The 115,343-nt window shown below is 51.2% G+C and carries 118 protein-coding genes, 1 tRNA gene and 3 pseudogenes (1 of these 122 running past the window's edge); 52 read left to right on the top strand and 70 right to left on the bottom strand.

Annotation, left to right across the window (positions count from 1 at the left end; all coding sequences use genetic code 11):
• Positions 1-307, bottom strand: partial view of an ABC transporter substrate-binding protein gene (locus tag NBA72_RS00610; protein WP_042949886.1) — the beginning only. It extends 1,328 nt beyond the left edge of the window; only the first 307 of its 1,635 coding nucleotides appear in the window; its start codon is at positions 305-307; the stop codon falls past the left edge of the window.
• A 681-nt stretch (positions 308-988) separates the two neighbouring features.
• Between NBA72_RS00610 and NBA72_RS00605 the strand changes: the two genes are divergently transcribed.
• A complete protein-coding gene (locus NBA72_RS00605) occupies positions 989-1,303 on the top strand; it encodes a TRL-like family protein (protein ID WP_000182479.1) in 315 nt (104 codons plus the stop codon).
• Between the two features lie 148 nt (positions 1,304-1,451).
• A complete protein-coding gene (locus NBA72_RS00600; protein WP_000929974.1) occupies positions 1,452-1,982 on the top strand; it encodes a cytochrome b in 531 nt (176 codons plus the stop codon).
• Positions 1,983-2,064: 82 nt separating this feature from the next.
• Here the strand turns inward: NBA72_RS00600 and NBA72_RS00595 are convergent, their stop codons facing one another.
• The 3 genes and pseudogenes from NBA72_RS00595 to NBA72_RS00585 all read right to left on the bottom strand — a co-directional run bounded on the left by NBA72_RS00595 (position 2,065) and on the right by NBA72_RS00585 (position 4,339).
• The gene (locus tag NBA72_RS00595; protein ID WP_042949884.1) at positions 2,065-3,108 is read right to left on the bottom strand and encodes a sialidase family protein; all 1,044 of its coding nucleotides are present in this window, start codon (positions 3,106-3,108) and stop codon (positions 2,065-2,067) included.
• A gap of 338 nt (positions 3,109-3,446) precedes the next feature.
• A complete protein-coding gene (locus tag NBA72_RS00590; protein WP_001218118.1) occupies positions 3,447-3,914 on the bottom strand; it encodes an Hsp20 family protein in 468 nt (155 codons plus the stop codon).
• Between the two features lie 152 nt (positions 3,915-4,066).
• Positions 4,067-4,339: pseudogene (locus tag NBA72_RS00585) on the bottom strand (hypothetical protein).
• A 702-nt stretch (positions 4,340-5,041) separates the two neighbouring features.
• Between NBA72_RS00585 and NBA72_RS00580 the strand changes: the two are divergent.
• Positions 5,042-5,386: a c-type lysozyme inhibitor gene (locus tag NBA72_RS00580; protein WP_042949881.1), complete on the top strand. Its 345-nt coding sequence runs from the start codon at positions 5,042-5,044 to the stop codon at positions 5,384-5,386.
• 754 nt (positions 5,387-6,140) lie between these two features.
• Here the strand turns inward: NBA72_RS00580 and NBA72_RS00575 are convergent.
• Both NBA72_RS00575 and pagC read right to left on the bottom strand, forming a co-directional pair.
• Positions 6,141-6,217, bottom strand: a tRNA-Arg gene (locus NBA72_RS00575).
• 405 nt (positions 6,218-6,622) lie between these two features.
• A complete protein-coding gene (pagC, locus tag NBA72_RS00570; RefSeq protein WP_042949880.1) occupies positions 6,623-7,180 on the bottom strand; it encodes a virulence membrane protein PagC in 558 nt (185 codons plus the stop codon).
• An 805-nt stretch (positions 7,181-7,985) separates the two neighbouring features.
• Here pagC and pagD point away from each other — a divergent pair.
• The 8 genes and pseudogenes from pagD to NBA72_RS00530 all read left to right on the top strand — a co-directional run.
• On the top strand, positions 7,986-8,249 hold the full coding sequence (gene pagD, locus NBA72_RS00565) for a virulence protein PagD (RefSeq protein WP_042949876.1): 264 nt from the start codon (positions 7,986-7,988) through the stop codon (positions 8,247-8,249).
• Positions 8,250-8,380: 131 nt separating this feature from the next.
• Complete coding sequence (cspF, locus tag NBA72_RS00560) at positions 8,381-8,593, top strand: cold shock-like protein CspF (RefSeq protein WP_001537306.1); 213 nt, start codon at positions 8,381-8,383, stop codon at positions 8,591-8,593.
• Positions 8,594-9,007: 414 nt separating this feature from the next.
• Positions 9,008-9,529, top strand: a complete 522-nt coding sequence (locus NBA72_RS00555; protein WP_023195340.1) for an RICIN domain-containing protein — start codon at positions 9,008-9,010, stop codon at positions 9,527-9,529.
• Positions 9,530-9,709: 180 nt separating this feature from the next.
• Positions 9,710-9,949, top strand: a complete 240-nt coding sequence (gene msgA / locus NBA72_RS00550; RefSeq protein ID WP_000497451.1) for a virulence protein MsgA — start codon at positions 9,710-9,712, stop codon at positions 9,947-9,949.
• A gap of 488 nt (positions 9,950-10,437) precedes the next feature.
• Complete coding sequence (gene envF, locus NBA72_RS00545; RefSeq protein WP_042949874.1) at positions 10,438-11,226, top strand: putative envelope lipoprotein EnvF; 789 nt, start codon at positions 10,438-10,440, stop codon at positions 11,224-11,226.
• Positions 11,227-11,547: 321 nt separating this feature from the next.
• Positions 11,548-11,760 carry a hypothetical protein gene (locus tag NBA72_RS00540; protein ID WP_042949873.1) on the top strand — a complete coding sequence of 71 codons (213 nt, stop codon included), beginning with the start codon at positions 11,548-11,550 and terminating at the stop codon, positions 11,758-11,760.
• Positions 11,761-11,914: 154 nt separating this feature from the next.
• Positions 11,915-12,016, top strand: a pseudogene (locus NBA72_RS00535) (tail fiber assembly protein); the annotation flags it as partial.
• Positions 12,017-12,410: 394 nt separating this feature from the next.
• Positions 12,411-12,536 (top strand): annotated as a pseudogene (locus NBA72_RS00530) (hypothetical protein); the annotation flags it as partial.
• A gap of 348 nt (positions 12,537-12,884) precedes the next feature.
• On the opposite strand, the gene sopF reads toward NBA72_RS00530, so the two are convergent.
• Together sopF and icd are read right to left on the bottom strand one after the other, a co-directional pair.
• Positions 12,885-14,009 carry a type III secretion system effector SopF gene (gene sopF / locus NBA72_RS00525; RefSeq protein ID WP_042949871.1) on the bottom strand — a complete coding sequence of 375 codons (1,125 nt, stop codon included), beginning with the start codon at positions 14,007-14,009 and terminating at the stop codon, positions 12,885-12,887.
• Between the two features lie 458 nt (positions 14,010-14,467).
• Entirely contained in the window at positions 14,468-15,718 is a 1,251-nt protein-coding gene (icd, locus tag NBA72_RS00520; protein WP_000444508.1) for an NADP-dependent isocitrate dehydrogenase, read from the bottom strand.
• A 171-nt stretch (positions 15,719-15,889) separates the two neighbouring features.
• Here icd and rluE point away from each other — a divergent pair, with 171 nt between their 5' ends.
• From rluE to roxA, 9 genes are all read left to right on the top strand, one after another.
• Complete coding sequence (rluE, locus tag NBA72_RS00515) at positions 15,890-16,555, top strand: 23S rRNA pseudouridine(2457) synthase RluE (RefSeq protein WP_001249412.1); 666 nt, start codon at positions 15,890-15,892, stop codon at positions 16,553-16,555.
• Positions 16,552-16,881, top strand: coding sequence for a lysozyme inhibitor LprI family protein (locus NBA72_RS00510; RefSeq protein WP_000825956.1), 330 nt, complete (start codon positions 16,552-16,554; stop codon positions 16,879-16,881). Before rluE ends, NBA72_RS00510 begins: the two co-directional genes overlap by 4 nt.
• A gap of 11 nt (positions 16,882-16,892) precedes the next feature.
• Entirely contained in the window at positions 16,893-17,354 is a 462-nt protein-coding gene (locus NBA72_RS00505; protein ID WP_000476070.1) for an NUDIX hydrolase, read from the top strand.
• Between the two features lie 53 nt (positions 17,355-17,407).
• On the top strand, positions 17,408-18,514 hold the full coding sequence (gene mnmA, locus NBA72_RS00500; protein WP_042949869.1) for a tRNA 2-thiouridine(34) synthase MnmA: 1,107 nt from the start codon (positions 17,408-17,410) through the stop codon (positions 18,512-18,514).
• An 86-nt stretch (positions 18,515-18,600) separates the two neighbouring features.
• Positions 18,601-19,242: a high frequency lysogenization protein HflD gene (gene hflD / locus NBA72_RS00495; RefSeq protein ID WP_001519653.1), complete on the top strand. Its 642-nt coding sequence runs from the start codon at positions 18,601-18,603 to the stop codon at positions 19,240-19,242.
• A gap of 3 nt (positions 19,243-19,245) precedes the next feature.
• A complete protein-coding gene (gene purB, locus NBA72_RS00490; RefSeq protein WP_000423763.1) occupies positions 19,246-20,616 on the top strand; it encodes an adenylosuccinate lyase in 1,371 nt (456 codons plus the stop codon).
• 126 nt (positions 20,617-20,742) lie between these two features.
• On the top strand, positions 20,743-21,414 hold the full coding sequence (phoP, locus tag NBA72_RS00485; RefSeq protein WP_001537766.1) for a two-component system response regulator PhoP: 672 nt from the start codon (positions 20,743-20,745) through the stop codon (positions 21,412-21,414).
• On the top strand, positions 21,414-22,877 hold the full coding sequence (gene phoQ / locus NBA72_RS00480; RefSeq protein ID WP_001031687.1) for a two-component system sensor histidine kinase PhoQ: 1,464 nt from the start codon (positions 21,414-21,416) through the stop codon (positions 22,875-22,877). Before phoP ends, phoQ begins: the two co-directional genes overlap by 1 nt.
• Positions 22,878-22,957: 80 nt before the next feature.
• Positions 22,958-24,079: a [50S ribosomal protein L16]-arginine 3-hydroxylase gene (gene roxA, locus NBA72_RS00475; RefSeq protein WP_000456514.1), complete on the top strand. Its 1,122-nt coding sequence runs from the start codon at positions 22,958-22,960 to the stop codon at positions 24,077-24,079.
• A 39-nt stretch (positions 24,080-24,118) separates the two neighbouring features.
• Here roxA and NBA72_RS00470 read toward each other — a convergent pair whose 3' ends face one another.
• Together NBA72_RS00470 and pepT are read right to left on the bottom strand one after the other, a co-directional pair.
• Complete coding sequence (locus NBA72_RS00470; protein WP_042949867.1) at positions 24,119-25,453, bottom strand: periplasmic protein; 1,335 nt, start codon at positions 25,451-25,453, stop codon at positions 24,119-24,121.
• Between the two features lie 3 nt (positions 25,454-25,456).
• On the bottom strand, positions 25,457-26,686 hold the full coding sequence (gene pepT, locus NBA72_RS00465; protein ID WP_000359410.1) for a peptidase T: 1,230 nt from the start codon (positions 26,684-26,686) through the stop codon (positions 25,457-25,459).
• A gap of 250 nt (positions 26,687-26,936) precedes the next feature.
• Between pepT and potA the strand changes: the two genes are divergently transcribed.
• The 5 genes from potA to potD all read left to right on the top strand — a co-directional run bounded on the left by potA (position 26,937) and on the right by potD (position 32,425).
• Entirely contained in the window at positions 26,937-28,073 is a 1,137-nt protein-coding gene (gene potA / locus NBA72_RS00460; protein ID WP_000531607.1) for a spermidine/putrescine ABC transporter ATP-binding protein PotA, read from the top strand.
• Entirely contained in the window at positions 28,057-28,920 is an 864-nt protein-coding gene (gene potB, locus NBA72_RS00455) for a spermidine/putrescine ABC transporter permease PotB (protein ID WP_000799391.1), read from the top strand. The genes potA and potB overlap by 17 nt, the downstream gene beginning before the upstream one ends.
• A 328-nt stretch (positions 28,921-29,248) precedes the next feature.
• Positions 29,249-30,259, top strand: a complete 1,011-nt coding sequence (gene sifA, locus NBA72_RS00450; protein ID WP_017440972.1) for an SPI-2 type III secretion system effector SifA — start codon at positions 29,249-29,251, stop codon at positions 30,257-30,259.
• Between the two features lie 315 nt (positions 30,260-30,574).
• Positions 30,575-31,354 (top strand): spermidine/putrescine ABC transporter permease PotC, encoded by a 780-nt coding sequence (potC, locus tag NBA72_RS00445; protein WP_000580299.1) that lies wholly within the window; start codon positions 30,575-30,577, stop codon positions 31,352-31,354.
• A 24-nt stretch (positions 31,355-31,378) separates the two neighbouring features.
• Positions 31,379-32,425: a spermidine/putrescine ABC transporter substrate-binding protein PotD gene (gene potD / locus NBA72_RS00440; protein ID WP_000759335.1), complete on the top strand. Its 1,047-nt coding sequence runs from the start codon at positions 31,379-31,381 to the stop codon at positions 32,423-32,425.
• Between the two features lie 81 nt (positions 32,426-32,506).
• Here the strand turns inward: potD and cobB are convergent, their stop codons facing one another.
• The 5 genes from cobB to lolC are packed head-to-tail and all read right to left on the bottom strand — an operon-like array spanning position 32,507 to position 37,424.
• Positions 32,507-33,328, bottom strand: coding sequence for a Sir2 family NAD+-dependent deacetylase (gene cobB / locus NBA72_RS00435; RefSeq protein WP_001191856.1), 822 nt, complete (start codon positions 33,326-33,328; stop codon positions 32,507-32,509).
• Between the two features lie 18 nt (positions 33,329-33,346).
• Positions 33,347-34,258 (bottom strand): N-acetylglucosamine kinase, encoded by a 912-nt coding sequence (nagK, locus tag NBA72_RS00430; protein ID WP_000291330.1) that lies wholly within the window; start codon positions 34,256-34,258, stop codon positions 33,347-33,349.
• 28 nt (positions 34,259-34,286) lie between these two features.
• Positions 34,287-35,531 (bottom strand): lipoprotein-releasing ABC transporter permease subunit LolE, encoded by a 1,245-nt coding sequence (gene lolE, locus NBA72_RS00425; protein ID WP_000168091.1) that lies wholly within the window; start codon positions 35,529-35,531, stop codon positions 34,287-34,289.
• Positions 35,531-36,232, bottom strand: coding sequence for a lipoprotein-releasing ABC transporter ATP-binding protein LolD (lolD, locus tag NBA72_RS00420; RefSeq protein ID WP_001033714.1), 702 nt, complete (start codon positions 36,230-36,232; stop codon positions 35,531-35,533). Before lolD ends, lolE begins: the two co-directional genes overlap by 1 nt.
• Positions 36,225-37,424: a lipoprotein-releasing ABC transporter permease subunit LolC gene (gene lolC / locus NBA72_RS00415; protein ID WP_042949863.1), complete on the bottom strand. Its 1,200-nt coding sequence runs from the start codon at positions 37,422-37,424 to the stop codon at positions 36,225-36,227. The genes lolD and lolC overlap by 8 nt, the downstream gene beginning before the upstream one ends.
• 337 nt (positions 37,425-37,761) lie before the next feature.
• On the opposite strand from lolC, the gene mfd reads away from it, so the two are divergent.
• Both mfd and ldtC read left to right on the top strand, forming a co-directional pair.
• Positions 37,762-41,208, top strand: a complete 3,447-nt coding sequence (mfd, locus tag NBA72_RS00410; protein WP_001114323.1) for a transcription-repair coupling factor — start codon at positions 37,762-37,764, stop codon at positions 41,206-41,208.
• A 147-nt stretch (positions 41,209-41,355) separates the two neighbouring features.
• A complete protein-coding gene (gene ldtC, locus NBA72_RS00405; protein ID WP_042949862.1) occupies positions 41,356-42,321 on the top strand; it encodes a L,D-transpeptidase LdtC in 966 nt (321 codons plus the stop codon).
• Positions 42,322-42,417: 96 nt separating this feature from the next.
• Here ldtC and bhsA read toward each other — a convergent pair whose 3' ends face one another.
• Positions 42,418-42,675: a multiple stress resistance protein BhsA gene (gene bhsA, locus NBA72_RS00400; RefSeq protein WP_000800159.1), complete on the bottom strand. Its 258-nt coding sequence runs from the start codon at positions 42,673-42,675 to the stop codon at positions 42,418-42,420.
• A 241-nt stretch (positions 42,676-42,916) separates the two neighbouring features.
• Here bhsA and comR point away from each other — a divergent pair, with 241 nt between their 5' ends.
• On the top strand, positions 42,917-43,552 hold the full coding sequence (comR, locus tag NBA72_RS00395; RefSeq protein WP_000205986.1) for a TetR family copper-responsive transcriptional repressor ComR: 636 nt from the start codon (positions 42,917-42,919) through the stop codon (positions 43,550-43,552).
• Positions 43,553-43,626: 74 nt separating this feature from the next.
• Here comR and NBA72_RS00390 read toward each other — a convergent pair whose 3' ends face one another.
• The 8 genes from NBA72_RS00390 to hinT all read right to left on the bottom strand — a co-directional run bounded on the left by NBA72_RS00390 (position 43,627) and on the right by hinT (position 49,699).
• Entirely contained in the window at positions 43,627-44,166 is a 540-nt protein-coding gene (locus tag NBA72_RS00390; protein WP_001043449.1) for a glycine zipper 2TM domain-containing protein, read from the bottom strand.
• Positions 44,167-44,344: 178 nt separating this feature from the next.
• The gene (ndh, locus tag NBA72_RS00385; protein ID WP_000211053.1) at positions 44,345-45,649 is read right to left on the bottom strand and encodes an NADH-quinone dehydrogenase; all 1,305 of its coding nucleotides are present in this window, start codon (positions 45,647-45,649) and stop codon (positions 44,345-44,347) included.
• 253 nt (positions 45,650-45,902) lie between these two features.
• Positions 45,903-46,445, bottom strand: coding sequence for an alpha/beta hydrolase YcfP (ycfP, locus tag NBA72_RS00380; RefSeq protein ID WP_000587943.1), 543 nt, complete (start codon positions 46,443-46,445; stop codon positions 45,903-45,905).
• Between the two features lie 24 nt (positions 46,446-46,469).
• Positions 46,470-47,495: a beta-N-acetylhexosaminidase gene (nagZ, locus tag NBA72_RS00375; RefSeq protein ID WP_000529340.1), complete on the bottom strand. Its 1,026-nt coding sequence runs from the start codon at positions 47,493-47,495 to the stop codon at positions 46,470-46,472.
• 10 nt (positions 47,496-47,505) lie between these two features.
• On the bottom strand, positions 47,506-48,330 hold the full coding sequence (thiK, locus tag NBA72_RS00370; RefSeq protein ID WP_042949860.1) for a thiamine kinase: 825 nt from the start codon (positions 48,328-48,330) through the stop codon (positions 47,506-47,508).
• Complete coding sequence (gene lpoB / locus NBA72_RS00365; protein WP_042949858.1) at positions 48,311-48,949, bottom strand: penicillin-binding protein activator LpoB; 639 nt, start codon at positions 48,947-48,949, stop codon at positions 48,311-48,313. Before lpoB ends, thiK begins: the two co-directional genes overlap by 20 nt.
• A gap of 13 nt (positions 48,950-48,962) precedes the next feature.
• Positions 48,963-49,337 carry a YcfL family protein gene (locus NBA72_RS00360; RefSeq protein ID WP_000589563.1) on the bottom strand — a complete coding sequence of 125 codons (375 nt, stop codon included), beginning with the start codon at positions 49,335-49,337 and terminating at the stop codon, positions 48,963-48,965.
• 2 nt (positions 49,338-49,339) lie between these two features.
• Positions 49,340-49,699: a purine nucleoside phosphoramidase gene (hinT, locus tag NBA72_RS00355; RefSeq protein WP_001532068.1), complete on the bottom strand. Its 360-nt coding sequence runs from the start codon at positions 49,697-49,699 to the stop codon at positions 49,340-49,342.
• A 341-nt stretch (positions 49,700-50,040) separates the two neighbouring features.
• Here hinT and fhuE point away from each other — a divergent pair, with 341 nt between their 5' ends.
• Complete coding sequence (gene fhuE / locus NBA72_RS00350; RefSeq protein ID WP_042949856.1) at positions 50,041-52,215, top strand: ferric-rhodotorulic acid/ferric-coprogen receptor FhuE; 2,175 nt, start codon at positions 50,041-50,043, stop codon at positions 52,213-52,215.
• Between the two features lie 84 nt (positions 52,216-52,299).
• Here fhuE and ptsG read toward each other — a convergent pair whose 3' ends face one another.
• From ptsG to yceD, 14 genes are all read right to left on the bottom strand, one after another.
• Positions 52,300-53,733, bottom strand: a complete 1,434-nt coding sequence (ptsG, locus tag NBA72_RS00345) for a PTS glucose transporter subunit IIBC (protein ID WP_000475705.1) — start codon at positions 53,731-53,733, stop codon at positions 52,300-52,302.
• Between the two features lie 294 nt (positions 53,734-54,027).
• Positions 54,028-54,825 carry a metal-dependent hydrolase gene (locus tag NBA72_RS00340; protein ID WP_000480268.1) on the bottom strand — a complete coding sequence of 266 codons (798 nt, stop codon included), beginning with the start codon at positions 54,823-54,825 and terminating at the stop codon, positions 54,028-54,030.
• A 10-nt stretch (positions 54,826-54,835) separates the two neighbouring features.
• Entirely contained in the window at positions 54,836-55,840 is a 1,005-nt protein-coding gene (gene holB, locus NBA72_RS00335) for a DNA polymerase III subunit delta' (protein ID WP_000872450.1), read from the bottom strand.
• Positions 55,837-56,478, bottom strand: a complete 642-nt coding sequence (tmk, locus tag NBA72_RS00330) for a dTMP kinase (RefSeq protein WP_000535396.1) — start codon at positions 56,476-56,478, stop codon at positions 55,837-55,839. Before tmk ends, holB begins: the two co-directional genes overlap by 4 nt.
• The gene (gene yceG, locus NBA72_RS00325) at positions 56,468-57,490 is read right to left on the bottom strand and encodes a cell division protein YceG (RefSeq protein ID WP_000736459.1); all 1,023 of its coding nucleotides are present in this window, start codon (positions 57,488-57,490) and stop codon (positions 56,468-56,470) included. Before yceG ends, tmk begins: the two co-directional genes overlap by 11 nt.
• A gap of 2 nt (positions 57,491-57,492) precedes the next feature.
• The gene (pabC, locus tag NBA72_RS00320; RefSeq protein WP_000478649.1) at positions 57,493-58,302 is read right to left on the bottom strand and encodes an aminodeoxychorismate lyase; all 810 of its coding nucleotides are present in this window, start codon (positions 58,300-58,302) and stop codon (positions 57,493-57,495) included.
• Positions 58,303-58,425: 123 nt separating this feature from the next.
• Positions 58,426-59,667 carry a beta-ketoacyl-ACP synthase II gene (gene fabF, locus NBA72_RS00315; protein ID WP_000044664.1) on the bottom strand — a complete coding sequence of 414 codons (1,242 nt, stop codon included), beginning with the start codon at positions 59,665-59,667 and terminating at the stop codon, positions 58,426-58,428.
• An 85-nt stretch (positions 59,668-59,752) separates the two neighbouring features.
• A complete protein-coding gene (gene acpP / locus NBA72_RS00310; protein WP_000103754.1) occupies positions 59,753-59,989 on the bottom strand; it encodes an acyl carrier protein in 237 nt (78 codons plus the stop codon).
• Positions 59,990-60,144: 155 nt separating this feature from the next.
• The gene (gene fabG, locus NBA72_RS00305) at positions 60,145-60,879 is read right to left on the bottom strand and encodes a 3-oxoacyl-ACP reductase FabG (RefSeq protein WP_000007236.1); all 735 of its coding nucleotides are present in this window, start codon (positions 60,877-60,879) and stop codon (positions 60,145-60,147) included.
• Between the two features lie 12 nt (positions 60,880-60,891).
• Complete coding sequence (fabD, locus tag NBA72_RS00300; protein ID WP_001529843.1) at positions 60,892-61,821, bottom strand: ACP S-malonyltransferase; 930 nt, start codon at positions 61,819-61,821, stop codon at positions 60,892-60,894.
• 15 nt (positions 61,822-61,836) lie between these two features.
• Complete coding sequence (gene fabH / locus NBA72_RS00295) at positions 61,837-62,790, bottom strand: beta-ketoacyl-ACP synthase III (protein WP_000288148.1); 954 nt, start codon at positions 62,788-62,790, stop codon at positions 61,837-61,839.
• Between the two features lie 79 nt (positions 62,791-62,869).
• A complete protein-coding gene (plsX, locus tag NBA72_RS00290; protein WP_001518286.1) occupies positions 62,870-63,949 on the bottom strand; it encodes a phosphate acyltransferase PlsX in 1,080 nt (359 codons plus the stop codon).
• A gap of 133 nt (positions 63,950-64,082) precedes the next feature.
• A complete protein-coding gene (gene rpmF, locus NBA72_RS00285; RefSeq protein WP_000290727.1) occupies positions 64,083-64,256 on the bottom strand; it encodes a 50S ribosomal protein L32 in 174 nt (57 codons plus the stop codon).
• A gap of 51 nt (positions 64,257-64,307) precedes the next feature.
• Positions 64,308-64,829 (bottom strand): 23S rRNA accumulation protein YceD, encoded by a 522-nt coding sequence (gene yceD / locus NBA72_RS00280; protein ID WP_001174492.1) that lies wholly within the window; start codon positions 64,827-64,829, stop codon positions 64,308-64,310.
• A gap of 197 nt (positions 64,830-65,026) precedes the next feature.
• On the opposite strand from yceD, the gene NBA72_RS00275 reads away from it, so the two are divergent.
• On the top strand, positions 65,027-65,611 hold the full coding sequence (locus NBA72_RS00275; protein ID WP_042949853.1) for a Maf family protein: 585 nt from the start codon (positions 65,027-65,029) through the stop codon (positions 65,609-65,611).
• A 71-nt stretch (positions 65,612-65,682) separates the two neighbouring features.
• Here NBA72_RS00275 and NBA72_RS00270 read toward each other — a convergent pair whose 3' ends face one another.
• The 3 genes from NBA72_RS00270 to rluC all read right to left on the bottom strand — a co-directional run bounded on the left by NBA72_RS00270 (position 65,683) and on the right by rluC (position 67,968).
• On the bottom strand, positions 65,683-65,907 hold the full coding sequence (locus tag NBA72_RS00270) for a hypothetical protein (protein ID WP_000528428.1): 225 nt from the start codon (positions 65,905-65,907) through the stop codon (positions 65,683-65,685).
• 202 nt (positions 65,908-66,109) lie between these two features.
• Positions 66,110-66,853 (bottom strand): DUF3053 domain-containing protein, encoded by a 744-nt coding sequence (locus tag NBA72_RS00265; protein WP_023602527.1) that lies wholly within the window; start codon positions 66,851-66,853, stop codon positions 66,110-66,112.
• A 155-nt stretch (positions 66,854-67,008) separates the two neighbouring features.
• Positions 67,009-67,968: a 23S rRNA pseudouridine(955/2504/2580) synthase RluC gene (gene rluC, locus NBA72_RS00260; protein WP_042949852.1), complete on the bottom strand. Its 960-nt coding sequence runs from the start codon at positions 67,966-67,968 to the stop codon at positions 67,009-67,011.
• Positions 67,969-68,541: 573 nt separating this feature from the next.
• Here rluC and rne point away from each other — a divergent pair.
• Complete coding sequence (rne, locus tag NBA72_RS00255; protein WP_042949850.1) at positions 68,542-71,748, top strand: ribonuclease E; 3,207 nt, start codon at positions 68,542-68,544, stop codon at positions 71,746-71,748.
• A gap of 256 nt (positions 71,749-72,004) precedes the next feature.
• On the opposite strand, the gene flgL is transcribed toward rne, so the two are convergent.
• From flgL to flgB, 11 genes are all read right to left on the bottom strand, one after another.
• Entirely contained in the window at positions 72,005-72,958 is a 954-nt protein-coding gene (gene flgL, locus NBA72_RS00250; protein WP_001223032.1) for a flagellar hook-associated protein FlgL, read from the bottom strand.
• A 14-nt stretch (positions 72,959-72,972) separates the two neighbouring features.
• Complete coding sequence (gene flgK, locus NBA72_RS00245; protein WP_000096425.1) at positions 72,973-74,634, bottom strand: flagellar hook-associated protein FlgK; 1,662 nt, start codon at positions 74,632-74,634, stop codon at positions 72,973-72,975.
• Positions 74,635-74,698: 64 nt separating this feature from the next.
• The gene (flgJ, locus tag NBA72_RS00240; RefSeq protein WP_000578685.1) at positions 74,699-75,649 is read right to left on the bottom strand and encodes a flagellar assembly peptidoglycan hydrolase FlgJ; all 951 of its coding nucleotides are present in this window, start codon (positions 75,647-75,649) and stop codon (positions 74,699-74,701) included.
• Entirely contained in the window at positions 75,649-76,746 is a 1,098-nt protein-coding gene (locus NBA72_RS00235) for a flagellar basal body P-ring protein FlgI (protein ID WP_001518955.1), read from the bottom strand. Before NBA72_RS00235 ends, flgJ begins: the two co-directional genes overlap by 1 nt.
• Positions 76,747-76,757: 11 nt before the next feature.
• On the bottom strand, positions 76,758-77,456 hold the full coding sequence (flgH, locus tag NBA72_RS00230; protein WP_001174897.1) for a flagellar basal body L-ring protein FlgH: 699 nt from the start codon (positions 77,454-77,456) through the stop codon (positions 76,758-76,760).
• Between the two features lie 54 nt (positions 77,457-77,510).
• Positions 77,511-78,293, bottom strand: a complete 783-nt coding sequence (flgG, locus tag NBA72_RS00225; RefSeq protein WP_000625851.1) for a flagellar basal-body rod protein FlgG — start codon at positions 78,291-78,293, stop codon at positions 77,511-77,513.
• Between the two features lie 13 nt (positions 78,294-78,306).
• Positions 78,307-79,062 (bottom strand): flagellar basal body rod protein FlgF, encoded by a 756-nt coding sequence (locus tag NBA72_RS00220; protein ID WP_000349278.1) that lies wholly within the window; start codon positions 79,060-79,062, stop codon positions 78,307-78,309.
• 20 nt (positions 79,063-79,082) lie between these two features.
• Positions 79,083-80,300, bottom strand: coding sequence for a flagellar hook protein FlgE (gene flgE, locus NBA72_RS00215; RefSeq protein WP_017440965.1), 1,218 nt, complete (start codon positions 80,298-80,300; stop codon positions 79,083-79,085).
• A gap of 26 nt (positions 80,301-80,326) precedes the next feature.
• Positions 80,327-81,025, bottom strand: a complete 699-nt coding sequence (flgD, locus tag NBA72_RS00210; RefSeq protein ID WP_000020450.1) for a flagellar hook assembly protein FlgD — start codon at positions 81,023-81,025, stop codon at positions 80,327-80,329.
• Positions 81,026-81,036: 11 nt separating this feature from the next.
• Positions 81,037-81,441 carry a flagellar basal body rod protein FlgC gene (gene flgC / locus NBA72_RS00205; RefSeq protein WP_042949848.1) on the bottom strand — a complete coding sequence of 135 codons (405 nt, stop codon included), beginning with the start codon at positions 81,439-81,441 and terminating at the stop codon, positions 81,037-81,039.
• Positions 81,442-81,444: 3 nt separating this feature from the next.
• Positions 81,445-81,861 (bottom strand): flagellar basal body rod protein FlgB, encoded by a 417-nt coding sequence (flgB, locus tag NBA72_RS00200; RefSeq protein ID WP_000887043.1) that lies wholly within the window; start codon positions 81,859-81,861, stop codon positions 81,445-81,447.
• A 156-nt stretch (positions 81,862-82,017) separates the two neighbouring features.
• Here flgB and flgA point away from each other — a divergent pair, with 156 nt between their 5' ends.
• The 3 genes from flgA to flgN all read left to right on the top strand — a co-directional run bounded on the left by flgA (position 82,018) and on the right by flgN (position 83,489).
• Entirely contained in the window at positions 82,018-82,677 is a 660-nt protein-coding gene (flgA, locus tag NBA72_RS00195) for a flagellar basal body P-ring formation chaperone FlgA (RefSeq protein WP_001194086.1), read from the top strand.
• A 91-nt stretch (positions 82,678-82,768) separates the two neighbouring features.
• Positions 82,769-83,062, top strand: a complete 294-nt coding sequence (flgM, locus tag NBA72_RS00190; RefSeq protein ID WP_000020893.1) for a flagellar biosynthesis anti-sigma factor FlgM — start codon at positions 82,769-82,771, stop codon at positions 83,060-83,062.
• Between the two features lie 4 nt (positions 83,063-83,066).
• Complete coding sequence (gene flgN, locus NBA72_RS00185) at positions 83,067-83,489, top strand: flagella biosynthesis chaperone FlgN (protein ID WP_042949846.1); 423 nt, start codon at positions 83,067-83,069, stop codon at positions 83,487-83,489.
• Between the two features lie 81 nt (positions 83,490-83,570).
• Here flgN and murJ read toward each other — a convergent pair whose 3' ends face one another.
• From murJ to rimJ, 4 genes are all read right to left on the bottom strand, one after another.
• A complete protein-coding gene (gene murJ, locus NBA72_RS00180; RefSeq protein WP_001537775.1) occupies positions 83,571-85,106 on the bottom strand; it encodes a murein biosynthesis integral membrane protein MurJ in 1,536 nt (511 codons plus the stop codon).
• Between the two features lie 303 nt (positions 85,107-85,409).
• Entirely contained in the window at positions 85,410-86,333 is a 924-nt protein-coding gene (locus NBA72_RS00175) for a Gfo/Idh/MocA family protein (RefSeq protein ID WP_001259728.1), read from the bottom strand.
• 1 nt (position 86,334) lies between these two features.
• Positions 86,335-86,982, bottom strand: a complete 648-nt coding sequence (locus NBA72_RS00170; RefSeq protein ID WP_000873045.1) for a YceH family protein — start codon at positions 86,980-86,982, stop codon at positions 86,335-86,337.
• Between the two features lie 35 nt (positions 86,983-87,017).
• On the bottom strand, positions 87,018-87,602 hold the full coding sequence (rimJ, locus tag NBA72_RS00165) for a ribosomal protein S5-alanine N-acetyltransferase (RefSeq protein ID WP_000468204.1): 585 nt from the start codon (positions 87,600-87,602) through the stop codon (positions 87,018-87,020).
• A 236-nt stretch (positions 87,603-87,838) separates the two neighbouring features.
• Here rimJ and mdtH point away from each other — a divergent pair, with 236 nt between their 5' ends.
• The 10 genes from mdtH (at position 87,839) to NBA72_RS00115 (ending at position 95,248) form a co-directional block, all read left to right on the top strand.
• Positions 87,839-89,047, top strand: a complete 1,209-nt coding sequence (gene mdtH, locus NBA72_RS00160; RefSeq protein ID WP_000092178.1) for a multidrug efflux MFS transporter MdtH — start codon at positions 87,839-87,841, stop codon at positions 89,045-89,047.
• A gap of 63 nt (positions 89,048-89,110) precedes the next feature.
• Positions 89,111-89,758: a glutaredoxin 2 gene (gene grxB / locus NBA72_RS00155; protein WP_000780893.1), complete on the top strand. Its 648-nt coding sequence runs from the start codon at positions 89,111-89,113 to the stop codon at positions 89,756-89,758.
• Positions 89,759-89,882: 124 nt separating this feature from the next.
• Entirely contained in the window at positions 89,883-90,443 is a 561-nt protein-coding gene (locus tag NBA72_RS00150) for a lipoprotein (RefSeq protein ID WP_000713054.1), read from the top strand.
• A 103-nt stretch (positions 90,444-90,546) separates the two neighbouring features.
• Positions 90,547-91,593, top strand: a complete 1,047-nt coding sequence (gene pyrC, locus NBA72_RS00145) for a dihydroorotase (protein ID WP_000126604.1) — start codon at positions 90,547-90,549, stop codon at positions 91,591-91,593.
• Positions 91,594-91,666: 73 nt separating this feature from the next.
• Positions 91,667-91,912, top strand: coding sequence for a DNA damage-inducible protein I (gene dinI, locus NBA72_RS00140; protein ID WP_001217763.1), 246 nt, complete (start codon positions 91,667-91,669; stop codon positions 91,910-91,912).
• 289 nt (positions 91,913-92,201) lie between these two features.
• On the top strand, positions 92,202-92,456 hold the full coding sequence (gene bssS, locus NBA72_RS00135) for a biofilm formation regulator BssS (RefSeq protein ID WP_000414441.1): 255 nt from the start codon (positions 92,202-92,204) through the stop codon (positions 92,454-92,456).
• A gap of 112 nt (positions 92,457-92,568) precedes the next feature.
• Positions 92,569-93,687, top strand: coding sequence for an N-methyl-L-tryptophan oxidase (gene solA, locus NBA72_RS00130; protein WP_042949845.1), 1,119 nt, complete (start codon positions 92,569-92,571; stop codon positions 93,685-93,687).
• A gap of 40 nt (positions 93,688-93,727) precedes the next feature.
• Positions 93,728-93,841 (top strand): DUF2770 family protein, encoded by a 114-nt coding sequence (locus tag NBA72_RS00125; RefSeq protein ID WP_042949844.1) that lies wholly within the window; start codon positions 93,728-93,730, stop codon positions 93,839-93,841.
• Positions 93,842-94,103: 262 nt separating this feature from the next.
• On the top strand, positions 94,104-94,676 hold the full coding sequence (locus NBA72_RS00120) for a cytochrome b (protein WP_042949843.1): 573 nt from the start codon (positions 94,104-94,106) through the stop codon (positions 94,674-94,676).
• Entirely contained in the window at positions 94,673-95,248 is a 576-nt protein-coding gene (locus NBA72_RS00115; protein WP_000739886.1) for a YceI family protein, read from the top strand. Before NBA72_RS00120 ends, NBA72_RS00115 begins: the two co-directional genes overlap by 4 nt.
• 51 nt (positions 95,249-95,299) lie before the next feature.
• Here the strand turns inward: NBA72_RS00115 and trhO are convergent, their stop codons facing one another.
• Positions 95,300-96,352, bottom strand: a complete 1,053-nt coding sequence (gene trhO, locus NBA72_RS00110; RefSeq protein ID WP_001144647.1) for an oxygen-dependent tRNA uridine(34) hydroxylase TrhO — start codon at positions 96,350-96,352, stop codon at positions 95,300-95,302.
• Between the two features lie 218 nt (positions 96,353-96,570).
• Here trhO and NBA72_RS00105 point away from each other — a divergent pair, with 218 nt between their 5' ends.
• The 3 genes from NBA72_RS00105 to NBA72_RS00095 all read left to right on the top strand — a co-directional run bounded on the left by NBA72_RS00105 (position 96,571) and on the right by NBA72_RS00095 (position 99,316).
• Positions 96,571-97,491 (top strand): Kdo(2)-lipid IV(A) acyltransferase, encoded by a 921-nt coding sequence (locus tag NBA72_RS00105; RefSeq protein WP_000163977.1) that lies wholly within the window; start codon positions 96,571-96,573, stop codon positions 97,489-97,491.
• A gap of 154 nt (positions 97,492-97,645) precedes the next feature.
• Complete coding sequence (mdtG, locus tag NBA72_RS00100) at positions 97,646-98,860, top strand: multidrug efflux MFS transporter MdtG (protein WP_000075053.1); 1,215 nt, start codon at positions 97,646-97,648, stop codon at positions 98,858-98,860.
• Between the two features lie 81 nt (positions 98,861-98,941).
• Positions 98,942-99,316 carry a MysB family protein gene (locus NBA72_RS00095; RefSeq protein ID WP_000180050.1) on the top strand — a complete coding sequence of 125 codons (375 nt, stop codon included), beginning with the start codon at positions 98,942-98,944 and terminating at the stop codon, positions 99,314-99,316.
• Here NBA72_RS00095 and NBA72_RS00090 read toward each other — a convergent pair whose 3' ends face one another.
• The 3 genes from NBA72_RS00090 to mdoG form a co-directional block, all read right to left on the bottom strand.
• Entirely contained in the window at positions 99,317-99,544 is a 228-nt protein-coding gene (locus NBA72_RS00090) for a YceK/YidQ family lipoprotein (protein ID WP_001217832.1), read from the bottom strand.
• 65 nt (positions 99,545-99,609) lie between these two features.
• Complete coding sequence (gene mdoH, locus NBA72_RS00085; protein ID WP_001044609.1) at positions 99,610-102,153, bottom strand: glucans biosynthesis glucosyltransferase MdoH; 2,544 nt, start codon at positions 102,151-102,153, stop codon at positions 99,610-99,612.
• Positions 102,146-103,681, bottom strand: coding sequence for a glucans biosynthesis protein MdoG (gene mdoG / locus NBA72_RS00080; protein WP_001562609.1), 1,536 nt, complete (start codon positions 103,679-103,681; stop codon positions 102,146-102,148). Before mdoG ends, mdoH begins: the two co-directional genes overlap by 8 nt.
• Positions 103,682-103,952: 271 nt before the next feature.
• Here mdoG and mdoC point away from each other — a divergent pair, with 271 nt between their 5' ends.
• Complete coding sequence (gene mdoC, locus NBA72_RS00075) at positions 103,953-105,107, top strand: glucans biosynthesis protein MdoC (protein WP_000100069.1); 1,155 nt, start codon at positions 103,953-103,955, stop codon at positions 105,105-105,107.
• A 16-nt stretch (positions 105,108-105,123) separates the two neighbouring features.
• Here mdoC and NBA72_RS00070 read toward each other — a convergent pair whose 3' ends face one another.
• From NBA72_RS00070 to csgB, 6 genes are all read right to left on the bottom strand, one after another.
• On the bottom strand, positions 105,124-106,611 hold the full coding sequence (locus NBA72_RS00070) for a phospholipase D family protein (protein ID WP_000976323.1): 1,488 nt from the start codon (positions 106,609-106,611) through the stop codon (positions 105,124-105,126).
• Positions 106,547-107,086: an O-acetyl-ADP-ribose deacetylase gene (ymdB, locus tag NBA72_RS00065; RefSeq protein ID WP_000203944.1), complete on the bottom strand. Its 540-nt coding sequence runs from the start codon at positions 107,084-107,086 to the stop codon at positions 106,547-106,549. Before ymdB ends, NBA72_RS00070 begins: the two co-directional genes overlap by 65 nt.
• A gap of 85 nt (positions 107,087-107,171) precedes the next feature.
• On the bottom strand, positions 107,172-107,492 hold the full coding sequence (locus NBA72_RS00060) for a type 1 fimbrial protein (protein WP_042949841.1): 321 nt from the start codon (positions 107,490-107,492) through the stop codon (positions 107,172-107,174).
• Positions 107,493-107,623: 131 nt separating this feature from the next.
• A complete protein-coding gene (csgC, locus tag NBA72_RS00055) occupies positions 107,624-107,950 on the bottom strand; it encodes a curli assembly chaperone CsgC (RefSeq protein ID WP_000557256.1) in 327 nt (108 codons plus the stop codon).
• 61 nt (positions 107,951-108,011) lie between these two features.
• Positions 108,012-108,467 carry a curli major subunit CsgA gene (gene csgA / locus NBA72_RS00050; RefSeq protein WP_000771416.1) on the bottom strand — a complete coding sequence of 152 codons (456 nt, stop codon included), beginning with the start codon at positions 108,465-108,467 and terminating at the stop codon, positions 108,012-108,014.
• Between the two features lie 41 nt (positions 108,468-108,508).
• Positions 108,509-108,964, bottom strand: coding sequence for a curli minor subunit CsgB (csgB, locus tag NBA72_RS00045; RefSeq protein ID WP_000791655.1), 456 nt, complete (start codon positions 108,962-108,964; stop codon positions 108,509-108,511).
• Positions 108,965-109,718: 754 nt separating this feature from the next.
• Between csgB and csgD the strand changes: the two genes are divergently transcribed.
• The 4 genes from csgD to csgG are packed head-to-tail and all read left to right on the top strand — an operon-like array spanning position 109,719 to position 112,072.
• Positions 109,719-110,369, top strand: coding sequence for a biofilm master transcriptional regulator CsgD (gene csgD / locus NBA72_RS00040; protein WP_000481517.1), 651 nt, complete (start codon positions 109,719-109,721; stop codon positions 110,367-110,369).
• Positions 110,370-110,373: 4 nt separating this feature from the next.
• On the top strand, positions 110,374-110,769 hold the full coding sequence (gene csgE, locus NBA72_RS00035; RefSeq protein WP_000833307.1) for a curli production assembly/transport protein CsgE: 396 nt from the start codon (positions 110,374-110,376) through the stop codon (positions 110,767-110,769).
• A 26-nt stretch (positions 110,770-110,795) separates the two neighbouring features.
• On the top strand, positions 110,796-111,212 hold the full coding sequence (gene csgF / locus NBA72_RS00030) for a curli production assembly/transport protein CsgF (protein ID WP_001264073.1): 417 nt from the start codon (positions 110,796-110,798) through the stop codon (positions 111,210-111,212).
• Positions 111,213-111,238: 26 nt separating this feature from the next.
• Positions 111,239-112,072: a curli production assembly/transport protein CsgG gene (csgG, locus tag NBA72_RS00025; RefSeq protein ID WP_001137620.1), complete on the top strand. Its 834-nt coding sequence runs from the start codon at positions 111,239-111,241 to the stop codon at positions 112,070-112,072.
• A gap of 38 nt (positions 112,073-112,110) precedes the next feature.
• Here csgG and NBA72_RS00020 read toward each other — a convergent pair whose 3' ends face one another.
• From NBA72_RS00020 to ghrA, 4 genes are all read right to left on the bottom strand, one after another.
• Positions 112,111-112,593, bottom strand: coding sequence for a DUF1097 domain-containing protein (locus tag NBA72_RS00020; RefSeq protein ID WP_001546652.1), 483 nt, complete (start codon positions 112,591-112,593; stop codon positions 112,111-112,113).
• A gap of 100 nt (positions 112,594-112,693) precedes the next feature.
• A complete protein-coding gene (locus NBA72_RS00015; RefSeq protein ID WP_001001883.1) occupies positions 112,694-113,248 on the bottom strand; it encodes a TorD/DmsD family molecular chaperone in 555 nt (184 codons plus the stop codon).
• Between the two features lie 23 nt (positions 113,249-113,271).
• Positions 113,272-114,009 (bottom strand): phosphatase, encoded by a 738-nt coding sequence (locus NBA72_RS00010; protein ID WP_000283643.1) that lies wholly within the window; start codon positions 114,007-114,009, stop codon positions 113,272-113,274.
• Positions 114,010-114,093: 84 nt separating this feature from the next.
• A complete protein-coding gene (ghrA, locus tag NBA72_RS00005; RefSeq protein WP_042949838.1) occupies positions 114,094-115,032 on the bottom strand; it encodes a glyoxylate/hydroxypyruvate reductase GhrA in 939 nt (312 codons plus the stop codon).
• Positions 115,033-115,343: the final 311 nt, after the last annotated feature.

Raw genomic sequence — 115,343 nt, 5'->3', positions numbered from 1 at the left:
TACCATCGGGGCTGGTATCCACTTTTTCCGTCAGTAAATTACCCCAACTCATATCGGCGTTTTGCTTGAGCAACGGCGCATGAAGCAATAAGTAACTGCCGTGGCTCCAGCCCAGCATAGGATCAAAGCCTTCCGTTGGCTCAGGGCCAATGGCCAGCTTTAAGGTATGGCCATCTGCCGTGTCCGACGCAGCGAAAAGCGGCGAGGTGAATACCAGAGTCAGCGCGCACGTCACGAGCGCCAGTTTGCCTTTAATCATCAATTTGTCCCAGATTATGCGTTGTTTTTGTTTCTCCCGGCGCAGCATAAACGTCGGGAGACCTCCTGAGGACGGCATTATGGCGAGCATTTGTAATGAAAAAATTGATGCAGAACAGAAAGTATGACGATCTTTTAAAAACATCATACGCACAAGCGCCGGGAGCGCCAACGTGGGCTAAAGGCCGCTTTTGACGGGGATAAAACGCAAGGGAAATGACGCCAGGAATACCGGGTTAATTAACGCCATCTTATTCTCTTATTGCCTTTCTATTCTGTATTACGTCTTCCCATCCGACGCTGTTCATTTTCTCAACGTTATTAGTCAGTACTGAAACGTAAGAAGGTATCGTAATTAGCGCTTCCTGGCTTTAAACCTAAACCAATATTAAACGAACCGGGCGTTAATGAAACTTACCAGCAGAACGCCAGTCATATGGCAACCCGATGAAATGACATGCTATGGAGTCCAACCGAAAAATGTTAACGCCGCCAGGGCTCGTGATGATTTTTTTAGCCGTACTGTTCTCATTGCTGACAGGATGCGCAAGTTATAAAAACACGGCATGGGGAATATATCCGGCTTCAACGGATATTTGTCCATCAGGTACGACATCAACAGGAGGGTGCAAAGAGTAATATCGCATATTTAATATACACCACTTTTTAAATGACTGTCCGGACATTTTCGGACGGTAAGTTTTCTATTAATTTATAATGGACTAATCCCATGACAAATAAAAAACACATTTTTTCAATTATCTTTATTGGTTCTCTTTTAACGGGGTGTGCTACAGGACCATCACCGACAGGGATTGGCTTATATACGGATGTTAAAGGGCCAATTACTGCCACGAGTCTCCCGGCAACCAAAACCGGTAAAGCGTGTGCGCAAACGGTATTGGGTATTGTAAATACCGGCGACGCATCTATTGATTCAGCGAAAAAAGCGGGCGATATTTCTTTAGTGTCGAGTGTTGATTATGAAACTACAGGCTCATATCCGTTTTATGGTAAAACCTGTGTTGTCGTAAGAGGACAATAACAACAGTAAGCCGGCGATGCCGCCGGCTTTTTATCCCATTTTACGTGCCGCTATCTCTGTCTGTTCCTTGCGACTCAGCCCCCGCTTTAAGGTTCTGTTAAGATTTTACGCATACCCTACAAGCAGTTGTTAATAAAGGATAATAATAATGGCACATTTCTCAAGACTGCAAATAACGCTTCACTGGTTAACACTGCTCCTGACAGGCATCGCATATGCGGCTATTGAGTTACGGGGGTGGGCGCCAAAAGGCTCCAGCGTTTACCTGTTTATGAAAGACATGCACTATGACATGGGCGTTCTGGTCTGGGCGCTGATGTTTTTACGGTTATATCTTAAACACAAATACCCGGATCCGGTCATTACGCCTCCCCCTCCTCACTGGCAGCACGTAGCCGCTAAATTAATGCATATCGCGCTTTATCTCACTTTTCTCGCCTTACCGCTGCTGGGCGTCGCGATGATGGCGTCAGGCGGGAAAAGCTGGAGCTTTTTTGGTTTTACTGTACCGGTATTTTTGACGCCAGATAGCACCCTAAAATCGGATATAAAGCGTATTCATGAAATGCTGGCCAATATCGGCTATTTCCTGATTGCCATGCATGCAGCAGCGGCATTGTTTCACCATTACATACAAAAAGACGATACATTTTCAAGGATGTTACCCGGTAAATCATGACTATTTCGGCCATCCCGACGTGAGAGAGCACGCCGGGCAAGGCATTATTATTCCAGCGCTATCGGTTTCGACTGATAGCGCCTTATACCGTTTGTAATCGACAATATACGATATTTTTCCGGTTCCACGTGTAGGTGATATGTACGACGCCGCCCTCGCTAATAATAGCGGGATAAGAATACTCACCGCGGTCACTTTCCAGGTCCAGTAGCGGTAGCCATGATTCGCCATTATCCTGGGAAGCAATCAGTGAAAGCGGATAGCGCTTTCCCCAGTTGCCGTTGACCGGATTTAACGCAAGAATCAGCGTACCGTCCTGCATACTAACCAGATCGATACCACTATTATTATTCGGTAAAGATATCGCGCGGGCAACAGACCAGGTAGCGCCATAGTCGATTGAATCACTGCGAAAAATTGCCCCGCGTGTGCTTCGTAACAACATATGGATATGCCCCGGAGAAGACTCCCACAGCGTAGGCTGAATAACGCCATCCCAGCGCAGGAGGTTTTCCAGACAACATTCCCACAACATCCCCTTTTTTACACCATCCCACAACGCTACGTTTGTCCCGGGAATAGCGTTATCAGGCTCCAGCGGAACAAAAGAGATATTCCAGTGTTTTCCTTCGTCAGAGGATCGATCCACAAATGCCCTCCACCGTTCAGGGCTTTCAATCGACCCTGGCGCAATCCAGGCGCCATTTGATGCCAGCAGGAGTTTATTTTTCACGGGACCACGCGGCAAAATATCACCGTTGACCAACGGAGCTGGCGTACTCCAGGTAAATCCTCGATCGCTGGAGGTGATAAACCAGGTTTTCCACACGTGTACGTCGCTGCCTACTTTATAAAATAACCACAATTTATCCGACGGGTAAAATAACACCGGATTCCAGTGCGCTTCCCCCTCGCGTGCCGCCACTCGCTGCGGTGTTGTCCAGATATTATGTTCATAGCGAGATAGCCAGATGGCTGTATCTTCGCTTCCTTCGCGCAACCCCGCGAACCATGCGGCCACGAGCGTACCGCACGGTAAGCGAACAAGCGTAGAGGCATGGCACTGTAAGGACTCGGTTCCGCTTTCCGGTAAAATGACCTGCCGATTGACGAGCGCTAATTTCATACCTGCCTCGATTAAATAAGGTAAAAAGCATCAGCTTTTTTACGTATGAAAGTAGTGTTAGCAGAAATAGCATCAACGCGGTGAAAACGATGAACCGCTATACGAATTTATGTTCAGATATCGCGCCCATAACAGGCAGAATGTCGAGAGTGGACAAAAATTGGACTGACCTCGCGGATAATTCCAACTTACCGCCGTCCAATGGCGACGAGGTCAGTGGCACGGGATAATATAGAGGTCAGGGCTATAATATTTAGCGATCTGTGCCTACAAGCATGACGGGATACTTTTCGCTACAGGCAATGAAGGCCCGTCTAAACGGGCCTCTATTAACGCGATTATGATTTGTGTTCAATCGCCTTTGGTTTACTTTCTATGGCAATTTTTTTCGGTTTCTCGCTTTCAGGGATCTCCTGGTAAATCTCTACCAACAAGAGGCCCTGTTCCAGTTTCGCATTATTCACCTTAGCATGTTCAGGCAAAGAAAAACTCAACTGGAAATCCGCCTTACGAATACCACGATAAATCCAGTGCGTCTGATCCTCTACCGTCTCTTCAGTGTGTTTACCCGTAATATTCAGGTTGCCGCCAACCGTTTCAATTTCAAGCTCTTCCTCTTTCCAGCCAGGAACGCTCACGGTAAGCAGATAGTTATTCGCATCGCGCTTTTGCAGATCGTAAGCTGGCGTCGCAGCGACTGGCGTATCTCCTGTTAATTGACTGAAAAGTCTATCAATACGGTTGAAACGGTCAGAGAAAAGAGAATCAGCAAACACGGGAAGTGCTGACAAGGTTCTGAGTGCCATCATTAACCTCCTGAATCACTATTCAAAAGTTCAACATCAAGGCAAGCATTGCTTGTCCACTGACTACATAGGGACGGAAAAAACATTTTCAAGTCTATAAAAGCCTTTTTTTAGTCACGAATTTAAGTAGTTAACGAAAAGTCTCATCCCGTTCATTGCCATTTCCGCTGTCCCTTCATCTTTACAATTTTTCTTCATCATCACAATTGATAATAATTATCAATTGCATTAGTGTATACAGGTTGGTTATGGCAGTGACCAACGCCCTTCTCCATTATCAAACCCAGCGCCGCCTTCGGGCGGCCTTTTGGGAGGAAATATGGTCGCCAAAAATAAAATTCACGGTCGTCGTATTCGTCAGTCTCTGCAACAGTTACATCATCGTTGTCTTTTTCAGCAACTGGCGGTAAGCCCACCAGGAGCAAAATATGTTTCAGTCACCGCTGAAACAAAAAACTGGCTTATTCATCTTGTGACTTCAGAGGGCCGCTAGCACGCGGTAGTGACTGTCCATGTTGTCGCTAAAATTTTAATGAAATGACTTTTATACACCTACAATTTGCGCCCGGCTACTCCGGGCGCCATACCTGAAGATATGACCCCCGTTGCCAACTGACTGGAATTTTAGCTATCGTCTCCGACGTAGAAAAATTCGATATCTTTATTAAACCATTTATCAATGTTGTGCCACATCAGACAACCGGTCAGAAAACTTGCGATCAATATCCCTCCTATAAGCCACTTTTTCACATATACTCCTGAATAACCCCTGTTGATGCCATTATCTGATCGATAATAAAAAGACCATCATTTAAAGAAATAGTTTCACTGACAGATACCGTATGAAACGAGACAGTGAACAGTACCGTTTTCTTCGGTTTTTATGCCATAGTATTGAGCAGTGGTGACAATCATTTTCTATCGCACCATAATGATTTGCAGCCTATAGTTTATGATTTTAAGATTTGTCTACTCATCACATATGTCAGTAATAGATAAATTATAATACGCTTTTCTGGCGCACTTTTCGTCAGTAAACAGGAATACTACAGCATTCATCGTATTGATGCCGCTTTATCTCCCGTACTCCAGGGAATTAACGACAATTTTATGCACAAAGGATACTAATGATGAAACGTAAATTGATCCCATTTACCCTCTTTCTCGCGACACTTAGCGCCAGTACCACCTCTATAGCAGCTTCGCAGGAGATTTCTAAATCTATATACACCTGTAATGATAACCAGGTTATGGAGGTGATTTACGTCAACACCGAGGCTGGAAACGCCTATGCGATTATCAGTCAGGTAAACGAGATGATCCCGATGCGGTTAATGAAAATGGCCTCCGGAGCAAATTACGAAGCCATAGACAAAAATTATACTTATAAACTTTATACCAAAGGCAAAACGGCTGAACTGGTGGAAAGTGATGATAAACCTGTTCTCAGTAACTGTTCCTTAGCTAACTAACCTTAAGAAATGCCTGAAGGCTCATCAGGCATTTCCACTTCAACCTTCCTGTAACGTAACGTTAAAGAATATGTGAATCACTACCGTAGTATAATGGCTAATTAGTAACCACTTTTAAGCATGGTTAATCCTATTTTTAAAGAAAAGTTCGAACTGTCTGAATTGTCGTTGTTGAGCGTTTAAATGTTTTGCTTTATTAAGTGACCCAGGTAGAATTCGCAGCGGCTGGTAACCATTCATATTCGCACTATTGAACGATCACCGGCCAACCGCGCCAGGGTCTTGCATACGCTCTGGCGCGGTTAAATCCCCAGGCCATAAACGAAATCACTGGTTTCTGCTATTGATCGTATCTTTCAAGTTAACCTGCATTATGCTTGCCCACCTGATGTAAAAAGACACCGCTCTGAACCATAGGGTGTGAATTTTATTTTATAAAAAATTGCGGTGCCGGGTGCCTCCCGGTGAACCATACCACAGTCAATATGGTTCGCGAGGAACATTAACTATTTGACTGGACGCCCCGCCGCAAAGGGGGATTCACCGCATAAGAAAAATCTACAACTCACAAGTAATAAAAGACAATAACATTTTTGTGCATTTTTTATAAATGACTATCTTGTCACGTAATAAATGAAATTATTCTGTAACAGGATTGCAAGACAATACTTATTCAAAACTGAAGTGGTCAGTGGGAGTCGAACCCACATCATCAGCCTGACACTGAGGTAATAACATTATACGATAACCACATTGGACCGCCACCGAGGCCTCGAACCTCGCACCATCAACTTAGGAGGTTGATGCTCTATCCAGCTGAGCTAGTGGCGGCTGGGGACTTCTGCCAGGCGCAAAAAAGGTGCTCTCCTGGATAAAATACATACCTTGCTACTTTTCAGTAGTCGTTCAACGGTGGGTACAATATGCGAAGGCGGTCACAAAATCTTGATGACATTGTGATTAATTCCAGGAAAATTTTTCAGAGTGAATCTTGTGAGATCTGGCGTTATTTACACCAGATTTTCCTTCCTGCTTATCACCTACCTGAGCAACCTTGATTGCTTACCACAATCCTTTATCTGTGCTTATGCTGGTGAGATGTTATGTACAGCGTCACTATGACGAAGAGAGTATGACGAAGAGAGAAAAGACAGGCAGGTACGTGTTACTGGTAAAGAAGCCCTGTTTTATTGACTGGCGGTGCGGAAGGCGAACCTTCCGCATAGCTTATGCTTTTCAGAAACGGTATCCAACCCCGACGTTGAAGCCGTTTATTTTTGTAGAGGAGATGTTGCTTCCTTCATACCCAACATCGACGACGATATTCTCCAGCGGATTCATCTGTACACCCGTGCCCCAGGCAAATCCCGTTTTCCTTGAGGAAATTTTGTTAGAAAAAGAATCGCCATCCTGAGTGGAATGTTCTTTAAACGTCGCCTTTACCGTGCCGACACCCGCCAGCGCGTATAACGAAAAATTGTCAGACAATCGATAGGCTGGCCCAACCATAAAAGAGCCGTACTTCACCTCAAACTTGTCATGGTAATGAATACCTTCAGGCTCAATAGACCCGGAAGCCTGGCTGTCTCCATATAAGTAACTTAGCGAGGAAATAAAACTTACCGGAGAGTCATCCTCATAACGGTATTTCACATTTACCCCTCGAATATTTTTGAAATCCTGAACTTTACTTTGTGCATACCCCACGGAAAAGGCGTTAGTATCGGCCTGTGCAACATTTACAACCAAAACGCTTGTAGTAATAACTAAAGTGGATAAAATAATATTTTTCATAACAACTCCTTAATACTACTTATTATTTACGGTGTGTTTAAACACCTGCAGTACCGATCCGGCATTCAGTTATCGCCACTATGCCGAATCGACAAAACCACGAATAATTCACCGCTATCGCTCCTGATGTGTTTACTTCCTGAAAGATATTTTTACTACCGAAGCACTCTATCGCTCATTTAGGTAACCGGTTCTACAATGTCATCTAACTTTTATAGATTTGAATGCTAATTTTTCTCACGCATATATATTTAACAGAAACCATAAAGTGTTTAGCCACTATAGAACAACAAATCACCCATGCAACATTTTGATATTTAAAGAGAAAATCTCACAACCACATTAAGAAACCTGACGCCGATCGGCTAAAACATGTCATTAAGCAAACTCGCCATATAACCAGAACATATCGCATTGTGCTTCACAGTCCTCACGTGACGCTCCGGCCGCAATACCGTTATATGCCATCGCAGGCGCTGTAATCATATTCACGATGATGCTTAGCACGATTTATTCCCGCTCCGATTTAATCTTTTAATATGTCTATCAGTTACAACATTTCTTGTTATAAGGATAGAATCAACACCACAATTCCAACATAAATATCACCTGTGTTGAGAGAGAATTTACATTCCAGGAAAATAATAACGGACGCAAATATTGAACACGCGATAAAAAAGTCTATTTCGCTATAAAACCCATTATTATTAAGAGTGGTTAACTCTTCGTTGAATAAAAAATGCCAATGACGTTCCATAATTCATTAGATGAACTTCACAAGTCATTACATATAACAGGAGGTGTTATGAGACATCATGCTTTTATGCTTTGGTCATTACTTATTTTTTCATTCCATGTTTTGGCCAGTTCAGGCCATTGTTCTGGTTTACAACAGGCATCATGGGATATTTTTATCTACGATTTTGGTAGTAAAACCCCGCAACCACCTACAAATACTGATAAAAAGCAAGCCAGGCAGATTAGTTCACCATCCTGCCCAACGGCAAAACCCATGATGTCCGCACCAACCAACGACGTCAGGAAAGGGAATACTTTCTCCAGAACATAATGTTATTTATCTACAATGGTGCCGAACGACTACTTTTAGCCATCCGGAAATCTTGATTGCCATCAAATATAGCTGGCATTATTTTTCCTGACGTGTATAGTGCGCCTCGTTATCCCCATTAAGGAATTTGTTTGTCTCGTAAAATGACAGGAATTGTCAAAACCTTTGATTGTAAGAGCGGTAAAGGTCTCATCACCCCCTCCGATGGACGCAAAGATGTTCAGGTCCACATTTCAGCATGTCGCCAACACGAAACAGAAGCGCTTATCCCCGGTATACGCGTTGAGTTTTGTCGTATTAATGGCCTCCGCGGACCTACCGCCGCCAACGTTTATCTTTCATAATTCGTCACTCGGCATTTTTTCAGAAAAATTTAGCGAGCCCGTATACCTCCGCAGTCTGCTATGAGGCTTTGCCTGAAAGGCTGCAGAATGTTTTCAGTGGCGAAAATCTAAAGGATTTATTTTGCTAATGACTCCTGTGAGCTCTTTTATCATATATCGGGTGTCCCCCCTTCTCACTTTGTTTAACGTGAAGAAATGTACAGCCGTTTTTCACTGTGATAGCATCTAATATTGCAAAAGTATTTAACGCTATATACCCATCGTCACAGGAGTGGCTGGCTGCGCGCATTTAACCGAAGTATTTATGTGATTCTATCGGAATTATCTCTATTGCCGCTCAATGCTACGTCATATTCAGTGGGTATAAATCGCCAATATAGTTGTAACGCTATTTATTTTTAGGGTAATAATTGAATGACTTTGCTTTCAGGAAAAACCACACTGGTTCTCTGCCTCTCCTCTATTTTATGTGGATGTACGACGAACGGCTTACCCGCACCTTATAGTATTAATTTGTCGTTCCCGGTCATTACGCAAAACCAAATTAATTCCGGTGGTTATTACATAAATGACGCGGAACAAATTCGGACAACTGATGGTCTGTGCCTTGATGCAGGCCCAGATCAACAGAATCGTTTGACGCTGCGGGAGTGTAAGCATGTGCAATCTCAGCTTTTCTCATTTCACCGAGATAGAATCACGCAGGGTGAGAAATGTCTGGATGCCGCAGGACAAGGTACAAAAGAAGGCACACCAATCATTCTTTATTCATGCACGGGTAATGATAACCAGCGCTGGCTCACTGATGATAACAAAATTAAGGGGAAACAGAGCCGAAAATGCCTGGGCACAAATAGCATTATTGTCAGAAAAGGCGACCCTGTTGTGTTGGCCGATTGCGATTTTAGTCGCGCCCTGGAATTTACCATCAGGTAGCAGGACACCGCTGTGAAGAGAGAGCCGCTAACCTCATGACACGACAACAGGTTAGCGACCTTTACTTCCACGTGCGGTCACGTCCGCAACGTCAGGATGACAAAACGGCGGCTAAACCTTGACACCAGTTATATACCCAGCTTAAATACTGGTCATCCAACCAGTAAAAAGGAAATGGCGATGTTCGTCGAACTCGTTTATGACAAGCGAAATGTTGAAGGTTTGCCAGGCGCACGCGAAATCATCCTCAATGAACTCACAAAACGCGTACATCAACTTTTTCCCGATGCGCAAGTGAAAGTTAAGCCAATGCAGGCGAACGCATTAAACAGTGACTGTACAAAAACCGAGAAAGAACGACTGCACCGTATGCTGGAAGAGATGTTTGAAGAGGCTGATATGTGGCTGGTCGCCGAATAACGTCCCCTCCTGCGAAAGCGACATGTCCGATCGAAAACAGCGCCCTGAGGCGCTGTCTGTGACGATATAACGCAAACGCCACCACTCAGAACATGTCGTTGTTGATACCTCAGACCGGTATGTGGAACCGACATTCATCGCTTCACTGGCCTGTCGGTATGAATAGCCCTTATCAACAATCAGCTATGCGCATTCCAGCCTGAACTCTGAAAGTACGTTTGGTTTTTTTGTTTATTAAGAGCCTATCCCATTAGACTCTTTTATTCGCCAAACTGGCTTTAACGATTACGCCTACTGGGATAGGTTCTAAACTTATCATCAATACGTAAAATACCTATTTACGAACAAAAAGTAACAGGTAAAAATCCGAAATAAAACCAGCATAACTAAAACTTACTGCAGATATGCACACGCATTATTACTATGTTTCCAGGATAGTCTCGACCAGTCAAGGCATCTATTTTATATAAAAAAGGGAAATACTTCACATGAATAAGATACATGTTACATATAAAAATCTCTTACTTCCGATTACCTTCATCGCGGCAACTCTAATTAGCGCCTGTGATAACGATAAAGATGCCATGGCGGAAGCTGAAAAAAATCAAGAGAAATACATGCAAGAAATCCAGCAAAAAGAGCACCAGCAATCAATGTTCTTTTACGACAAATCCGAAATGCAAAAAGCTATTGCCAATATCAACGCAAAAGGTGGAGCCAATCTTGCGATTATTGAAGTCCGTTTCTTCAAGGGCGGGTATTCATTCATTCGACAGAGCGTTAACACCCCTGCTAAAGTAGAGATGTTTAAATTTAACAACGGCTACTGGGGGGGACCTTCGCCTGTCAACTTAACCATCTTTGGCACTATAACAGAGGAGCAAAAACAAGAAGCACTAAAAGAAGCTTTATTCAAATTCGACTCGATCAATTTCAGCATTATACCAGAGCGTATTCAGGAAGCAATTAAACGCGCTAACGCCAGTGGCATCATTTCCGTTACGGAAGATAGCGATATCGTTGTACGAGCAGAGATAGCTCATAATGGCGAATTCGTCTATGACATTACCATCACTGCTAAAAATACAGCACGTGCGGTAATGACCTTAAATAAGGATGGTTCTATTGCCGGATATGAGATCAAAGAACCTTTCGACCCAAAAAAAGAAGCCGAAAAAGCACAGCAACTTGTTGAACAATCGAGAAAAGACATTGAAAGTCAGCGTAAAAAAGCAGCTGAAAAGATGAACGAAATACAACAGACATTTAAAAAATAGCAGGCGATACAAACATTGATAAAAATTATAGCACGAAAGAGCGCGTGCCAGGTACTAAGGCACTGCCTGAAGACAGCGAATCGCCATTTCATTCTCTGACACTGTAATTTTTCGTACTCAAAATATTTATTTATTGAGTCTTTTTTGGATAACCAGGTGAAGTTATGTGACGCCAGGAACCTGGTCCAGCGGGCGTACTTGTTGGAGCCAGTGTGAAGCCGGGCAGCGCGCAGAAACCGGAGCGTACACGTTGTACGTGAGAATTTCGAGCACTGCCCGGCCTAAAAATGGCGAATAAGATAGATATTTTAAAGAGGTAATATGAAGAATTTTTTCAAAATAATTACTGATTTCATCGCGAATATTTCCCTTGATCTATTTGCTATATTTTTATGCATGTTATTCGTATACAAAACAGGACCATCAATTGGTGTGATATCATTTTTTATTGCATTAATTATGTATCTCATTCTTCATTTTGTTTTTTACTCATTTCGTGAAAAAATCATAAAAAAACATTCAAATAAGTATTGAAAATTATTTTTTTGAGGTACAAGTTCAGCGCAATAAAACAGAGCAACTCAAAAACAAAAAATTAGGCGTAGCGAAGTGGTAGAGGACTGTCATGTACTGGACCGTGAGCTGGTCGGGAGAGCAATGTACGGGAAAGAGTGCAATACTGTCATTGATGGCAACAGATGATGAGCGACAAATGGAAAAATACAGGGTGTTGGTAAACCGTGTGGACACATCAAAACCTGACTGGCCTGATAAGCCTGTAAGCCAGTAATATAACATTGTGAAAAATCAGGCTGGCGTTAATAAAACACACCAGCCTGAGTTAATATTCAGTTCAGGATGAGCTGATGAAACATAATAGCCTGATATACCCTCAGTCCTGATATGGTTGATATAGTTTTCTGTAAAAAACTAACAACCACAAACCTGACACCACCCCGGTGGCTTCAGCTCACCTTCTGGCCAATGTTCACACCATTCTGGGTGAATAAATGCTTCGGGGCCTAACGGCCAGCCACGGGAGGCGTGTTTTGTATTATCTGGTGGGGGTTTTGAATCACTGGCAGCCATCGCCGATGCCGAAAAGGCTGTAGCCGACAACACCAGAAGCAATGGGAAAAATACACGATGTCTCATAATATCACCCGTAAATATTAAGATTATCCTTGCTGTTAACTTCCCTCATTTTCAGCATAACTCATGCTTCATCATCATTGAATAAACAATTAAGTTTGTTGAACGAAAATTTACTTAAAGAAAAAATAATAAGCCTTAATATTTTTTGCAGTATTTAAATTTATAGCAGAATAAATGTACGTAGATGGCGTAAAAACCTGATGAGCAGGAATATCGATAGCCAGTAAATCACTCCTGTGGTAATGCAGGACACCTGATGACTGTGAAGGTAGCTTCATCTGTAGCGCCGGTGAAGTTCAGCGATTTAAGTGAAAAGTAGCCAGCAGGCGCTTCTGCTGGTCCATATTCCTCTATTTTGCCAGGCCATACTGGAGCGCCACCCAGGTATCTGCCAGATTGATCCTAAGCTAATAAATATGAAAAGATAGCAGCTACTGCCTACCTCAAGGAGTATGCGCTCATGATCATTTAAAGCTCTTTTAAAGAGCCTGATACTAAGCTTGTCAATATAATATTATGCAGTCTCTATTAAGCGCCTGGTTTATTTGTTTTGCATAATCATATAGTTGACTTTTCGAGTAAGAGTTTTCTTGCAAAGACAAATAAACGTGTTTTATATCTCTAAATAAACACACATCACCATGAATATGAGCCTCTATATAATTCCCTTCATAGCCTGTACCATAATTAGAATGAGCTAAAAATTTTTCGCCCTTAGCCATTTTAACCAAACTCTTAAAGCAATTATAACCAAAAAAATCATTTTGACAGGATGCAATCAGGTTCTCCATATGCCAAAATGTAGATAATTTACTCGTATCCAGGCCAAATCTGTGGCCGTAGATATCAAAAGGTGAGAATGTACAATTTGTTTTTACATTATCATTTAATTCAAAAAATGATTTCCCATAGGCGCTGGCACCTCCGTTTTCACCGTTCAGAAAGTCCAGTGCAGCATAAATTGGTCTGCTTGTAGGGCTAAAAGTTCTACTGTTGGGAGTATATGCTACGGAAAAACCGCCTGTCTGACCATATGGGGCATAAGGTGAATCTGCAAGCTTCTCCAGTTCAAATGCTTTAGTTTCAACTGAATCACGTCCGACATTATAAGCAGGTAAATCTCCTGGTCTGCAACCTAATGCATAAGAGTTCAGATATTCTTTATTTTTTAAGAGAGAGACAAAGTCAATTTTGGCTGCATTAAAATTTATTGTCAGCCGGGCATTTTGTAAAACATCCACCATCTTATTTAGCAAGAGAGCGCAATCTATTTCGGCACCACACTCACGGCTTATCCGCCTGAGCGCTTTTTCTCTTATTATGTCAGCGTCGCGCTGACACCTGGAATGAATATGCGCAAGTACTTGTTTTCCAAAAAGGCGACCATACACCTTTTTACGCTCTTCATTGCTGAGACCGCAAAACACTTCGTCAAAAGAAAGCCTGTACGCTGCGCTTACAGAACCTCTCGCCGCTCTGCTTTCTGGAAATGGCGGAACATCTTCAACAAAATTTTTAATTTGCTGAATGTCTGAAGACAGAGGAGTACGTCCGACATTTTTTTCCTTATCTGTTTCCAGATATTCCGGAACCTTCACACTTCCACTGTAGAAGATAGGTTTGAGCATATGTCTCCTGAATTTTTATGACTAATATAGCATTCACTTTCGCTGACGTATTCTTTACCAGGCTGATATTTCAACACCTCTTAACAGCCTTGTAGAAGTGCAAATAAAGACACTAATAATTTCATAAAATGCTTAATCTACCTACTATTGCAGGCAATAAATCATCACCTTTTATTGAAATAATCCCCTGATAATAACAATAAATCTGGTAAGGCACTTTCAAAAAATAGCCAAACCACACATCATAAAGAAAACCACCACAATCAAAATCGGTAACTATCAGCTTTCAGGGGGTCTCAGGTTATCATGACGATCGGCGTAAAGGATGGATTACTATTGCGGTCAGAATTGAGGGAGTTTTGATAAATTTTTTTGATAAAATTTTGATAACCGTTCGAATGCTAATAATAAAAACGGGGACGTTAAGTCCCCGTTTTTGTTTTTAACAATTATCGTTATTACATATTTGCGATAATCGCGTCGCCAAACTCACTACATTTCAGCAGCTTAGCGCCTTCCATCAGGCGTTCAAAGTCATAGGTCACGGTCTTCGCGGCAATCGCGCCTTCCATACCTTTAACAATCAGATCCGCCGCTTCGAACCACTGCATGTGGCGCAGCATCATCTCCGCAGACAGAATAATGGAGCCTGGGTTGACTTTATCCTGGCCCGCATATTTCGGCGCAGTCCCGTGAGTCGCTTCAAACAACGCGCATTCGTCGCCGATATTCGCACCCGGTGCAATACCGATACCGCCAACCTGAGCCGCCAGGGCATCGGAAATATAGTCACCGTTCAGGTTCATACAGGCGATAACGTCGTATTCCGCCGGACGCAACAGGATCTGTTGCAGGAACGCATCGGCGATAACGTCTTTAACCACGATCTCTTTACCCGTGTTCGGGTTCTTAATTTTCAGCCACGGACCGCCGTCAATAAGCTCACCGCCGAACTCGTCGCGCGCCAACTGGTAGCCCCAGTCTTTAAACGCGCCTTCGGTGAACTTCATGATATTGCCTTTATGTACCAGCGTAACGGAATCGCGATCGTTGGTAATAGCGTATTCAATCGCCGCGCGAACCAGACGTTTAGTGCCTTCTTCAGAACACGGTTTGATACCGATACCGCAGTGCTCCGGGAAGCGAATTTTCTTCACGCCCATCTCTTCGCGCAGGAACTTGATCACTTTCTCAGCGTCTGCAGAGTCAGCTTTCCATTCAATTCCGGCGTAGATGTCTTCAGAGTTTTCACGGAAGATGACCATATCGGTCAGCTCCGGATGTTTCACCGGACTTGGCGTGCCCTGATAGTAACGAACGGGACGCAGACAAACGTACAGGTCAAGCTCCTGACGCAGGGCAACGTTCAGAGAGCGAATACCGCCGCCAACCGGCGTGGTCAACGGACCTTTAATCGCTACGCGGTAATCACGAATCAAATCAAGGGTTTCAGCGGGGAGCCAGACATCCTGGCCGTAAACCTGTGTGGATTTTTCTCCGGTGTAAATTTCCATCCAGGAAATTTTACGCTCGCCTTTATAGGCTTTCTCGACGGCGGCATCGACCACTTTAAGCATGGCTGGAGTGACATCAACACCGATACCATCGCCTTCAATAAACGGGATAATCGGATTCTCAGGAACGTTGAGTTTGCCGTTTTGCAGGGTGATCTTCTTACCTTCCACCGGAACAACTACTTTGCTTTCCATTCACCTCTCCTTCGAGCGCTTCTGGTTTGCTCGTCTGTCATCGCGCTGCATGTGCAATGGCGTCCTGCTGCACGACTGCGTTAGAGCAATTTTTTGTTAATGTTTTGTAATGAGCATGTCAATACTACCCTATTGTTTGCCGCCATGAAAGACACTCATTATTGCGCTATAATGCGGCAATTAATAAGTTCTGAAAACACCATGCAAAAAACTTCTTTTAGAAATCACTACGTTAAGCGATTCAGCTCACGACAAGCATCTAAATCACGGAAAGAAAACCAGCCAAAACGCGTGGTTTTGTTCAATAAACCTTACGATGTGTTGCCGCAGTTCACGGATGAAGCAGGTCGCCGCACGTTAAAAGATTTTATTCCTGTGCAAGGCGTTTATGCCGCAGGCCGCCTGGACCGCGACAGCGAAGGGCTTTTGGTGCTGACTAATGACGGCGCGCTGCAGGCGCGCCTCACGCAACCGGGCAAACGCACCGGCAAGATTTACTATGTTCAGGTAGAAGGTATCCCGGATAATGCAGCGCTGCAGGCGCTTCGTACTGGCGTCACGCTCAACGATGGCCCTACCCTGCCCGCCGGTATTGAGATTGTCGCGGAGCCTGACTGGCTGTGGCCGCGCACCCCGCCGATTCGCGAACGGAAGAATATTCCCACCAGTTGGCTAAAAGTCACCTTATATGAAGGCCGCAACCGCCAGGTAAGACGCATGACAGCGCATGTCGGTCATCCCACTCTACGATTAATTCGTTACAGCATGGGCGACTACACGCTCAACGGCCTCGATAATGGACAGTGGCGCGAGATCGCACAGGAGAAAGACAGATGAAACGGCTTCTCATTGCTTTTGCTTTATTAACACCGTTATCCGTTAATGCGGCCAGCTTCGACTGCCAGAAAGCGCAGGCTGCGGATGAAAAGGCTATCTGCGCGCACCTGACGCTGAATGATAAAGACGTGGAAATGCACACCAAATATCAGTTTCTGAAAGGGTTGTTCGCGATGGGCAGTCGCGGCGCCCTGCAGGACGCCCAGCAGAGCTGGCTTAAACAGCGTCAGCAGTGCAAGGCCGACGTCACCTGCCTGACAAAAGCTTATAACGAGCGTCTGAAACAGCTTGACGCGATCTATGACCACATTGATAAACCGCTTTAATAAGGATGCCTATGTTCAAGCCGCACGTGACCGTTGCCTGCATCGTACATGCCGAAGATAAATTTCTGGTGGTGGAAGAGACCATCAACGGTAAATCGTTATGGAATCAACCTGCCGGACACCTGGAGGCAGATGAAACGCTGGCGCAGGCCGCCGCGCGTGAACTGTGGGAAGAGACTGGCATCACGGCGCAACCACAGTATTTTATCCGTATGCATCAGTGGATTGCGCCGGATAAGACCCCGTTCCTGCGCTTTTTATTCGCTATCAAGCTTGATCATATTTGCGCGACCGAACCCCATGACAATGACATCGATTGCTGCCGTTGGGTGAGCGCCGACGAGATTCTGAACGCGCCGAATTTACGTTCTCCGCTGGTGGCTGAAAGCATTCGCAGTTATCAAACGGGACAACGTTACCCCTTATCTATAGTGGGCGAATTTAACTGGCCGTTTACAGAGGGTGTCAAGTAAAGGGCTGCGTGGTAGAATACGCCGCCTTGAAGTTCAATGTCGCGAGTATTCCAATGTCAGAAAGCCCAAAAAAAGTGATCGTCGGCATGTCCGGCGGTGTCGATTCCTCCGTTTCCGCCTGGCTGTTGCAACAACAGGGTTATCAGGTAGAAGGCCTGTTCATGAAGAACTGGGAAGAGGACGATGGTGAGGAATACTGTACCGCAGCAGCCGATCTGGCTGACGCGCAGGCCGTGTGCGACAAGCTTGGCATTGAACTGCATACCGTTAATTTTGCCGCAGAATATTGGGATAACGTCTTTGAACTGTTCCTTGAAGAGTACAAAGCGGGCCGTACGCCGAACCCGGATATTCTGTGCAATAAAGAGATCAAATTTAAAGCCTTCCTTGAATTTGCCGCAGAAGATTTAGGCGCCGACTATATCGCCACCGGTCACTACGTTCGCCGCGCGGATGTAAACGGCAAAAGCCGGTTGTTGCGCGGGCTCGACGGCAACAAAGATCAGAGCTACTTCCTCTACACACTTGGCCATGAGCAGATTGCGCAAAGTCTGTTCCCGGTTGGCGAGCTGGAAAAACCGCAGGTGCGTAAAATCGCCGAAGATCTGGGGCTGGTAACCGCAAAGAAAAAAGATTCTACCGGTATCTGCTTTATCGGCGAGCGCAAATTCCGCGACTTTTTAGGGCGCTATCTGCCTGCGCAGCCGGGGAAAATCATTACCGTTGACGGCGATGAAATCGGCGAGCATCAGGGTCTGATGTATCATACGCTCGGTCAGCGTAAAGGGCTGGGAATCGGCGGCACCAAAGACGGTAGCGAAGACCCCTGGTATGTGGTGGATAAAGACGTTGAAAACAATGTGTTAATTGTCGCCCAGGGGCATGAGCACCCACGCCTGATGTCGGTAGGCCTCATCGCCCAGCAGCTACATTGGGTCGATCGCGAACCGTTCACCGGCACCCTGCGCTGTACGGTAAAAACCCGCTACCGCCAGACCGATATTCCGTGCACGATTAACGCGCGGGATGACGATCGTATCGAGGTCATTTTTGACGAGCCGGTTGCCGCCGTTACGCCGGGCCAGTCCGCTGTCTTTTACAGCGGCGAAGTCTGCCTGGGTGGCGGCATTATCGAGCAGCGACTGCCGCTGACGGTCTGATTATTCAATACACAACACCATTCAAGTCGCCTCAAAGCGGCTTAAAAGATGAAGTGTATTTTATTTGATACAAGGAAGCAGTGATTGTGGCAAAGAATTATTATGACATCACCCTCGCGCTGTCTGGCATTTGCCAGTCGGCACGCCTGGTGCAACAACTGGCGCACCAGGGGCACTGTGATGCCGACGCGTTGCACGTTTCACTCAACAGTGTCATTGATATGAATCCCAGTTCTACTCTGGGCGTGTTCGGCGGCAGCGAAGCTAACCTGCGTCTTGGTCTGGAAACACTGCTCGGCGTGCTGAATGCCAGCAGCCGACAAGGACTTAACGCCGAACTGACGCGTTATACGCTTAGCCTGATGGTGCTGGAGCGCAAGCTGTCATCCGCCAAAGGCGCATTGAATACGTTAGGCGATCGCATTAACGGCCTGCAGCGCCAGCTTGATCATTTTGATTTACAGTCAGACACGTTAATGAGCGCCATGGCGGGCATCTACGTGGATGTGATTAGCCCATTGGGCCCGCGCATTCAGGTGACGGGCTCCCCGGCCGTTCTGCAAAGTCCGCAGGTGCAGGCCAAAGTCCGCGCCTCGCTACTGGCAGGCATCCGTGCAGCCGTGCTCTGGCATCAGGTAGGCGGTGGTCGCCTACAGCTTATGTTTTCTCGTCATCGCCTGACGACTCAGGCAAAACAAATTCTTGCTCATTTAACCCCGGAGTTATGATCTATGGAATTATCCTCACTGACCGCCGTTTCCCCTGTAGATGGACGCTACGGCGATAAAGTCAGCGCGCTGCGCGGAATTTTTAGCGAATACGGTTTGCTGAAATTTCGTGTACAAGTCGAAGTACGTTGGCTGCAGAAATTAGCCGCGCACGCAGCGATCAAGGAAGTTCCTGCTTTTGCTGCCGACGCAAACGGTTACCTGGATACGCTTGTGGCAAACTTCAATGAAGAAGATGCCGCGCGCATTAAAACCATTGAGCGCACCACGAATCACGATGTGAAAGCGGTTGAGTATTTTCTGAAAGAAAAAGTCGCCGCGATCCCGGCGCTACATGACGTTTCCGAATTTATCCACTTTGCCTGCACTTCTGAGGACATTAACAACCTGTCGCACGCGTTAATGCTCAAAACCGCGCGCGATGAAGTGATCCTGCCTTACTGGCGTCAGGTGATTAACGCGGTTAAAGATCTCGCCACGCAGTATCGCGACATTCCGCTGCTCTCCCGCACCCACGGCCAGCCGGCAACGCCTTCCACTCTGGGTAAAGAGATGGCGAACGTGGCGTATCGTATGGAGCGTCAGTTCCGCCAGCTCAACCAGGTGGAGATCCTCGGTAAAATCAACGGCGCCGTAGGCAACTATAACGCGCATATCGCCGCCTATCCGGAAGTTGACTGGCATCAGTTCAGCGAAGAGTTCGTCACCTCGCTGGGCATCCAGTGGAACCCTTACACCACCCAGATTGAACCGCATGATTATATTGCGGAACTGTTTGACTGTATCGCGCGCTTTAACACCATCCTGATCGATTTCGATCGCGATGTCTGGGGCTATATTGCGTTGAACCATTTCAAACAGAAAACCATCGCCGGGGAGATCGGTTCTTCTACCATGCCGCATAAAGTTAACCCCATTGACTTTGAAAACTCAGAAGGCAACCTCGGTCTGTCTAACGCAGTGTTGCACCATCTGGCAAACAAACTGCCGGTTTCCCGCTGGCAGCGCGATCTGACCGACTCAACCGTCCTGCGTAACCTGGGTGTCGGCATCGGCTATGCGCTTATCGCTTATCAGTCCACCCTGAAGGGCGTCAGCAAGCTGGAAGTAAACCGCGATCATCTGCTTGACGAACTGGATCACAACTGGGAAGTATTAGCCGAGCCGATCCAGACCGTCATGCGCCGCTATGGTATTGAAAAACCATATGAAAAACTGAAAGAGTTGACCCGTGGCAAGCGTGTTGATGCCGAAGGAATGAAACAGTTTATTGATAGTCTGGCCCTGCCGGAAGCAGAAAAAACGCGCCTTAAAGCCATGACGCCGGCAAATTATATCGGTCGCGCTGTGACTCTGGTCGACGAACTTAAATAATGCCTGCCTCACCCTCTTTTCTTCAGAAAGAGGGTGACTATTTGTCTGGTTTATTAACTGTTTATCCCCAAAGCACCATAATCAACGCTAGACTGTTCTTATTGTTAACACAAGGGAGAAGAGATGATGCGCGTACTGGTTGTAGAGGATAATGCATTATTACGCCACCACCTGAAGGTTCAGCTCCAGGATTCAGGTCACCAGGTCGATGCCGCAGAAGATGCCAGGGAAGCTGATTACTACCTTAATGAACACCTTCCGGATATCGCTATTGTCGATTTAGGTCTGCCGGATGAAGACGGCCTTTCCTTAATACGCCGCTGGCGCAGCAGTGATGTTTCACTGCCGGTTCTGGTGTTAACCGCGCGCGAAGGCTGGCAGGATAAAGTCGAGGTTCTCAGCTCCGGGGCAGATGACTACGTGACAAAGCCATTCCACATCGAAGAGGTAATGGCGCGTATGCAGGCGTTAATGCGCCGTAATAGCGGTCTGGCCTCCCAGGTGATCAACATCCCGCCTTTCCAGGTGGATCTCTCACGCCGGGAATTATCCGTCAATGAAGAGGTCATCAAACTCACGGCGTTCGAATACACCATTATGGAAACGCTTATCCGTAACAACGGTAAAGTGGTCAGCAAGGATTCGCTGATGCTTCAACTGTATCCGGATGCGGAACTGCGGGAAAGCCATACCATTGATGTTCTCATGGGGCGTCTGCGGAAAAAAATACAGGCCCAGTACCCGCACGATGTCATTACCACCGTACGCGGACAAGGATATCTTTTTGAATTGCGATAATGAATAAATTTGCTCGCCATTTTCTGCCGCTGTCGCTGCGGGTTCGTTTTTTGCTGGCGACAGCCGGCGTCGTGCTGGTGCTTTCTCTGGCATATGGCATAGTGGCGCTGGTCGGCTATAGCGTAAGTTTTGATAAAACCACCTTTCGTTTGCTGCGCGGCGAAAGCAACCTGTTTTATACCCTCGCCAAATGGGAAAATAATAAAATCAGCGTTGAGCTGCCTGAAAATCTGGACATGCAAAGCCCGACCATGACGCTGATTTACGATGAAACGGGCAAATTATTATGGACGCAGCGCAACATCCCCTGGTTGATTAAAAGCATTCAACCGGAATGGTTAAAAACGAACGGCTTCCATGAAATTGAAACCAACGTAGACGCTACCAGCACGCTGTTGAGCGAGGACCATTCCGCGCAGGAAAAACTCAAAGAAGTACGTGAAGATGACGATGATGCGGAGATGACCCACTCGGTAGCGGTAAATATTTATCCTGCCACAGCGCGGATGCCGCAGTTAACCATCGTGGTGGTCGATACCATTCCGATAGAGCTAAAACGCTCCTATATGGTGTGGAGCTGGTTCGTATACGTGCTGGCCGCCAATTTACTGTTAGTCATTCCTTTACTGTGGATCGCCGCCTGGTGGAGCTTACGCCCTATCGAGGCGCTGGCGCGGGAGGTGCGCGAGCTTGAAGATCATCATCGCGAAATGCTCAATCCGGAGACGACGCGTGAGCTGACCAGCCTTGTGCGCAACCTTAATCAACTGCTCAAAAGCGAGCGCGAACGTTATAACAAATACCGCACGACCCTGACCGACCTGACGCACAGTTTAAAAACGCCGCTCGCGGTTTTGCAGAGTACGTTACGCTCTTTACGCAACGAAAAGATGAGCGTCAGCAAAGCTGAACCGGTGATGCTGGAACAGATCAGCCGGATTTCCCAGCAGATCGGCTATTATCTGCATCGCGCCAGTATGCGCGGTAGCGGCGTGTTGTTAAGCCGCGAACTGCATCCCGTCGCGCCGTTGTTAGATAACCTGATCTCCGCGCTCAATAAAGTTTATCAGCGTAAAGGGGTGAATATCAGTATGGATATTTCACCAGAGATCAGTTTTGTCGGCGAGCAAAACGACTTTGTCGAAGTAATGGGCAACGTACTGGACAACGCTTGTAAATATTGCCTGGAGTTTGTCGAGATTTCGGCTCGCCAGACCGACGATCATTTGCATATTTTCGTCGAAGATGACGGCCCAGGCATTCCCCACAGCAAACGTTCCCTGGTGTTTGATCGCGGTCAGCGCGCCGATACCCTACGACCAGGACAAGGCGTGGGGCTGGCTGTCGCGCGCGAGATTACGGAACAATACGCCGGGCAGATCATTGCCAGCGACAGTCTGCTCGGCGGCGCCCGTATGGAGGTCGTTTTTGGCCGACAGCATCCCACACAGAAAGAGGAATAAACATTTCTGCGCGTTCTTCCACGCATCTCGTTAAGCATCCGTTATAATCGGTGTCAGATACCAGCCTGCGGATACTTAACATGGAATACCAATTAACTCTTAACTGGCCCGACTTTCTTGAACGCCACTGGCAAAAACGCCCGGTGGTCTTAAAACGTGGGTTTAGCAACTTTATCGATCCGCTCTCGCCGGATGAGCTGGCGGGGCTGGCGATGGAAAGCGAAATCGACAGCCGACTCGTTAGCCATCAGGATGGCAAATGGCAGGTCAGCCATGGCCCTTTCGAAAGCTACGATCATCTGGGTGAGAGCAACTGGTCGCTGCTGGTACAGGCGGTAAACCACTGGCATGAACCCACCGCCGCCTTGATGCGCCCGTTCCGCGCTCTGCCGGACTGGCGTATCGACGATCTGATGATCTCCTTTTCCGTTCCCGGCGGCGGCGTTGGCCCGCATCTGGATCAGTATGATGTGTTTATTATCCAGGGAACCGGTCGCCGTCGCTGGCGCGTGGGCGAAAAGCTGCAAATGCGTCAGCACTGCCCACATCCCGACCTGTTACAAGTCGATCCGTTCGAGGCCATTATTGATGAAGAGCTGGAGCCGGGCGACATTCTGTATATTCCGCCAGGATTCCCGCATGAAGGCTATGCGCTGGAAAACGCCATGAACTATTCGGTCGGTTTTCGCGCGCCCAATAGCCGTGAGCTGATCAGCGGTTTTGCCGATTACGTCCTGCAACGGGAGTTGGGCAATACCTACTACAGCGATCCGGATATGCCGTCCCGCAAGCATCCGGCGGATATCCTGCCGCAGGAGATGGATAAACTGCGTAATATGATGCTCGATTTGATCAATCAACCCGCGCATTTCCAACAGTGGCTTGGCGAGTTTCTCTCTCAGTCACGCCACGAACTGGATATTGCGCCGCCGGAGCCGCCGTATCAGCCTGATGAAATTTACGATGCCTTAAAGCAAGGCGAGGTATTAGTACGTCTCGGCGGGCTTCGCGTATTGCGTATCGGCGATGAGGTCTATGCGAATGGCGAAAAAATAGACTCTCCGCATCGCCCCGCTCTGGAGGCGCTCGCCAGTCATATTGCACTGACCGCTGAAAACTTCGGCGATGCGCTGGAAGACCCGTCCTTCCTCGCGATGCTGGCGGCGCTGGTGAATAGCGGATACTGGTTTTTCGAAGGATAAGAACATCGCAATGCCCGGCGACCGCCGGGCTGACGCAAACTATCCACAACGATCGCCGCCAGGTTTGGCGAAATCGTTATATTGCGGATCGCCCGGATAAAGCGAGTGGGCCATTCGATGGCGAAATGACATTTGCCGATAGCGCCGCGCCAGTACGTTATCGCCAAGACCTTCGGCAATATTAGCCAGTTGCTGTAATCGTTCATACTGCATCTTTGCTGGATAAGCTACGGCATCAAGCGTAAAGGCGCGTTCCGCAAAGTCTTTTGCTTGTTCAAACTGTTGATTATTCTGATAAAGCAGCGAAATACCATACAACACCATGGATACGTCGGACTGCCGACGTTTATATTCTTCCAGCAATGGGAGATAGAGGGAGGTACTGTCCAAGTCGATGTTTTCGGGCAAATAAAAGCGTAATCGTGATATTACCGTCGCCATTGGCGTTAAACGGCTCTGGTAATACGCGATAAGTTTAAGATAGAGATCTTTCGCTTCCTTATAATGATGGCCCTGTGCATAAAAGCCAGCAAGATTATTGCTGTCAACCGTCATTTCGCCGAATTCGGCGCCATAAAGCGTTTGCTTAATTTTTAGCGCCTGACTTAGCGCATTAATCGCCTCGCTAATATGCCCTGCATTATAAGCAATATCCGCTTTCTGCTGCAAAAAAGAGGCGACGCGCTCACGATTATCCCAGGTTTTATCCCGTAAAATAACGCCCAGCCACTGCTGCTCCGTTGCGTCTATCTTCGCCAAATAATAGGCTTTACGCGCACTATCACATTCGACATCCCGCTCCTCCAGCGCATCAGAATAAGCGTCGCGCATCCTGTTTAAGGTATAAACCAATGCTTCCGTCGATGCCTTTTTGTCTTTAAGACGCCACGTTAATGCCTGCTCTTGCCAGGCTATCCGCTGACGGTAATCAACCTTGATCTCGTATCGCCACTGCTCTGTAGGTGAATACTCTATATGGCGATCGTCACTGTAAACATAAAAGGCCGCCAGGTGTTCAAACATATCGGCCCGATCGCCCGGATAAGTGCCCGCCGGAAATGTTTTCATTATTGCCCGCGCTCGCAGCAGCATTTGCGGCGTTAATTCAGGTTTACCCAGCCATTGATAAATATCGCTTTGTAATAGCAGGCTACGAACAAGCTGTATTGAGCGTTTGCCATATTGCCGCGAGGCCAGCCTCACCGCATCATCAATAAACGTCATGCAGGTTTCATCGCCGGTCATAAAACATGCTGAAGATTGTTGCTGGCGCAGGGACCAGGAAGGCGTATATTCGGCGCTCCAGGCAGAAAAATTGATGGCGGAAAATATCCCGCCATAAATAATAAAACGCTTCACCACAATGCGTAACATTCGCTACTGGCCGCGCTTCGCCGTCAGCTCCGCGATACGTACAATCACCTGTACCGCTTTTTCCATCCCCTCCAGCGTCACAAACTCATGCTTACCATGATAGTTATATCCGCCGGTAAAGAGATTAGGACACGGCAGGCCCATAAACGACAGTTGCGCCCCGTCTGTACCGCCGCGAATCGGTTTCATCTCCGGCGTAATATGACAGTCGCGCATGGCCTGCTGGGCGATATCGAGAATATGCGGATGCTCAACCACTTTTTCGCGCATATTGTAATAACTGTCTTCAATCACCAGTTCGATATAGCAGTCCGGATGCAGCCCCTTGCCGACTTTTTTGGCAATCTCCATCATTTTGCGTTTACGCGCTTCAAACTGCTTACGGTCGAAATCGCGAATGATGTAGTGCATTTCGGCCCGGTCAACGGTGCCTTTCATGCTGGCCAGATGATAAAACCCTTCGTAACCTTCAGTGGTTTCAGGCGCTTCATCCGCCGGCACTTCCGCGTGAATCCTCGCCGCCAACGACAGCGCATTGACCATCACACCTTTCGCCGTACCAGGATGCACGTTATTGCCGACGATTTTGATATTCACCGAGGCGGCATTGAAGTTTTCAAACTCCAGTTCGCCCACGCCGCCGCCGTCGACCGTATAGGCCCACTGCGCGCCAAAGGCCTCAACATCGAAGTGCTTCGCGCCTTTCCCTACCTCTTCGTCAGGCGTAAACGCCACTTTAATGTCGCCGTGGGGAATAGGATTACCTTTCAGCACCGCCAGCGCGGTCATGATCTCCGCAACACCGGCTTTATCGTCCGCGCCCAGCAATGTCTTACCATCGGTAGTAATCAGCGTCTGTCCCAGTAATTGATGCAGTACCGGGAACATCACGGGTGACAACACCTCATCGCCAATCCCTAATGCTATATCGCCGCCGCGATAATTCTCGACAATCTGCGGGTTAACGTTTTTACCGCTGAAATCCGGAGAGGTATCCACATGGGAGATAAAACCAATGGCGGGAATATCCCCCTCAACATTGGCCGGGAGCGTCGCCATCAACGTCCCTTTTTCACTTAATGTAATGTTAACCAGCCCCATCTCTTCGAGCTGCTGTTTGAGCAAACGTAGTAACTTCCACTGCCCCTCAGTGCTGGGAACCTGCCGAACACCCGACTTTGATTGGGTATCCAGCGATACGTAGTGTAAAAAACGCTCAAGTAGTTTATCCATGCAGTCACCCTCACTTTTCGTGACAACATTATTAATAAGCAAGAAAAGACAAATATTGCGTCAGGTCACTTTTATCCCTGCAAACAAGAATATTTCACTTTGACACGCTTTCTGACTATAAAGCTAAGTCAGTAATTCGCAACAAGGATTGGCGATCACAGTGGTTTGCCGTAGAATGACCGCCCTCATTAAGAGTGATTAAGGTGGTTAACCACAAACCCCGCAGCGGTCAGCCATCCGTTGCGTTTACATGGGACAGAGTAAGAAATTGAATAATCAACCGCGTTCGCTTTCACCGCTGGTGCTTTTGTCGGGAATTAGCAAAAGTTTCGATGGCAAAGAGGTCATTTCACAGCTGGATTTGACCATTAACAATGGCGAATTCCTCACGCTGCTTGGCCCTTCCGGCTGTGGTAAAACAACCGTTCTTCGCCTGATTGCCGGCCTGGAAACCGTTGATGCCGGGCATATCATGTTGGATAACCAGGATATCACCCACGTTCCCGCCGAAAATCGTTATGTAAATACCGTATTTCAAAGCTACGCTTTATTTCCGCATATGACGGTGTTTGAAAATGTCGCGTTTGGCTTACGGATGCAAAAAACGCCAGCCGCCGAGATAGCGCCTCGCGTGACCGATGCGCTGCGTATGGTGCAGCTTGAAGAGTTTGCACAACGTAAACCGCACCAGCTTTCCGGCGGACAGCAGCAGCGTGTGGCTATCGCTCGCGCGGTGGTGAATAAACCTCGCCTGTTATTACTGGATGAATCGCTCTCCGCGCTGGACTATAAATTGCGCAAACAAATGCAGAACGAGCTTAAAGCATTACAGCGTAAACTCGGTATCACGTTTGTTTTTGTCACTCACGATCAGGAAGAAGCGCTCACCATGTCCGATCGTATCGTGGTAATGCGTAATGGCGTGATTGAGCAAGACGGCACGCCGCGTGAAATCTATGAAGAGCCAAAAAACCTGTTTGTCGCCGGTTTTATCGGCGAAATTAACCGCTTTGACGCGACCGTCATTGAACGGCTTGATGAACAGCGCGTCCGCGCCAGCGTAGAAGGTCGGGAGTGCAATATATACGTCAATTTCGCTGTCGAACCAGGCCAAAAACTGAACGTCCTGCTGCGACCGGAAGATCTACGCGTCGAAGAGATCAACGATGATAACCACATCGAAGGGCTTATCGGCTACGTGCGCGAGCGCAATTATAAAGGTATGACGCTGGAGTCGGTGGTTGAACTGGAAAATGGCAAAATGGTGATGGTCAGCGAATTCTTCAACGAAGACGATCCTGACTTCGACCATTCACTTGACCAAAAAATGGCCATTAGTTGGGTAGAAAGCTGGGAGGTCGTACTGGCTGATGAAGAACACAAGTAAATTCCAGAATGTAGTGATTGTCACTATCGTCGGTTGGCTTGTGTTGTTTGTTTTTCTGCCCAACCTGATGATCATTGGCACCAGCTTTCTGACCCGTGACGACGCCAGTTTCGTCAAGATGGTCTTTACGCTGGATAATTACGCACGCCTGCTCGATCCGCTCTATTTTGAAGTGCTCCTGCACTCTCTGAATATGGCGCTGATCGCCACCCTCTCCTGCCTGGTGCTGGGCTATCCTTTTGCCTGGTTCCTGGCGAAGTTACCGGAAAAGATACGTCCGTTATTGCTGTTTTTGCTGATCGTTCCTTTCTGGACCAACTCACTGATCCGCATCTATGGGCTAAAAATATTCCTGAGCACTAAAGGTTATCTCAATGAATTCCTGCTGTGGCTGGGCGTGATTGATACGCCGATTCGCATCATGTTCACCCCGAGCGCCGTTATTATCGGCCTGGTTTACATTTTGCTGCCGTTTATGGTCATGCCGCTCTACTCCAGCATTGAGAAGCTCGACAAACCGCTACTGGAGGCCGCACGCGATCTTGGCGCCAGTAAAATGCAAACGTTCATCCGCATCATTATTCCATTAACCATGCCGGGCATTGTCGCCGGTTGCCTGCTCGTGATGCTACCGGCAATGGGCCTGTTCTACGTCTCCGATTTAATGGGTGGCGCGAAAAACCTGCTGATTGGTAACGTCATTAAGGTACAGTTCCTGAATATTCGCGACTGGCCGTTTGGCGCGGCGACCAGCATTACGCTGACCATTGTGATGGGACTCATGCTGTTGATTTACTGGCGGGCTTCCCGCTTGTTGAATAAGAAGGTGAGTGATATAAGCGATTAATTGCGCAACGCTAACAAATCCACACGCATCCAGGCATGAAGTTTATTCAAGGGTAAACTTCATGCCTCCGGCATAAAAAACGCATGAAAGCAGTTGCCGCCAGTATTGCAAATCTACAACATCATCCGCGCCAGGCCTTCTTTTATTTTTACCTGTAGCGACGCTATCACAGACAGTAATGCGTTTATACGCGAAGCTCTCAGGTTTTATACTGATTGCCAGTCTCTTTTAAATATTATATTACATCTGATGCGCCCGCAGTTGAGATAAAAAGGGTCGATTTAATCAATTATGTAGTCATTTTTACTCCAGTTTAAGTGAGATTATTATGCCGATTACAATAGGGAATGGTTTTTTAAAAAGCGAAATACTTATCAATCCCCCAGGGAATACGAAAGAAACATGTTGCAAAGTTTTATGGGAAAAAATTAAAGACCTCTTTTTTTCTACTGGCAAAGCAAAAGCGGACCGTTGTCTACATGAGATGTTGTTTGCCGATTGCACCCCCACACGAGAGCGGCTTACAGAGATTTTTTTTGAGTTAAAGGCATTAGCCTGCGCATCGCAAAGAGATAGATTTCAGGTTCATAATCCTCATGAAAATGATGCCATCATGATTCTTCGTATCATGGATCAAAACGAAGAGAACGAATTGTTACGTATCACTCAAAATACCGATACCTTTAGCTGTGAAGTCATGGGGAAGGTCTATTTTTTAATGAAAGATCGCCCGGATATTTTAAAATCGCATCCACAAATGACGGCCATGATTAATAGAAGATATAGCGACATCGCAGATTACCCCCTCCCTTCGACATTATGTCTCAATCTTGCTGGCGCGCCGACATTATCGGTTTCATTAGACAACATAGAGGGGTATTTATATTCTGAATTGAGAAAAGGACATTTAGATGAGTGGAAAACGCAAGAAAAGGTAACCTACCTGGCAGCGAAAATTCAGTCTGGGATTGAAAAGACAACGCGCATTTTACAGCATGCGAATATATCCGAAAGTACTCAGCAAAACGCATTTTTAGAAACAATGGCGATGTGTGGATTAAAACAGCTTGAAATACCACCACCGCATACCCACATACCTATTGAAAAAATGGTAAAAGAGGTTTTACTGGCGGATAAGACGTTTCAGGCGTTCCTCGTAACGGATCCCAGCACCAGCCAAAGTATGTTAGCTGAGATAATCGAAGCCATCTCTGATAAGGTTTTTCACGCCATTTTTAGAATAGACCCCCAGGCTATACAAAAAATGGCGGAAGAACAGTTAACCACGCTACACGTTCGCTCAGAACAACAAAGCGGCTGCTTATGTTGTTTTTTATAAAATCAGACGACGCTTTCTCAGACGTCACGTTCAGGGTTTACTCACGTACTTCCTGTTTGCCTACAGAGTAACCTCTTGCCTGGCGCAATAATGCCGCATATGACCGGATCGGATGAGAATAGTCATTTAAATGGCCTTTTTTTCCCGCTCGTCTGGCAATTTGTTGTAAAATTCGCGGCTTCAAGCGGCAGCTTGCTTCTTCCTGGCTGCTGATAACCGCGAGACGTTTTGGAGAGATTTTGGAGAAGAGAAAAAATTGATCATTTTCAATACTCTAAAAGCACCCCATCCTCTGAATAAGAAGGTGGAACTTGAATGATCGGTCGGCTGCTCCGTGGCGGTTTCATGACTGCCATCTATGCGTATCTGTATATTCCCATCATTATTCTGATCGTGAACTCCTTCAACAGTTCGCGGTTCGGCATTAACTGGCAGGGCTTTACCACTAAATGGTACGAACTCCTGGTCAATAACGACAGTCTGTTGCAGGCCGCTCAACATTCACTGACGATGGCGATTTTTTCAGCGACCTTCGCCACGTTGATTGGCTCGTTAACCGCGGTGGCGCTTTATCGCTACCGCTTTCGCGGGAAGCCATTCGTCAGCGGGATGCTGTTTGTAGTAATGATGTCGCCGGATATCGTGATGGCGATCTCCCTGCTGGTGCTGTTTATGTTACTCGGCATTCAACTGGGCTTTTGGTCGTTGCTGTTCTCGCACATCACCTTTAGCCTGCCGTTTGTGGTCGTCACGGTCTATTCGCGCCTGAAAGGCTTTGATGTCAGAATGCTGGAAGCCGCAAAAGACCTGGGGGCCAGTGAGGTAACGATTTTACGCAAAATCATTCTGCCGCTGGCGATGCCGGCGGTGGCGGCGGGCTGGTTGCTGAGCTTTACGTTGTCGATGGACGATGTAGTGGTCTCGTCGTTTGTCACCGGGCCGGGCTATGAAATTTTACCCTTAAAGATTTATTCCATGGTAAAAGTCGGCGTTTCACCAGAAGTGAACGCGCTGGCGACCGTTTTATTGGTGCTGTCTCTGGTAATGGTCATTGCCAGCCAGCTTATTGCTCGTGATAAAACCAAGGGCCGATAAGGCCCGTAATTCAGGGGACGTTAAATGAAAAAATGGTCACGCCACCTGCTCGCGGCGGGTGCCCTGGCGCTGGGTATGAGTACCGCTCATGCCTCCGACAACGACACGCTCTATTTCTATAACTGGACTGAGTATGTGCCGCCGGGCCTGCTGGAACAGTTCACTAAAGAGACCGGCATTAAGGTGATTTATTCGACCTACGAGTCGAACGAAACCATGTATGCCAAACTCAAAACCTATAAAGATGGCGCGTATGACCTGGTTGTTCCTTCTACATACTATGTCGACAAAATGCGCAAAGAAGGCATGATCCAGAAGATCGATAAGTCGAAATTAACCAATTTCCACAACCTCGATCCGGAAATGCTCAACAAACCGTTTGACCCCAACAACGATTATTCTGTCCCGTATATCTGGGGCGCAACGGCGATTGGCGTGAACAGCGATGCTATCGATCCAAAAACCATTACCAGCTGGGCTGACTTGTGGAAACCGGAATATAAAAACAGCCTGCTTTTAACCGACGATGCGCGAGAAGTCTTCCAGATGGCGCTGCGCAAGCTAGGTTATTCCGGTAACACTACCGATCCGAAAGAGATTGAAGCGGCATATGAAGAGTTGAAAAAACTGATGCCGAACGTAGCGGCCTTCAACTCCGATAATCCGGCGAATCCGTATATGGAAGGGGAAGTCAACCTGGGGATGGTGTGGAACGGTTCGGCCTTCGTTGCTCGTCAGGCTGGCACGCCGCTGGAGGTCGTCTGGCCGAAGGAAGGCGGTATTTTCTGGATGGATAGCCTGGCTATTCCGGCGAATGCGAAGAATAAAGAGGGTGCACTGAAGCTAATCAACTTCCTGCTGCGTCCTGACGTCGCGAAAGAGGTGGCAGAAACCATCGGCTACCCTACCCCCAACCTGGCGGCGCGTAAGCTGTTAAGCCCGGAGGTCGCCAATGATAAGTCGCTCTATCCGGATGCGCAAACCATCAGCAAAGGCGAGTGGCAAAACGATGTCGGCGACGCCAGCGCCATTTATGAAGAGTATTATCAGAAGCTAAAAGCAGGACGCTAATTCAGCCAAAGCGCCTGTCGGGCCTACAGATGAACGTAACGTGAAATGTAGGCCGGATAAGGCGTTACCGGGCAAACAGCACTACAGCCCCTTCAGGAATTTATCAACAAATTCCGGCACAACCTGGCTTGCCGGGCCGTAGTGCTTCTCTTCAAACTCGCTGCCGACCTGGCTTGGCTCAAGATTCAGTTCCACCGTATGTGCGCCGTGCAGTTTTGCTTCATGCACAAAACCCGCAGCCGGATAGACATGACCGGATGTGCCAATGGCGATAAAAATATCCGCCATCGACAGCGCCATATAAATTTCATCCATGCCAAGCGGCATCTCGCCAAACCACACCACGTGCGGACGTAGCGGCGCCGGGAACTGGCAGCAGTGACATTTATCTTCCGGCATCACATCGCCGTTCCATTCCAGAATTTGGCCGCTTTGCGAACAGCGCACCTTCAACAGCTCGCCATGCATATGAATGATGTTGCGATTGCCCGCGCGTTCATGCAAATTGTCGATGTTTTGCGTCACCAGCAAAAAGCGATCGCCAAGCGCTTCTTCAAGCTTCGCTAACGCCAGATGCGCCGCATTGGGTTGTATTTCCGGCTGTTGAAGCTGCTGACGGCGGGCATTATAAAATGTCTGCACCAGCCCTGGATTACGGGCGAATCCTTCCGGCGTCGCCACATCTTCAACCCGATGCTCTTCCCAAAGGCCATCCGCCGCGCGAAACGTACGAATACCAGACTCTGCAGAAATTCCTGCACCTGTAAGGACTAATACTCTTGGGTTTTCCATCATTTCCGGCACCACTCTGTCTCTGAAAAAGATCCGCTGGCGCAGACGTTCACGCAACAGACGTTTATTTTTACGAAAGCGGCTTAATCGATGAAACCGACGCGACTGCATAACAACCTCTTTTTTTGATTAGTCGGTAAGATGTAAAAAAGCAGCACCGCGCATCCCACCTGCATCCCCATGCCGCGCACGCTCAATGCGCGGCGCGCGGGCAACAGGGAGGAGATGGCGCGGCAGTCTTTCCGCCAGTTGCGTTGTTATTGCCGTAAAGTTCGATAGTCCGCCGCCGATCACCAATAAATCGGGATCGACAATCGTCAGTATATTCCCCAGACAAACCGCCAGTAAATCCAGATAGCGCTCAACATGCGCGTGCGCCTGCTCATCGCCTTGCTCCCACAACGCGATAATCTCCGGCGCCTGCAGCGATTGATCATAATAATGCTGATATAGCCACGCAAACCCGCGCCCGGACAGATAATTCTCAATGCAGCCCATCTGACCGCATCCACAACGGCGGAGAGGAAAATCAAACCCCATCAACGTTAGCGCGTCAACCGGCAAACGCATATGACCAAACTCGCCAGTGATATAGCTCTGACCGGTAATCGGCTTCCCATTTAGCACCAGGCCGCCGCCGACGCCGGTGCCGAGGATAAGCCCCATAACCAAAGGGTATTGCGTGAATTCATCATCCCAGGCTTCGGACAAGGCAAAACAGTTAGCGTCATTGTCCAGACGCACATCGCGATCCAGTCGGGCGCTGAGATCGGCGCGCAACGGCTTACCGCTGGCTGCCGGGACATTCGCGGCGTACAGCGTGCCGTCTTCGGTTTCCGGCATACCGGGTATGCCAATCCCTACCGACCCTTTTACGCCAAATCGCTGGTCGGCTTCCGCGACCAGTTCGCACACAGCGTCTAAAAAGGCGCTATAGCTGGTATGAGGCGTGGGAACCCGTTTTTCCCACTGCAGCCGCCGCGTTGAGTCAAATACGCCTAACGCAATCTTTGTTCCGCCAATGTCAAACCCGTAATACATCACCGCTCCTTGTTTTTATATTCCGCGATTACTGGCCGCTCAATACTCGCGCAGGGTCAATGTTGCTCGCCCGCCGCGCCGGATACCAGCTCGCCAGTAAGCTTAACAACAACGCCGTGACCAGTACGTAAACAACGTCCAGCCAATGTAATTCGGATGGCAGGAAGTCGATAAAATAGATATCGCCGGACAAAAACTGATGCCCGATCGCCTTTTCAATCCCATTAATAATGGCGGTAAGCTGAAGCGAAACGACAACGCCGATCGCCACGCCAATCAAACTGCCCAGCAAGCCCGCCAGTAGCCCGTACCAGACGAAAATGGCACGAATCAAACCATCTTTCGCCCCCAGCGTTCTTAATACCGCAATGTCGCCGCTTTTGTCTTTTACCGCCATCACTAAGGTGGAAACGATATTAAAACAGGCCACGCCGATCACCAGAATCATCGCCAGATACATAATGGCGCGAATCATCTGGATATCGCGATACATATAGCCGTAGGTGCCGATCCAGCTCTTAATGTAGACATAGCTGTTAGTCACTTCACCCGCGTCACGCACCAGTTTGTTCGCATTAAACACGTCGTGGACTTTAAGCGCGATACCGGAAACGCTGGACCCCATATCCAGATACTGCTGCGCATCCTCAAGCGGGATCATGGCGAAGCTGTGATCGAGCTGGCCGCTCAGTTGCAGAATCCCGATGACATGCAAACGCACGCGTTTGGGCTGGAGCAGCTTATGGTCGGCATTCGCATTGGGGATCATGATGGACACCCAGTCGCCCTGTTTCACGTTCAGCGCATCGGCGACGCCTTTACCGATAATGATCTGCTGCTCGCCCGCTTTGAAATGATCCCAGGCGTGATTTTGCACAAATGACGGTAACGCGCTAAGCTGCTGCTCTTGCTTAGGGTCGACGCCTTTAACCTGAATGGCGCGCAAATTCGCCCCGCTCTCTACCAGGCCGGTAAAATTGATATACGGCGCGGCGGCGGCAATGCCCGGCACCTTCTGCACTTTTGCCAGCGCTTCACGCCAGTTGGTCCACGGCTGATTGACCGCTTCAATCTCCCCGTGCGGAACCACCGCCAGAATACGGTTATTCAACTCGCGTTCGAAACCGTTCATCGCGCTTAAACCGACAATCAATACCGCCACGCCCAGCGCGATACCGATGGTAGAAATGACGGAAATGAGCGAAACCATACCGCCGCGCCGCCGTCCACGGCTGAAACGCAAGCCAATTAACAATGATAAAGGCGACGCCATTACTCCGCCCCCATCAGGCTCAGTTCCGCCGTCAGGCGGCCATCGCGCATCTCAAGCTGGCGGCTCATACGTTTCGCCAGTTGCAAATCGTGAGTCACCACCAGAAACGCGGTTCCCTGCAGACGATTTAACTCGCCCAGAAGCTCAAAAATACTGTCGGCATTACGCGCATCCAGATTACCGGTCGGCTCATCCGCCAGTACCAGACGCGGGTTATTCACCAACGCGCGCGCTATCGCGACACGCTGGCGCTCACCGCCGGAAAGTTCCGAAGGTCGATGGGTTGCGCGATGCTCCAGCCCTACAGCATGCAACATTTCTCGCGCCCGAGCGTCAATCTCCGCCGGTTTCTTTTTGCCAATCAATAATGGCATCGCCACGTTTTCCAGCGCCGTAAAATCCGGCAGGAGATGATGAAACTGATAGATAAACCCCAGTTTCTGGTTACGTAATTCCGCTTTTGCCGCAGAAGAGAGTTTGCTCATCGGCTGGCCGCTAAAAATCACATCGCCGGAGGTAGGCGTATCCAGCCCGCCTAACAGATGCAGCAACGTACTTTTACCCGAACCGGAACTGCCGACGATCGCCATCATTTCGCCTTCGCCGATACTGAAGCTGACATCGTGCAACACGTCGGTTTGTACGGTGCCTTCCTGATAGCGTTTGCACAGGTTGTCGCATTGCAACAGGATCTTATTCATAACGTAAAGCCTCAGCGGGTTGAGTGGCGGCAGCGCGCCAGGAAGGATAAAGCGTAGAAAGCAGCGCGATGGCCATTGCCACCAGCGCGATAACGATCACCTGTAACGGCTCTATCGCCACGGGCAACGCAGCGCCATCCAGAAACGCGCCGATGATCGGCATCAGGTTATTCAGTTGGCTGGCAAGCAATGCGCCCAGCGCGGCGCCCAACAGCGCGCCGATAATCCCGGCGCTGGCGCCCTGCACCATAAAGACCATCATAATTTGTCGCGGTGTCAGCCCTTGAGTTTGTAAAATCGCCACTTCGCCCTGCTTCTCCATGACCATCAGACCCAACGAAGTAATAATGTTAAAAGCCGCGACCGCCACGATGAGGCTCAGCAACAATCCCATCATGTTCTTTTCCATGCGCACAGCCTGGAACAACTCGCCTTTACGTTCGCGCCAGTCCTGCCACTTAGTGCCTTGCGGCAGCGTCTGTTGGCTGAGGGTATCGACTTGCAGCGGTTCATCCAGCCACAGACGCCAGCCGGTAATATTGCCTGCCGGATAGCGCATTAAACGCGATGCGTCCTGAATATTGACCAGCATTTCATAGCCATCGACCTCGCTATTGGCGGCAAATGTGCCAATCACCGTAAACAGACGCTGGCTGGGCAGACGTCCCATTGGCGTAAACTGGCTGGCAGATGGCACCATTAGCCGAATCTGATCGCCGCGGTTGACCCCTAACTGTCCGGCGAGCTGCTCGCCGAGGATGACATTATACTTACCCGGCTGTAATTCGCTTTGCTTCACATTGACCAGATACGGCGTTAACGGATCTTTTTGCGCCGGCTCGATACCCAACATCACGCCAACCGCAACGCTACGCGCGCTTTGCAGTACGACATCGCCCGTCGTCAGCGGCGCAATACGGTTAACGCCTTGCAGATTCACCGCTTTTTCCGGCATCTGATTCGGGTTAAGAGAACCATGTTCAGCAGAGAGGATGGCCTGAGGCATCAAACCAAGAATGTTATTTTGCAGTTCGCGCTCAAAACCGTTCATCACCGACAATACCGTGACCAGCGCCATCACCCCCAGGGTAATGCCGATAGTGGAAAGCCAGGAAACGAAGCGACCGAAGCGATCTGCTGCACGCCCGCGCATGTAACGCAGGCCGATGAATAGAGCGACAGGTTGATACATGTAATCCGTCTGGTTGCTGTTAGCAAAGTCCCGAGTATATAAGCGAAAGCGGAATGCGTAAATGTCTGAACCGTAAGAGTTCGTCAGCGCTATTCTGAATAAGGCCGACAAATCAAGTCACTTACATGTTCATACTTTACCTGTTCGACGTGTTATCCGGCGGATTCAATTTGCTAATAAACAACGATCGCGGATAATAAAGAACATTGCTTATCAGTCATATGCCCCTGAATACCTGAGTCCTTCATGCTGTCCCGGCGCGCAGCCAACCATGAAGCAGCCTGAAGGGTGACGCGTAGAGTGCGGCGTAAAACAAAAAGAGATACTGACAACCGTTATGCCTGAAAAACAACGTTACACGCTGCCGACAAAAGCGGGCGATCAGCGCCAGTTGGGCGAACTTACCGGCGCCGCCTGCGCTACGCTGGTGGCGGAGATAGCCGAACGCCATGCCGGTCCGGTGGTACTCATAGCGCCTGACATGCAAAATGCTCTGCGATTGCATGATGAAATCCGCCAGTTTACCGATCAGATGGTGATGAACCTGGCGGACTGGGAAACGCTACCGTATGACAGCTTCTCCCCGCATCAGGAAATTATCTCTTCGCGCCTGTCCACGCTCTACCAGTTGCCGTCAATGCAGCGCGGCGTCTTGATTGTACCGGTAAACACCCTGATGCAGCGCGTTTGTCCGCATAGCTATCTGCATGGTCATGCGCTGGTGATGAAAAAAGGCCAGCGGCTGTCCCGCGACGCTCTGCGCGCGCAGCTTGACAGCGCCGGTTATCGGCATGTCGATCAGGTGATGGAGCATGGCGAATACGCGACGCGCGGCGCGCTGTTGGATCTCTTTCCGATGGGCAGCGAACAACCTTATCGCCTCGACTTTTTTGATGATGAAATCGACAGCCTGCGTCTGTTTGACGCGGATACCCAACGTACGCTGGAGGAGGTCGAGGCCATCAATTTGTTGCCCGCGCACGAATTTCCTACCGACAAAGCCGCTATTGAGCTTTTCCGTAGCCAGTGGCGCGATACCTTTGAGGTAAAACGCGACGCCGAGCACATCTATCAGCAGGTCAGCAAAGGCACTCTGCCCGCCGGGATCGAATACTGGCAGCCGCTCTTTTTCAGCGAACCGTTACCGCCATTATTTAGCTATTTCCCCGCCAATACTCTGGTGGTGAATACCGGCTCGCTGGAAACCAGCGCCGAACGCTTTCAGGCCGATACGCTGGCACGTTTTGAAAATCGCGGCGTCGATCCTATGCGCCCGCTTTTGCCGCCGGAAGCCCTCTGGCTACGGGTAGATGAGCTCTTTTCCGAGCTTAAACGCTGGCCTCGCCTCCAGCTTAAAACCGACCATCTGCCGGAAAAAGCCGCCAATACCAATCTTGGTTTCCAGAAATTACCGGATTTGGCTATCCAGGCACAGCAGAAAGCGCCGCTGGACGCGCTGCGTAAATTCCTCGAATCTTTCAGCGGTCCGGTGATTTTTTCGGTGGAAAGCGAAGGACGCCGCGAAGCGCTGGGAGAGCTCCTGGCTCGCATAAAAATCGCGCCGAAGCGAATATTACGCCTGGACGAGGCGCAGGATGCGGGACGCTATCTGATGATTGGCGCCGCAGAACATGGCTTTATCGACACCCAACGCAATCTGGCGCTGATTTGTGAAAGCGATCTCTTGGGTGAGCGGGTGGCGCGTCGCCGCCTGGATTCCCGCCGCACGATCAACCCGGATACGTTGATTCGTAACCTGGCGGAGCTCCACGTCGGTCAACCGGTAGTGCATCTGGAGCACGGCGTCGGACGCTATGCCGGCATGACCACTCTGGAGGCTGGCGGCATCAAGGGTGAGTATCTGATGCTCACCTACGCCAATGACGCCAAACTGTATGTGCCGGTCTCCTCATTGCATCTGATTAGCCGCTATGCCGGCGGCGCGGAAGAAAGTGCGCCGCTGCATAAACTGGGCGGCGACGCCTGGTCGCGCGCCCGGCAGAAAGCGGCGGAAAAAGTGCGCGATGTCGCAGCGGAACTGTTGGATATTTATGCGCAACGGGCGGCAAAAGAGGGTTTTGCCTTTAAGCATGATCGTGAGCAGTATCAGTTATTCTGCGACAGCTTCCCGTTTGAAACGACGCCCGATCAGGCACAGGCGATTAACGCCGTATTGAGCGATATGTGCCAACCGCTGGCGATGGACAGGCTGGTGTGCGGCGACGTCGGCTTCGGCAAAACCGAAGTGGCGATGCGCGCCGCGTTCCTGGCAGTGGAAAACCATAAACAAGTAGCGGTACTGGTGCCGACTACGCTGCTGGCGCAGCAACACTATGACAACTTCCGCGACCGTTTCGCCAACTGGCCGGTACGCATTGAGATGCTGTCCCGCTTTCGCAGCGCCAAAGAGCAGACGCAAATCCTGGCGGAAGCCGCCGAGGGTAAGATCGATATTCTGATCGGTACGCATAAACTGCTACAAAGCGATGTGAAGCTGCGCGACCTCGGCCTGCTGATTGTCGATGAAGAGCACCGTTTCGGCGTGCGCCACAAAGAGCGAATTAAGGCGATGCGCGCCGATGTCGATATTCTGACGCTCACGGCGACGCCGATCCCGCGGACGCTGAATATGGCGATGAGCGGTATGCGCGATCTCTCCATTATCGCCACCCCCCCTGCCCGTCGTCTGGCGGTAAAAACCTTTGTCCGCGAGTATGATAGCCTGGTAGTAAGGGAAGCGATTCTGCGTGAAATCCTGCGCGGCGGTCAGGTTTACTATTTGTACAATGACGTCGAAAATATTCAGAAAGCCGCAGAGCGGCTGGCGGAACTGGTGCCGGAAGCGCGAATCGCTATAGGCCACGGGCAGATGCGAGAACGTGAGCTGGAACGGGTCATGAATGATTTCCACCATCAACGTTTTAATGTGCTGGTGTGTACTACCATTATCGAAACGGGGATCGACATTCCCACCGCTAACACGATCATCATTGAACGCGCGGATCATTTCGGCCTCGCGCAGTTGCACCAGCTGCGTGGCCGCGTTGGGCGCTCGCACCACCAGGCCTACGCCTGGCTGTTGACGCCACATCCTAAGGCCATGACCACCGATGCGCAAAAACGGCTGGAGGCGATTGCGTCGCTGGAGGATTTAGGCGCCGGGTTTGCGCTGGCGACTCACGATCTGGAGATCCGCGGCGCGGGCGAACTGCTTGGCGAAGAGCAAAGCGGCTCAATGGAAACCATCGGCTTCTCACTCTACATGGAATTGCTGGAAAACGCCGTCGATGCGCTGAAAGCAGGCCGCGAACCCTCGCTGGAAGATCTCACCAGTCAGCAAACGGAAGTCGAGCTGCGAATGCCGTCGTTACTGCCGGATGATTTTATTCCGGATGTTAATACCCGGCTGTCATTCTATAAACGCATTGCCAGCGCGAAGAACGAAAACGAGCTGGAAGAGATCAAAGTGGAATTGATCGACCGCTTCGGCCTGCTGCCCGATCCGGCGCGTAATCTGCTGGATATCGCACGCCTGCGCCAACAGGCGCAAAAGCTCGGCATCCGAAAACTGGAGGGTAACGAGAAAGGCGGAACGATTGAGTTCGCCGAGAAAAACCACGTTGACCCCGCCTGGCTTATCGGGTTGCTGCAAAAACAGCCGCAGCATTTCCGTCTGGATGGCCCGACGCGCCTCAAGTTTATTCAGGATTTAAGCGAACGTAAAACGCGTATAGACTGGGTACGCCAGTTTATGCAGCAACTGGAAGAAAACGCTATTGCATAAGCGTCAGGCCGGGCGTCATTACTCTGCGTCCGGCCTAATCTTTACAAATTCTTTGCACTTCCCTGCAGTTCCAGACACAGCCAGCCGCCATAATTCTTATTTCCTCTTTTATAAAAATAACCACATAATAATCATGGGTTTATTATAATGTTCAACAATACGCGACTCTCTCGCTGGTGGGCGTTGCTTGCGCTTACCGCGACCATCATGCTTGCCCTTCCCGCGCAGGCGAATACGTGGCCTCTTCCGCCCCCCGGCAGTCGACTGGTGGGAGAAAATAAATTCCATGTCGTTGAAGACGACGGCGGCTCGCTGGAGGCGATCGCCAAAAAATATAACGTGGGCTTTTTAGCCCTGTTACAGGCCAACCCCGGCATTGATCCTTACGTGCCACGCGCAGGCAGCGTGCTGACGATTCCGCTGCAAACGCTGCTACCGGACGCGCCACGTGAAGGTATCGTCATTAACCTCGCGGAATTACGGCTTTACTATTATCAACCGGGGAAAAATACGGTCACGGTCTACCCTATCGGGATTGGCCAACTAGGCGGCGATACCCTGACGCCAACGATGGTGACGACCATTTCGGATAAACGCGCCAATCCAACCTGGACGCCGACCGCCAATATTCGCGCCCGTTATAAAGCGCAAGGTATCGATCTCCCCGCCGTGGTGCCTGCCGGTCCCGATAACCCAATGGGGCATCACGCGATTCGTTTAGCGGCCTACGGCGGCGTCTATCTGTTACATGGCACGAATGCCGATTTTGGCATTGGTATGCGCGTCAGTTCCGGCTGTATCCGTCTGCGCGACGGTGATATAGAGACATTGTTCCGTCAGGTCACGCCGGGAACCAAAGTGAATATTATCAATACGCCGATTAAAGCCTCGGTGGAGCCAGGCGGCGTGCGACTGGTGGAAGTTCATCAGCCGCTGTCTAAAAATATAGGCGACGATCCGCAGGTGCTGCCGATTGTGCTGAATGGCCCGATGCAGACCTTTAAGGACGCGCCGCAGACCGACGCCGCGGTGATGGAACATGTTATGGAAGTGCGCTCCGGAATGCCGGTGGATGTAACCCGTCAATCAGAGGCGAAACCGCAGACGCTGTAAGCGTGAATAGCTGACCGACAAAAAAGCCTCGCGATGCATCGCGAGGCTTTCTCTTTTTATTGTGGCAATCGCAGCGGCATTAATGAGGGTTAATGCTTACTTATAGATTACCGCCGTACCGTGGAGGGTATTCGGGCCGGTAACAGAGGTAATACGGAAAGACTTCGCCCCCATCTCCTGCGCTTTTTGCGCCAGCTGATCTTCCAGCGAGCCCAGATTCGTGCCGCCATTCGCGGAAATGGTGCCGAACTTCTGTTGACCTTCTGGCGTTGCCTGAACTTCAACGGCGGCGAAGCTGGCGAATGAGAGCGAACTCAGTACCGCAGCAGCGATGAGGGTTTTTACGTTTTTCATAGTGATGACCTTTAGCAGATGAATGGGTGTCGTAAGCATTAACTTAACGATCGATAAATTAATCATAGATGTGATCTACATCACACGTCAACCTATTTTTATAATGATCGTTATATAATTTATAAAGATGTTATTTTTCATGTGAATAGAATTGATTTATTTTTCTAATGAATACTCTGGAGCCAGAAGTGGTTTGTTTTTATAATAGAGAGACCGCTCTTTAAACAGGTACAACGGCATCATGACAACGGATACCACGAGTTGCGCGAAGAAAAGCCGTGGCCGACCAAAAGTGTTCGACAGGGAAGCCGCGCTTGATAAGGCCATGACTCTCTTCTGGCAGCACGGCTATGAAGCAACTTCGCTTGCCGATCTCGTAGAGGCTACCGGGGCGAAAGCGCCTACTCTCTATGCGGAATTCACTAACAAAGAAGGATTATTTCGCGCTGTCCTGGATCGCTACATCACTCGCTTTGCCTCAAAACACGAAGCCCAGCTCTTTTGTGAAGAGAAAAGCGTAGAATCGGCGCTGGAAGATTACTTCACAGAAATTGCCGCCTGCTTTACCAGTACAGACACGCCGGCTGGCTGCTTTATGATTAATACGTCCGCCACCCTGGCCGCCTCCTCGCGCGATATCGCCCGCACGGTAAAATCACGCCACGCCATGCAGGAACAGACGCTCATCCAGTTTCTGCGCCAACGTCAGGAGCGCGGTGAAATTCCGGCGCACTGTAACCCGCAGGCGCTCGCAGAATATATAAACTGTATTTTACAGGGAATGTCGATCAGCGCCCGTGAAGGTGCCACCTTCGAACAACTGATGCAAATTACGCGTACGACTCTGCGCATCTGGCCTGAACTGCTCAAGTCCTGAACGACGCGGCTTCGGATAAAAAAAAGCCCCTCAGCCTGAGCGAATGAGGGGCTAACTTGCAGAGTACAGCTTTTTTATGCTTTGTTATTCAGAACCAGTTGGCCATTGCCGTCGAGGGGAATTTGCGTTCCGGGGTCTTTATCCATGCGGATTTTGCCCTGCTGATCGCCAATTTTGTAGGTCACGTCGTAGCCAAGCATCTTTTCAGATTTGTCATACACCGTCTTACAGCGTTGCTGCGTGGTAGTGTAAGTATCACTTTCCTGCATTGACCCCTGGATTTGATTGCCAGCATAACCGCCGCCCAGCGCCCCGACGACCGTCGCCACATCTTTACCACGACCGCCGCCAAATTGATGTCCAATCACGCCGCCTGCTACTGCGCCAAGCACCGAGCCGGCAATACGGTTTTCGTCCTGAACCGGTCTGCGATGCGTGACCGTGACATTACGGCACTCCTGACGCGGCGTTTTTACCGTCTCTTTAATCGGTTTAGCCGATATCACCTGCGCATACTGCGGACCACGATCAAATACGTTGAGACTGGCCACTGCCGCCACACCCAGCGCAGCCGCTACGCCAATCCCTATACCCGCCAACATTGATTTATTCACGGGAGTTCCTCCTTCGTTGCTATTGGTAACAATTTTGCAACCAGTATGCGAACAAAGCCAATCGGAATGAGGATGAAAAATGCGGGATGAGGCGGTAAAGCTGAAGGATTCGGACAACTCCGAAGCGAGTGATGGAGAAGCGCTCACCGGCGCGAGCAGCCGGTGAGACGCAGAGAAATTAATGCAGTTTCAGGCGCGGACGAATGACGCGGTTAATACTGCCCACCAGCATCATCAGGCCGGTTTTAAAGTATCCATGCAGCGCTATCTGGTGCATACGGTATAGCGAGATATACACGAAGCGGGCGATACGTCCTTCAATCATCATTGAACCGCGGGTCAGGTTCCCCATCAGACTACCCACGGTAGAGAAGTTGGACAGAGAGACCAGCGATCCATGATCTTTATACTGGTAAGCTTTCAGCGGTTTGCCATTCATCTGCGCCAGAATGTTATTCATCGCGCAGGTAGCCATCTGATGCGCCGCCTGAGCGCGAGGCGGCACAAAACCTCCCTCCGGACGTGCGCAGGAAGCGCAGTCGCCAATCGCATAAATATCAGGATCGCGCGTGGTTTGCAGCGTCGGTTCCACCACCAGTTGGTTGATGCGGTTCGTTTCCAGACCACCAATCTCTTTCATAAAATCTGGCGCTTTGATACCCGCCGCCCACACCATCAGATCGGCCTGAATATATTCACCTTCTTTCGTATGCAGACCGCCTTCGTCGGCGCTGGTGACCATAGTTTGCGTCAGTACGCGAACGCCCAGTTTGGTCAGTTCATTATGCGCGGCGCTGGAGATACGCGGCGGCAACGCAGGCAGAATACGCTCGCCAGCCTCAACCAACGTCACGTTCAGCGCGTCGTTGGTCAGCCCCTTATAACCATAGCTATGCAGCTGTTTTACCGCATTATGCAGTTCAGCCGACAGCTCAACCCCCGTCGCACCGCCGCCAACGATGGCGATATTGACCTTACCGTTCGCGCCCAGATTAGCCGAATACTTGAGGAACAGGTTCAGCATCTCCTGGTGAAAACGGCGCGCCTGATGCGGGTTATCGAGGAAGATACAGTGCTCTTTCACGCCCGGCGTGTTGAAATCATTAGAGGTGCTGCCCAGCGCCATCACCAGCGTGTCATACGCGATTTTGCGCTCCGGCACCAGCAGTTCGCCCTTTTCATCACGCAACTCGGCAATGGTGATGGTTTTCGCTTCGCGATCGATATCCATCACCGACCCCAGCTGGAACTGGAAACCATGATTACGCGCATGAGCCAGATAGCTCAGTGCATCCACGCCTTCGTCCAGCGAGCCAGTCGCCACTTCGTGCAACAATGGTTTCCACAGATGGCTGTGATTTCTGTCTACCAGCGTGATTTTCGCTTTTTTCTTGCGCCCCAGTTTATGGCCTAACTGCGTCGCCATTTCCAGCCCGCCAGCGCCGCCGCCGACAATCACGATCTTTTTTAATGGTGTAGTCAACGTGACCCCCTTAAATTTATTAACCAATTGTTAATTAAAAGTTATTAGCATAGCCTTTAATTAACAACAAGTTACGTTAATGAGAATAAGCTTCTGATATGAGAATAGCATGAACGGTGCATTGGTCATACCAAAATTGATGTGCATCAAGTTTTCATGCTGAAAAGATAGACAGTTTGCGAGAATTGAGCATAAAAAAACCAGCCGCAAGGCTGGTTATCCGGTCACTGATAACGCCATATTGCCGGGGGCGTTATCCCAGCGTTTTAAACGCTTTGATACGTTGCAAATGCGGCGAAATATTTTTGAATTTGTGAGTCTGTTCCTCATCCCACACAATTTCATAAAACGGGTGAAGCGCTTGCGCTGAGCGTTGGCTGTCCAGCGCTTCGTCATGACGCGAGAGGATCACCAGACAACGATCGCGATTTTTTTCGCGAAAGTTGGTCACGCACTTTGTAGCGATGTCCGCATATTCTTCCGGGCGATCGATTTTCCCCTCCATGTTTTCATAGGGGAACAGGTTCGGGTTAAAAACCACCTGACGGATATCGCACAAAAAGCCAATCCGCTCCGCCCAGTAACCGCCCAGCCCCACGCCACAGATTAAAGGGCGCTCGTCCACATTCAACTGCAACATTTTGTCCACTTCTTTCAGCAGATGCTGCATATCGTGCTTAGGATGCCGCGTACTGTAGCTTACCAGCCGAACATCCGGGTCGATAAACTGTAATTGCAACACTTTTTCATGGTTGCCCGGACTATTTGAATCAAAACCGTGTAAATAAATAATCATCTGGCACCCTCACGAAAACTCGAGTTAATGACCTGCTTTTTCTTCCTGCCAGCGTTCATGTAACTGGTTGAGCTGGGCGCTGGCTGTTTTCCAGCGTGCTGAGTCCATGAGCTCCCGGCGTGAAAATGAACCTTTATGATACAAACGTGTAACACGTTCTGCTTTGATCGGCGACAGATTATCCAACACGCTGACTGCGCCTTTACGATTATTGCAGACCAGAATCATATCGCAACCCGCATCCAGCGACGCCTGAGCGCGCTCAGCATAGCTGCCCATAATCGCCGCGCCCTCCATCGACAGATCGTCGGAGAAAATGACGCCGTCAAAGCCTAACTCCTGACGCAGCACCGTTTTCAGCCAGTACGGCGAACCGCTTGCCGGGCGTGGATCGATAGCGCGGTAGATCACGTGGGCAGGCATAATCGCATCCAGTTTATTCTCGCTAATCAGCGTGCGGAACACCGACATATCTTTGCCACGGATATCCGTTTCAGGACGTGGATCGCACGGCGTCTCTTTGTGGGAGTCCGCCGTGACCGCGCCGTGGCCGGGGAAATGCTTACCGGTCGTTTTCATCCCGGCGTCATGCATGCCGTCAATAAAGCGCGTTGCCATTGCCAACGCTTTTGCGGGATCGGCATGATAGGAGCGCTCGCCAATTGCCGCGCTGATATGCCCGACGTCCAGCACTGGCGCAAAACTGATATCAATATCCATCGCGATCATTTCGCTGGCCATCAGCCACCCTGCCTCCTGCGCCAGTCGTCCCCCCTCTTCCAGCCCATGCAGCGCAAAAAAAGATTGCGCCGCGGGCAGGCGGGTAAACCCTTCACGGAAACGCTGTACGCGCCCGCCTTCCTGATCGACGGCCACCACCAGATGGTTACGCGATGCCGCCCGAATCTGGCGCACTAATTCGCGCAGCTGTTCCGGGTCATGGTAATTACGCGTGAACAGAATAAGCCCGCCAACCAGCGGATGCGCCAGTATCTCGCGCTCCTCCGCATCCAGCTCACATCCTTCGACATTCAACATTACTGGGCCCACACTGCTCTCCTTATCCTTTCATACGTAGCTGGCGCCAGGTTTCATCGGCCAGCCTGATAAATTGTTGCTCGCCGGTTTGTCGCCAGCGGTATTCGAACCACCCTGCTTTTAGCATAATGACCCAGGGGTGCCATAATCGTATCTGTCGCCATAGTTGCCGGGCGTCGATTCGCGCGCGCGCGGCATAAGCGTCTGCCAGTTGTCGGTGCTGGCGTTCATCCTCAACCCATACTGCCGCCAGCTCCAACGCAATATCGCCGTCTCCGGCATACTCCCAGTCAATCAGTCTCAACCCGGCGGGCGTTAATACTATATTGTCGCCATGGACATCCATATGCAAAGGCGCGAGCCGCAGCGGGCGAGGTTCTCCGTTTTTTTGCAACTGTTTGAGCCGCCGCAACCAAAACGGCGTACGCCTTGCCGGATCGCAACACGACCAGTACTGCGCCAATAGTGGCGATAGCGCGATACGCCAGCCAAAACGCGGCTGTTGATGCAAATGATACAGTAAGGCCGCCAGTTCGTCGGCATCTGGCAGAGCGGAATTTACCACACCATGCAGATATTCTACCGCCATCCAGCCTGGCGTATAAAAAAGCGCTCGCGGCGCAAGACAGGCCGGCAATTGGGATAAGGCGCGGTAATGACGTAAAAAATGGGCTGGTGGAGCGTCGGGGTCGTGATGACGGCGCAGCACGATACGGTGAGTATCGTGGGCAATAATACCGCTCCCGCCGCTTAGCCCCTGCGATGCGGCGACGGCGGGACGATACTGGGGAAAATAGCGCGACAGGATCTCGTCGCGCGTTAAGGGATTATTGTTGTTGGACCGCACCTTTACCTGACCAGATTATCTCGCCAGTTTGCACCAGCATTAACTGCATCTGTAATGCAGGCGCGTTAACGTTACCGGATGCGCTGGAGTAAAGTACATATTGCGCCCCGACATTGCGCGCAATGCCAATAGCTTTACTGCGCGTTCCCAGACTATCCTGCGGAGACAACCCTAGCTGCTGTTTTGCCATCGCGAGTTGCTGTACGGAGACCAGCGTAAATTTACCGTTGTTCGCCAGCGCATTACGTAACGTTTCCGTTGCCTCGTTCGCATTTAATGACCCATTCGTCCGGTTATTCACGCTGTCGACAAGCAATACGCTTCCGGCCATCACGCCATCAGCCTGCAACATTTTGCTGACCAGCGGTTGCATCGCGCCGTTCCAGTCATAGTGGCGCACCTTAGGCGCTGGCTGGCCCGTTTGATCTTCATGTTCGATCGGCCCCGGTTGCTGTGGAATGGTTGGCACAGACGGCACAACAGGAGGTTGCGGCGGCTGCGCGGGTTGTTCTGGCGCTGGTTTTACCTCTTCAACTGGCGCAGGTTGACGTTGCGCCATACACCCGGAGAGAAATATCGCCAGCGCAGCAATGGCAGCGTAGCGATGCATTTTTGTCATCAAAATTCACTCCTCACAAATAAAGATAAAGCCTGACCTTATGCGCCCCCAGATAATTGGCGCTGCCAAATAGCGTTACCGACGAACGCGCGGGTATGGTTACGCTACGCGGCGCCTCCAGCGGATGCATCTCCAGCCCCCGCGCGTCATACCAGTAAAACCGATAATGAACGGTTATGGGCTCTTGCCTTTCGTTATAGACGCGGGAAGAGGCTGATGGCTGGATATCAGACGCCGTCAGTTCAGGCGGCTCTGCGGTGACGCCCGCCGCCAGAACCGTGGACTCCATCACCAGCGACTGCGCGTCGCTTACCGGAATTTCAGGGTGTGACCGGCAGCCGGTAAGCAGCAGCAAGCCCAGAGAAACCGCGATGCATCCTTTGATCATACTTACAAGCCTTTATGCGCCAGCATCGGGCCTAGCGGGCGGCCGCCCAGTAGGTGCATATGGATATGATAAACCTCCTGGCCCCCATGACGGTTGGTATTCATGATTAAACGATACCCATCTTCGGCAATGCCTTCTTGTTCGGCGATTTTCGCCGCCACGGTGATCATCCGACCTAACGCCTGTTCATGTTCCGCCGTCACGTCATTGACGGTTGGGATCAGGATATTGGGAATAATCAAGATATGCGTCGGCGCCTGCGGTGAAATATCACGAAAGGCGGTGACCAGCTCATCCTGATAAACGATATCCGAAGGGATTTCACGACGAATAATTTTGCTGAATATAGTTTCTTCTGCCACGACGTTTTCCTTTTTCATAATAGCCCTTGCAGCGCACATGCTACGCCGAGCCATACTGCGAGTATAGAGTATGAGCGAGTTACCGACGCTCTTTCAACTTTAACCCACGATTTATTAAGCGAAAAATGACTACATGCTGGACTTACCGCCATATCCCCCTGCCATGACGCCTTTGTACGCTTAAAAAATATTTTTAGTTTCCCTGTTTATACCGTTTTACACATTTAATACAAATGCGTATATTTCTCATTTGCATTTTTATGCGCATTAACTAGCAAAGAATGAAAAGGTTCAACGTCATACGTCCTGAACTTACCCCAATAACAAGCAAGGATTTTCAGATGTCTTTCATTCAATACCGCCGGGACAAACACCTTCCGTCCACCGCCGCACCGTCGCTGTTAGCTATGGGTATGGCGATGGCATTTATGCCTGCCGCCTTCGCGGCTGAGGATACCGTTATTGTCGAAGGCGCGACGACCGCTGACGCCGTAAACCGCGAAGAACAGGATTACAGCGTGAAAACGACCGCTGCGGGCACCAAAATGCCGATGACTCAGCGCGATATCCCGCAGTCGGTCAGTATTGTCAGCCAACAGCGTATGGAAGACCAGCAGTTGCAAACCCTGGGCGAGGTGATGACCAATACGCTGGGGATCAGCGGAAGCCAGGCTGACTCCGATCGCATCAGCTATTACTCGCGCGGATTTGAAATTGACAACTATATGGTTGACGGTATTCCAACGTATTTTGAGTCCCGCTGGAATCTGGGCGATGCGCTAACGGATACCGCGCTGTATGAGCGCGTGGAGGTGGTTCGCGGCGCGAATGGGCTGATGACCGGAACCGGTAATCCTTCTGCCTCAATAAATATGATTCGTAAACACGCCACCAGTCGGGAGTTCAAAGGTAACGTCTCCACAGAATACGGTAGCTGGAATAAGCAGCGTTACGTCATGGATCTGCAAAGTCCGCTCACCGCAGACGGCAATGTCCGTGGGCGCATCGTGGCGGGTTATCAGAATAATGATTCCTGGCTGGACCGCTATAACAGTGAGAAAGCGTTCTTTTCCGGAATTGTCGATGCCGATCTGGGTGCAACCACTGGCCTTTCAGCCGGTTATGAATATCAAAAAATTGATGTCAATAGCCCGACCTGGGGCGGTCTGCCGCGCTGGAACACCGATGGCAGCAAAAATAGCTATGACCGCGCGCGTAGTACCGCCCCGGACTGGGCTTATAACAACAAAGAGATAAATAAATTCTTCGTCACGCTTAAGCAGCGTTTTGCCGAAAGCTGGCAGGCGACCCTGAATGCGACCCATACTGAGGTCAAATTCGACAGTAAAATGATGTATATCGATGCGTTAGTCGATAAAGAGACAGGTACGCTAGTGAGTCCTTATGGCGCAAGCTACCCCGTGGTCGGCGGTACGGGCTGGAACAGCGGCAAGCGCAAAGTAGATGCCATAGATCTCTTTGCCGATGGCGCTTATGAGCTGTTTGGCCGTCAGCACAATATGATGTTTGGCGGCAGTTATAGTAAGCAGAATAACCGCTATTTTAGCGCCTGGGCGAACGTCTTTCCGGACGACATTGGCAACTTCAGCGCCTTTAACGGTAATTTCCCCCAAACCCACTGGGCGCCACAAAATCTGGCGCAGGACGATACCACGCATATGAAATCGCTGTATGCCGCTACGCGCATTTCGCTGGCCGACCCGCTGCATCTGATTCTTGGCGCTCGTTATACCAACTGGCGTGTTGATACACTGACCTACAGCATGGAGAAAAACCATACCACGCCGTATGCCGGGCTGATTTATGATATCAACGACAACTGGTCCGCTTATGCCAGTTATACCTCTATCTTTCAGCCGCAGAATAAACGCGACAAAGCGGGTCAATATCTGGCTCCGATTACCGGTAATAACTATGAAGCGGGCCTGAAGTCCGACTGGATGAACAGCCGCCTCACCACCACGTTGTCCGTGTTCCGCATTGAGCAGGATAACGTCGCTCAGGCAACCACTATTCCCATCCCTGGCAATAATGGGGAGTTTGCCTGGAAGTCTACTGACGGAACGGTGAGCAAAGGCGTCGAATTCGAAGTGAACGGCGCAATTACCGATAACTGGCAGATGACTTTCGGGGCTACCCGATATGTTGCCGAGGACAATGAAGGTAACGCCGTGAACCCTAATCTCCCGCGCACCAGCGTGAAGTTATTCACCCGCTATCGTCTGCCGGCGATACCGGAGCTGACGGTCGGCGGCGGTGTGAACTGGCAGAATCGGGTTTACAAAGATACCACGACGCCGTACGGCACTTTTCGCGCCGAACAGGGCAGCTATGCGCTGGTCGATCTGTTTACCCGCTATCAGGTGACGAAAAATTTCTCCGTACAGGGAAACATCAACAACCTGTTCGATAAAACCTACGACACCAATATTGATGGTTCCATTGTTTACGGCGCGCCGCGTAACGTCAGCCTCACCGCCAATTATCAGTTCTGACAGACTGTCGGAGAGCGGCATATAAAGCGCCATTAAAAAAGGCAGCCGAATGGCTGCCTTAATTCTCCCCAACATCATTACTGCTTAGCTGTTACGGATGTACTCATCCATTTCCGTTTTCAGGTTATCGGATTTCGTACCGAAAATAGCCTGAACGCCGGAACCCGCGACGACAACGCCTGCCGCGCCCAGTTTCTTCAGGCCAGCCTGATCCACTTTCGCTACATCGGCTACGCTCACGCGCAGACGCGTGATACAGGCATCCAGGTTAGTGATGTTCTCTTTACCGCCAAACGCCGCAACCAAAGCCGGCGCCATTTCGCTGGTCGCGCCCGCTTTTGCGTCATCAGTAGTGTCTTCACGACCCGGCGTTTTCAGATCCAGCGCTTTGATCAGCACGCGGAACACGGTGTAGTACACAATCGCATAACCGGCGCCAACAATCGGGAACAGCCACAATTTGCTGCTGTTACCGGACAGCACGATAAAGTCGATCAGACCGTGGGAGAATGACGTACCGTCACGCATCCCCAGCAGGATACAGATCGGGAATGCCAGACCAGCCAGAATCGCGTGAATAATGTACAGAATCGGCGCCACGAACATGAAGGAGAACTCGATAGGCTCGGTAATACCCGTCAAAAACGAGGTCAGCGCGGCGGAAATCATGATACCGCCCACTTTTGCGCGGTTTTCCGGTTTAGCAGAGTGCCAGATAGCAATGGCCGCAGCCGGCAGACCGTACATTTTGAACAGGAAGCCGCCAGACAACATACCCGCCGTCGGGTCGCCCGCCATATAACGCGGAATGTCGCCGTGGAATACCTGACCCGCTGCGTTGGTGTATTCGCCGATCTGCATCTGGAAAGGAACGTTCCAGATATGATGCAGACCAAACGGCACCAGGCAGCGCTCGATAAAACCGTAAATACCAAACGCGACAACCGGATTCTGATAAGCCGCCCACTGCGAGAACGCCTGGATAGCCGTACCGATTGGCGGCCATACGAAAGACAGCACCACACCGGTAAAAATAGCGGCCAGACCCGAAATGATCGGCACGAAGCGTTTGCCCGCAAAGAAGCCCAGATACTCAGGCAGTTTGATACGGTAGAAGCGGTTAAACATATACGCTGCGATCGCACCGGAGATAATCCCCCCGAGAACACCCGTATCAGCAAGGTGTTTAGCGGCGATCTCTTCAGCAGGTAAATGCAGAACCAGCGGCGCAACCACAGCCATGGTTTTCACCATGATGCCATACGCTACTACCGCCGCCAGAGCCGAAACGCCGTCGTTGTTGGTGAAGCCCAACGCCACGCCGATAGCGAAAATCAGCGGCATATTGGCAAAAACAGATCCGCCCGCTTCTGCCATAACGTGCGATACAACGGCTGGCAGCCAGCTGAAGTTAGCGGAACCGACACCCAGCAGGATACCTGCGATAGGGAGTACGGATACCGGCAGCATCAGCGATTTACCGACCTTTTGCAGGTTAGCAAATGCATTCTTAAACATAATTGAGAGTGCTCCTGAGTATTTGTGCTTTTCTACGTTCTCACGCATTGGCGAGGGGGGAGAACCCCGCCGTGGACAGGACATCTAAGTGCCCTTTTATTTATTACACAGAGTAAAATAAATACGTCTGATTTTGTTTGACGGCTATCACGTTTCAGCGCCAGATAGCCTAAAAAGTATCACATTCTGCCAAAATGAGTTTCCGAATGTTTCCATAAGCTCGCTCACCGCCCCTTTTGTGGCGGTGAACTTTACGCGCTTTGCTTATTAATTACGAGCTTTAAAAAAACTCGTTTAACGGATTGATGACAGGCGAGACGCGTCAATATGGAACAGGCGAGCAAAGTTATCGGTGGTGATCTGCGCCAGTTCTTCAACGGCAACCCCTTTCAATACCGCCATATATTCTGCGACGTCGCGTACCATCGCAGGCTGGTTCTCTTTACCGCGATGCGGCACCGGCGCCAGATAAGGAGAATCGGTCTCGACTAACAACCGATCCAGCGGCACATAGCGCGCCGCATCACGCAACTGTTCAGCGTTACGGAACGTTACGATGCCGGAAAAAGAGATATAAAACCCCAGATCCAGCAATTTGCCGGCCGTTTCTCTGTCTTCTGTAAAACAGTGTAGTACGCCGCCGCAATCCGTCACTTTTTCTTCGCGCAGGATAGCCAGCGTATCGGCACGCGCGTCGCGAGTATGGACAATCACCGGTTTATGCAATTCGCGGCCAATCTGAATATGATGAATAAAAGACGCCTGCTGGCGGATTTTGGTCTCAGGCGTGTAAAAGTAATCAAGCCCGGTCTCGCCCATCGCCACCACATCGTCTTCTGCAGCAAGGAGGCGCAGTTCTTCTACGTCATATGCTTCATCCTGATTTAACGGATGCACGCCACAGGAAAAGACCACATTATCGCGCTTGCCCACCAGCTCGCGCATATGGCGATACCCCGGCAGCGTCGTCGCCACCGCTAAACAGAACTTCACATCGCGCGCGGCGGCTTTCGCCAGCACATCGTCCACGTCCTTATGCAAAGATTGATAATCCAGACCATCAAGATGGCAGTGTGAGTCGACTAAAAACATAATGTCTCTCTCAAAGATGAGGAACAGGCAACAAGGTGCCTGGTTGCAGGTAATGCTCGATGCGGAGAATGAGATCGGTTAATACCAGTTCGCGGTTTAATCCGGTCACATGAAGTAATTGATCACGACAATGACAAACATCGTTCAGGATTGCCTGAATACGCGCCGGGGATAGCGGCCCCGCCAGCGCGGCAACAACCGCGTCCGCATCAACGTTTGTCAGGTACGACGCGCCGTGCTGACGTTTCAGCGCGTCTACCAGCAGCGTCGCCAGCCAGTGCAAGCGCGCCGGGGCTTGCTCATGATTGAGCGCCGTTAATAACGCATACCAGTCGCCCGTATGCAAACTGTCCATTAACGCCTGACACAGCGCCTCACGCTGCGCCCAGCGTTCAGACTGCAACAGCGCCAGCGCGGCGCCGGGCGACCCCGCATTCAGACGTAGCGCCGTGAGCAATGCTTCTTGTGACGCCGTCACTTCTCGCGACAGCCATGACATCGCATACGATTCGGACGGCGGCGCCAGATGATGCAGCCGGCAGCGGCTGCGTAATGTCGCCAGCAGACGAGCAGGCTCCGGGCTGGCAAGGAAAAACCAGGTTTGCTCCGGCGGCTCTTCCAGCGTTTTGAGCAACGCATTGGCGGCGGCGTCGGTTAATAGCGCCGCATCCGCAATCCACACCACCTTCGCGCCGCCCAGACGGGAGTGCTCGTACAATTTCTCGCTGACCTCGCGTACCGCATCTACGCCGAGGCTGCTTTTGCCTTTATCCGGCGTCAGCGTGTAATAGTCCGGATGCGTGCCAGCCTGCATAAGCTGACAGCCACGGCAATGCCCACAGCTTTTGTGGCCCTCAGGCTGCTGGCATAACAGATAACGGCTCAGCGCATAGCACAGCGCCTCGTCGCCCATGCCAGGTAAGGCCTGAATCAGTAGCGCATGGTGCCCACGTCCCGCCTGGTAACTTTCTACCAGTTTTTCATAGGCGGGCCGTAACCATGGATACCATTTCATGCCGCTTGCTCCTGCACCCACTTCGTCACCGTGGCGCGAATGTCGCGCATGACGGCATCCAGCGGCTGGGTCGCGTCAATGGTGCGGATACGCGAGTCTTGCGCCGCCAGTTCCAGATAGCGCGCGCGAGTCCGGTTAAAGAAATCAAAAGATTCCTGCTCAATGCGATCCAAATCGCCGCGCGCTCTGGCGCGTTTTAGCCCGACTTCCGGCGTGACATCCAGATACAGCGTCAGGTCAGGGCGAAAATCGCCCAGCACGGCATCGCGTAGTGTCGCCAGCATGGTTTGATCAATGCCGCGCCCTCCCCCCTGATACGCCTGGGTCGAGAGATCGTGGCGATCGCCGATCACCCATATGCCTTGCGCCAGCGCGGGTTTGATTACCGTTTCGACGAGCTGTACGCGAGCGGCATAAAACATCAGTACTTCCGCTTTATCGGTAATCACTTCGTCGCCTACCGATCGGATATCCAGCACCAGACTTCTTAGTTTTTCGGCAAGCTGCGTACCGCCCGGCTCACGGGTAAAAATCATATTACGAATACCCAGTTGCTCAAGGGTCTCCACCACCACGTCGCGCGCAGTGGTTTTTCCGGCGCCTTCCAGGCCCTCGATGACGATATAATTACTGCCCATTTTTTTCCTTAAGCACTTTCAGGTACTCCTGCACTGACCGATTATGGCTGGCAAGATTGGTGTTAAATGTGTGACCGCCTTTACCGTCGGCCACAAAATAGAGATACGGCGTTTTCGCCGGATGCGCCGCCGCCTGCAATGACGCTTCGCTGGGCGATGCAATCGGTCCTGGCGGCAGCCCGGTTATAGTATACGTGTTATAAGCCGTCGGCTTTTCCAGATCCGCACGCGACAAGTTACCATTATAACTCGTCCCCATCCCGTAAATCACGGTGGGATCGGTCTGAAGGCGCATACCGATTCTCAGGCGATTAATAAAGACTGAGGCCACCTGATCGCGTTCGCTGGCGACAGCCGTCTCTTTTTCAATAATCGAGGCCATTGTCACCAGTTGGTTCTGATCTTTATAAGGCAGCCCCTCGGCCCGGCCTTTCCAGACAGTATCGACAGCTTTCACCATCTTTTGATGCGCTCGCTTGAGAATAGCGACATCGCTGGTGTTGGCGGTATACATCCAGGTATCAGGCCAGAACCACCCTTCTACCCATTCCGGGTGCGCAAGCTTTAATGCCTGAGCGACAGTGGCGTAGTCATCATCCGGCAATGTATGGCGAATATACGGCGCCTCTCGTAACTGTTTCAGGTAATCGCTAAGGCGCATCCCTTCCACAAACCGCAACGGGAATTGCGCTTCTTTGCCGCTCTCCAGCAACTCAAGCATCTCCCGTACGGTCATCCCCGGCGTAAAACGGTAAGTTCCCGCTTTAAAGTGCGATAACTCAGGCTCCACGCGCAGCAGCCACTGAAATACCCGGGGGCGATTAATGATTTTTTCATCATAAAGCTGGTCGCCAAGCGCCAGCCGCCCCGTTCCCGCCTTGAGCGTAAAGATAGTCTCGTTTTTAATAAGTAACGTGCTGTTCGCCAGATGGCGAACTTTCCACATCCCCACGCCCGCGGCAATACCCAGCACAACCAACAGCAGAAGGAAAACGCCTGACAATTTTTTCATAACTAATTCGGATGCTCACAAAATGGGGCTAAAAATTGAAACAGTGTTCGCGAAGAATACGACGTCCCGTGATAGGCGCGTATGGGAATAATCGGCATTAGCGCGTTGCAGATGATAATCTCATCCGCCTGCCTGACTGCCTCCTCTCTCGCCTGTACTTCAAGAACCTGGAAAGGAGATTGCGCCAGTTGGCGTAAACAAAATTGTCGCATAATGCCGTTCACCCCAGCCTGATCCAGACGCGGCGTAAAAACAATGTCGCCTGTACGCCAGAACAAATTAGCCGCACAGCATTCCGTAACCCATCCCTCGCTGTCAAGAACCAGCGCCTCATCGGCGTCCGTCTGCTCAAGATGAGAGCGAATCAACACCTGTTCGAGGCGGTTCAGATGTTTTAATCCGGCAAGATAAGGATTGCGCCCAAGCGGTATGGGACTAAGGGTAAGAGTGATGCCTTGCTTACGCCACTGAGAATAATAAGCGGGATAAGCAGAAACGGAGAGGATTCGGGTAGCTGCCTGACAATTCATGGCGCTGTATCCCCGGCCGCCGCTACCACGGCTAATGATCACTTTCAACACACCTGAATCATGCCCTGTGGCCAACATTGTCATCTCTTGCCGAAGGGTCGACCAATGGCTAAAAGCGATCCGTAATTTTTCACAGGCAACCTGCAAGCGCTGAAGATGCGCTTCCAGATGGCAAATGTTGCCATCAACAATACGTGCGGTCGTAAAACTGCCATCGCCGAACTGCGTCGCCCGGTCGCTTGCAGCAAGTTGATCCTGCGCATGGCCATTAATTAAAAACATAGTGGCTCCTTATCCGTCGCCTGCTAGTGTGGCAGGATGAATAACGCAGAACAAGAGGTGATATGCCTGATAAAAAAGGCCCGACAAGCGGACCTTTTTATTAATGTTTGTCTCTGGCTTAACTTAGATCTTTTTAAAAATCAAGGAACCGTTAGTTCCGCCAAAGCCAAAGGAGTTACACAGAGCGTACTCCAGATCGCTGACCTGGCGCGCTTCATGCGGCACGAAGTCCAGATCGCAACCTTCATCCGGGTTATCCAGATTAATGGTTGGCGGAATGGCCTGATCGCGTAGCGCCAGAATAGAGAAAATAGACTCTACTGCGCCTGCGGCGCCCAACAGATGGCCGGTCATCGATTTGGTCGAGCTCACCATCACTCGGCTTGCAGCATCGCCAAAGACTGACTTAACTGCCTGCGTCTCAGCTTTGTCGCCGGCAGGCGTCGACGTGCCGTGCGCGTTGACGTAGCCAATCTGAGCAGGCTCAATCGCGGCATCACGCAACGCGTTAACCATCGCCAGCGCAGCGCCTGCGCCATTTTCCGGCGGCGACGTCATATGGTAAGCATCGCTGCTCATACCAAAGCCGACGATTTCGGCATAGATTTTCGCACCACGCGCTTTTGCATGTTCGTACTCTTCAAGCACCAACATACCGGCGCCGTCGCCCAGTACAAAACCATCGCGTTCTTTATCCCACGGACGGCTCGCCGCCTGTGGGTTATCGTTGCGGGTCGACAGCGCGCGCGCTGCGCCAAAACCACCTACGCCCAGCGGCGTACTGGCTTTTTCTGCGCCACCTGCCACCATCGCGTCCGCATCGCCATAGGCGATGATACGCGCGGCATGGCCGATGTTATGCACGCCTGAAGTACAGGCAGTCGCAATAGAGATGCTTGGCCCACGCAGGCCATACATGATAGTCAGATGGCCTGCTACCATGTTAACAATCGTTGACGGGACAAAGAACGGGCTAATCTTACGCGGTCCGCCTTTTACCAGCGAACTGTGGTTTTCTTCGATCAGACCGAGACCACCGATACCGGAGCCGATAGCGGCGCCAATACGGCTTGCGTTCTCTTCCGTCACTTCAAGGCCAGAATCCTGCATGGCCTGTACGCCAGCGACAATTCCATATTGAATGAAGGCATCCATCTTGCGCTGTTCTTTGCGCGAGATAATGTCATCACAGTTAAAATCCTTTACTAAGCCAGCAAATTTCGTTGCATAGGCGCTAGTATCGAAATGGTCGATCAGGCTGATGCCACTCTGACCGGCAAGGAGAGCTTTCCAGGTAGACTCTACGGTATTGCCGACAGGAGACAACATGCCCAGTCCGGTCACAACTACACGACGCTTAGACACGGTTGTCCTCCAGGGAGGGAAAATGATTCTAGTGGGACAAAAAGATAAAACTCAGGCGGTCGAACGACCGCCTGGAGATGTTCACTTACGCCTGGTGGCCGTTGATGTAATCAATGGCAGCCTGAACGGTGGTGATTTTCTCAGCTTCTTCGTCCGGAATCTCAGTATCAAACTCTTCTTCCAGAGCCATTACCAGCTCAACGGTGTCAAGAGAATCTGCGCCCAGGTCTTCAACGAAAGAAGCATTGTTGGTTACTTCTTCCTGCTTAACGCCCAGCTGTTCGCCGATAATTTTCTTAACGCGTTCTTCGATAGTGCTCATACTCTTAAATTTCCTATCAAAACTCGCTTTCGCGATGGTTTTCGTAGTGTATAAAATGTTGAAAAATTTGCAACTAAATCCCGGCAGGTCTTACCACGATTTTACGTTATTTTGCGGCCTTTCGCCCTAATAACGCAAATATTTTTCAATCGTGATTAAACCATGTACATTCCGCCGTTGACGTGCAGAGTCTCACCAGTGATGTAACTCGCTTCGTCAGAGGCTAAAAATGCAACCGCGCTGGCGATTTCCTGAGCGCCGCCGAGGCGACCCGCAGGCACCTGCGCCAGGATACCCGCACGCTGATCGTCAGACAGCGCACGCGTCATGTCCGTTTCAATAAAACCCGGAGCCACAACATTGACAGTAATACCACGGGACGCAACTTCACGCGCCAGTGATTTACTGAAACCGATCAGGCCCGCTTTCGCCGCAGCGTAGTTTGCCTGACCTGCATTTCCCATGGTACCAACCACAGAACCAATAGTGATAATGCGACCACAACGCTTTTTCATCATAGCGCGCATTACCGCTTTTGACAGGCGGAAAACGGATGATAAGTTGGTTTCGATAATATCGTTCCACTCATCATCTTTCATTCGCATCAACAGATTATCACGAGTGATACCGGCATTATTAACCAGGATATCCACTTCACCAAATTCTGCGCGAATATTTTCCAGAACAGATTCAATAGATGCAGGATCGGTCACATTCAACATCAAACCTTTCCCGTTAGCACCTAAATAGTCGCTAATGTTCTTCGCACCATTTTCACTGGTCGCAGTCCCGATAACTTTCGCGCCGCGGGCAACGAGAGTCTCTGCAATTGCGCGGCCTATGCCACGGCTTGCACCAGTCACCAGCGCAATCTTTCCTTCAAAGCTCATGGTTTTCCTCTTTTATTGCGTAAGTGCCGCAGACAGCGCCGCCGGCTCGTTCAGCGCCGACGCTGTCAGGGTGTCGACAATACGTTTCGTCAGACCAGTGAGGACTTTACCTGGACCCACTTCATAAAGATGTTCAACGCCCTGCGCCGCGATAAATTCCACGCTCTTCGTCCACTGTACCGGATTGTACAACTGGCGAACCAGCGCATCGCGGATAGCGGCGGCATCGGTTTCACATTTCACGTCAACGTTGTTCACTACCGGCACCGTTGGCGCGTTAAAGGTAATTTTGGCTAATTCAACCGCCAGCTTATCTGCCGCTGGTTTCATCAGCGCGCAGTGCGACGGTACGCTCACCGGCAGCGGCAGCGCGCGTTTCGCGCCAGCGGCTTTACAGGCTGCGCCCGCGCGTTCTACCGCCTCTTTATGCCCGGCGATAACCACCTGTCCCGGCGAGTTAAAGTTAACCGGCGAAACAACCTGCCCTTCGGCAGATTCTTCACAGGCTTTAGCAATAGAGGCATCATCCAGCCCGATGATCGCAGACATGCCGCCAGTACCTTCCGGAACCGCTTCCTGCATGAATTTACCACGCATTTCCACCAGACGAACGGCATCAGCAAAGTTGATGACGCCAGCGCAAACCAGCGCGGAATATTCGCCCAGGCTGTGACCTGCCATTAACGCAGGCATTTTACCGCCCTGCTGCTGCCAAACGCGCCAAAGCGCGACGGAAGCGGTTAATAACGCCGGCTGCGTCTGCCAGGTTTTATTCAATTCTTCCGCTGGACCTTGCTGGGTGAGCGCCCACAGATCATATCCCAGAGCCGCAGAAGCTTCAGCAAACGTTTCTTCTACGATAGGGTAATTTGCCGCCATTTCGGCCAACATCCCAACGCTCTGAGAACCCTGACCGGGGAACACAAATGCAAATTGCGTCATGTTTAAATCCTTATACTAGAAACGAATCAGCGCGGAGCCCCAGGTGAATCCACCCCCGAAGGCTTCAAGCAATACCAGCTGACCGGCTTTAATTCGCCCGTCACGCACGGCTTCATCCAGCGCGCACGGCACAGAAGCCGCGGAGGTATTGCCGTGCCTGTCCAGCGTGACGACGACATTGTCCATCGACATGCCGAGTTTTTTCGCTGTCGCGCTAATGATACGCAGGTTAGCCTGATGCGGCACCAGCCAATCGAGTTCTGAGCGATCCAGGTTATTAGCCGCCAGCGTCTCATCGACAATATGCGCCAGTTCAGTGACCGCCACTTTAAAGACTTCATTACCCGCCATCGTCAGGTAAATCGGGTTATCCGGATTTACACGATCGGCATTCGGCAGGGTCAGTAATTCACCGTAACGGCCATCGGCATGAAGATGAGTGGAGATAATACCCGGTTCTTCAGAAGCGCTCAGTACGGCCGCGCCTGCGCCATCGCCGAAAATAATGATCGTACCGCGATCGCCAGGATCGCAAGTGCGGGCTAATACATCGGAACCGACCACCAGCGCGTGTTTAACCGCGCCGGATTTAACGTACTGGTCGGCGATGCTTAACGCGTAGGTGAAACCTGCGCACGCTGCCGCGACATCAAACGCCGGGCAACCTTTAATACCGAGCATACTTTGAATCTGACATGCCGCGCTTGGAAATGCATGCGTTGCTGATGTGGTAGCCACCACAATCAAGCCAATTTGGTCTTTATCGATCCCCGCCATCTCAATCGCGCGATTCGCAGCGGTAAAGCCCATCGTCGCGACAGTTTCATTCGGCGCGGCGATATGGCGTTCACGAATACCTGTACGAGTGACAATCCACTCGTCAGAGGTCTCAACCATTTTTTCCAGATCGGCGTTAGTCCGCACTTGTTCGGGCAGATAGCTGCCAGTACCAATAATCTTCGTATACATGTACGCTCAGTCACTTTTCGGTTATATACCGTTACCTGTAAACGTCTGGCACGCTGGCGGCGCCGGGGAGACAGCGATATTATCTGTGCGCCCGCAGGTTTACGCCTTTGCCATCGTCCAGCGGTTCAAATCCGGCTGGGTATACAGATTCCAGGCGAGCGGCAATTCGCTGAGGAACTTGTCGCTGCACCGCCTGCACTGCCTGTTCAATCGCGACTGCAAATGCTCGCTGATTGGCCGCACCATGACTTTTTATCACCGTGCCGCGCAATCCTAACAGACAGGCGCCATTATACTGGTCGGGGTTGAGGTGACTGAATCGCCTCGTCAGGCTTTTTTGTAACCAACGTTTTAATAACAGCAGCCACCACGACCGTTTTTTCCCCTCGCCCTGTGATTTCAGCAGTGAAAGGAACATTCTGACAACCCCCTCCATCGTTTTAAGTGTGACATTGCCTGTAAAGCCGTCACACACCAGTACATCGGTTTTTCCCGTCAGTAACTCATTCGCCTCAAGGTAGCCGATGTAATTGATGGTTGGGACTGTTTTTAACATTAAAGAGGCTTCGCGAATACTGTCGAGGCCTTTGGTTTCTTCTTCCCCGATATTGAGTAGCGCCACGCGGGGATTTTTGATCCCGACGACCTCTTCCGCCAAAACGGCGCCCATCACGGCAAACTGCACCAGCATGGTACTGTCACAGTCGACGTTGGCACCCAAATCAAGCACTACCGTTTTGCCCTTTTGCTGGTGCGGTAATACCGTCACCAACGCCGGACGCTCAATCCCCTCAAGAGGCTTGAGCAATAATTTCGCCAGCCCCATCAGCGCCCCGGTATTACCGGCGCTAACGCAAGCTTCGGCTCGGCCTTCTTTCACAAGCTCCAGGGCCACACGCATGGATGTCCCGCGACTGGCGCGGATCGCCTGCGAAGGCCGGGCATCACTGGCAATAACTGACTGTGCAGGGATAATCTGCAGACGCGAACGTTGTTCAAAGTCAGCTTTGGCAAGTAATGGCGTGATAATATCGGGATTCCCGACTAAAAGAAGAGTGAGCTGCGAATTAGCGTTCAGTGCCTGCAATGCTGCAGGCACCGTCACGGAAGGACCAAAATCGCCCCCCATGACATCTAACGCCAGGGTTAGACGTGTCAAGGTATCGTCGCTGCCTGGTTCGGTGTTCTCCGCTTACGCGGAGAAATCCTCACTAAGCTTTATCACGCTTGTACTCTTCGGCTTTTACACCACAGGCACGCCTGTGATGTAAAAGGCATCGAGTATCGCGCGATTACTTAGCGATGACCTTACGGCCGCGGTAGTAACCGTCGGCAGTGATGTGGTGACGCAGGTGTTTTTCACCAGAAGTTTTGTCTACAGACAGGCTGGTGACTGCGGTCAGAGCGTCATGGGAACGACGCATGCCACGTTTGGAACGGGTTGGTTTATTCTGTTGTACGGCCATGGACCTTACTCCTCAATTACGGTTTATCCCTGCGTCCGCGGGGAAGACCTATTACTTACGCTTTAAGCTGGCTAATACGGCAAATGGGTTTGGCTTTTGCGCTTCATCAGGCAGTTCGCCAAAGACCATGTCCGCCTCGGACACTTCACAGTGTTCAGAATCATGCACCGGAACTACCGGCAAGGCGAGGATGATTTCATCTTCAACCGTCGCCAGCAGATCGATTTCGCCGAATTCGTTTACCTCAATCGGCTCATACGCTTCCGGCAGTGCTTCAGCCTGCTCGTCGGAACGGACAGGGCTAAAACAATACGTTGTGTGAACCTGATGGGTAAACGGTTTCCCGCAACGCTGGCATTCGAGCGACACCGTAACGACCGCATCGCCAGTCAAAACGGCGAGACGCTGGTTATCGATAGCGAACGACATGGAGCATTCCACATCACTGTCCACACTGACTACAGATTCGGCAACGCGCTCAACCTGATCGGGGGTATAGATACCCTGGTAATCAAGGCGTTTTTGAGCGGTACGAACCGGATCAAGAGTCAGGGGTAATTTTACCTTTTGCATAGGGCGCGCATATTAACTTCGTAACGTCATATAGTCAAAGAAAAAGGCAGCCTGCGGTTGCCTTTTGCCAATAATTCGCACACATTGCGGGTTACAGACTTATTTTCGCTCAAGACGAGTCAGTATGACAGGCTTGAAGACCGAAGAGCATAGTTTAAGATGGCTCTCATCATTACGCTATATCTGAGGGAAAAAATATGCCCCGTCTCATCCTTGCGTCTACCTCTCCCTGGCGTCGCGCGCTGCTGGAAAAGCTGACGATTCCTTTCGAATGCGCCGCGCCGGATGTTGATGAAACCCCCATGCCGGGCGAAGCGCCGCGTCAGTTGGTGCTGCGGCTGGCGCAGGCGAAGGCGCAATCGCTCGCCACGCGTTTCCCGAATCATTTGATTATTGGCTCCGACCAAATTTGTGTTCTGGACGGCGAAATCACCGGCAAACCGCTGACGGAAAAAAAAGCGCGCCAGCAATTAGCCAAAGCCAGCGGAAATATTGTGACGTTTTATACCGGACTGGCACTGTATAACTCCGCCTCCGGGCAATTACAAACCGAAGTGGAGCCTTTTGACGTTCATTTTCGCCATTTAAGCGAAGCGGAAATAGACGACTATGTCCGTAAAGAGCATCCGCTGCACTGCGCGGGAAGTTTTAAAAGCGAAGGTTTAGGCATTGCATTATTTGAGCGCTTAGAGGGCCGCGATCCGAACACGCTGATCGGCTTGCCGCTTATTGCCCTGTGCCAGATGCTGCGACGGGAGGGCTTCAACCCGCTACAGCAGTAAACGGCCTACTCTGTAGGCTTTTCAAATACCCCTAAAAGCCGTTTCTGCACGTGTTGGTAGTTATCTCCCGTTTATTGGGGAGCAGTTTCGACCGCTTCCAGTTCTAACCAACTGGAAAGCGCTTGTTGTGAACAATTTAGCGCCTGCCGATCTTCACTCTCTTCGTGCGGGCCCGTTTCCTGGTCAATCCATTCACCGACCAGAAAAAAAGCATTGGCATTACGAACCGATGTACGGTGCGTTTTATCCCATAGGGTATCAACAGCGGTGTACGTGCGCGTTAATGAATTCCCCATCTCAGTTCAGTTTTGTAAAAACACATGTTCTCAATACTCGCCTGACGCGCTCTACGGCGTCAAAAGCGGCTTACGAACTTCTTCTCGCGAGCAACTCTCAGGACGTTTACTGTCCTGAAACCTTCCCCTTGCGACTCGTTAAATTCCATCTCGCGATGAGTTTACGCCCCCCTAACATTGCTTCACCTCACGACACATTCCTTTAATTAACGCCGCCAGCATCAGCCGCATCTTGTTGACTATGTATAAATTCAACCATCTGCTGAGTAAGATGGTTTATATCATTCTGCGTAATGAAAAAATTAAATTGTTGATCCTGAAAGTGTTCTTTTGCTGCCAGGTCGGCAAAAACCGCTTTTCCATTCGTTTCAAAGCGGACTTTATTTCCCTGTTTTTGCAGAAACTCGCCCATTGCGACCAGTTGGTCGAGCCGCTTTCCGCGCAGAAAATAATAGCGAGTCATCGTTTCATCCAGCGGTGTTACGGTTTTATTCCACGCAGCGTCAAAGACAGGCTTCACATCAGAGGGGAGCTTTAAAGCAGAATATTTTTTTCTGTTTTCACTACTCACATTTTTCAACCGAAGGATAAATCGATTGTTTACGTCACGAGCCACACGTAGCTCGTTCAGGAAAACCAGATTATCACGCTCAGACTGAATAACACCGGTGATCTTATCCTCTTGGCCGGTCTCATACACCACAGCAAAGATTTGCCCGTAGGCAGCTAATAGTACATCGTAGTCATCGGCGTAATGACCAAAAGCCTGACGTTGGGCTGGCGTCAACTCACAGACGCCCACCACGGGAGACGTAATGATTTGCGTATTCAAATACTCAACGAAAGCCCGTCGTGAACTATCGCCCTTTCCTTCGCAACCGGTCAGCATCGCGATCACGAGCGGCACGATAACGTATTTTCCCCAACGCTGAGTAAATGAGCGCATCCAGCTAGTATTGGCCATCTGTTCGTCCTTAAACACGCCGAAATCCGGATCGCAAGAATAAACAGTACACAACGGTAAAAATGCGTCGGATACAGCAAAACAAAAATATTATGAGAAAAGTGAGATTCGGGCAGATAACCTGCCCGAGAGAGGAACTATTTTGCGTTACGCAGCACCTGCAGACAGCGCTTCAGGGCGTTATCCATTGGCGCTTCAATGCGCATGACTTCGCCCGTTCCCGGATGCGTGAACTTCAACGCCGCGGCGTGCAGAAAGAGACGTTTAAGACCGGTTCCCGCTTCGGTAAGCTGTTGATCAAACTCACGGTCGCCGTAGCGATCGTCGAACGCAATAGGGTGACCGGCATATTGGGTATGGACGCGAATCTGATGCGTACGGCCCGTGACCGGGCTACAGCGCACCAGCGTGGCGAAGGCATAGCGCTCTTCCACCTTGAAGCGCGTTTCTGACGGTTTACCTTCCTGGCTCACGCGGACAATGCGTTCGCCGCTTTGCAGAATGTTCTTTAATAATGGCGCCTGTACGGTTTTAACGTGCGATTGCCACTGGCCTCGCACCAGCGCCAGATAATCTTTCTGCATTCCCTTTTCGCGCAGTTGCTCATGCAGCGAACGCAGCGCGGAGCGTTTTTTCGCCACCAACAGCACGCCGGAGGTATCGCGGTCAAGACGATGCACCAGTTCCAGGAATCGCGCTTCCGGGCGCAATGCCCGCAGCCCTTCGATGACGCCGAAACTTAACCCGCTCCCGCCGTGTACGGCGGTGCCGGAAGGCTTATTCAGCACCAGAATATGGTCGTCTTCATACAAAATGACGTCCGCCAACGCCGCCACTTTTTGCAAATGCGGCGACACGACCTCTTCTTCGCGTTCAGCAACGCGAACCGGCGGAATGCGGACTTCATCGCCCGCTTCCAGTTTGTATTCCGGTTTAATGCGTTTTTTGTTCACCCGCACCTCGCCTTTACGCAAGATGCGATAAATCATACTTTTTGGTACCCCTTTCAGTTGGGTGCGCAAAAAGTTATCAATGCGTTGCCCCGCTTCGTCAGCGGCGATAGCAACAATTTTTACGGATGGCGTTTCTGTTTTCATGGGGGGCGATTCTAAATAGCCTGTGAGATTCGCGCCACACATTTTTCTATGCTTATAGAGACGTCTACGCCAGTGGATGAACATTTTTCACTGCGGTTTTGCTGGTTATTAAAGCGATTGGCTCACGCTGGTGAAAAAACTGTGAGTAAGCGGGTGATAAATGGTAAAAGTCATCTTGCTATAACAAGGTTAGCAGTGGAATAATGATGCGGTTTCCGCACCGAAACTTGTTAAAACAAAAAGTTTAGCGGAATAACCCATTTTGTCTGACCGATCATCAACGCAGCAATGGCGTAAGACGTATTGATTTTTCAGACAGTTAGCGGGCTGCGGGTTGCAGTCCTTACCGGTAGATAGGATCTTCTCTGGAGAGTAATGCCCAGGCTGCTTCCCTGATAATTGCGCTGTGTTTCCGTATGAAATACAGGCAACCGACACTCTGCGCCTCTTTGAGCTGACGATAACCGTGAGGTTGGCGACGCGAAATAGTCACGAGGCCATCGGTTCATGCCCGGTAAGGCGTCACCATGCCCGCAGCTTAGTCGTCAACGTAAGAATAATGAGTAAGTTACGATGAAAAGAATGTTAATCAACGCGACTCAGCAGGAAGAGTTGCGCGTCGCCCTTGTAGATGGGCAACGTCTGTACGATCTGGATATAGAAAGCCCCGGACACGAGCAGAAAAAAGCGAACATCTATAAAGGCAAAATTACCCGTATTGAACCGAGCCTGGAAGCGGCTTTTGTTGATTACGGTGCAGAACGCCACGGTTTCCTCCCGTTAAAAGAAATTGCCCGCGAATATTTCCCCGCTAACTACAGCGCTCATGGTCGCCCGAACATTAAAGACGTTTTACGCGAAGGCCAGGAAGTCATTGTTCAAATCGATAAAGAAGAGCGCGGCAACAAAGGCGCGGCGTTAACCACCTTTATCAGTCTGGCGGGCAGCTACCTGGTACTGATGCCGAATAACCCACGCGCGGGTGGTATTTCCCGTCGCATTGAAGGCGACGATCGTACCGAGTTAAAAGAAGCGTTGGCCAGCCTGGAACTTCCTGAAGGGATGGGGCTTATCGTGCGTACCGCTGGCGTGGGTAAATCCGCCGAAGCGTTGCAGTGGGATTTAAGCTTCCGCCTGAAACACTGGGAAGCCATTCAGAAAGCCGCTGAAAGCCGTCCCGCGCCGTTCCTGATCCATCAGGAAAGCAACGTCATCGTACGCGCGTTTCGCGACTATCTGCGTCAGGATATCGGTGAAATCCTGATCGACAATCCCAAAGTGATGGAAATGGCGCGTCAGCATATCGCCGCGTTGGGCCGCCCGGATTTTAGCAGCAAAATTAAGCTGTACACCGGTGAAATCCCGTTGTTCAGCCATTACCAGATCGAATCGCAGATCGAGTCTGCGTTCCAGCGTGAAGTGCGCCTGCCCTCCGGCGGCTCCATCGTCATTGACAGTACCGAAGCGTTAACCGCCATCGATATCAACTCCGCCCGCGCGACTCGCGGCGGCGATATCGAAGAAACCGCGTTCAACACCAATCTCGAAGCGGCCGATGAGATTGCCCGCCAGCTGCGTCTGCGCGACCTGGGCGGCCTGATCGTTATCGACTTTATCGATATGACGCCGGTACGTCACCAGCGCGCGGTAGAAAACCGTCTGCGTGAAGCGGTACGTCAGGACCGGGCGCGTATTCAGATTAGCCATATTTCCCGCTTCGGCCTGCTCGAAATGTCTCGTCAGCGCCTGAGCCCGTCGCTGGGCGAATCCAGCCATCACGTGTGTCCGCGCTGTAGCGGTACCGGCACCGTGCGCGATAACGAATCTCTGTCGCTGTCCATTCTGCGCCTGATTGAAGAAGAAGCGCTGAAAGAGAATACGCAGGAAGTCCATGCCATTGTTCCGGTGCCGATCGCCTCTTATCTGCTTAACGAAAAACGGACGGCAGTTAACGCTATTGAGACGCGTCAGGATGGCGTCCGCTGTGTCATCGTCCCGAACGATCAGATGGAAACGCCGCACTATTCCGTGCTGCGCGTACGCAAAGGGGAAGAAACGCCGACCCTGAGCTACATGCTGCCGAAGCTGCACGAAGAAGCGATGGCGCTGCCTTCTGAAGAAGAGTACGCCGAGCGTAAACGCCCGGAACAGCCTGCGCTGGCGACATTCGCTATGCCAGATGTGCCTCCGGCGCCGACGCCTGTCGAACCGGCGGTTAGCGTCGCCACGGCGAAAAAGGATAATGTTGCCGCCGCGCAGCCTGCCCAGCCGGGTCTGTTTAGCCGCTTCCTTAACGCGCTGAAACAACTGTTCAGCGGTGAAGAAACGAAAACCGTCGAAACAGCCGCGCCGAAAGCGGAAGAAAAAGCGGAGCGTCAGCAGGATCGTCGCAAGCCACGGCAAAACAACCGTCGCGATCGTAACGAACGCCGCGACACCCGTGATAACCGTGCCGGACGTGACGGCGGCGAGAGCCGCGACGATAATCGTCGTAACCGTCGCCAGGCGCAGCAGCAAAATGCGGAAACGCGCGATACCCGCCAGCAGGAAACGGCGGAAAAAGTGAAAACCGGCGATGAGCAGCAACAGACGCCGCGTCGCGAACGCAGCCGCCGCCGCAATGATGACAAGCGCCAGGCGCAGCAGGAAGTAAAAGCGCTTAACCGCGAAGAACAGCCTGTCCAGGAGACCGAGCAGGAAGAACGCGTTCAGCAGGTTCAGCCGCGCCGCAAGCAGCGTCAGCTTAATCAGAAAGTCCGCTTTACCAACAGCGCAGTGGTTGAAACGGTTGACACGCCGGTCGTCGTCGACGAACCACGCCCGGTTGAAAACGTTGAACAGCCCGTTCCAGCGCCGCGTACCGAGCTGGCGAAAGTTGATTTACCTGTCGTCGCCGATATCGCGCCGGAGCAGGATGATAGCGTAGAACCTCGCGATAATACCGGTATGCCGCGTCGCTCCCGCCGTTCTCCGCGCCACCTGCGCGTAAGCGGTCAGCGTCGCCGTCGCTATCGTGACGAGCGCTACCCGACACAATCGCCGATGCCGCTAACCGTCGCCTGCGCGTCGCCGGAAATGGCGTCCGGTAAAGTCTGGATCCGCTACCCGATTGTCCGTCCTCAGGAAACGCAGGTTATTGAAGAGCAGCGTGAAGCAGATCTGGCGCTGCCACAACCGGTTGTCGCTGAACCGCAGGTTATCGCTGCGACCGTAGCGTTAGAACCACAAGCGTCGGTACAGGCGGTAGAAAACGTTGCCGTTGAGCCGCAGACCGTCGCCGAACCACAGGCGCCGGAAGTCGTCAAGGTCGAGACAACGCATCCGGAAGTGATTGCCGCACCGGTTGATGAACAGCCGCAACTGATTGCCGAAAGCGATACGCCGGAAGCGCAAGAGGTTATTGCTGACGCCGAACCGGTAGCAGAAACCGCCGACGCGTCCATTACGGTGGCTGAAAACGTAGCTGATGTTGTCGTTGTCGAGCCAGAAGAAGAGACAAAAGCGGAAGCGGCTGTTGTGGAGCACACGGCAGAAGAAACCGTTATCGCACCGGCCCAGGTGGTGGAAAAGCCGCAGGACGTTGTCTGCGTTGACGACGAACATAATCACGCCAGCGCGCCGATGACGCGTGCGCCAGCGCCGGAATATGTGCCGGAAACCCCGCACCATAGCGACTGGCAGCGCCCTTCCTTCCACTTTGAAGGTAAAGGCGCAGCAGGCGGACACAGCGCCACACGTCACGCCAGCGCCCCGGCAACACGACCACAGCCGGTAGAATGATGTAAATGCTGATACAAAGCCGACCGCCAGGTCGGCTTTTTTATGCCCCTTACAGGGCGATGCCTCACCCCATGGCGTCTTTTAGTTACTCCAGGCGTTTATGAGATTGGGCGGGATAATACGTACGGATGGCGTCGCTACGGGCGCGACAATATGACCACTAACTCAATGACGACTAAAAAAATGCCCGCGCCGGGGTGGATGGCGCGGGCAGACAAAACATATCCAGTTTCGTGATATGTTTCAAAAAGAGGCGTTACCGGTTCAACTGGAAAAGCGACATTCCCTGCATGTCGGTAAACGTTTTATAGGACGCCTGTAATGCCGCCTGTTGCATGACGTAGGAGGAAATGACCGAGTTCCAGTCCACATCTACCAGGTTGCTCATCTGTAGCTTCTGTCCCAGCGCACGGTCGCTTCCCAGTGAATCCAGCGTACTGAGTTCGCTCAGTTGCGTTCCCAGTTCCGCACGAACGGTCAGGACGTTATTAAGCGAATTTTTTAAGCCGCGATTGGTTTTATCAATGGCGGCAGCGGCTTTTTCTTTTTCCACGTCATTGCCTTCCACCGGGGTCTTGAGCGCGGCAATTGCCGTATCGAGCATGACAAACAGATTCTTTTCGGAGTCCGAGCCATCCGGTTCCGGCACCGCATTGCTGGTGATGCTATTAAAAATTTGCGCTCCCGTATGGCCAATTACCATCGTGCGTGCGGAATCCACCTGCTGGGTAACACTTTTCTCGCCGCCATGATAACCACCTGTCGCCTGGTCGAATGGCGCCGCTTCCGTTTTATACCCGGCAAAGATATAGCGACCATTGCCGTCAGTGCTGTTTGCCAGGTTCATCAGCTGATCGCGGATGCCCTGTAAATCCGTCGCCAGCGACGCGCGGTCATCGTCGCTTAACGTGCCGTTTCCGGCATAGACGATTTTTTCCTGCGCGGTTTGAATCGCCGTCGTCACCTGACTGAGTACGCTTTCTTCCAGCGACACTTTTTGGGTGGCAAACGTACGCGCCAGGGCGTACTGGCTATTCTGCGCCTGCGCCTGAGAGAGTACTACCGCCTGCGACGCGGCGATCGGATCGTCAGATGGGTTGGTAACGCGCTTACCGGTAGACATCTGCTCGCCCAGCTTCATCCATTCGGCCTGAGAATTAGTGATGCCGCTCATATTTTGTTCGTACATCATCTGGGTACTGATACGCATGTCATCCTTCTCCTTTAGCGAATATTCAGTAACGCATCAAACAGCGCATTCGCGGTCTGCAATACTTGCGCATTCGCCAGATAATACTGCTGATAACGCTGCAAATTGCCGTACTCTTCGTCGAGGTTAACGCCGGAAACCGACTGTTGCTGTTTATAAAGCTGTTTAACCACATTCGCTTGCGTGGTGCTGCTGGTTTTCAGCGTTGACGTTTTGTTACCCACATCGCTGACCAACGTGGCGTAAGCATCGTTAAAGGTTTTGTTGCCGCCCACTACATTGCTGTTTTGTAAGTCCAGCAATGCCTGACCATTGCGGTTATCGCTGTCGCCGGTATCCACGTCAGGATCGAGTTTTGACTCAGACGCCATCGCAATCTCGGCTTCATTTGTCACTTTAACGTTCATGTCGACGATAGCATTGCTGACCGGCTTGAGAAGAAAACTGTCGTTTTTCTGTGCGCCGGTTCCTACCGTCACTTTCAGACCGTCAATCTCCAGTTTTCCGTCAGCATCTTTTGTCGCCGTGAAGGTGGTGTTATCCGCAGTGCGAGTAACCTGCCAGTCTGTACCGTCAAAAACAATCTTATAATCCGTCGCCTGAACCTTCGTGCTGTCGACCACCTTAGCGGTTAGCGATACCGTTTTATCGGCATTATTACTGTTGCTATATACCACCGGCGAGCCAATGCTAAAGAAGTCTTTCCCTTTATTGCCGTCGGCGTCATAACCTTTGGTATGCTGCGCGTTAAACGCATCGGCAAACGCCAACGCCAACTGGCCCAGCGTATTACGAGTCTGATCCAGATCCTGAGAACGGAACGTCAGTAGCCCGCCGAGCGAACCGGTGTTCAGCAACTTTTCCGGAATTTCGATGTTACCGGCGGCCTCATCGACATAAGCGACAGTCGTTCGCGTCGGGTCGGCGCTGGAGGGAACCGCCGCCAACTGACGCGCCGTCGACCCCTGCACCAGCGTATAGCCATTGGCCATCGTCAGGTTATAGGTGCCGCCGTCCTGTACACTCACCTCGACGCCAACGATCTTGTTAAGCTCGCTGACCAACTGATCACGCTGATCGAGCAGGTCGTTCGGCGATGCGCCCGCGCCTACGCCCGTCATACGGGAGATTTGATCGTTCAGGTTAGCTATCTGCTTCGCGTAATTGTTGATTTGCGCCACGCTGGAGCCAATCGCGATATTGACCTGTTTATCCTGATCGCGCAGATACTGATCGGTGGTTTTGAACTGGTTTACCAGCCCTTCCGCCTTACCAATCAGCGCCTGACGCGCCGCAGGATCTTCCGCATTACTGACTAACGTTTGCAGGCTGGTAAAAAAACTCTGCAACGAACCAGACAGCGAGCTGGATTTATCAGCCAGCAGGTTGTCGATTTTCGACATCTGTTCATAGCGCGTGGTTAAGCCGCTGCTCTGGTTTTGCGCGCCGCGTAGCTGATTAGTGATAAACGCATCATATTCGCGCTGTACGCCTGAAACGTAAACGCCATTACCTATCCAGCCGCCAGCCCCTAACGTACTGTTTGCCTGCGCCAGAATAGTTGTCTGCCGGGTATAACCCGCAACGTTATAATTGTTGATGTTATTACTGACCGTATTTAACGCGGCCTGCGCGGCGTTAAGTCCGCTCATGGCGTGATTAATCAAGCTGGACATGATGGTTCCTTTTAATCCTTCAATACTCGTTGTTATCGGCAGCGACTACGTGGACTTGAGCAATTTAAAAGAGATTGTCGAGATTCGCGCTGTAGGTTTTGCTGACCTTTTCACTCATCGCTTTCAACTGCTGAATCATGCTGGTCAATTTACGCGCGTAATTCGGGTCAGTGGCGTATCCGGCGTTTTGCAGAGCCACTGCGCCCTGCTCTGCCGTGGCGGCAGTGGTCACGGCAGCGTAGCGTGGGTTACGCGTTAACAGCGCGACATAATCCGATAACGCCTCCAGATACGAGCTATAGACGCGGAATTTCGCTTTCACTTTTTTCGCTTCGCCATTTTCGTATTCAGTGGTGGTGATTTCCGTCACCGGCCCTTTCCAACTGGCGGTCGCTTTCACGCCAAATACGTTATAGCTGGGTTCGCCATTCTCCCGCAGGATTTGCCGCTGCCCCCAGCCGGACTCCAGCGCCGCCTGCGCCAGAATCAGATGATGCGGCACCCCGCTTTGTTCGCTGGCCAGTCTCGCCGGGAGCGAAAGCCGGGCCAGAAAGTCTTTACTGTCGCCGGAGAGCGGCGCATCGCTGCTGTCCGGCGTTTTCGGTATGGCTTTGCGCACCAGTTGGGTCAGCGCCTGATTTTGATAGCTGTTTACCGTCTCCAGGGAGAATTTAAGCGGTACTTGCGGCGCATCATCCGCAGGCATCGTCTGCCCGCCCGTCATCTGTTTAACCATCATATCCGCCAGCCCCAATCCCTTACCGGCGGTCATCTGCTGGGCGATCTGCTGGTCATACATGCTGGTATACAGACGCGTCTGATCGCTGCTGAATAAACCATCTTTGGGTAAAGCCTCGCGCATACTTTTCAGCATCATCTGCACAAACATCCCTTCCACCTGACGGGCCACAGGACGGATATTCGCCGCCGGGTCCTGGCCCGCTTTCGCTTTCAGTTCGTTCAGAGATTGCGCATCCCAGGCCGCGCTGGCCAGCAATTTACCGTCTCCGATCATCAGATGATTTCCAGTTTGGCGCGTAGACAGCCCGCGCTCTGCATGGACTGCAAAATCGACATCAGGTCCATCGGCGTCGCGCCAAGCGCATTCAGCGCGCGCACTACGCTGTTCAGATTGGCGCTGGAACGCACGCTCTGTAGCGATCCGCCGCTCTGACGCAAATCTATCTGAGTCTGTGGCGTCACCACGGTCTGCCCGCCGCCAAATGGCGTATTCGGCTGGTTGACGTTGAGCTGGCGATTGACTGTCACTGACAAATTGCCCTGCGCCACAGCGCAGCTATCCAGCGTGACTTCCCGATTCATGACCACCGAACCGGTCCGCGAGTTGATCACGACTTTTGCATCCTGCGGCGTCACGTTGACTTCCATATTTTGAATGTCCGCCAGAAAACGCACCTGCGAGCTGTTGCCGCTGGGCACGCGTACCTGTACCGTTCGCGCATCAAGCGCAGTGGCGCTGCCGTAACCGCGGGCGCGGTTGATGGCGTCGGTAATTTGCTGCGCCATCGTAAAATCTTCGTCGTTCAATTGCAGATTAATGGTGTTGCCAGCGCCGAACTGAGTCGGCAACTCGCGTTCGATAATCGCGCCATTAGTGATGCGCCCGCCATTAAGCTGGTTAACCTGCACGCTACTGCCGCCTGCGGAAGCGCCCGCGCCGCCGACCAGAATATTGCCCTGCGCCAGAGCATACACCTGGCTGTCCACCCCTTTTAACGGCGTCATTAATAACGTCCCGCCACGCAGACTTTTAGCGTTCCCCATTGAGGAAACGACGACATCGATCGTTTGTCCCTGTCGCGCAAAAGGCGGATACGACGCCGTCACCATCACCGCCGCCACGTTTTTCAACTGCATGTTGGTGCCGGTGGGGACCGTAATCCCCAGTTGTGACAGCATGTTATTCAGCGTCTGGGTGGTAAATGGCGTCTGAGTCGTCTGGTCGCCCGTACCGTCCAGCCCAACCACCAGCCCGTAGCCGATCAGCGAGTTTTCCCGAACCCCCTGGACACTGGTCAGATCCCGGATACGCTCGGCGTGCGCCAAAGTGGCAACCAGTGCCAGAACGATTCCTGCAAGAGCTTTAAACACATACACCTCGCTTACATCGGCGACAAATTAAGGAAGAAACGTTGCAGCCAGCCCATATTTTGCGCTTCGTTAATATAGCCGTTCCCGACATATTCAATCCGCGCATCCGCCACCTGTGTCGAGGGAACAGAGTTGCTGCCGCTGATGGTGCGTGGATTTACCACGCCGGAGAAGCGGATGAATTCCGTTCCCTGATTAATCGCGATCTGTTTTTCCCCCACGACGTGTAAATTGCCATTGGCCAGAACCTGATCGACGGTCACGGTCAGCGTGCCGCTAAAAGTATTGCTGGCATTCGCGCCGCCTTTGCCGTTAAAAGAGTTGCCGCCGGAGGCCTCCATATCCGCGCGGGAATTACCGAATAATCCCTGCAGATAACGCGGTACCGTATCAAAACCAAAACTGGTTTTGCCGTCGCGACTGGCATTTGCCGACGAGCTTTTACTGGCGCTGACGTTTTCCTGTAACACAATCGTGAGCGTATCGCCGATATTACGCGGTCGACGATCTTCAAAAAGCGGCTGATAGCCATAATTAATCGGCTGCGCAGACTGAAATATGGAGCCATTCGCCACCGGTACCGGGCCAGGTATCGGCTGCGCCGTGGTCGCCCCCTGCACGAGCGGTTTAGCGGGTATCCAGGCGCATCCTGTCAGCGTCGCGACCATCAGGGCCATAACTGGGTAAGCGTGAAGCGCGTATTTTTGCATTACCTTCATCTTCAAAATCAGGGAGCCGGTGGCGTATCCCCCACCGGCGGCCCCTTAGAGTTGCGTCAGTTTCTGCAGCATCTGATCGGTCGTCGATACTGCTTTACTGTTAATTTCATAGGCGCGTTGAACCTGAATCATGTTCACCAGCTCTTCCGCCACGTTAACGTTCGACGTTTCGACATACCCTTGATACAACAACCCCGCGCCGTTGAGCCCCGGCGTGCTTTCGTTCGGCGCGCCGGACGATTGCGTTTCGATATAGAGGTTCTCGCCGATGCTTTCCAGCCCGGTGTCGTTCATAAAGGTGGTCAGGTTAAGCTGCCCGACCTGAACCGGCGCGGCCTGCCCCTGCTGGGTAACGCTGACCACGCCGTCGCGGCCAATCGTGATGCTTAACGCGTTGGCCGGAATGGTGATTGCCGGCTGCACCTGAAAACCGCCCGCCGTCACCAGTTGACCATTCTGATCCACCTGGAAAGAGCCGTCGCGGGTATAGGCAGACGTACCGTCCGGCAGCATGACCTGGAAAAAGCCCTGCCCTTTAATCGCCACATCTTTACTGTTGTTGGTCTGCGACAGGTTCCCCTGACTGTGCAGGCGCTCCGTGGCGACCGGACGCACGCCGGTACCGATTTGCAGCCCGGAAGGCAGCGTCGTCTGCTCGGACGACTGCGCGCCCGGCTGGCGGATGGTCTGATACAACAGATCTTCAAATACCGCGCGCTGACGCTTAAAACCATTGGTGCTGACGTTTGCCAGGTTATTGGCAATCACATCCATATTGGTTTGCTGCGCGTCCAGACCGGTTTTGGCGATCCATAATGAACTGATCATAAAATGTCCTGTATTAACTCATCGACAGCAGTTGGTTAGCTCGCCCTTCGTTCTCATCTACGCTGGTGATAACCTTCATCTGCATTTCAAAACGACGTGCGTTGGCGATCATGTCGGTCATGGCTTCAACCGGCTTGACGTTACTGCCCTCCAGCACGCCCGACATAATGCGAATTGACGGGTCGGCGGCCAGTACCGCCCCGCGTTCAGCCTGTGCCTCGGCGGTAAGGCGGAATAAACCGTCATCGCTCCGCTGCACCTCATTGCCTTCCGCTTTGACCAGCTTCAGTCGCCCAACGGGCGCCACCGTGTTTGGCGGGTCGCCGGGATTGAGCGCGGAGATCGTGCCGTCTGCCGCAATGGTGATTTCCGACCCTTCAGGAACGGTAATCGGGCCGCCTTCGCCGATAACCGGATGTCCCTGAATGGTTAACTGCCCGGTCGGGCCCACCTGGATATTCCCGTTACGGGTATATCCTTCAGCTCCATCCGCCGCTTGCACTACCAGCCAGCCGTCCTGCTGTAACGCAACATCCAGCGGGCGGGAAGTGTAGTCCAACTGACCCGGGGTCATATCCGCCCCGGGCGTCGACGCCGTAACCAGCGTGCGCGTTGCTAAAGAGAGGCCATCAACAGGCACCGCGCGTAACGCGTTAAGCTGCGCGCGAAAGCCCGGCGTTGAGGCATTAGCCAGGTTGCTGGCCGTTACCGCCTGCTGGTTAAGCGTCTGGCTGGCCGCCCCCATGGCGGTATAAATTGCGTGATCCATTAAGCTATCCCGTCAGGCGCTTAGCGCAGGTTAACCAGCGTATTGAGGATCTGGTCCTGGGTTTTGATGGTCTGCGCATTCGACTGGTAGTTACGCTGCGCGACGATCATATTCACCAGCTCTTTACTCAAATCCACGTTAGAGGCTTCCAGCGCGCCGTTCGTCAGCTTACCGAAGTTGCCGGAACCGGCAGTCCCCAGCAGCGCTACCCCAGAAGCCTGCGTTGCCGCCCAGACGTTATCGCCCTGGGATGCCAGACCTTCGTTGTTGGCGAAGTTAGCCAGCACTATCTGCCCCAGCACCTGCTCCTGCTCGTTGGAGTAGTTGCCAACCACGGTGCCGTCGTTGTTAATCTGGTAGCTCACCAGGTCGCCAGGCTTATAGCCGTTTTGATTGGTGGCGACGATGTTGTTAGCCCCGGTGTTCTGCTGCATGGAGTTAAGGAAGCTGAGGGAGAAGTTCGCAGGCGTGGCGCCATTAATCTCACCGGTGGTGATCCTAACCGTACCACCAGATTGCAGTATTCCGCTTTTATCGAACTCCAGCGTTGTAGATGGCGTCGTTGGCGCAGTGGCTGCAGGATCGCTGCTGTCATGGGTGTACACGGCCCATTCATTATCTTTGGTAGAGCTTTTAACGAAATAGACGTTCATGTCATGGGCATTACCCTGGCTGTCATAAACGGTGACGGTGCCTTTTTTGTTATACGAGTCCGCATCACTCACGCTAAAGGGCGTTTTAGACGGCGCAGGGTCCGTTGAGTTCAGATTCACCTGCATTGACGCGGTGGTGGTCGATTTCGCCGCCATCAGCGTGTTCGGAATGGTGATCGGCGCAGGATTCGCCCCCTGCTGAATGGTCGGCGGCGTACCGGTGGCCGGATAGCCGGTCAACTGCATCCCCTGCATATTGACCAGGTTACGGTTCTCGTCCAGTTTGAACTGGCCGTTGCGGCTATAGAACACGGAACCGTTGCTGTCTACCAGGCGGAAAAAACCGTTCTGGCTAATCGCGACATCCAGCCCGCGCCCGGTGTTCGTTGTCGTACCGTCGGTAAAATCCTGGGTAATCCCCGCCACTTTTACGCCCAGCCCCACTTTGGAACCGGCGAACATATCGGCAAATGATGCCGTACCGGACTTAAAGCCATAGGTGGCGGAGTTGGCGATGTTATTACCGATAACATCAAGGTTGGTGGCCGCAGCGTTCAGGCCGCTAACCGCTTGAGAAAAAGACATGACTGACTCCTGATAAGTGTAAGGGCTTAGATTATTTGCCGAACTTCGTCGAGTGTGGTGGTGCCGTAGGTACCCAGATCCAACAGGTTGCCGTTACTGCCCTTCGTCACGCCCTGTACCAGAGCGAATTGCAGCGGCTGCGCCACCAGTTGCGTCCCGCCATTGCTGGCGGTAATCGCAATGTTGTAAGAACCATTCGGTACCGTTGTTCCGTCCGTTTGTTTACCATCCCAGGTAAAGGTGTGTACCCCGGCTCGCAACTCACCGATCTCCAGCGTCCGTACCACCCGGCCATCTTTATCGGTAATGGTTGCCGTCACTTTGTCCGCAGGCTGTTGCAATTCCACGCCAAACGGCGTCGTGGACGTCACGGCCCCTTCTTCCGCGCCTTTACCCGCCAGAATTGTGGTGCCAGGCACCATAACGCCATGTCCAATCAGCGTGGTCGCCTGTAGGGACTGACTATTATCGATTTGCCCGGAAATAGCCCCCAGCGTCGTATTCAGTTTTTCAATGCCGCTCACGGTACTGATTTGCGCCAACTGTGTCGTTAACTCATTATTTTGTAATGGGTTAGTCGGGTCCTGGTTCTTCAATTGCGCGACCAGTAAGGTCAGGAAACTGCTTTGCAGATCGGCAGCGTTGCTTCCGGTCATCGATCCGCTGCCGGTCGTCGTTTTGACGCCCGTGTTGGTCGGGTCATTCATATTTACGGCAATAGACATACGCGCCTCCTTTACTGGCCTAATGTCAGCGTTTTAAGCATCATGCTTTTTACGGTATTCAGGACTTCGATATTTGCCTGATAGCTGCGCGAGGCTGACATCGTGTTAACCATTTCGCCGACCACATCGACGTTGGGCATTTTGACGTAACCATTAGCGTCCGCCAGCGGATTGCCTGGCTCATAAACCAGCTTTTCCGGTGCCTGACTTTCAATCACGCTGGCGACCTTTACCCCGCCAGTGGCTTGACCCGGCGCGGCGTCCACCTGAAAAACCACCTGTTTGGCGCGATAAGGCTGTCCGTCCGGGCCGGTGATGCTATCCGCATTCGCCAGGTTACTGGCCGCAACGTTCAACCGCTTGGACTGTGCGGCAAGCGCCGATCCGGCAATATCAAAAATGTTTAACAGCGCCACGAATTAGTTTCCTCCCTGTAGCACATTCATCATGCCTTTGAGTTGGCTACCCAGAACGGTAAGCCCCATCTGATATTTGAGACTGTTATCCGCAAACTGCGTACGTTCCCTGTCCATATCTACGGTGTTACCATCCAAAGAAGGCTGATCGGGTACGCGATAAAGCAGATCCACTGCGGGAGAAGAGACCGCCTGAGCGGGAATATGGTGAGAGGAAGTCAACGTTAACGCGACGCCGCCGGTTTCTTCCCGTCCACGCACCATCACCTTTTTTAACTCACTGGCAAAATCAATATCGCGCGCCTGATACCCCGGCGTATCGGCATTGGCGATATTCGCCGCTAATATTTCCTGACGTTGCGCGCGCAGATTTAGCGCTTCCTGCTGAAATCGTAAGGCGGCATCGAGCCTGTCGAGCATATCTCCTCCGCAAATGGCAAAATTCAGCCGACAGCTTAAATGCCTTCACGCGCGCGTTATCGCCGGAATAAACGCAAAATGCGTCGCTATTTATTGCGTTGATGCTTGCTTCACACGGGTAGAATCCTGTCATGACATCAACCAGGGGGAAGTACCATGCAAACGTTAAAACGAGGATTCGCCGTGGCGGCTTTGCTGTTCAGCCCCCTGACAATGGCGCAGGACATCAACGCCCAGCTGACCACGTGGTTTTCCCAGCGTCTGGCTGGCTTCAGCGACGAGGTGGTTGTCACGCTCCGTTCATCGCCCAATCTGCTACCGAGCTGCGAGCAGCCAGCCTTCAGCATGACGGGCAGCGCGAAGCTGTGGGGCAACGTCAATGTGGTGGCGCGCTGCGCCAATGAAAAACGTTATTTGCAGGTGAATGTGCAAGCGACCGGCAATTATGTCGCCGTTGCCGCGCCCGTCGCGCGCGGCGGAAAATTGACGCCGGCCAACGTCACGCTAAAACGTGGCAGGCTGGATCAGTTACCGCCGCGGACGGTACTGGATATCCGTCAGATTCAGGATGCCGTCAGTTTGCGCGATCTCGCTCCCGGGCAGCCGGTACAGCTTACGATGATACGTCAGGCCTGGCGCGTCAAAGCGGGTCAACGAGTACAGGTCATCGCCAATGGCGAGGGGTTTAGCGTCAATGCGGAAGGTCAGGCGATGAATAATGCCGCCGTCGCGCAAAATGCGCGCGTACGCATGACATCGGGTCAAATCGTGAGTGGAACCGTCGATTCTGATGGGAATATTCTTATTAACCTATAATTGTGTAAAGATTTTGTCGCGGCTGCCGATGAGATATTCAACCATGATGGTAGCTGGCCGCTACAACGTAACCCTCGATGAGGATAAATAAATGAGCATTGACCGTACCTCACCTTTGAAACCCGTTAGCACTGTCCAGACGCGCGAAACCAGCGACACGCCGGTACAAAAAACGCGTCAGGAAAAAACGTCCGCCGCGACGAGCGCCAGCGTAACGTTAAGCGACGCGCAAGCGAAGCTCATGCAGCCAGGCGTCAGCGACATTAATATGGAACGCGTCGAAGCATTAAAAACGGCTATCCGTAACGGTGAGTTAAAAATGGATACGGGAAAAATAGCAGACTCGCTCATTCGCGAGGCGCAGAGCTACTTACAGAGTAAATAAGCGTATGACTCATTTGTCAGAAATACTTGACCAGATGACCACCGTCCTGAATGACCTGAAGACGGTGATGGACGCCGAGCAACAACAGCTTTCCGTAGGCCAGATTAACGGCAGCCAGCTACAGCGTATTACAGAAGAAAAAAGCTCGTTGCTGGCGACGCTGGATTATCTGGAACAACAGCGCCGTCTGGAGCAGAACGCGCAGCGTAGCGCAAACGATGACATTGCAGAGCGCTGGCAGGCGATTACCGAAAAAACGCAGCATCTTCGCGACCTCAACCAGCACAACGGCTGGCTGCTGGAAGGGCAAATCGAGCGTAATCAACAGGCGCTGGAGGTGCTGAAACCTCACCAGGAGCCGACCTTGTACGGGGCTGACGGTCAGACTTCCGTCTCTCACCGCGGCGGTAAAAAAATTTCTATCTAATCATTGCCGGATGGCGACGTTGCGCCTTTCCGGCCTGAATGCCTTGTAGGCCTGATAGCACAGCGCTATCAGGCACTGAATTTACGCCGTCCGGCGAACAAACTCTTTCACTTTAAAGCCCAGCACGGCAAGCGCGGCAAAATAGGCCGCGATACCCGCGATCACTACCGCCATCAAACGCAGCAAACGCCATAACATCGACCCTTGCGACCACTCCGGCATAATATGCAACACGCCGAACAATACGGCAGCCATCACCAGTACGGAAATGATCAGGCGCATCAGGAACCACATCCAACCCGGTTGTGGCGTAAAGATATTCTGTTTGCGCAGTTGCCAGTACAGCAGCGACGCATTGAGACATGCCGCCAGACCAATAGAGAGCGACAGCCCGGCGTGTTTCAGCGGTCCAATAAACGCCAGGTTCATTAACTGCGTCATGATTAACGTCACGATGGCGATTTTCACCGGCGTTTTAATATCCTGGCGAGAATAGAAGCCCGGAGCCAGCACTTTTACGACGATCAAACCAATCAGCCCCACCGAATAGGCGATTAACGCCCGCTGCGTCATCGCCGCATCAAAGGCGGTGAATTTACCGTACTGAAACAGCGAGACCGTCAGCGGCTTCGCCAGGATGCCCAACGCTACCGCGCTCGGCAACGCCAGTAAAAAGCACAAACGCAGCCCCCAGTCCATCAGGCGGCAGTACTCATCATGATTGCCGCTGGCAAAGCTTTTCGACAATGACGGCAACAGGATGGTCCCCAACGCCACGCCCAGCACGCCGGACGGGAACTCCATCAACCGATCGGCATAGTACATCCATGAGACCGAGCCGGAGGCCAGAAACGAGGCGAAAATGGTATTGATGATAAGGGAGATCTGACTGACGGAAACGCCCAAAATCGCCGGCCCCATCTGTTTGACCACCCGCATCGCCCCGGTGTCGCGAAAGTTAATGCGCGGCAGCACCAGCATACCGATCTTTTTCAAATACGGAAGTTGATACACCAGTTGCAGCACGCCGCCGACGGTGACTGCCCAGGCTAACGCCAGCACCGGCGGATTAAAGTATGGCGCGGCGAATAATGCAAAACCGATCATGCTGATATTAAGAAATGTCGGCGCAAAAGCGGGAATAGAGAAGCGATTCCAGGTGTTGAGAATGGCGCCAACCAGTGAAGCCAGCGAGATCAGCAGAATATAGGGAAACGTAATCCGCAGCAGTTGCGTCGTCAGCGCGAATTTATCCGCAGTATCGGCAAAACCCGGCGCGGTTACCATAATCACCCACGGGGCGGCCAGCATACCGGCCACCGTCACGACGGCCAATGCCAGCGTCAACAGGCCGGAAACGTAAGCGACAAAGATCCGCGTCGCTTCTTCACCCTGCTTGCTCTTATATTCCGCCAGGATAGGCACAAAGGCCTGAGAAAAAGCGCCTTCGGCAAAGATCCGGCGTAGTAGATTGGGGAGTTTAAACGCCACAAAAAAGGCGTCGGTCGCCATCCCTGCGCCAAAAATTCTGGCGACAATCGCATCACGGGCAAAGCCCAACACGCGTGAAAACATAGTCATCGAGCTGACGGCAGCCAGCGATTTCAATAAATTCATTTCTTTTGTATTCCAGACCCTGGCGTAAAACTCCTGCATGGCTGATCCATCGACCGGATAACGCAACTTCTGCCGTATCCGGCTGTATCACCGCGCCTGACGGCGACGTTAAAACGTCTTATCAGGCCTGACAGACTCCCCACGGTTTGCCATTATTCACTGTGAAAAGAGGTATTATGTAGAGTGGGCATATATACCCGCCATACTTCGAGCTGCATGTGCGTTAGCTTTTCTGCAACTCGAATTATTGAGCGTATAGTACCTGGATTACGATGAATTACTACCGCCAGATGTTACAGAGAATTATTCGCTGATGGCGTCCCGCCACAGCGCCTCCACGACGCGCTGGGCCAAAATCGCCTGCTCCCCCGCCGTTTCCGGAACCGTCTGATTTTGTACGCAGTCAATGAAATGCCGCGCGCATCCGACAAAACCACGCTGTTCAAGCGTCGTTTGCCAACCCGGAATGGGTTTGATGAGAATACCCTGCCCGCGCTCTTCGCGCCATTCACGCATATCCGTCACGTCATACAGCCCGCCGTCGGTGACGGCCTGGACCGATTCACGCTGACTTCCGGCGCGCCGGTGCATACTGGTGGTAATTTGTAGTTTGTCGGCGGAAAAATGATGTTCCGCATAGCACATTTCGCCGGACTCGCTGGTGAGCAACGTGCCGCTGGCAAGGCGCGCCTCGCCGCCCGCCAGCCACAGAGCGGTATCCACAACATGCAGATAGTCATCGAGCAAAGTAAAACGTAAGTCGTGCGGCCCGACGCTATCGGTACGATGTTTATCCATACGCAGTGACGCCGCAGTGCCGAGGCGCGTCTTCAGTTCGCGGTACAGCGGCGCGAAACGGCGATTAAAGCCAACCATCAGCGTCAATTTTTTTTGCGCCGCCAGCGCCACCAGCCGTTCGGCATCACGTAGATTTTCCGCCAGCGGTTTATCTACGCAAACATGGACGCCGGCATTGAGAAGTTCGCTGACCACGGCATAATGGCTTGCGGTACTGGAGTGGACGAAGACCGCATCGCAGCCGGACGCTAAATTCGCCAGCGAATCCACATACGGTATGCGCCAGCTTTCGCAGATACGTAAGGCTTTATCCCGCGAAGGAGACCAGGCGCCCTGTAATGTCCATCCGGCGGTGTTGGTTAATACCGGCAGCCAGGCCTTCTGCGCAATACCGCCTAATCCGACAATGCCAATCCGTAATGTTCTCACATTACTCTCCCAGGTGAGCTAACAAAGAATCCAGCCGCTGCTTTAACTCCGCCACTTCGCTTTCCAGCGCTTCGACGCGCGACTGAAGATCGCCCAACGCACTTTCCGGCGCAGACGTCTGGAGAGACAGTTCATCGACGTCGCCGCAAAAAAGATGCATATAACGGCTTTCGCGCTTACCCGGTTCACGCGCCAGACGGACGACATACGGGCCGTCCTCACGACTGGCAAGCCGTTCCAGCGTGGATTCAACTTCCGCCATATCGCTGAATTCATGCATCCGCGACGCCCGACTACGCAACTCGCCGGGCGTTTGCGCGCCGCGCAGCAGCAGCGTAGTGACGAGCGCCACTTCCGCCGCGCTAAGTTTCAGATCGCCAAATTCGGAATTACAGAAACGCTGTTCATATTTGGTGACGCGATTGCCAAACCCGCTGACCGTACGCAAAAAGTGGCGTTTCACCAGGTTATCGAGCTGTTCTTGTACCTCTTGTTCCGTCAGGTTCATCACCGGTTCACGGTTGGTTTTCTGATTACAGGCTGTCACCACCCCGTTGACGGAAAGCGGATACTGTTCCGGCGTTGTCACCTGCTTTTCCAGCAGACAGCCAATCACTCGCGCTTCAGTGGCGGTTAATTCATATTTCATCGTTTTCTCCCTTTGCCTCTCATTCCGTAAGCCGCTCAACGCCCCGGCGTCCATAACGGCGTGGTTAACGCCGTCAGGACATGGTCGCGCCATTGTCCATCAATCAACAGGTAATCTTTCGCATAGCCTTCTTTTTCAAAGCCAAGCCGCGCCAGCAACGCGCCGCTACGTTTGTTGTGCGGCATATAGTTCGCCATGATACGGTGGATATGCTGAGTGCGCTGCATATAGCGAATCGCAGCGGTTAAGGCTTCAAACATCAGCCCTTGCCCCTGCCACTTCTGCGCAATGGAATAGCCCAGATAACAGGCATGAAAAGAACCGCGCACCACATTGGAAAAATTCGCCACGCCGATAATTTCTTTTTCTTCCGGATCAAGTAGCGCGAAATAGAAGGCGGAGCCCTGTTTGTGAAATTCACCGATCATTCCCAGACGCGCCTGCCATCCTGAAGGATAACAATGACTTTCATCACGGACCGGTTCCCAGGGTTTTAAAAAATGACGATTTTCCGCGTAATAATCGGCCAGACGCCAGGCATCACGCTCATGCACTAAACGTACCACCAGACGATCGGTGGTTAAGCGCACTTTTGGCACGTTACTACGATAGCCAAACATTCTATACCTACTCCTTCCTGTAACGTCTTCAGCACGCCAGTAACATTACTATACCTGCGCAACCAGGCTCTGTGAAAAGCGCAAATCGTCATTTTTTGAATTGCTGCCACATTTTGATGAAAACTCTCGATTAAAAAGGACTTTTGATAAAAAAATATTGTCCCGCTAACGGTAGGAAAAAACGAAACGCCGCCGCAAAATAGAAGACGCTCATCTTTTATTTCCCGGGAGGGGAAATGTCGCGCGTCTCGCAGGCGAGGAACCTGGGTAAATATTTTCTTCTCATCGATAACATGTTGGTGGTGCTGGGTTTTTTCGTCGTCTTCCCGCTCATCTCTATTCGCTTTGTCGATCAAATGGGGTGGGCTGCCGTAATGGTAGGGATCGCGCTCGGCCTGCGCCAGTTTATTCAACAAGGTCTGGGCATTTTTGGCGGCGCCATCGCCGATCGCTTTGGCGCGAAACCGATGATTGTCACCGGTATGCTGATGCGCGCCGCCGGCTTTGCCACCATGGGTATCGCGCATGAGCCCTGGCTCTTGTGGTTTTCCTGCTTTCTTTCCGGTCTCGGCGGTACGCTTTTCGACCCGCCGCGCTCAGCGCTGGTGGTCAAATTAATTCGTCCGGAGCAACGGGGCCGCTTCTTCTCTCTGTTGATGATGCAGGACAGCGCGGGCGCGGTGATTGGCGCGCTGCTGGGAAGCTGGTTGCTACAATACGATTTTCGCCTGGTCTGCGCGACGGGCGCTATTTTGTTCATATTATGCGCCCTTTTCAACGCATGGCTGCTTCCGGCCTGGAAGCTATCAACGGTCAGAACGCCGGTGCGTGAAGGAATGCGCCGCGTCATGAGCGATAAAAGGTTTGTCACCTACGTGCTGACGCTGGCGGGCTACTATATGCTGGCGGTACAGGTCATGTTAATGCTGCCGATTATGGTAAACGATATCGCCGGTTCGCCTGCTGCCGTGAAATGGATGTACGCTATAGAGGCGTGTCTCTCGCTGACGTTGCTCTACCCGATTGCCCGCTGGAGCGAAAAGCGTTTTCGGCTGGAGCATCGGCTGATGGCCGGTTTGCTCGTCATGTCGCTGAGCATGCTCCCCATCGGGATGGTGGGCAATTTACAGCAGCTTTTTACGCTTATTTGCGCTTTCTACATCGGCTCGGTTATCGCCGAACCGGCGCGCGAAACGCTCAGCGCGTCGCTCGCGGACGCGAGGGCGCGGGGAAGCTATATGGGCTTTAGCCGTCTGGGATTAGCCATTGGCGGCGCGATTGGTTATATCGGCGGCGGCTGGTTGTTTGATATGGGGAAAGCGCTTGCGCAGCCTGAACTACCGTGGATGATGCTCGGTATTATCGGCTTCATCACCTTTTTGGCTTTAGGCTGGCAATTTAGTCATAAACGCACGCCGCGCCGGATGCTGGAACCCGGCGCCTGATTTGATACCTGTCGCTATCTCCTCCATACTGGTCAGATACCGACAGTCAAATGGAGGAGAAACGTGAAGCTTTATATTTACGATCATTGCCCTTTCTGCGTTAAAGCCCGCATGATTTTCGGCCTGAAGAACATCCCCGTTGAACTTAACGTGTTACAAAATGACGACGAGGCGACGCCCACCCGGATGATTGGTCAAAAGATGGTACCCATCCTGCAAAAAGATGATAGTCGCTACCTTCCTGAAAGTATGGATATTGTACATTATGTCGACAACCTCGACGGCAAACCGCTGTTAACCGGGAAACGCAATCCAGCCATTGAAGAGTGGTTGCGCAAAGTTAACGGTTACGTTAATCAGCTACTGCTGCCGCGATTTGCAAAATCCGCTTTCGATGAATTTTCTACCCCTGCGGCGCGCCAGTATTTTATCCGCAAAAAAGAAGCCTCATCTGGCAGTTTTGACAACCATCTTGCGCACTCTGCCGGACTGATTAAAAAGATCGGCGATGATTTACGTTTGCTGGATAAACTCATCGTACAGCCTAACGCCGTTAACGGTGAATTATCGGAAGATGATATTCATCTGTTTCCGCTTCTGCGTAATCTGACGCTGGTCGCCGGTATCCACTGGCCGACAAAAGTCGCGGACTATCGCGATAATATGGCGAAGCAGACGCAAATTAATTTACTCTCCTCAATGGCTATCTAACGCCCGCCAGGCGGCAACCCTTTCTTGCCGCCTTTTTCAGCTTTTTCTAGTGGCGCCATGTCCGCTGGCGCGACATGCTGCTTTGTGTCAAGATTAGGGCACAGGCAACATGCTAAGGAACGCCATGAAAAAGTTTTTTTTTGCCGCTGCGCTGGTAGTTAGCGGCCTGTTAGTGGGTTGTAATCAACTTACGCAATACACCATTAGCGAACAAGAAATCAATCAAGCGCTTGAAAAACGGAATAATTTCTCAAAAGATATTGGTCTGCCCGGCATTGCCGACGCGCATATCGTATTGACTAACCTTGCCAGCCAGATTGGTCGGGAAGAGCCTAATAAAGTCACCCTTACTGGCGATGCCAGGCTGGATATGAATTCCCTGTTTGGCAGTCAAAAAGCGACGATGAAACTCAAGCTAAAAGCCCTGCCGGTCTTTGATAAAGAAAAAGGCGCCATCTATCTTCAGGAAATGGAAGTAGTAGACGCCACCGTGACGCCGGAGAAAATGCAATCGGTGCTACAAACGCTCCTGCCCTATTTAAATCAGTCTTTACGTAGCTACTTTAACCAGCGGCCCGCTTACGTGTTGCGTGAGGACAGCAGTAAAGGCGAAGCGTTAGCAAAGAAACTCGCGAAAGGCATTGAAGTTAAACCTGGTGAAATCGTTATTCCTTTCACCAATTGATATCGGAGGGCGCGCTCGCGCCCTTTTTTTACGTGCAAACGAAAACGTTTCCGCTTATCCTTTGTTTCCGGCAAAAAGACTATTCCTCAGCCGGAGCTTATTAATGACTGCACCATCCCAGGTTTTAAAGATCCGCCGCCCGGACGACTGGCACGTTCACCTTCGCGATGGCGACATGTTAAAAACGGTCGTACCCTATACCAGCGAAATTTATGGTCGCGCTATCGTGATGCCGAACCTGGCGTCCCCCATCACGACCGTTGATGCAGCGATCGCCTACCGCCAGCGTATTCTCGATGCGGTGCCCGCCGGGCATGATTTCACGCCGTTAATGACCTGCTATTTAACGGATTCGCTCGATGCCGATGAACTGGAGCGTGGTTTCCATGAAGGCGTGTTTACTGCGGCTAAGCTTTACCCGGCCAATGCCACCACTAACTCCAGTCATGGCGTAACGTCAGTCGACGCTATCATGCCGGTACTGGAGCGGATGGAAAAACTCGGAATGCCATTGCTGGTCCACGGTGAGGTGACCCATGCGGAGGTTGATATCTTCGATCGCGAAGCGCGTTTTATCGACACCGTAATGGAACCGCTACGCCAGCGTCTGACCGCGCTTAAAGTGGTCTTTGAGCACATCACGACCAAAGATGCCGCGCAGTATGTACGTGACGGCAACGACTACCTGGCGGCTACCATTACGCCTCAACATTTAATGTTTAACCGTAATGATATGCTGGTCGGCGGCATTCGTCCTCACCTGTACTGTCTGCCGATTCTGAAACGCAATATTCACCAGCAGGCGTTACGCGAACTGGTCGCCAGTGGTTTTACGCGCGCCTTCCTGGGGACGGATTCAGCGCCGCATTCACGTCATCGTAAAGAGACCAGTTGCGGCTGCGCCGGTTGTTTCAACGCCCCCTCCGCCCTTGGCAGTTATGCCGCCGTGTTTGAGGAAATGAACGCGCTGGCGCACTTTGAAGCGTTCTGTTCACTGAATGGCCCGCAATTCTATGGCCTGCCGGTGAATACGGGGTGGGTGGAACTGGTTCGCGATGAACAACAGGTACCGGAAAATATCGCGCTGGCTGATGATTCGCTGGTGCCTTTTTTAGCGGGTGAAACAGTACGCTGGTCAGTAAAAAAATAAAAAATGCGCTTACCTGTTGCTATATATTGGATTTAACTGTATATATATCCAGTATATTCAACAGGGGGCCATTATGCGTATTGAAGTCACTATAGCCAAAACGTCACCTCTGCCTGCCGGTGCGATTGATGCGCTGGCGGGCGAACTCTCCCGTCGTATTAGCCATCATTTTCCTGAGAACTTGGGTAACGTCACCGTGCGTTACGCTACCGCCAACAACTTGTCCGTCATTGGCGCATCAAAAGAGGACAAAGAACGCATTAGCGAGATTCTCCAGGAGACCTGGGAGAGCGCTGATGACTGGTTCATCAATGAATAAAAAATGATATGCAGTGATGTATGTTTGCCGGGTCGCCCCGGCTTTTTTATTTGCGCAACTGATGAATATTTCACCTGACCGTCAAAATAATTGCACAACATCCTAAAAAAATATGAATGAACTGCCGCTTTATTGTTCATATAATTCTTAAAAAGAGAAATTTATCCTCCGGTCTCTTTAAAAACGCAGTGAATAGCCTTATTAATTGGTATACTGAAGTTGCTTCAGAAGAAAAACACGCATTGAACCTCGAGAACCGTTGTCTTATAACACGTACCAGGGGGGCATGATGGAAAAGAATAATGAAGTCATTCAGACCCATCCGCTTGTAGGATGGGACATCAGCACCGTCGATAGCTATGATGCGCTGATGCTGCGTTTGCACTACCAGACCCCAAATCGTCCGGAACCGGAAGGGACTGAAGTTGGTCAAACGCTCTGGTTAACGACAGATGTAGCCAGGCAATTTATTTCAATATTAGAAGCCGGCATCGCCAAAATAGAATCAGGTGATTACCAGGAAAACGAGTATCGTCGCCATTAGCGTGACGCGCTCCCCCTCTCTCAGGCACCGTAAGGTGCCTCACTTATTTCTGGCTTGTATATCTCAGCGCAGTTATTTACCCTGAAATCATCGCGATAGCAGAGAGAAGCTGATGAAATACGACCTTATTATTATCGGCAGCGGTTCGGTTGGCGCCGCCGCTGGTTATTACGCCACCCGCGCCGGGCTAAAGGTCCTGATGACCGATGCGCATATGCCGCCTCATCAACAGGGCAGCCACCACGGCGATACCCGTCTTATCCGCCACGCTTATGGTGAAGGCGAAAAATATGTCCCGCTGGTGCTTCGCGCCCAGGCGCTTTGGGATGAACTCTCCACACACAATGAAGAGCCTATTTTTGTCCGCTCCGGCGTCGTCAACCTCGGCCCGGCCGATTCCGCTTTCTTAGCCAACGTCGCACGAAGCGCGCAACAGTGGCAATTGAACGTCGAGCGCCTGGACGCGACGGCCCTCATGACGCGCTGGCCGGAAATTCGCGTGCCCGATAATTATATCGGGCTGTTTGAAGCTGACTCCGGTTTCCTGCGCAGCGAATTAGCCATTACCACATGGCTTCGTCTGGCTCGAGAGGCTGGCTGCGCACAGCTATTTAACAGCCCGGTAAGCCATATTCACCATGATGATAACGGTGTGACGATAGAGACGAGTGAAGGCAGCTACCACGCCAGCAAGGCGCTGATTAGCGCGGGCACCTGGGTCAAAGCGCTGGTACCGGAGCTGCCCGTTCAGCCTGTACGTAAAGTTTTTGCCTGGTTTAAGGCGGATGGACGTTACAGCACTAAAAACCGCTTTCCGGCCTTTACCGGCGAAATGCCCAACGGCGATCAATATTACGGTTTCCCGGCGGAGAACGACGAGTTAAAAATCGGCAAACACAATGGCGGACAGCGAATACAAGCTCAGGAAGAGCGCAAGCCCTTTGCCGCCGTTGCCAGCGATGGCGCAGAAGCATTTCCTTTCCTGCGTAACGTACTGCCGGGTATCGGCGGTTGTTTACATGGGGCGGCATGCACCTATGATAATTCGCCGGACGAGGATTTTATTATCGATATGCTGCCTGGCCATGAGAATACGCTTGTCATCACTGGACTCAGCGGACATGGTTTTAAATTCGTCCCGGTGTTAGGAGAAATCGCTGCGGATTTTGCGTTGGAAAAAACGCCCTCCTTTGATCTGACGCCGTTCCGGCTTTCCCGTTTTAGCCAATAATTTGTCGGCCCCGTAAAGGGGCTGTTTATTAAGGTAAGCTATGCCTCGTCTCTTTCATTTTCTGATGAATAATATTCGCGAACATTTCATGCTTTACGTTATTCTTTGGTCGCTGCTGGCGGTGATGGATATTGTTTATCTCCTTTTCTTCTGATTGCTTTTCATTGACGTTAACTGACACTTCCTGAAAATTCCTCACTTTTTATTTCATAACGTTGAAGCACGGCAATAATGCCAGTTCCTGCCGTTGCGCGGTTACAGGAGTGAAATATCTCGAAACTTCTGAAGCTGAACCGCAAACAACATCAAAATTATTGAAATAAAAATAAATATCATTCAAATTCTTATTTATAGGTTGCATTCGGCGCTTTTCCACGCCATTTTCATTCTCTCGTGAAATATTCATTGGTGTGTTTATGCCATTTAAAAATACTCCACAGCGTTATGGCGTGGTTTCCGCCGCGCTCCACTGGCTGACCGCCCTGGTGGTCTATGGCATGTTTGCGTTGGGTTTATGGATGGTCACGCTCAGTTATTACGACGGCTGGTATCACCAGGCACCGGAAATACATAAAAGTATTGGCATGTTACTGATGATGGCGCTGATCGTGCGTATTATCTGGCGGCTTTATTCTCCGCCGCCCGTTGCGTTGACCAGCTATTCCCGTTTAACGCGCGCAGGCGCCGCCGCGGATCATCTCCTCCTGTATCTCCTGCTCTTTGCGATAATCATTAGCGGCTACCTGATTTCCACCGCCGACGGTAAACCGATTAGCATCTTTGGCTGGTTTGAGATTCCGGCCACGCTTACGGACGCGGGTGCGCAGGCTGACATCGCCGGAACGCTGCATCTGTGGTTTGCCTGGTCGCTGGTCATTATCTCGCTCTCGCATGGGGTTATGGCGCTAAAACACCATTTCATCGATAAAGACGACACACTGAAACGTATGACAGGAATGTCGTCATCTGACTATGGAGCTCAAAAATGAAAAAAAACCTGCTGGGATTCACCCTCGCATCCTTGTTATTCACGACCGGTTCCGCCGTGGCGGCGGAGTATAAAATTGATAAAGAAGGCCAACATGCGTTCGTCAATTTCCGCATCCAGCATCTGGGCTACAGCTGGCTATACGGCACCTTTAAAGATTTCGACGGCACGTTCACTTTTGACGAAAAAAATCCGTCGGCCGACAAAGTGAACGTGACCATTAACACCAATAGCGTCGACACTAACCATGCCGAACGTGACAAACACCTGCGTAGCGCGGAATTTCTTAATGTTGCGAAATTCCCGCAGGCAACCTTCACCTCTACCAGCGTGAAAAAAGAGGGCGATGAACTGGATATTACCGGCAATCTGACGCTCAATGGCGTGACTAAACCGGTGACGCTGGAAGCGAAGCTGATGGGCCAGGGCGACGATCCGTGGGGCGGTAAGCGCGCGGGCTTTGAGGCCGAAGGAAAAATTAAGCTGAAGGATTTCAATATAACTACCGATCTCGGCCCGGCCTCACAAGAGGTTGAGCTTATCATCTCAGTAGAAGGCGTTCAGCAGAAGTAACGCCTGGCGAAATGCCGGATAGCGGCCTTTACGCGGCTATCCGGCAAAATATTACTCAGCCGGATCGGGAATGCTCAGTTTGCTATTAAGCCGACCACGCGATTTATTAAAAATTTTGTTGCCGTTCTCGCGACCCGCACGACGTCGGCGCTGTTCTTCCTCCGGCAAGGCCAACTCTTCACAGCATTGTTCACTACAGCAGCCGTTAAATTTACTGGCGCACTGCGGACACTGGATAAACAGCAGATGGCAACCGTCATTTTTGCAGTTGGTATGGCTATCGCAGGGCGCGCCGCACTGATGGCAATGCGCGATAACCTCATCCGAGATTCGTTCGCCCATTCGCTCATCAAATACAAAGTTTTTGCCAATAAAGCGAACGGGAAGCCCCTGCTCGCGCGCGCGACGGGCGTATTCAATGATGCCACCCTCAATATGCCAGACTTTATTGAAACCGTTGTGTTTCATCCAGGCGCTGGCTTTCTCACAACGAATACCGCCGGTACAGTACATCACTATCTTTTTATCTGCATGTTCCCGCAGCATTTCAACCGCTTTTGGCAACTGTTCACGAAACGTATCCGCCGGGATTTCCAGAGCATTTTCGAAATGGCCAACTTCATACTCATAGTGGTTGCGCATATCAATAAAGACCGCGTCAGGATCGTCCAGCATCACATTCACATCTGCCGCCTTCAGATAATCGCCGACATTACTGGCATCAAAACTCGGATCATCAATACCGTCAGCAACGATACGGTCGCGAACTTTCATACGCAGCACCCAAAATGACTTTCCGTCATCCTCCAGCGCAATATTTAAACGCAGCCCGTCCAGCGCGGGGTCGAACGTATAAAGCTGTTGACGAAACGTCTCGAGCTTGCTTTGCGGCACGCTGATTTGCGCATTGATGCCTTCATGCGCCAGGTAAACGCGACCAAAAACGTCCAACGCCGTAAACACCTGATACAACGTGTCCCGCGTCTGTTGCGGCGAGGCGATAGTGAAATATTTATAAAAAGAAATTGTCGTACGCGGCTCGCTTTCCGCCAGCATTTTGGCTTTCAGCTCGTCATTAGAGATGCGGTTGTGTAACACTGGCATGGTGTACGTATCCTGCAATCAGCAAAAAATAAAGTGGGCAGGCATGATAAGGCAAGTCTCGCCAATTTACATCCACACATTTTGCGCTACATTTCCTGCTTTACACTAAATAATTAACAACAATTGTCGATTTAATCGCCACTCTCCTGCTACATATTTTTGCTCAACGCAAAAAGATGCGAGAATACGGGGAATTGTTCGTTGAAGACAGGATAGAAATGACGAAGTTGCCTAAGTTCTCCGTGGCCTTGCTGCACCCGCGCTATTGGTTAACCTGGTTGGGTATAGGCGCGCTTTGGTTGGTCGTGCAACTCCCCTACCCGGTCATCTATAAATTGGGTTGCGCATTGGGCCACCTGGCGCGACGCGTAATGAAACGCCGCGCGAAAATCGCCTATCGCAACCTTGAATTATGCTTTCCGGAAATGACCGCGCAGGAACGCCACACCATGGTGGTCAAAAACTTTGAATCCGTCGGTATGGGCGTGATGGAAACCGGCATGGCCTGGTTCTGGCCCGATCGGCGAGTGAACCGCTGGATGGAAGCGAGCGGTCTGGAGCATATCCGTGAAGTTAAGGCGCAGGGGCTGGGGTTCATTCTGGTAGGAATACATTTTCTTACCCTTGAGTTTGGCGCCCGCATGTTTGGTATGCATAACCCGGGGATCGGAGTTTATCGCCCGAATGATAATCCGTTGCTCGACTGGTTACAGACCTGGGGACGCTTACGCTCCAATAAATCGATGTTGGATCGCAAAGATCTGAAAGGCATGGTTAAGGCATTGAAAAGCGGCGAATTGATCTGGTATGCGCCGGATCACGATTACGGCCCGCGCGCCAGCGTTTTTGTACCATTATTCGCTGTCGACCAGGCTGCCACGACCTCCGGTACCTGGATGCTCGCGCGCATGTCTAAAGCCTGTATTATCCCCTTCGTGCCTCGCCGTAAACCCGATGGGAAAGGCTACGAACTGATCATTCTTCCTGCGGAATATTCGCCTCCGCTGGAGAGCGCAGAAGCGACTGCCGCGTGGATGAATAAGATTGTTGAGCAGTGCATTATGATGGCGCCAGAGCAATATATGTGGCTGCATCGCCGCTTTAAAACTCGCCCTGAAGGCGTACCGTCGCGCTATTGACAGGATTGCAGCCGTCAGGCTGCAATTTTTCCCCTCTTTTAGCTTTAAAAGCTCCCCACATTGCGAGGCTGGTAAGGTCGGCGCATAATTATAATTAGTACGCTCATAATTAAATTGATGATAGCGCAAACCGCGCATCATACTGTGGAACGCTATGTCACCCTCTGATGTCCCCATAAACTGGAAACGCAATCTAACCGTTACCTGGCTGGGCTGTTTTTTAACCGGCGCGGCATTCAGTCTGGTCATGCCTTTTCTCCCTCTCTACGTTGAGCAACTCGGCGTAACAGGCCATAGCGCGCTCAACATGTGGTCCGGGCTGGTCTTTAGTATTACGTTCCTCTTTTCAGCTATCGCTTCCCCTTTTTGGGGCGGTCTGGCGGATCGTAAAGGGCGTAAGATCATGCTGTTGCGTTCCGCTCTCGGCATGGCCATTGTGATGCTGTTAATGGGCATGGCGCAAAATATCTGGCAATTTCTGATCCTCCGCGCGTTATTAGGCCTGCTGGGCGGATTTATTCCCAACGCCAATGCGCTCATCGCCACTCAGGTGCCGCGCCACAAAAGCGGCTGGGCGCTAGGGACGCTCTCTACTGGCGGCGTCAGCGGCGCTCTGCTTGGCCCACTTGCGGGTGGTCTGCTCGCCGACCATTACGGCCTTCGCCCGGTCTTTTTTATTACCGCCAGCGTTTTGTTTATCTGTTTTCTGCTCACCTTCTTTTTTATTCGCGAGAATTTCCTGCCGGTGAGCAAAAAAGAGATGCTTCACGTTCGGGAAGTGGTCGCCTCGTTAAAAAATCCCCGCCTGGTGTTAAGCCTGTTTGTCACCACGCTGATTATTCAGGTGGCGACGGGGTCTATTGCGCCCATCCTGACGCTCTATGTGCGCGAACTCGCGGGAAATGTCAGTAATATTGCGTTCATTAGCGGGATGATAGCGTCCGTTCCCGGCGTGGCGGCATTACTTAGCGCCCCCCGGCTCGGCAAGCTCGGCGACAGAATTGGCCCGGAAAAGATCCTTATCGTCGCGCTGATTATTTCCGTACTGCTGCTGATTCCAATGTCTTTTGTGCAAACGCCGTGGCAGCTCGCTCTATTGCGGTTTCTGCTTGGCGCGGCGGATGGCGCGCTGCTGCCAGCCGTTCAAACTCTGCTGGTTTACAACTCTACCAACCAGATAGCCGGGCGCATATTCAGTTACAACCAATCTTTCCGCGATATCGGCAACGTCACCGGCCCTCTCATGGGCGCCGCAATTTCCGCGAGCTATGGCTTCCGCGCCGTATTCTGCGTCACGGCAGGCGTGGTGTTGTTCAATGCTATCTATTCATGGAACAGCTTACGACGGCGCAGACTGGCAATAGAATGATTTTTGCGCTTTCATACTTGCAATATCACAGAATCAGCTATTCTTTCCCTAAATACCTCGTCAAATCAAAGGGAGACACTGATGACCATGTATGCCACGCTGGAAGAAGCTATCGATGCTGCCCGGGAAGAATTTCTGGCTGACCATCCAGGCCTCGAACAAGATGAAGCGAATGTGCAGCAGTTCAACGTTCAGAAATATGTACTGCAGGATGGGGACATCATGTGGCAGGTCGAATTTTTCGCCGATGAAGGTGAAGATGGCGAATGTCTGCCGATGCTGAGTGGTGAAGCCGCGCAGAGCGTGTTTGACGGCGATTATGATGAGATAGAGATCCGCCAGGAATGGCAGGAAGAGAATACTTTGCATGAATGGGATGAAGGGGAATTCCAGCTTGAACCCCCGCTTGATACCGAGGAAGGCCGTACTGCGGCAGACGAATGGGATGAGCGTTAATTACTCATAAGGCCCGTGGTGAATATCGAGCGGCAGCAGCAGTGTATCGAAGATCAGTGAGAAGGGCAGATCGAGGATAGTGATATAGCGCCATGCGGAATCACGCATATCCCACTGCACGCCAGGGTAATACTGGTTGCCGTGTCCTTGTCCGGGGATCGTTCTGCTGATAATACTGCCGCAGCCGCTCAGGGTAATCACCATTATGCTCACCGCGAATATACGCACCTGATACCTCATTTCACTATAAAAATACCGGCATCACGCCGGTATTTTTCACCTCACTCCAGACCTTATCCCGCTGACGATGTTCGCCCCTGCAACGCCTGCGGATTCAGGACGAGAGACTGATAATGGTTTACCCAGGAAGAGTATCTCTCTGGCGCATTCCAGACCCGATAGTGTAAACGCGCCATCGTCACCGGATCGCTGAGCAAAACCAGACGCCGATCGCGGTTCAGTTTCTCCGGCGTTTCGTTTAGCGCCTGCTCCACATGGCGATCGCGGGCTATTTCCAGCACCTTACTGGCGCGGTGACGCGCAGTGGCCATCGCGGTCGCCAGCGCATTCAGCGACGGGTTAAATACCGCATGCATAAAGCCATCGTCCAGAATACGGCGGCGATTCATCTCCAGATATTTATCGGTATCGACCAACACCTGAGGCGGCGAATACTCTTCCGGGATCAGGAACAGCTTCCAGCGTTTGGTGCGTAATCCTACCGTTGAACGACTGGAGATCACCGAAACAAATGGCGACAGAATCAGCGAAAAGACAATCGGCGCCAGCCAGAACAGAAAGCGTAAATCCAGCCACGCCATACCCACCGCCCAGACCAGCCCCAGCAGCAGTTGAGAGCCGTGACGCATAAAGGCTTCTCCCCACGGCGTAGAATCATCGTCGCGTTGCGGTGAGTTCCAGACCACTTCCCAGCCGAGGAACGCGCTGACCACAAACACGGTATGAAACAGCATACGCACCGGCGCCAGCAACACGGAGAACAGCACTTCCAGCAACAGCGACAGCGTAACGCGCCAGAAACCGCCATACTCTTTGGTGCCTTTACACCAGATCAGCATAATACTGAGCAGCTTCGGCAGGAACAGCAGCACCATCGTTGACGCAAACAGCGCGATTGCCAGTTCCGGACGCCACTGCGGCCAGACCGGAAAAAGCTGGCGCGGCTGAAGGAAATATTGCGGCTCTGTTAACGCATGAACGACCTGCAGCGCGGTAGAAAGCGCGAGGAACATAAACCATAACGGCGCGGACAGATATGACATTACCCCCGTCAGGAACACGGCGCGATGCACCGGGTGCATTCCTTTCACCAGGAACAGACGAAAGTTCATCAGGTTGCCGTGACACCAGCGGCGGTCGCGTTTAAGCTCATCCAGCAGGTTTGGCGGCAGCTCTTCATAGGAACCGGGGAGATCGTAGGCAATCCAGACGCCCCACCCTGCCCGACGCATTAGCGCCGCCTCCACAAAGTCGTGGGAAAGAATCGATCCGGCGAACGAACCTTCTCCCGGCAGCGGCGCCAGAGCGCAGTGCTCGATAAACGGCTTCACGCGGATAATGGCATTGTGCCCCCAGTAGTGCGACTCCCCCAGCTGCCAGAAGTGCAGCCCGGCGGTAAACAGCGGTCCATAAACACGGGTCGCGAACTGTTGGCAGCGGGCATACAGAGTATCCATTCCCGACGCTTTCGGCGAAGACTGGATAATCCCGGCGTTTGGATTCGCTTCCATCAGACGCACCAGCCCGCTCAGACACTCGCCGCTCATCACTGAGTCCGCGTCCAGCACCACCATATAGCTGTACTGATTGCCCCAGCGGCGGCAAAAATCGTCAATATTGCCGCTTTTGCGTTTCATACGGCGGCGGCGGCGACGGTAAAAAATTTGGCCTTCGCCCTGCACTTCCGCAATAAGCTCCATCCACGCCTTTTGCTCCGCCACGCAGATATCCGGGTTATAACTGTCGCTAAGGATATAGACGTCGAAATGCGCGGCGTTGCCTGTGGCTTTAACGGACTCCCAGGTCGCGCGCAGACCGGCGAAAACGCGGCTAACGTCTTCATTACAGATAGGCATGATCAGCGCCGTCCGGTGTTCCGGATTGAGGGGCTCATCGCCAACCGTAGACGCGGAGATGCTGTACTTATCGCGCCCGATAAGCAGTTGCAGGAAGCCCATCAGCGCCGTCCAGAATCCGGCTGACACCCAGCAGAACAGCACGGCAAACAGAATCAGGATACCGGTTTGCAGCATGTAGGGCAGGAGCTGCATAAAAGAGACCCAAATATCCTGCCCCACCATATCCATAGGATTGATGAGCGCCCATCCCTGATAAGGCAGAATGGTCTTCATATACCAGGTCGCGACGACGGTTTGCGCCAGAGTCAAAATTAACAAAATATAGCGGCGTATAGTGCCGACGGTACGCCATTTTTGCTCGCTCGCCTGCTCTTCTTTTGTCAGACGAGAAACATAGCGCGGCGTTACATCCCGCCCACGCAGGCGATCCCAAAAACGGCCAACCGGGTTGGTTCGCCAGGGATCGGGAAACATCGAAGAGCGCGTCGCTTTTGGCATAGCCTGCAACTGATCGCGCCCTTCATCATCTTTAATTAACTGCCCCTTCGCCAATGAATCCGGCCAGGCGTGTTCAAGGCGGGCTTTTACGGAACCCTGCGGTGAATCGTCTTCTCGCGAGTAAGTCCGATGCTCGGCATCCAGCGCCTGATGCACGGCGCGGATGTCAGTTTTCGGCAATGCCGCTTTCTCACGTTCAGAAAGCAGCAGTGCGTCAATATACTCAGTTGTTTTATTCATTGGCAGGTAACTGGTAGCTCCAGGTTTCACTTAGCGTCTGATCGGCATTCACCAATGCGGCACGCATTTCCGTGGTTTTCTTCGCGTCTTTGACTTTCACGCGCAGCATTAAACGCCAGCCTTTAGTGACTGGGTTATAGCGTACATTACTGTCAACGATTTCACCGTTATCGCCAATGCTGGTTTGCGCAGCGACGGGCGTATCCGGCGGCAGTTTTTTCATGTCGGCGCCAACGAAATCCACCACAAAGGCAATAGTGCCGTCGGGCTGGCGAATCAGATTCGACTGTTTAACGTCGCCCGTTGAGCGGCGTGTTTGCAGCACCCAGGCATTATCCGGCGCATGAAGTTTATCTTCATCGCGGCTGAAGGTCAGAGTGTACTTGAAGTTCATCTCTTTACCCGGTTCCGGCAGTTGATCCGGAGTCCAGTAAGCGACGATGTTATCGTTGGTTTCATCATTGGTCGGAATTTCAACCAGTTCAACCTTACCTTTGCCCCAGTCGCCTTTCGGGGTAATCCAGGCGCTTGGACGCAGGTCGTAGCGATCGTCTAAATCTTCAAAGCGCGAGAACTCGCGACCACGCTGCAACAGGCCGAATCCCTGAGGGTTTTCCATCGCATAACTGCTCACAGCGAGGTGTTTTGGATTGTTCAGCGGACGCCAAATCCACTCGCCATTACCTGCATGAATGGATAAGCCGTTCGAGTCATGCAATTCCGGACGATAGTTGGTCGTCGGCGACGGCTGGTTTGGCCCAAACAGGAACATACTGGTTAATGGCGCAACGCCCAGCTTGCCCACTTTATCGCGCAGATAGACTTTTGACTGCACGTCCACCACGGTATCGCGGCCAGGAATGATCACAAAACGGTAAGCGCCGGTCGCGCGCGGAGAATCGAGTAATGCATAGACGGTCAAACGCTTATCGGTGGGTTTTGGACGCTCAATCCAGAACTCGCGAAAGCGGGGAAACTCTTCACCAGATGGTAAGGCGGTATCAATCGCCAGGCCGCGCGCAGATAAGCCATATACCTGGCCTGCGCCGATAACGCGGAAATAGCTGGCGCCAAGCATACTGACGATTTCGTCGTTCTTATCTTTACTGTTGATGGGGTACAGTACTTTGAACCCGGCGAAGCCTAAATCTTTTACCGTGTCTTTATCGTGCTGAACATTGCCAAAATTGAAGTAATCCGGGCTGTATTTGATTCTTTTGACCGTCGTCGCCGTCACTTCGTTAATCTTGACCGGCGTATCGAAGTACATCCCCTGATGGTAAAATTCGAGCTTAAAAGGGGTCTTTAAGTTGTTCCAGTAGGCTTTATCGCTGTTAAACTGGATCTGCTGATAATCCGCATATTTCATGTCGCGGAAAACGGAGGGCAAGTTGCTTTTAGGCGCCTCATAGCCTTTCCCGGCTAAAGATTGAGCTTGTTTTGCCACGTCATCAATACTGAACGCCCAGCTCGATGATGCGTAAAGCGTTAACATAATAGCTGCGCCCAACCAACGCATTTTCATCATTTGTCGTTTATGTTTCATAATAAGTAAGCACTTCCCCCTTTGTGTGCTTATATCGATCCGATCCATTTTAATGGATAATCAGGCATTACGACAACTGAATCCAGGCTTTGTTCAGCGCGCTGGCTCATGGATTAAGCACCTCCCGCGCCTGTTTTCACTTTGCGTGCTTATCCTGGAGACAGGTTGTCGGAGTTGGTGTAGGGTTGCTACCGAATGTAACTATAATTCGCCTTATGGATAAGGTGAAAAATCTGAGAATACGTGACCTTATATGAGCTCTGTACCCGCGCCGCGTGAATATTTTCTTGACTCTATCCGCGCATGGTTGATGTTGTTAGGGATTCCCTTTCATATCTCGTTGATCTATTCCACTCACAGTTGGCATGTCAATAGCGCCACGCCATCGTGGTGGCTAACTCTGTTTAACGATTTTATCCACGCTTTTCGTATGCAGGTGTTTTTTGTTATTTCTGGTTATTTTTCGTACATGTTGTTTTTGCGTTATCCGTTAAAACGCTGGTGGAAAGTACGGGTAGAACGTGTGGGTATTCCCATGCTTACCGCAATCCCTTTGCTTACCTTGCCGCAATTTATCCTGTTGCAATATGTCAAAGAGAAAACAGAGAACTGGCCTACACTCTCTGCCTATGAAAAATATAATACGTTAGCGTGGGAACTCATTTCACATCTGTGGTTTTTACTGGTGCTGGTGATATTAACCACAGTCAGCATCGGGATTTTTACCTGGTTCCAAAAAAGGCAGGAAACAAGTAAGCCTCGTCCCGCCGCTATTTCACTGGCCAGGCTTTCGCTTATTTTTTTCCTGCTGGGGATGGCTTACGCCGCTATCAGGCGCATTATTTTCATCGTATATCCGGCAATCCTCAGTGACGGCATGTTCAATTTTATTGTGATGCAAACGCTATTTTATGTGCCATTTTTTATTCTCGGCGCGTTGGCCTTCATTCACCCCGATCTGAAAGCGCGCTTCACCACGCCCTCACGCGGATGCACTTTAGGCGCTGCCGTTGCTTTTATCGCGTATCTGCTGAATCAACGTTATGGGAGCGGCGACGCCTGGATGTACGAAACCGAATCCGTGATTACGATGGTAATGGGGCTGTGGATGGTGAACGTGGTATTCTCACTGGGGCATCGCTTGTTAAACTTCCAGTCCGCGCGCGTCACCTATTTCGTAAATGCTTCGCTGTTTATCTATCTGGTGCATCATCCCTTAACGCTTTTCTTTGGCGCGTATATTACGCCGCATATCTCCTCCAACCTGATCGGGTTCTTGTGCGGGCTGATATTTGTTATGGGTATTGCGTTAATTCTGTATGAAATTCATTTACGCATCCCGCTCCTGAAATTTCTCTTTTCAGGTAAACCGCCGGTAAAACAAGAAAGCCGCGCCGCGATCGGGTAGTTTTCCGCGCGCGGGTTCACAGCAACCATTCCACAGGTAAAATTGCCGCCAACCGTACCAGAACTCGCTGCCAGAAACGCGTAGCGGGTTCTTTCTTTAACACCTTTTCCTCTTCTTGCTGACGATCGATCCAGTTAATTCGTCCCCAGCGATCCAGCCGCAGTTGCCAGGCCGCATCGCGTTGGCTCTGCGTAAAACGCTTATGAATAAGCGTCGCCAGCGTTTCACTTTCAATGACAAAGCCCATTTCGGTATTTAAAAGCGTTGAACGGGGATCAAAATTAAGCGATCCGATAAACACCTTACTACCATCAATACTGAACGTTTTAGCATGTAAGCTGGAACCTGAGTTCCCGGTGAGTCCGCGATCATGTACGGCGGTTTCATGTTCGCGGGTCGGTTTCAGTTCGTAGAGCTCCACGCCATAGCGCAGTAATTTCTTGCGCCAGCGCGCGTACCCTGCGTGAACGACCGCCACATCGTTGGCCGCCAGAGAGTTAGTTAAGATGGCGATCTTCACGCCTTTCCTGACCAGATTAAGCAACTGCGCCACGCCTGCGCGCGTAGGGACAAAGTAAGCGGAAATAATGTCGATACGCTCCGTCGGCGACCCCATCACGTCAAATAATCGCTGCGGAAGAAGCGAATGGCGCTGCGCCTTCCCCTCGCCTTTAGAAGGGTCATCGCTAAGCAAGCGTGTTTTTGCCCAAATCAGCGGCAACGTTCCGCGATCGAGATCCGCCATAAACTGGCTGGTTTCCAGCTTATGCAGATAACGGCGGGTGATCTCATCGTTATACCAGGATTCGGGAAGTTCGATACGCTGCGTCAGTTCCTGCTCAGAAAGGGATAATACTTGCTGCAATGTCGACACTGAACTACAGCGCCAGTAACGTTCAAAATCATTGGCGACATCATTGACCACCGGGCCAATGGCCATCACGTCCAGATCGGAAAATAACGGCTCCTCGCCAGCGCCGAAATAGGCATCGCCGATGTTGCGCCCACCGACCAGCGTCACTACGCCGTCGGCAGTGTAACTTTTATTGTGCATCCGCCGATTCAGCCGCGCAAAATCCGTCAAATATCCCAGCGCGCGTAGCGTACGAAAAGAGAAAGGATTAAACAGACGAACTTCGATATTAGGATGGCTATCCAGCAAGCGCAACGTATCATCCAGACCAGGCGTATTGTTATCATCCAGCAGCAGACGAACATGAACGCCGCGCTTCGCCGCCGACAGCAGTACCGAAAAGAGCAGCCGCCCGGACATATCGTCTTCCCAAATATAATACTGCACATCCAGCGTCCGCGCCGCCATTTCGGTCAGGCGGTAGCGGGCGGCAAAAGCGTCCAGACTGTTATCCAGCGCCAGAATGCCGCACTCTCCGGGATGGCGCGCGCATAGCGGTTCAACGGCACGCTCCAGGCGTGTTTTATCAGGCAGGGTCGTCGCCTTGCTGAGTAAGTAATCTTGCGTAAAGCCGGGCAGTTTCTTCATCATAACAGACAAAGTATACCTGTTCAGGCAGAGCGTAACGGGTAATAAAATCTGAAACCGTCCTGACGGCGACTTCAGCGGCCTGGGCGCGTGGATAGCCATAAACGCCGGTACTGATTGCCGGAAAAGCGATGGAACGAAAGTGATTCGCCTCGGCAAGCAGCAAACAATTCCGGTATGCCTCTTCGAGTAGCTCAGCCTCCTGGTGTTCGCCGCCTCGCCAGACGGGCCCCACTGTGTGAATAACCGCCTTTGCCGAAAGCTTGCCAGCAGGCGTGATAACCGCATGTCCCGTCTGACATTCGCCCTGTTGCTGACGGATGAGTTTACAGGCGTCCAGCAATGCCGGCCCCGCCGCGCGATGAATCGCGCCGTCTACGCCGCCGCCGCCCATTAATGATGCGTTAGCGGCATTCACAATCGCATCGACGCTAAGTTGAGTGATATCACCCTGTATGACCTGAAGACGTGATGTCATAACCCCCCCTTTGTCTCACCTTATCTGCAAAGTGTACAGCAGGGCTTTCAACAGAGTCGCTCTTTTTATATCTATGACACCGCCGTTAACGGTACTCAATATTCATCACCGCCAGGCTTTTTTGCGCATCGAGATAATGCAGCCGTACCGTCGCAATGGACTGAATATCCTGCGGTAATCCAGATGCCTGCCGAAGGTCTATCCGGTGCATTTGCTTTTTACCTTCGCGTAGGCAGGTTAAATCAATATTTTCGGCGTGAGTAGAAATATCGCACAGTGGCTCAACAATCACGCCGCGAAAATGGATAACGCCGCCCTGTACCGTTTGTTGCCCTACCGCAGAATGGATAAAAAAAGCGCAGATACACAGGCCTATGGCAGGGATATTTTTCTTGATTACGGACATGTTAACTCCTCAATGATTAGTCATCCTCGAGGGTTCGGCGTTACCTTTTAGCGACATGCCGAGACGATGAGACGCTTTTATCGCCTCTTTAATACCCAGGTCAGCCAATCCATTTCCGCCACCATCAAAAACTACTGTGCAGAAGGCGGCCATTGTTGTGATAAATGCAGTGATTGTCCGTCCGAAACAGTAACAATAATTTTAACCGAGTCCTCTGAAGATATATTTACACTAAGACGAGACAACTCAATCGGTTGATTAGCAGGTAAAGATAGCGTTTGTTTTTGCTGTGTATGGCTTTGTCCCCCGACGCCGTCGCGCACAGAGAGAATTTGCACCTGACAGACGCAGGGTTCGTTTAATGTGACCTGAGGGATCACCGTGTAAATATCGCCTTGCTGAGTCGTGGTAAACGTAATCTGATTTGAAAGTGCGGCAAGGAGCAATAAAGTATGCATAATTTCCTCCCGAAAAAAAACAGGGCTTACGCCCTGTTTTTTTATTAGCGCAGACGCTAAATTAATACTGGTTAGCCGTGGCGTTGTTGCCAAAACCAACCTGACGCACCATTACGCTGGAATCAGATGCGGTCTGATTAACCAGCGCGGCGTTATTACCGCCGTATTGACCGACAGTAATATCGGAGTTTTTAGCGTTCCACTGGTCGATGGTGGCATTGTTTCTGAAACCATTCTGAGTCAGTTCAATAGTACTGTTATCCGCACCCTGGCCTACATCGGCGCCGTTACCATAACCGCTCTGGGTAATGGTCGTTTCAGATTTACGGGCATCGCTTTGCAGAGCAAGCGCAGCGTTAGCGGAACCGTACTGATAAATGCTCAACGTTGAGTCCGGGCCGGAACTATTGCCGCCGCCGTTATGATTACCGCCGCCGCCCCATTGTGGAACGACGCCAGCCAGAGCACTGCCAGAAACTACGATTGCTGCGAATGCTGCCACTTTTAAAAGTTTCATGGTAAAACCCCCATCGGATTGATTTAAAAGTCGTAACGGTATTAGCGTTGGGTGACGCGAATAGCCATATGCGACTGTTTCTGCACTACAACTGCTGTTTTCTGCGTACCGTACTGGGTAATATTGGCCTTATTTCCAGAACCTTTCTGGATAATAGCCGCACTATTACCGTAAGCGCTTTGCGATATACTGGCATCGTTGGCATTGCCCGTTTGCTCAATATACGCAAAGTTATAATTCCCTGCCTGGTCGACTTTCGCCCGATTATTTCCTCCTTCTTGTGAAATAACGGACAATAGTTTTGATCCTTCCTGGCGTACTCTGGCACTATTATCCGTGCCGACTTGACCAATAATGGCCGCCTGATTAAATGAAGACTTGCTTAATTCATTTACCGCAAAATTATACTCTGAACGAGCCAGATCATAATTTGTCGCGGTTGCAATCCCAGGCGCACCCAGTATTGTCAACATCATAAATAACAATTTGTTTTTCATGCTGTCACCCTGGACCTGGTCGTACATAGCGAAAATTATCTATTACCTTGTTAGCGACATGCGTTTTTTGTTAACGCGTCGTTACGATGAAGAGTATGTCCGTGGAAACATTTTTAATAACTCACCCACGCGTGGTATTTTGTTATTTAAGCTCATACCAAAGTGCTAATAAAACGATAGCCATGTGATTTTTTATAATTGATTTTTGGCCATAGAAGATAGTGTATCGCGAACCCAAAAAATGAAGTGTTGGTGTATGTTATGCCGCCATGGGGATGTTCTTATGCTTCCTATGGGGGGCAATACGCACAAGACGTGACACACTTCGTTTTTTTTGTCTTTGTGCTGTCCAGGTTAATGCCACGTCTCAAATTTTAAGAAAAAATAAAATCAAAACATAACATATAATAATTAAAATGATTAAAAATCAATGAATTATTATAATTTGTATGATTTTTTAAATCTATGCAATAACAGCGAAATGTACAACTTTACTATCAAATCTAAACTTCAAAAAAACCCAAAAACAACATTTTAATATATATTTTTACATATTGTTACAAGTTTAACACTTGCTTTAAGATTTGTAATGGCTAGATTGAAAACAGTTAAAAGTATTTTCGTAAATATTTTTCTCTTTCTGGATAATGGGCTATTTCAACCCACAGCAGTGCAACATCTGTCAGTACTTCTGGTGCCTTTATTTTATGGGGGCAGCTGTCAGATGTGCGATTAAAAAAAGTGGAGTTTCATCATGTTTAATGAAGTCCATAGTAGTCATGGTCACACACTATTGTTGATCACAAAGCCATCTCTGCAAGCTACGGCATTATTGCAACATTTAAAGCAATCGCTGGCCATAACCGGAAAACTGCATAATATTCAACGTTCTCTGGAAGATATCTCAGCCGGTTGCATTGTTTTAATGGATATGATGGAAGCGGATAAGAAGCTTATCCACTATTGGCAGGATAATTTAAGCCGCAAAAACAATAATATAAAAACATTATTGTTAAATACCCCTGACGATTATCCCTACCGTGAAATTGAAAACTGGCCTCATATTAACGGCGTGTTTTACGCCACTGAAGACCAGGAACACGTGGTCAGCGGATTACAGGGTATTCTGCGGGGCGAATGCTATTTTTCACAAAAATTAGCCAGTTACCTGATTACACACTCAGGAAATTACCGCTACAACAGCACCGAGTCCGCATTACTCACTCATCGCGAAAAAGAGATCCTCAATAAGTTACGTATTGGTGCCTCTAATAATGAAATCGCCAGGTCGCTATTTATCAGCGAGAATACGGTTAAGACACATCTTTATAATCTTTTCAAAAAGATAGCTGTCAAAAATCGCACCCAGGCAGTTTCATGGGCAAACGATAATCTCAGGCGGTAAGGCCATGAAACGCTATCTGACCTGGATTGTAGCAGCAGAGTTACTGTTCGCTACCGGAAACCTGCATGCCAATGAAGTTGAAGTCGAGGTTCCCGGATTGTTAACCGACCATACCGTCTCTTCGATAGGACATGAATTCTATCGTGCATTCAGCGACAAATGGGAAAGCGAATACACCGGCAATCTGACCATTAATGAAAGACCCAGTGCGCGTTGGGGAAGCTGGATCACCATAACGGTAAATCAGGACGTTATTTTCCAGACCTTTTTATTTCCAATGAAAAGAGACTTCGAGAAAACCGTCGTCTTCGCATTAGCGCAAACAGAGGAAGCATTAAATCGCCGACAAATAGATCAAACGCTATTAAGTACGAGTGATTTAGCGCGTGATGAATTCTAAAACATGATTTTTATCCGGAGGCTGTCATGCGTGTTAAACATGCAGTAGTGCTACTCATGCTTTTTTCGCCATTAACCTGGGCTGGAAATATGACGTTCCAGTTCCGTAATCCTAACTTTGGTGGAAACCCCAATAACGGTTCCTTTTTATTGAATAGCGCCCAGGCGCAAAATTCATATAAAGACCCCGCTTATGATAACGATTTTGGTATCGAAACCCCCTCAGCGTTGGATAACTTTACACAGGCTATTCAATCGCAAATTCTGGGCGGCTTGTTGACCAATATTAATACCGGGAAACCAGGACGTATGGTGACCAACGATTTTATTATCGATATCGCTAATCGCGACGGACAGCTCCAGCTCAACGTCACGGACAGAAAAACGGGAAGAACCTCGACCATCGAAGTGTCAGGTTTACAAACTCAGTCAACCGATTTTTAAGCTACAGTCACTAAAGGATATAAATCATGCCGCGCTTACTTATTTTGGTTGCCGTTTTATTGTTGAGCGGATGCTTAACTGCCCCGCCGAAACAAGCTGCGAAACCGACATTAATGCCCCGCGCACAAAGTTACAAAGATTTGACGCACTTACCTGCTCCCACCGGTAAGATCTTTGTTTCGGTATATAACATTCAGGATGAAACGGGCCAATTTAAACCTTACCCGGCAAGTAACTTTTCTACGGCTGTGCCGCAGAGCGCCACCGCTATGTTGGTCACTGCGCTGAAAGATTCGCGCTGGTTTATCCCGCTGGAACGACAAGGCTTACAGAATCTTTTGAATGAACGGAAAATTATTCGCGCAGCCCAGGAAAACGGCACCGTGGCGATGAATAACCGTATCCCGCTTCAGTCGCTGACGGCGGCAAATATTATGGTGGAAGGTTCTATTATTGGTTATGAAAGTAACGTCAAATCCGGCGGGGTCGGCGCAAGATATTTCGGTATTGGCGCCGATACGCAGTATCAGCTGGATCAGATTGCTGTCAACCTGCGCGTGGTTAACGTCAGTACGGGCGAGATCCTTTCTTCGGTGAACACCAGTAAAACGATCCTTTCCTATGAAGTACAGGCAGGCGTGTTCCGTTTTATTGATTACCAGCGCTTACTGGAAGGCGAAATCGGCTATACCTCGAACGAACCGGTGATGCTGTGTCTGATGTCAGCCATTGAAACCGGCGTTATCTTCCTCATTAATGATGGTATCGATCGCGGACTGTGGGATTTGCAGAATAAAGCGGACAGGCAAAATGATATTCTGGTGAAATACCGTGAGCTGTCAGTACCGCCAGAATCCTGATGAATACGACAAAGCGTGGGGAAGACCCCACGCTTTTTTTATTTTGTGACCGCCGTATTCGCTGAATGTTGTTCGCGGCGTGATGCCAGCCATAGCCCACTATTTTTCATGGCATAGCCAAAGATTAGCCCCAGCGCCAGCGACGGTAATACCAACCGCCAGTCACCCTGCCCTGCAAATGTCGCGCAGGCGCCGATAAATGTTCCCGGGACAAAAGAAAGCAATAGCTGCTTTGCCTGGATACACATCAGGAATGCCACGATCCCCGTCAACACGTAACTGACAATTTCCAGATGCGGCGCCAACGCGCTACCGTGAATAATGACCAGCGCCCACACCATACCGCTTAACAGCGTACAGGCGGAAATCAACAATCCCTTAAAGCCGCCCTGCGGACAGGCGAAATAAGCCGTACAGCCTAAAAAACCGGCCCAGCTTAGTAACCCCAGGGAGACGGCCACCCATCCCCATATTCCAGAAAGGATGCCCGTCGTAATAGCAATAGAAAGAAGTATGTTCATGGCGCGCATCATAACAGAAAAGCGGCACATTAATGAGATCACGCACACATTTTATGCAATGATGTAAAACCAGTTGCAGTTAAAAGTGATTTACATCACATTATTCTTCGTCTTCTTCCTGAAGTTCATCCCACATGGCCCCTATCGCATCACGCGTTAGCGGCGCCAGAGTGCGCCAGAATGGCGTAACGGCATGGGCTTCAACTTTACCGAGGAAGGTATTGCACCAGGGAAGCAGATAATCGGCAAATAAGGTTTCCAGCGCTTCACTTTCATCTTCGGCAGACTGATCTTCCAGCCAGGAGGCCGCGAGCAATAAAGTGCCAATGTGATCGGCAGGCGTATCGGCCAGCGGCATCCCTCGCGACGTTAAAAAAGCGCGCACCTCAGACTCTTCCGCGCCTTCGACCCACGCACTGCGGTATGGCGCTACCGCGCACTCTTCCCCAACAAATAACGCATTGTAATCAGTGGAAATCTGCGTGATATCGCAGCTTTTCTGTAAACGCGCCAGCATGTCATCCTGCTCCAGCGGCCAGTTTGCCGCCAGTTTACCTTCACGGATTAACGTAAACAGCGGAACCAGTAAAGGATCTTGCGGTTGGCGGTAAAACAACGATCCCAGCACACGGCACAGGATTGAAAACTCATTCATTGATATCTTCCCATAAATAACGATTAAAGTTCGGCAAATTCCGGTACAGGCGCCATACCGCGTGATTCGAGAAAGGCCAGTAAGCGCTGCGGCGAGACGTTCAGGATTCGATCTTCCGGAAAATTCACCGCATCCAGAATTTTCCGGCATTCGGTGAAATCGCCAAGCGTAAAGGCCGTATGGGAATCAGAGCCTAACGCTACCCAGCCTCCCGCATCGCGTACGGCGGCAGCGACCGCGCGGCAATTATCTTCGCTTCCTTTACGCGAATGCAGAAAAGAAGAGTTGTTGATTTCCAGCGCTACATGGTGTTTCGCCGCCGCCTGCGCGATGGCTTTAACCTCCACTGGATACTTTGGATTTCCGGGGTGACTAATTATATGCACCTTGCCGCTGGCGATGGTCGCGATCATCGCCTGGGTATTGGTTTCTTTATCATGCGGCGCAAAAACGGGCTCATGAAAGCCTGCGATAATCAGATCCAGCGAGTCGAACATCTTTCCGGAGCAATCAATTTCACCGTTAATGTTCTTGATATTCGCCTCAATGCCACGCAGTATCCCCACGCCGTCAACCAGACGCGGCCAGATGCGCATGTTAATAAAATGCCAGTGATGCGGCGCATCTTCCATGTCCGGACCATGATCGGTAATCGCAAAAAGTTTAATGCCTTTGCGTTTGGCTTCCGCGATATAATCGCTCAGAGTACTGTAGGCATGAGTGCTGGCGACGGTATGCATATGCAGGTCAACGGGATACATTGCTCTCTCCTGTAGTCATTTCCGACAAGGATAGCAGGTATCGCCAGCGTTTTTTAGCGAAACCCGGCCCGCGCCGGGTTGATGTCAATATCCTCTCGCCCGATCCACCTGCCCCGTCACCGGCTCTCCCTTCTCCAGCTGGGTAATGGTGCGGCTAATATAATCGATGGCTTCCGCCGGACGGGTCACTGCCGCAATGTGCGGCGTCATGGCGACTCGCGGATGGTGCCATAATGGACTTTCCTGCGGTAACGGTTCCTGGCTAAAGACATCCAACATCGCGCCTTTTAGCTTACCGCTATCAAGCGCAGCCAGCAGATCCGCCTCCTGAACATGCACGCCGCGCGCGAGATTCAACACGTAAGCGCCATCCGGCAATTGATCCAACAATTCGCTATTAATAATTCCTACCGTTTGGGCCGTATTCGGCAGCAGATTAATCAGCACCCGCGTCTGGTTCAGGAAAGCGCGCAGCTCTTCACGCCCTACATAACTTTCCACGCCAGGCCAGGATTTGCGGCTACGACTCCAGCAACGTAACGGGAACCCCCACGCCTGTAGACTTTCTGCCACTTTTGCGCCCAGTACCCCTGCGCCCATGATACCGACGCTAAACTCTTCGCGGGTATATTCCGGCAACGGTTTCCATAGCGCCTGATTTTTCAGCGCCTGATAATCATCGAAACGACGGAACCAGTGTAATACCTGGCTGACGGCATACTCCTGCATTTGCAGGCCCATTCCGGTATCTTCCAGACGGAATAGAGGAATGGAGGCGTCCAGCATTTCCGGATGCGCATTTAATTTACTCAGAATTGCATCCACCCCCGCGCCCAGCGCAAAGACGGCTTTTAAGCGTCTTCCGGCCAGCATTTCAACCGGGGGCTGCCATACAAGCGCATAGTCTGCGGGGTTGTTATCACCGACCTTCCATTCACGAACGCGCGCATGTGGGAGAGCCTTCTCCAGCGCATTTACCCACCAGGCGGCGTTAAATGTCGGGTGATAAAAAATTATCTCCATGTTATCTCCTGAGCAGTATGGTGCGGAATGTGATTGCGCCTGTTATCAGCGTTTTCAACGGGATGTGCAGCATAGCAAATTTCCCGGCGCGGGCAAAAAAAGCAGTTTTCGCTTATTAAAGCCACAGATTGGTGGAAGTTTGTATAAACGCGCTTTTTTTTAAAAAAGTTGATTGACGTAGAATGGATATTTCCCTACATTAGCGCCCGTTCCAGTAATGCTGGAGCGACAATTTGGTGAGGTGTCCGAGTGGCTGAAGGAGCACGCCTGGAAAGTGTGTATACGGCAACGTATCGGGGGTTCGAATCCCC

Source organism: Salmonella sp. NW1250 (assembly GCF_051812965.1).
GTDB classification, from domain to species: domain Bacteria; phylum Pseudomonadota; class Gammaproteobacteria; order Enterobacterales; family Enterobacteriaceae; genus Salmonella; species Salmonella enterica.
Note: the sequence above shows the minus strand (reverse complement) of the source record. Positions and strands in the feature narration are given on the sequence as shown.

Coding starts and splice junctions, on each gene's coding strand:
- NBA72_RS00605 (WP_000182479.1), top strand. CDS start 989: ATGACAAATAAAAAACACATTTTTTCAATTATCTTTATTGGTTCTCTT.
- NBA72_RS00600 (WP_000929974.1), top strand. CDS start 1,452: ATGGCACATTTCTCAAGACTGCAAATAACGCTTCACTGGTTAACACTG.
- NBA72_RS00595 (WP_042949884.1), bottom strand. CDS start 3,108: ATGAAATTAGCGCTCGTCAATCGGCAGGTCATTTTACCGGAAAGCGGA.
- NBA72_RS00590 (WP_001218118.1), bottom strand. CDS start 3,914: ATGGCACTCAGAACCTTGTCAGCACTTCCCGTGTTTGCTGATTCTCTT.
- NBA72_RS00580 (WP_042949881.1), top strand. CDS start 5,042: ATGATGAAACGTAAATTGATCCCATTTACCCTCTTTCTCGCGACACTT.
- pagC (WP_042949880.1), bottom strand. CDS start 7,180: ATGAAAAATATTATTTTATCCACTTTAGTTATTACTACAAGCGTTTTG.
- pagD (WP_042949876.1), top strand. CDS start 7,986: ATGAGACATCATGCTTTTATGCTTTGGTCATTACTTATTTTTTCATTC.
- NBA72_RS00555 (WP_023195340.1), top strand. CDS start 9,008: ATGACTTTGCTTTCAGGAAAAACCACACTGGTTCTCTGCCTCTCCTCT.
- msgA (WP_000497451.1), top strand. CDS start 9,710: ATGTTCGTCGAACTCGTTTATGACAAGCGAAATGTTGAAGGTTTGCCA.
- envF (WP_042949874.1), top strand. CDS start 10,438: ATGAATAAGATACATGTTACATATAAAAATCTCTTACTTCCGATTACC.
- NBA72_RS00540 (WP_042949873.1), top strand. CDS start 11,548: ATGAAGAATTTTTTCAAAATAATTACTGATTTCATCGCGAATATTTCC.
- sopF (WP_042949871.1), bottom strand. CDS start 14,009: ATGCTCAAACCTATCTTCTACAGTGGAAGTGTGAAGGTTCCGGAATAT.
- icd (WP_000444508.1), bottom strand. CDS start 15,718: ATGGAAAGCAAAGTAGTTGTTCCGGTGGAAGGTAAGAAGATCACCCTG.
- rluE (WP_001249412.1), top strand. CDS start 15,890: ATGCGGCAATTAATAAGTTCTGAAAACACCATGCAAAAAACTTCTTTT.
- NBA72_RS00510 (WP_000825956.1), top strand. CDS start 16,552: ATGAAACGGCTTCTCATTGCTTTTGCTTTATTAACACCGTTATCCGTT.
- NBA72_RS00505 (WP_000476070.1), top strand. CDS start 16,893: ATGTTCAAGCCGCACGTGACCGTTGCCTGCATCGTACATGCCGAAGAT.
- mnmA (WP_042949869.1), top strand. CDS start 17,408: ATGTCAGAAAGCCCAAAAAAAGTGATCGTCGGCATGTCCGGCGGTGTC.
- purB (WP_000423763.1), top strand. CDS start 19,246: ATGGAATTATCCTCACTGACCGCCGTTTCCCCTGTAGATGGACGCTAC.
- phoP (WP_001537766.1), top strand. CDS start 20,743: ATGCGCGTACTGGTTGTAGAGGATAATGCATTATTACGCCACCACCTG.
- phoQ (WP_001031687.1), top strand. CDS start 21,414: ATGAATAAATTTGCTCGCCATTTTCTGCCGCTGTCGCTGCGGGTTCGT.
- roxA (WP_000456514.1), top strand. CDS start 22,958: ATGGAATACCAATTAACTCTTAACTGGCCCGACTTTCTTGAACGCCAC.
- NBA72_RS00470 (WP_042949867.1), bottom strand. CDS start 25,453: ATGTTACGCATTGTGGTGAAGCGTTTTATTATTTATGGCGGGATATTT.
- pepT (WP_000359410.1), bottom strand. CDS start 26,686: ATGGATAAACTACTTGAGCGTTTTTTACACTACGTATCGCTGGATACC.
- potA (WP_000531607.1), top strand. CDS start 26,937: ATGGGACAGAGTAAGAAATTGAATAATCAACCGCGTTCGCTTTCACCG.
- potB (WP_000799391.1), top strand. CDS start 28,057: ATGAAGAACACAAGTAAATTCCAGAATGTAGTGATTGTCACTATCGTC.
- sifA (WP_017440972.1), top strand. CDS start 29,249: ATGCCGATTACAATAGGGAATGGTTTTTTAAAAAGCGAAATACTTATC.
- potC (WP_000580299.1), top strand. CDS start 30,575: ATGATCGGTCGGCTGCTCCGTGGCGGTTTCATGACTGCCATCTATGCG.
- potD (WP_000759335.1), top strand. CDS start 31,379: ATGAAAAAATGGTCACGCCACCTGCTCGCGGCGGGTGCCCTGGCGCTG.
- cobB (WP_001191856.1), bottom strand. CDS start 33,328: ATGCAGTCGCGTCGGTTTCATCGATTAAGCCGCTTTCGTAAAAATAAA.
- nagK (WP_000291330.1), bottom strand. CDS start 34,258: ATGTATTACGGGTTTGACATTGGCGGAACAAAGATTGCGTTAGGCGTA.
- lolE (WP_000168091.1), bottom strand. CDS start 35,531: ATGGCGTCGCCTTTATCATTGTTAATTGGCTTGCGTTTCAGCCGTGGA.
- lolD (WP_001033714.1), bottom strand. CDS start 36,232: ATGAATAAGATCCTGTTGCAATGCGACAACCTGTGCAAACGCTATCAG.
- lolC (WP_042949863.1), bottom strand. CDS start 37,424: ATGTATCAACCTGTCGCTCTATTCATCGGCCTGCGTTACATGCGCGGG.
- mfd (WP_001114323.1), top strand. CDS start 37,762: ATGCCTGAAAAACAACGTTACACGCTGCCGACAAAAGCGGGCGATCAG.
- ldtC (WP_042949862.1), top strand. CDS start 41,356: ATGTTCAACAATACGCGACTCTCTCGCTGGTGGGCGTTGCTTGCGCTT.
- bhsA (WP_000800159.1), bottom strand. CDS start 42,675: ATGAAAAACGTAAAAACCCTCATCGCTGCTGCGGTACTGAGTTCGCTC.
- comR (WP_000205986.1), top strand. CDS start 42,917: ATGACAACGGATACCACGAGTTGCGCGAAGAAAAGCCGTGGCCGACCA.
- ycfP (WP_000587943.1), bottom strand. CDS start 46,445: ATGATTATTTATTTACACGGTTTTGATTCAAATAGTCCGGGCAACCAT.
- lpoB (WP_042949858.1), bottom strand. CDS start 48,949: ATGACAAAAATGCATCGCTACGCTGCCATTGCTGCGCTGGCGATATTT.
- NBA72_RS00360 (WP_000589563.1), bottom strand. CDS start 49,337: ATGATCAAAGGATGCATCGCGGTTTCTCTGGGCTTGCTGCTGCTTACC.
- fhuE (WP_042949856.1), top strand. CDS start 50,041: ATGTCTTTCATTCAATACCGCCGGGACAAACACCTTCCGTCCACCGCC.
- ptsG (WP_000475705.1), bottom strand. CDS start 53,733: ATGTTTAAGAATGCATTTGCTAACCTGCAAAAGGTCGGTAAATCGCTG.
- NBA72_RS00340 (WP_000480268.1), bottom strand. CDS start 54,825: ATGTTTTTAGTCGACTCACACTGCCATCTTGATGGTCTGGATTATCAA.
- holB (WP_000872450.1), bottom strand. CDS start 55,840: ATGAAATGGTATCCATGGTTACGGCCCGCCTATGAAAAACTGGTAGAA.
- tmk (WP_000535396.1), bottom strand. CDS start 56,478: ATGGGCAGTAATTATATCGTCATCGAGGGCCTGGAAGGCGCCGGAAAA.
- yceG (WP_000736459.1), bottom strand. CDS start 57,490: ATGAAAAAATTGTCAGGCGTTTTCCTTCTGCTGTTGGTTGTGCTGGGT.
- pabC (WP_000478649.1), bottom strand. CDS start 58,302: ATGTTTTTAATTAATGGCCATGCGCAGGATCAACTTGCTGCAAGCGAC.
- acpP (WP_000103754.1), bottom strand. CDS start 59,989: ATGAGCACTATCGAAGAACGCGTTAAGAAAATTATCGGCGAACAGCTG.
- fabG (WP_000007236.1), bottom strand. CDS start 60,879: ATGAGCTTTGAAGGAAAGATTGCGCTGGTGACTGGTGCAAGCCGTGGC.
- fabD (WP_001529843.1), bottom strand. CDS start 61,821: ATGACGCAATTTGCATTTGTGTTCCCCGGTCAGGGTTCTCAGAGCGTT.
- fabH (WP_000288148.1), bottom strand. CDS start 62,790: ATGTATACGAAGATTATTGGTACTGGCAGCTATCTGCCCGAACAAGTG.
- rpmF (WP_000290727.1), bottom strand. CDS start 64,256: ATGGCCGTACAACAGAATAAACCAACCCGTTCCAAACGTGGCATGCGT.
- yceD (WP_001174492.1), bottom strand. CDS start 64,829: ATGCAAAAGGTAAAATTACCCCTGACTCTTGATCCGGTTCGTACCGCT.
- NBA72_RS00275 (WP_042949853.1), top strand. CDS start 65,027: ATGCCCCGTCTCATCCTTGCGTCTACCTCTCCCTGGCGTCGCGCGCTG.
- NBA72_RS00270 (WP_000528428.1), bottom strand. CDS start 65,907: ATGGGGAATTCATTAACGCGCACGTACACCGCTGTTGATACCCTATGG.
- NBA72_RS00265 (WP_023602527.1), bottom strand. CDS start 66,853: ATGCGCTCATTTACTCAGCGTTGGGGAAAATACGTTATCGTGCCGCTC.
- rluC (WP_042949852.1), bottom strand. CDS start 67,968: ATGAAAACAGAAACGCCATCCGTAAAAATTGTTGCTATCGCCGCTGAC.
- rne (WP_042949850.1), top strand. CDS start 68,542: ATGAAAAGAATGTTAATCAACGCGACTCAGCAGGAAGAGTTGCGCGTC.
- flgL (WP_001223032.1), bottom strand. CDS start 72,958: ATGCGTATCAGTACCCAGATGATGTACGAACAAAATATGAGCGGCATC.
- flgK (WP_000096425.1), bottom strand. CDS start 74,634: ATGTCCAGCTTGATTAATCACGCCATGAGCGGACTTAACGCCGCGCAG.
- flgJ (WP_000578685.1), bottom strand. CDS start 75,649: ATGATCGGAGACGGTAAATTGCTGGCCAGCGCGGCCTGGGATGCGCAA.
- flgH (WP_001174897.1), bottom strand. CDS start 77,456: ATGCAAAAATACGCGCTTCACGCTTACCCAGTTATGGCCCTGATGGTC.
- flgG (WP_000625851.1), bottom strand. CDS start 78,293: ATGATCAGTTCATTATGGATCGCCAAAACCGGTCTGGACGCGCAGCAA.
- NBA72_RS00220 (WP_000349278.1), bottom strand. CDS start 79,062: ATGGATCACGCAATTTATACCGCCATGGGGGCGGCCAGCCAGACGCTT.
- flgE (WP_017440965.1), bottom strand. CDS start 80,300: ATGTCTTTTTCTCAAGCGGTTAGCGGCCTGAACGCTGCGGCCACCAAC.
- flgD (WP_000020450.1), bottom strand. CDS start 81,025: ATGTCTATTGCCGTAAATATGAATGACCCGACCAACACGGGCGTCAAA.
- flgB (WP_000887043.1), bottom strand. CDS start 81,861: ATGCTCGACAGGCTCGATGCCGCCTTACGATTTCAGCAGGAAGCGCTA.
- flgA (WP_001194086.1), top strand. CDS start 82,018: ATGCAAACGTTAAAACGAGGATTCGCCGTGGCGGCTTTGCTGTTCAGC.
- flgM (WP_000020893.1), top strand. CDS start 82,769: ATGAGCATTGACCGTACCTCACCTTTGAAACCCGTTAGCACTGTCCAG.
- flgN (WP_042949846.1), top strand. CDS start 83,067: ATGACTCATTTGTCAGAAATACTTGACCAGATGACCACCGTCCTGAAT.
- murJ (WP_001537775.1), bottom strand. CDS start 85,106: ATGAATTTATTGAAATCGCTGGCTGCCGTCAGCTCGATGACTATGTTT.
- NBA72_RS00170 (WP_000873045.1), bottom strand. CDS start 86,982: ATGAAATATGAATTAACCGCCACTGAAGCGCGAGTGATTGGCTGTCTG.
- rimJ (WP_000468204.1), bottom strand. CDS start 87,602: ATGTTTGGCTATCGTAGTAACGTGCCAAAAGTGCGCTTAACCACCGAT.
- mdtH (WP_000092178.1), top strand. CDS start 87,839: ATGTCGCGCGTCTCGCAGGCGAGGAACCTGGGTAAATATTTTCTTCTC.
- NBA72_RS00150 (WP_000713054.1), top strand. CDS start 89,883: ATGAAAAAGTTTTTTTTTGCCGCTGCGCTGGTAGTTAGCGGCCTGTTA.
- pyrC (WP_000126604.1), top strand. CDS start 90,547: ATGACTGCACCATCCCAGGTTTTAAAGATCCGCCGCCCGGACGACTGG.
- dinI (WP_001217763.1), top strand. CDS start 91,667: ATGCGTATTGAAGTCACTATAGCCAAAACGTCACCTCTGCCTGCCGGT.
- bssS (WP_000414441.1), top strand. CDS start 92,202: ATGGAAAAGAATAATGAAGTCATTCAGACCCATCCGCTTGTAGGATGG.
- solA (WP_042949845.1), top strand. CDS start 92,569: ATGAAATACGACCTTATTATTATCGGCAGCGGTTCGGTTGGCGCCGCC.
- NBA72_RS00125 (WP_042949844.1), top strand. CDS start 93,728: ATGCCTCGTCTCTTTCATTTTCTGATGAATAATATTCGCGAACATTTC.
- NBA72_RS00120 (WP_042949843.1), top strand. CDS start 94,104: ATGCCATTTAAAAATACTCCACAGCGTTATGGCGTGGTTTCCGCCGCG.
- NBA72_RS00115 (WP_000739886.1), top strand. CDS start 94,673: ATGAAAAAAAACCTGCTGGGATTCACCCTCGCATCCTTGTTATTCACG.
- trhO (WP_001144647.1), bottom strand. CDS start 96,352: ATGCCAGTGTTACACAACCGCATCTCTAATGACGAGCTGAAAGCCAAA.
- NBA72_RS00105 (WP_000163977.1), top strand. CDS start 96,571: ATGACGAAGTTGCCTAAGTTCTCCGTGGCCTTGCTGCACCCGCGCTAT.
- mdtG (WP_000075053.1), top strand. CDS start 97,646: ATGTCACCCTCTGATGTCCCCATAAACTGGAAACGCAATCTAACCGTT.
- NBA72_RS00095 (WP_000180050.1), top strand. CDS start 98,942: ATGACCATGTATGCCACGCTGGAAGAAGCTATCGATGCTGCCCGGGAA.
- mdoH (WP_001044609.1), bottom strand. CDS start 102,153: ATGAATAAAACAACTGAGTATATTGACGCACTGCTGCTTTCTGAACGT.
- mdoG (WP_001562609.1), bottom strand. CDS start 103,681: ATGATGAAAATGCGTTGGTTGGGCGCAGCTATTATGTTAACGCTTTAC.
- mdoC (WP_000100069.1), top strand. CDS start 103,953: ATGAGCTCTGTACCCGCGCCGCGTGAATATTTTCTTGACTCTATCCGC.
- NBA72_RS00070 (WP_000976323.1), bottom strand. CDS start 106,611: ATGATGAAGAAACTGCCCGGCTTTACGCAAGATTACTTACTCAGCAAG.
- ymdB (WP_000203944.1), bottom strand. CDS start 107,086: ATGACATCACGTCTTCAGGTCATACAGGGTGATATCACTCAACTTAGC.
- NBA72_RS00060 (WP_042949841.1), bottom strand. CDS start 107,492: ATGTCCGTAATCAAGAAAAATATCCCTGCCATAGGCCTGTGTATCTGC.
- csgC (WP_000557256.1), bottom strand. CDS start 107,950: ATGCATACTTTATTGCTCCTTGCCGCACTTTCAAATCAGATTACGTTT.
- csgA (WP_000771416.1), bottom strand. CDS start 108,467: ATGAAACTTTTAAAAGTGGCAGCATTCGCAGCAATCGTAGTTTCTGGC.
- csgB (WP_000791655.1), bottom strand. CDS start 108,964: ATGAAAAACAAATTGTTATTTATGATGTTGACAATACTGGGTGCGCCT.
- csgD (WP_000481517.1), top strand. CDS start 109,719: ATGTTTAATGAAGTCCATAGTAGTCATGGTCACACACTATTGTTGATC.
- csgE (WP_000833307.1), top strand. CDS start 110,374: ATGAAACGCTATCTGACCTGGATTGTAGCAGCAGAGTTACTGTTCGCT.
- csgF (WP_001264073.1), top strand. CDS start 110,796: ATGCGTGTTAAACATGCAGTAGTGCTACTCATGCTTTTTTCGCCATTA.
- csgG (WP_001137620.1), top strand. CDS start 111,239: ATGCCGCGCTTACTTATTTTGGTTGCCGTTTTATTGTTGAGCGGATGC.
- NBA72_RS00020 (WP_001546652.1), bottom strand. CDS start 112,593: ATGAACATACTTCTTTCTATTGCTATTACGACGGGCATCCTTTCTGGA.
- NBA72_RS00015 (WP_001001883.1), bottom strand. CDS start 113,248: ATGAATGAGTTTTCAATCCTGTGCCGTGTGCTGGGATCGTTGTTTTAC.
- NBA72_RS00010 (WP_000283643.1), bottom strand. CDS start 114,009: ATGTATCCCGTTGACCTGCATATGCATACCGTCGCCAGCACTCATGCC.
- ghrA (WP_042949838.1), bottom strand. CDS start 115,032: ATGGAGATAATTTTTTATCACCCGACATTTAACGCCGCCTGGTGGGTA.